The sequence below is a fragment of the Psychrobacillus sp. FSL W7-1457 genome (assembly GCF_038593405.1).
Lineage (GTDB): Bacteria > Bacillota > Bacilli > Bacillales_A > Planococcaceae > Psychrobacillus.
In genome coordinates, this window is the sequence record NZ_CP151993.1 from 1,670,571 (window position 1) to 1,785,913 (window position 115,343).

Below are 115,343 nucleotides of genomic sequence, written 5' to 3' on the forward strand. Positions count from 1 at the left end.
AACACCGAAAAAGGTTGACTATACAATTGCTGGGAAATGCTGTGAGTCTGGGGATAAGCTTATTGAGCATATTTCATTACCGAAAGCTGAACCAGGTGATATTTTAGCCGTGTTCTGTACCGGAGCATATGGTTATTCAATGGCAAGTAATTACAATCGTATGGCAAAACCAGCTGTAGTATTCGTTGAGAATGGTCAGCACCAATTGGCTGTAAAACGAGAAACATTGGAAGACCTTATTCGCCTCGACCTTCCTTATCATATAGAGAAAGGAAGAGACTAATTTGAAAAAGATAAATGTTATATTGTTTCTAATTTTATTTTTAACCGGAATAATTTGGGGAGTAGCGTATTGGCTATTTATTGCCCCAAATGGTAATGTATAATTGGACAATTATCATAAAAAGTAGTAAAGTTCTTTAAAGAAATTAAAAGAGGGTCTTAAACATGTTATTTCGTTATAAAAAAGCTTATGAAAAAATTTCTATGGGTCTCTTATCTTTTATGCCCAATGAAAAAGATGTCAAAAAACTATTGGAAACGATTCATGAATACGAATCTAATCCTGATTGGCACTTATTCGTTTGGAAAAAGATGGAGGATGTCGTCGGTATTATTGGAGTTCGAATGGTGGAAACAGATGCAATCATCCAACATATTTCTGTTAATCCTTCTCACCGAGGAGAGGGAATCGGCAAAAATATGATTCTAGCCCTATCTAATGTTTTACAAACGACTAATATTAGGTCAACAGAAGAAATCAAAGCTTTCTTTGTAAAATGTCATAAAGAAAAAGAAGAGAACTGACCTTATAGGTCATCTCTTCTTTTTTTCTTTTTTTCTCGTTCTTCAAGTATTTCAGAGCGGTCTCTAAGCATATGTTTATGAATAAGAAAATGTTGATCTATATCTTTTGATAAGGTTACCTCCTTGGTGAGGGTAAGCAGTGAATCATTTTGGATGCCAATTTGAAATGCTGTAAAAGGCTTATGAAGCTGAATAGATTGATAGGCTTGGGTGGCATCTTTTAGTAACTGTTCTGTATTTAAAGTTTCGAAGAAGGGAGATTGTATTGTTTCTTTCATACGTTTAATACTGCTTTTCATGGTCTTAGAAGCGCCTTGAAAGTTACCACGTCGCCAGTGGTACATAGAAGTGGAAAGTAGAATGAGTGCGGCTAAAGGATGTACCTTTTGTCGTGGGGAAACTTCCTTCCAATAGTCTTCTAATAGTTCGTGGCATTCAAAATAATCTTTAGTCTCGTTAAATTCTGTTATAAAATGAACAAATTTAGAATCGAATGTAGGGTGCATTCCAATCACCTTTCCTCTATAATTATGTTTAAAATCAATATTAGGTGGAGTTTTATGTCTTACGAAGTAAAAACAGAAGCATTCGAAGGTCCACTCGATTTATTATTACATTTAATAAATCGTTTGGAAATAGATATATACGATATCAAAATGGCTGAGATCACTACACAGTACATGGAACATATCCATGCAATGCGAGTTCTCGAGTTAAATGAAGCAAGTGAATACTTAGTAATGGCTGCTACGTTGCTGTCTATTAAAAGTAAAATGCTTCTTCCAATTCATCAGGACGATGATATGGAGGATGATTTTGATATTAATTTAGACGACCCGAGAGATGAGCTAGTATTAAAATTAATAGAGTATAAGAAATATAAGGAAGCCGCGAGTAATCTGCAGGAGTTAGAAGAAACTCGTAATCTATTTTATACGAGACCGCCGGCAGACTTAAGTGGTTACCAAAGTAATCAGCAGTTAGCTTTGTTTGAGCTTGATGTAAATGTTTACGATATGCTTGGAGCCTTTCAAAAAATGTTGAGAAGAAAGCAGCTTAATGCTCCTCTACATACTAAAGTGAGCAAGCAAGAGATCTCCATTAGGGAGTCTATGACTAACGTGATTACTACTTTAAAAAAGCATAATGGAAGACTATCATTTTATGAGCTCTTTCCAACAAGAGACAAAACCACTATTGTTACGACCTTTTTAGCTTTATTGGAGCTAATGAAGCGTCAGGCGGTTTTGGTTGAGCAAAAGAGTAATTTTGAAGATTTGTTTGTTCAATTAGGAAAGGAAATTGAAATATATGAAGAAATTAAAGAGTAAAATAGAAAGTCTACTATTTGTAAGTGGGGAGGACGGTTTAACTAAAAAGCAACTGTCATTCTTAACAGATACAGAAGAAAACCAAATAGCCGAGGCTTTAGATTTGTTGATGATGGAGTATGAGGATACAGAGGACAGAGGCATCCAGCTAAAGCAGCTCGCTGGAACATACCAACTCGTTACAAAGGAAGAAAATATAGATTGTATTCAAAAGCTAGTGGAAAATCCAACTGCCCAGTCTCTTTCTCAGGCATCGCTTGAGGTTTTGGCTATTATTGCATATAAGCAGCCAATTACTCGAGTAGAAATAGAGGATATCCGTGGTGTGAAATCAGAAAGGCCAATACATACATTAGCTGCAAAAGGACTAGTTCAAGAAGTTGGACGTGCGGAAGGGACAGGTAGGGCTATCTTGTATGGAACTACACAGGAATTCCTTCAATACTTTGGATTAAAGGATATCAGTGCACTACCTCCATTACCTGAAGAAGTAGAGGTAGAAGACATGGAAGACACAGATTTATTTATGACCAAGTTCCAAGAAGCATTTGAAGGATAGAAATAAATGAAAAAGGAGTATTTTCCATTTATAAAAAAGCGCTTATACTAATTTTATTTTTCCTGTTTGTTAATATTGGAAGTGCACAAGCCGTATCTTCATCTTATGCTGTGATTGATGCTAAGACAGGGAGATTGTTGCTAGGAAATAATGCAGAGGTAGAGCTTCCTATTGCTAGTCTTACAAAGGTATGGACAGCATTGACGGTGTTGGACAATGCAACTCTTGATGAAGAAATTACGATTTCTTCGGTAGCTGCGGCTCAAGAAGGATCCTCTCTCTATTTGCAGCCAGGAGAGGTTTGGACTGTTAATTCCTTGCTGCATGGACTAATGCTTCAATCAGGCAATGATGCAGCTTATGCATTAGCAGAGCATACTGGAGGTTCGTTAGAAGGTTTTGTGAAACTGATGAACGAAAAGTTTCAATTAGCTGGTTTAGAAAACTCTCATTTTACGAATCCTTCGGGTCTTCATAATGATGAACACTATGCTTCGGCTCACGACATGGCTAATATGTTCCGACTTGCTTTGCAAAATGAAGATTTTATGAAAATCGCATCTGCTAAGAATTTTGTTCCAAAGGAACGTTCTATCAAATGGAGAAATAAGCATAAACTTATGCATTTCAACGAGTATACAGTTGCCGGTAAAACAGGTTATACGAAAAGAGCTGGAAGAACGCTTGTAACATATTTGAAAGACAAGGATAAAGAAGTAATTGTGGTAACATTGAATCATTCAAATGATTGGAACACTCATGTTTCTCTTGCAGAGCAAATATTCCAAAACTATTCGATGGTTCAAGTAGTTGAAAAAGGGAAATACGAGCTTTTTCAAAAAGATGTAATAGAGGTTAAAAAGGACTACTATTTACTGTTGAACAAGGAAGAAGAAGAGAAGCTAAATAATGTACTCATTATCCCGAGAAACAACAAGGAAAAAAAGCCTTTTCTCTGGAAGGTAATGATTGATAAAGATGTTGCGCTAGAATTTAACGTCAAGAAAGTCAAATAATTTGGAGAAGACAGTTTTTCTAAAAGACTGTCTTCTTTTATTTTCTGCAAAAGTGTGACATAATTCACTCATGTATGAAGAATGGACGAGGTGGATTACTTGGAAAGATTACAAAAAGTTTTAGCACACGCAGGTGTTGCTTCACGTAGAAAAGCAGAAGAGTTAATTTTAGAAGGAAAAGTAAAGGTCAATGGGAAAGTAATTAAGGAATTAGGTACTAAGGTCTCTGATTCAGATACAGTTGAAGTAGAAGGTGTCAAATTAGAGAAAGAACAAAAGAAATATTTCTTACTTTACAAGCCAAGAGGTGTTATCTCAGCCGTTAGCGATGACAAAGGTAGAAAGACTGTTACCGATTTACTCCCTCATGTAACGGAAAGATTATACCCAGTAGGTAGATTAGATTATGAAACTTCAGGTTTATTGCTCTTAACAAATGATGGAGATTTTTCTTATGCACTTACACATCCAAAGTTCAAGGTGGACAAGACTTATGTCGCGCGACTTAAAGGTATACCTTTACGCGAGCAACTAAGACCGCTTGAGAGAGGTGTCGTTTTAGAGGATGGTAAGACAGCTCCTGCAAAAGTTAAGCTTCTATCTTCTGAAAAGAAAGCAAATAAATCAATTGTTGAAATTACGATCCATGAGGGCAAAAACCGTCAAGTACGTCGTATGTTTGATGCAATTGGCTTCCCTGTGCAAAAATTAAAAAGAGAACGATTTGGTTTCTTAACTCTACACGGTTTGAACGCAGGAGAGTGGAGAGAATTAACAACTCATGAGATTAAACAGCTTAGAGTACTGGCAGAAACAGGTAAAATAGGTAAATAGCAATGAAAAGTTCACAAAGCCTTCATATGTCCTTCTCAAATTGGACATTATATTTGGTATAATATTGTCGGCAATGCATGGAATGGAGGAAATAAAAGGTGGCTCAATCCAAACAAAAACGTTTTTACATAAGAGCAGTTATTTTGGTAGTACTTACACTAGCAATTGTTTTTACAATTTTCTCTAACGTGACGAAAGAAAAAAATGCAGTTCTCAAAGTCGGCGATAAAGCACCGAATTTCCAAGTAGTGGATATGAATGGAGAACAGCATAAACTGTCTGACTATGAAGGGCAGGGAATCTTCTTAAATTTCTGGGGAACTTGGTGTAAACCATGTGCTAAAGAAATGCCAGCTATGGACAACCAATTTAACATTTACAAAGAACAAGGTGTTCAAACCTTAGCCATTAATGTGGGAGAATCAGATTTGAAGGTAAACCGTTTTGCTAACCAATATGGTTTAACATTCCCAATTGCGATCGATCGTAATAAAAGCTTGTTGGATTCCTATAATATTGATCCACTACCAACGACCTTTTTGATTAGCCCGGAAGGTAAGATCGAAAAGATTATTAAAGGTGAGATGACCGAGCAAGATATTGCTGATTACATGGAACAAATCAAACCTTCCTAAAGGAGTCTTTTAGATGGACAAGATAGTTTGTAAATGTGGGCACGTCAACCCTGCAGGTACAGAGCTTTGTGAAAGCTGTGGACGACCGTTAAGTCAACATTCGAAAGATCAAAAGCTTGTTGATATGAGGTATGAAGGGTCTGCAAGACGTTCTCAAACCTATAACAAAACAATCATTGATAAAATTTGGAACTTCTTTTCTAGTGTGAAAGTAGGGATGTGGATAATAGTTGCTATCTTAGTCGCAGCAGCGATAGGAACAATTTTGCCACAGGTTTTCTATGTTCCTGCCACAAGAGAAGAAGATATTGCTGCGTACTATGAACGAGTTTATGGGTGGTTCGGCACACTCTACTATGAATTAGGTCTTTCTGATCTTTATAGCTCATGGTGGTTCCAAACATTAGTTGGAATGCTAGGGATATCTCTAGTCATTGCAAGTTTAGACCGAGTAATTCCACTGTATAAATCTCTCAAAAGGCAAAAAACAAAAAGACATGTGAGCTTCTTAAAACGTCAACGTGTTTATGGTGAGGGAGAAGTTGAATCTCCTGTAGAATCGCTTGAGAAAGCGGAAGAGAAGCTAAAAGCATTAAAGTATAATGTGAAAAGAGAAGGAAATGCAATTCTGGCAGAAAAAGGCCGATTTTCTAGGTGGGGCCCGTATGTTAACCATTTAGGTCTAATCCTTTTCTTATTGGGTGTTATGATGCGTGCTATTCCAGGCTTCTATGTCGATGAAACAATGTGGATCAGAGAAGGAGAGACGCTCTATATCCCACAAACAGATGGATATTTCTTAGAAAGTAAGCAGTTCATATATGAGACTTATACAAAAGAAGAATCTGAGGAAGTTTTTGGAGAAGCCTTGGATAGGGTTGGTTCAATCGCGAAAAACTATCAAACAGATATTGCTTTGTATAAAGGTCCTGACGATGCAATTGCTGGACATCCGGAAGATTTAAAGCTAGTAAAGGAAGAATCCATTCAAGTTAATGAACCTTTGAAGTTTGATAATTTTTCTGTGTTCCAAATGGATTTCCGTCTTAATGAATTAAAGTCTATGACCTTCCATTTAGAGGATAAGGAAACTGGTACTAACCATGGTCAGTTTACGGTTGAATTATCAAATCCTCAAAGTATGTACGAGTTAAATGACGGGTACAAAGTAGAAATTGTGGATTATTACGCTAATTTCTCTGGATTTGTAGACGGAGAACCACAATCAGAGACGCCTGAACCAAAAAATCCAGCATTTTTAATGAAAATGTATAGCCCGGAATTTCCTAAGGGAGAATCTAGCTTTGTCATGATTCAAAATACATTAGAGCCTTTAGGTGAGACAGCTCATAAAGTTAAATTTGAAAGTGTAGAAACTAGAGATATGTCAGGTCTTACAATCCGAAAAGATTTAACACTTCCTATTCTTATGCTTGGTGGATTGATTTTCATGATTGGTGTTGCACAAGGGTCATACTGGAATCATCGCCGAATTTGGCTTCAGTATCTAGAGGATGGAAAAATGGTTGTTGCGGCTCATACAAACAAAAACTGGATGAGTGTGAAAAAGGATATCGATGAAGTATCAAAGGTAACCAACATTCCACCATATGAGGACCAACAAGATCTAGATACAAAACTAGAAAAAGAGGAAATACAGGAAGGGGAAAAATAAGATGACAATGGTTTCTGTAAGTGAGACTTTATTGTTTGTTGCGTTTGTTGCTTATTTGGTTGCTACGTTCCTATTTGGTGGAGCAGTCAAATCTTCTGCCGCTTCAGCTAGAAAATCATATAAACGATGGGGTACTTTAGCAATCAGCGTGACAGTTATTGGTTTTGTAGCAAACTTAGGGTATTTTATTACTCGTTGGATTGCAGCAGGACATGCACCAGTAAGTAACTTATTTGAGTTTACAACTGCGTTTGGAATGCTCGTAGTAGGAGCATTTATATTAATTTACTTTATATACAAAACCCCTGCTCTTGGGTTGTTTGCACTTCCAATAGCAGTACTAATTATTGCTTATGCAAGTATGTTCCCAAAAGATATCACTCCTTTAATACCAGCGTTAAAAAGTCACTGGTTAACGATCCATGTTATTACGGCTGCTCTTGGAGAAGCTATTTTAGCAATTAGTGCAGTAGCAGGTTTGATCTTTTTATTGAAGAATATTGACCTAACAAAGCCATCTAAACAACGTTTTTGGATGGAAGCTACTATGTACGTTTTAGTACTAGTTTTAGGATTTGTTGTATCAACAGTTACCTTCTCTGTTGCAGATTATTCAGCAGAATATTCCTATATCGATAAGGAAGGTAATCCGCACGATATCGAGTATAACAAGCCTGCTTTATTTGGGATGAATGAATCCGAAGCAATTACTGATGGAGCGATGGAGCCATTGGTGGAAGTTCCTCCATTAGTTAACGGTAAAAAGTTGACTACAGTTGTATGGTCTCTTCTATTTGGTACAGTGCTATACGGACTGTTACGTTTAATATTACGCAAACGTATTTCTTTAGTTCTTCAGCCATTAACTAAAAAAGCGAATTCGCAGCTTATGGACGAAATTGGTTACCGTGCAGTATTAATCGGTTTCCCGGTATTTACATTAGGAGCACTAATCTTTGCAATGATCTGGGCACATGAAGCTTGGTCTCGTTTCTGGGGTTGGGATCCAAAAGAGGTTTGGGCACTTATTACTTGGTTATTCTATGCTGTTTTCTTACATTTAAGATTAACAAAAGGTTGGCAAGGCGAAAAATCTGCTTGGTTAGCTTTAATAGGATTTATTATCATTATGTTCAACCTAATTGCAGTAAACTTAATTATTGCTGGGCTTCACTCTTACGCGTAAGTCAAAAGTAGTGCTAAAAAGCTCTTCATTCAACAGAATGGAGAGCTTTTCTTTTCTTTTATGATAAGTAATTGTACAATATAAGATAGATGTTGATAGAAGGGTATGATATGTAATGTCAGAAATGATAAAACTTTTAGTAGTAGATGACGAAGAACGTATCCGTCGATTATTAAAAATGTATTTAGAAAGAGAAGGTTATGTAGTAGAAGAAGCAGAAAATGGACAAATTGCTCTTCAGCTCGCTTTAGAAAATGAATATAATTGTATACTATTAGATATTATGATGCCTGAAAAAGACGGAATCGAAGTGATTACAGAGCTTCGTGAACATAAAGATACGCCAGTTATTCTTCTTACGGCTAAAGGGGAAGAGGCAAACCGAGTAGAGGGATTTGAACTTGGAGCAGATGATTATATCGTAAAACCATTTAGTCCTAGAGAAGTGGTACTTCGTGTAAAAGCACTTTTAAAAAGATCTACTGCTTTTTCTCCTTCCCAATCTGTGTCGATATCCAAGGATGTAGTTGTTTTTCCACATCTAACAATTGACCACGATGCACATCGAGTGACTGCTGACGGGGAAGAGGTTAGTCTTACACCTAAAGAATATGAATTGCTATATTTCCTTGCTAAGGCTCCAGATAAGGTATTTGACCGAGAACAGCTTTTGAAGGAAGTTTGGCATTATGACTTCTTTGGAGATTTACGTACAGTTGATACGCATGTGAAGAGATTACGTGAAAAGCTAAATAGAGTATCCGAAAAAGCTGCAAAAATGATTGTTACTGTATGGGGAGTTGGCTACAAGTTCGAGGTAGGAAATGAATAGGATTTGGAATAGTGTTGTCGGGAAGCTATGGGGAACCATATTGCTTCTCGTCTTATTTGTGTTGTTTATAATTACTGTCCTTATGTTAGAGTTTTTAGAAGATTTCCATACAGAGCAAGCAGAAGAAACCTTGAGGCAGGAAGCCGCAACCATCGGAAAAATCGTAGAACAGCATGATAATGTAGAAGAATCCATTTCTATCATTAGTGATATATTAGGAACAGAAACAAATGCATTAATTGTAGACGATGCGCAATCTGTGTTCCTTTCCATTCATGATGGCTTAAACAAAGAGGTAATTAAAGATAAGATTTTAGACGATGACCAGCTTTCCCAAATTTATACTACTGATAAGACGATTATAAGAAAGATGCTAATGCCTTCCATGAGTGAAGATAACTTAATGGAAAATTATCTTATTCTAGCCTTTCCATTAGAGTCTGAAATACAAACACACGGCGCTGTTTTTATTTATCAAAGCTTAGAGGTAGTAAGTAAAACTTCAAACAACACGACAAGAATTGTGTTCTTATCTGGTTTTATTGCGTTACTGCTTACTACTCTTTTTACGTTTTTCCTTTCTTCAAGAATTACTTCTCCTTTACGTTCTATGCGTGAGGCTGCATTAGAGCTAGCTAAAGGGAACTTTGAAACGAAGGTACCCTATACACAGCGAGATGAGATAGGAGAGCTAGGATCTGCATTTAATCGGATGGGGAAACAGTTAAAGCACCATGTAGAGGTAATCAATCAAGAAAAAGAACAACTGGCTAGCATTTTAACGTCTATGACAGATGCTGTTATTACTATCAATAAGGATTTCCATGTACAAGTCAGCAATCCACAAGCAGAACAACTTCTTACAAAATGGCAAGCTGAAAACAACCAATTGGATGATTCTGAGCTACCAAATGAGCTGCGTCATCTTTTAGAACATGTATTAGAGATAGAAGAAGAGTTGGATGAGGAACTAGAAATTCGAGGAGAGTATTTCTCTGTCTCCATTAGTCTTCTATACAGCAACGAATATGTTCGTGGAGCTGTGGTGGTGCTGCGTAATATGACTGAGCAACATCGTTTAGACAAAATGCGTTCTGACTTTATAGCAAATGTGTCCCATGAGCTGAGAACACCGATTTCAATGCTTCAAGGCTACAGTGAAGCCATTATTGATGAAATTGTAACTACTGAAGAAGATAAAAATGAAATGATACGAGTCATTTATGATGAATCGAAACGAATGGGAAGATTAGTAACAGAATTACTAGATTTAGCAAGATTAGAATCAGGGTATTTGAGTATATATAAGGAAAACGTAGAGATAGTTCCAACTATTGAAAGAATAACACAGAAATTTGATCAAGCTGCTAAAGAGAGTAACGTTCGTTTGAACTTTGAACAGCACATTCCATCAGGTCAACCGTTAGAGATAGAAATAGACGAGGATCGAATGGAGCAAGTGTTAACGAATCTTATCGACAATGCTTTAAGACACACACCAGAAGCAGGTTCTGTGACTGTTCATTTAAGTACTTTAGAAAACCAAATAATTATTAAGGTATCAGACACCGGAGTAGGAATTCCAGAAGAGGATCTTCCTTATATTTTTGAACGTTTTTATAAAGCCGATAAAGCTAGAACTAGAGGGAAGGCTGGAACAGGTCTTGGTCTTGCTATTGCCAAAAATATTGTAGAGAGACATGATGGTTACCTCTCTGCAGAGAGTACGGTTGGGGTAGGTACAACATTTATTGTTCGATTACCCTTTTAGTTAATGTAACAAAACGGGAGATGAAACGACTAATTGAAAGAACGGGGGGAGCCATATGAATGACTCCGTTTTCCACCGCTTGTATGATAGCTATCATCAAGACGTTTTTCAGTTTCTGATCTATTTAGTGAAAAATAGACAGACTGCGGAAGACTTGGTCCAAGAAGTGTACGTTCGTGTTCTAAGAGCCTATAGTAAATTTGAAGGTAAAAGCTCTGAAAAAACATGGTTATTTTCGATTGCTAAAAATGTGGCTATCGATCATTTTCGAAAGCATACAGTTAGAAAGAAAAAGATGTTTGATGCATTTGACTGGGAATCGACGCAGCTTGCATCAAAGGATATGTTACCAGAGGATTTCGCTGTTTTAAATGATGAGATGAAGGCCCTCCTCTTAGCATTAGACACTTGCACAGGTGATCAAAAAATGGTGGTTATTATGCGATACTTCCAAGAGCTTTCTATCTCAGAAACAGCACAAATACTATCTTGGACCGAGGGAAAAGTGAAAACAACCCAGCATCGAGCGATTAAAGCGCTTCGAGAAAAATTATCTAGTCAAAAGAAGGAGGGTAATGTTCAACATGAGTAATAACGAAAAACAGAATGATGATTTAGAAAAGCTCTTAAGCAACATGCCCATCTTTACAGATAATCGCTCGAAGGATGAAGTGTATAATCGCGTTCAATCAGAAATGAAGTCTGCCAACATAGAAATTATCAAGCGTAACAACAAACCGTTTTCAAGATGGATGCCACTTGTAGTTTCTATTGCTGCTGTTTTATTGTTGACGCTCCTGGTCTCTTCTTACTTGGAGACGAGTAATGAAGAATCTGCTTCACAGCATAAAGCTGATGAACAAGCTGATACAATGAGAACGATGGATGTTAATCCAGCCTCTGAGTCGAAAATGGAGAAAGACATGAAAACGACGGAAGAAGCGGAAATAGAGAATAAGGATGAATCATTCAATTCTCTAGCTGTTGAAAGTGAATCATTACCTATTCAACCATTTAATAGTGCAAGGACGGTATATGAGGATGATCTAAACGATGGCGTTGCATTTCATTTTTTATTAACAAAAGAGGCTTATGCATACCCAATTACAATCATTATTTCTAAAGGGAAAATCAATGAAGATTTTCCTGACGGATGGCCAAATAGTCTTCAGTTATATGAGCAGTATGCAAGTGCTATCGATGAAGTTGCTTTAGGCTTTAACGATTATCTACCTTTTCAAGGTCATTTTGTTTCTGTAGGAGATACACTACAACATTATTTACCTAAAGGTCATGGATATGACGAAGCTTCTGCTACTACAGCTGTTTATGATGATACAATCAGTTATATATTCAACGATTATACCTATTTGGAGCGATTAAATGAAGATGGAACACCTATTAATTGGGATCAGGTAGGCGTTATGGGTAAAGAGAACTTGGTAAACGGAAATAAAAAACAAGTATATTACAAGCAAACCATGAGCAACGGACTGACATTCCTTGTTCCTAAGGGTGTATCCACTGAAGCCCCTTTTACAGAAATGCAAAAATCAGTAAATGATTATTTTACAACTGTAGTGCCTAAAGGTGTTAATTACGAAGTAACAGAAGAAGACAACACTGTGGTCATAACCTTTGAAGAAACTTTAGATTTGGCAACACTGGAATTCGATGATTCTATTCTAATGATTGAAGCATTTACGTTAACTGCTGCAAGCTTCGATAAAACCGTTCGATTAGAAAATGTCGAGCAAAAAATATGGGATCGGTTTGATTTGACAAACACTTTACCAATTCCTATGGGGCCTAATGGTTACATGAGGAGCGATATTAAATAATATAGTCTGAGTCGACCTACTGGTAGGTCGATTTTTTTGTTGTGTAAGAGTAAGGGTATTTTGCGTACTTGGGTGTCAGGGGGAAGGGTTACCTTTATTTAGCGTTTTACAAGCGGTTAGGGGGGTTATGGAGGGTATTAGGTGATACTTTTTAATCTTAGGTGCGTAGATGCTATTAAGGTGCCACTTCGTTTATTTTATGTAGCACAATTGGATGGTTTAGGTGCCACTTTTTGAAATTTAGGTGCGTAGATGCTATTTTGAAGACACTTCATTAATTTTATGTAGCACGACTGCATGGTTTAGGAGCGCTTTGGAGTAGTTAAGGTGCCGCTTTTTGATATTAAGGTGCGTAAATGCTATTAAGGTGCCACTTTCTTAATTTTATGTAGCACGACTGCATGGTTTAGGAGCGCTTTGGAGTAGTTAAGGTAACGCTTTTTGATATTAAGGTGCGTAGACGCTATTAAGGTGCCACTTCGTTTATTTTATGTAGCACAATTGGATGGTTTAGGAGCGCTTTGGAGTGGTTAAGGTGCCGCTTTTTGATATTAGGTGCGTAGATGCTATTTAGGTGCCACTTTCTTTATTTTATGTAGCACAATTGGATGGTTTAGGAGCGCTTTGGAGTGGTTAAGGTGCCGCTTTTCGATATTAAGGTGCGTAGACGCTATTTAGGTGCCACTTCGTTTATTTTATGTAGCACAATTGGATGGTTAAGGTGCCGCTTTTTGATATTAAGGTGCGAAGATGCTATTTTGAAGACACTTCATTAATTTTATGTAGCACAATTTTAAAAGAGTCAAAGAAAAATGCCTTTTATCACCGTTCGTGAGGCATTTATAACCGTTCGTGAAGATTTATCACCGCTCGTGAGGCATTTATCACCGTTCCCGGAAAAATATCACCGGTAGCATGAATTCCAACGCACAAATACCTCTATTATATCCAGGTGACCCTTCCCAAACTCAATAATTGGTTCCCACTTTCCATGGCATCAATAATTTGCTTAAAGTAAAACAGTTGTATTGCATATATTAATATAGTTTGATAAAATGATTGTAATTCAAGATATTCTTGAAGGACAACAAAATATTGATTCATCTTCGGGGCAGGGTGAAATTCCCGATCGGCGGTAGTAGAAGATTTTTTTCTTGAGCCCGCGAGCCGTTAATGGCAGGATTTGGTTAAATTCCAAAGCCGACAGTATAGTCTGGATGGGAGAAGGTGAAGGTGCAGCTGTTTTTCGTATGCTCTTATACGGATACGCTTATTTAAGTGTACCTTTTTCTCCTTTAAGCTAACTTAATGCTTAAGGGATTTTTTGAGTATGGATAACAAGCTGAACCTTTCTTCTTGTGGAGTGAATCGCAAAAGGAGAGAGGATTTATGGCAAAAAGTAAGACGCGAATGCTTATTGCAATCGCTATGCTGAGTAGTATTTCTTTCGTATTAATGCTGCTTGCATTTCCGTTACCAGTTTTACCAGCTTATTTGAAAATTGACTTTAGTGATATTCCAGCTTTAATTGCTGCAATTACTATGGGACCAGTTGCAGGGGTACTTGTAGCCCTTATGAAAAACGTTTTGGATTGGTTATTCTCAGGAAGTCCTACAGGCGTTCCAGTTGGTCATATGGCTAACTTTGCAACAAGTATCTTGTTTATAACACCTGTTTATATTATTTATCGTAAAGTAACATCTTCTAAAGGGATTGCTTACGGTTTAGGTGTTGGGACTCTTTGTATGGCACTTGGTATGAGCTTGTTAAACTATTATGTTTTCTTACCAATGTATTCGTACTTTTTAAATTTCCCTGCAGAAACAGGAACAGCTTTATTTAATTCAATTATTTTAGGTATTTTACCGTTCAACCTTATAAAAGGTATTCTAGTGACTATCGTCATGATCGTTTTATTTAAACGAATGAAGCCATTGCTAGATAAGGTTAGTAAATCGTTTAAAGTACCAAAGCCTATTTAATAAATTTTAGATTACTTAAGCTTGCTTGTAATCTTGTCTATAAAAAACAAAAAGGCCAAGAACATGAGTTGCTCATATTCTTGGCTTTATTATACTATTCGAATTTAAGTGGGTCGCCTTCAAATGATTCTTCTGAAACTTTAATGGAATCTGTAGGACAGCCTTCAAATGCGTCTTCCATATCCTCCATCAATTCCTCTGGAACTTCTGTTGTCCCCATGTTATCATCTAAAATAACAAACGCAATACCTTCATCGTCATAGTCATATATATCTGGAGCAGCTGCTCCACAAGCTCCACATGCGATACATGTATCTTTATCTACTATAGTGTATTTTGCCATTAGTATATTCTCTCCTTTAATTCTACTTATACGAATTAGCTATCTTATTCATTCTAAAGCTGTTTTCATTACTTTTCAACAAAAATACTTTTAAACTGCGAGGTATTTAACTTGTATTTTAGCCAACTATTACTAAATATCATACAAAGTTTTAATGGAGAGCGGTCAGCAATGGCTTCTTTTTACTTATTAAAAGGAAAAAAATCAGGTCAAACGATACAAGATGTGACTTATTTTAGTTTGCATCAATATTTCTCTATTTATCCAAAACTCACAAAGGAAGAGTATGAAGAGGAGCTATCTAAGCTCTATGAATACAGCTGGATTGAGCAGCAGGATACTCTGCTAAGAGTCAGTGACAAAGGGGAAGCTCAGCTAAAGGGTTATAAAAATCCGTTATTTAATGGATGGCTATTAAGAGGAAATGAAAAAGTTTTTTGGGGAAGACTAGAATTAGTCGTGCAAACTCTATCCCACTTTAAGAACCATGAATCAAGATTTATACCAAACCAGAAGGATTATTTTGTTCACCAATTCGTCAAAAGCTATTTAAGAGAAAGAGATTATAAATCCGACAAGTTTCAGCAAAGCTTTAAAAGTCAACTTGAACACCTGTTATTGCATCCAAGTCTAGGGGACATTCATCGGACGTTGCTTATCTATAGACTGAGTGGATATCAAATAAGTGGATTGACGTGGGATCAGCTGGCTACGGTATACGAGTCATCAGTTACAGACATGAAGCTTCAATTTGTAGAAGCACTACACATTATTTTAACTAACGTAAATGAAGTAGACCATCCTGATTTAACCCAATTAGCACAAGATATTTTTGTACATAATCCTTTGACCCAATCTGCCTTAAAGACAGAACAGCTCTTAACACAAGGCTATTCTTTACAAGAAATCGCCTCTATTAGATCTCTTAAAGTAAATACGATAGAAGATCATTTAATAGAAATCGCCTCTGCTAATAAAGGTATGTCTCTTTCAACTTTTATTTCAGAAGAGGATATACAGCGAGTTTTGATGATCTCAACTAAAAATAAAACGAAAAAATTGAAAATAATCCGAGATAGTTTACCAGAACTAAGTTATTTTCAAATTAGATTAGCTCTAGCTCTTGAAAGGAGTGTATGAAAATGGATCAGCTTCAGCACATACTTCAGACTCGATTCGGTTATGCAGAATTTCGAGAAGGGCAACGAGAAATTATAGAACGAGTACTGTCGGGAAACGACGTTGTAGCTATTTTGCCGACGGGAATGGGGAAATCATTATTATTCCAATTGCCCGCCTATTTAATGGATGGAGCAGTTCTAGTTATTTCCCCATTACTCTCCTTAATGCAGGACCAAGTGGAGCAGCTTAAAATGCTAGGTGAAAAACGAGTGGTGGCGATCAATTCCTTTTTATCCTTTGAACAAAGAGAAGAAGCATTATCTCGCTTACAAACATACAAATTTATATTTACTTCACCAGAAATGTTGCAAAACGAGTATTTTCAACAAAGGCTTTCTAGTATTTCAATTGCGTTTATAGTAGCAGACGAAGCGCATTGTATTTCTCAATGGGGGTTTGATTTTAGACCAGACTATTTAAGAATTTCTAAATCGCTTCAGGCATTCCGACATGTGAACGTGCTGGCTTTAACTGCTACTGCTACCAACGAAGTGATAAAGGACATTGAACATACATTATTAATGAAAGAGCCATTTGAATATATCCATTCATTAGATCGACCTTATATTGCCTATGAATCCTATCAGGTAGAAAACCAAAAAGAAAAGCTGGCCTGGATCATAAATAGAGTTACTAACACAACTGGTCCTGGGATTATCTATAGCCAGTCTAGAAAGAAAACACAATTTTATGCTCAGGAGCTTCAAAAAAAGGGAGTAAAGGTTGCTTATTATCACTCGAAAATGGATCAAGAGGATCGTATTCTTATCCAGCAGCAATTCCAGCAAGGACATCTAGATTGGATTTGCGCCACGAACGCATTTGGTATGGGAATACATAAGGATAACATTAGGCAAATTATTCATGATCATATACCAACCTCTATCGCTAACTATATGCAAGAGGTAGGGAGGGCTGCGAGGGACGGGAAACAGTCGATTGCGACGATTCTTTATATGCAGTCTGATGTAGAACAAGCCTATTTTGTAGCCATGCAAGAATTTCCAGAGGAACAGGATATTGAAATTGCTTATCGGAAAAGTAATCAGGTAGTTTTATCAGAAACGACACAAAGAATACTAGATTACTGGAAAAAGGAGCTATCCCAACAAGAAACCATTAATCTTTTTCAACGTATACGACAAAAAAAGTGGAGAGAAATACAAGATTTGTACACCCTTTTACAGAATGAGGTTTGTATAAGGGAACAATTATTAGCACATTTTGGTCAAAGGTTAACAAGGAAGCCCAAAAATTGTTGTTCAAAATGTACTCTAAATCTTCAGGAAATATTTCAGCTACACGAAAAAACCACTGTTAATACTACTAAACTTTACTGGAAAAGTAGATTAAATAGTCTCTTATAGCTCTTAACAACATTTACATTTTCAACAAAATTCGTCATAATAGTAGTAGATAAGTGGAAGAATGGAGTTTGAAAAAATGAGTAAAGATGATTATCAAAAAAAAATAGAAGAGCATAGACAATCCATTGGGGTAGAAAATGAATCATCAGAATTGAGAAGAAGCAGAAGAAATGCTACTGGTAAGAAGAAAAAGAAAAAGAACCTTCTTTTACCAACCTTATTTGCTATTTTTATATTATTGCCAGCAAGTTTTTTACTCTACGTCCAGTTTATCTATGTGCCTGATAAAGAAGAGACGACGACCGAAGAGGCTAGAATTGAAGTGGAAACAAAACCAATCTCTAATTCAAATGAGACAGATGAGAAAGATGAAGAGGTTACCGAACAACCAGTTCAAACAGAAAAAATAGAAGAAACAAAGCCAGAAGAGTCCACTGAGGTTGCTCAATCAACTCCTGCAGTAGCACCTGCACCTGTAGAAAAGGAAGAACCGAAAGCACCAGTGCAGGCAGAACCTAAGAAGGAAGAAAAAGTTGAAAAGCCAAAAACCGAGGCTAAAACGCATATTGTTAAAGGAAACGAGACTTTATACCGAATAGCAATGAACTACTATAAAAATCCAGAAGCAGTTGAAAAAATTAAAGCTGCAAATGGTCTAGCTTCGAATGAAATTTATGAAGGACAAAAATTAATCCTGCCATAATGTACAGATGGCAGGATAAATAACCTTTTTATAGAATATATAAGTATAGACCTATAGAGAAAGAGGTGTTTGCATGTTTGTAAAAAGTGTTATGATCCCGAAGGAAAAATGCTTAACGATTAGTGGAGAATCTTCCGTATTGGATGCTTTAAATGAACTGGAAGCTAAGGATATTGATGCCCTACCAATTATTGAGTCTGGAAAATACTTGGGGATGTTCAATAAGTATCTGTTATATAAGGCGTATTTTTACAGTGATACAGATAAAGAAACGTTTTTAAAACAGACAAAAGTGTCAGATGTAGTGACTAGGGAAGATACCTTTGTCAAAACAAGTGATGTATTCGAGCAAGCGTTTATGAAATTATATGATTTTCCAATCCTTGCAGTAGTAGAGGATGAGAAATTTTTAGGTCTTGTCACTCGATACGATACGATACATCAATTTAAGAGTGCCTTTGGAATGAATACGAAGGGAACACGAATTGCCTTTACTTCGGTGGAATCAGAAGGAAGAATTTTGAAAGTGTCTGATATTCTTCACAAGTATCATACTTCAGTAATATCCTTAGTTACTTTTGATGAAACTGACAAGCTTGTGCGTCGAATCGTTCTTAAGATTGATAACGAACAGAAATTAGATCGTATTATCCATGACCTAGAAAAGTCAGGCTTCCGGGTGTTACATATAGACAAGGATGAGTAATATAAATCGGTTCAAAGGCAGGGGTCATTCCCTGTCTTTTTGCTTGGAAGAGGATTAGGGAATAGTTTGGCTTTGCCTTGAACCTCGTGGTCAAATAGGAATATAGTAGCTTAAGGGCTACTCTACACTTTTGATATGATTTACGGGTAAGGTATAGGAGCTTTCGCTTTTCTTATTTGGTTTAGGGGGAATATAATAAGTGTTATCGATAGGAATCACCATTGTTATTGCAGGTATCATTCTCTTCCTTTACATGCTTTTTCTAGCATTTCAAACGAATGTAAAAGAACATCATCTACTTGTGAAAGAAATGCCAAAAGCGACACAATTGAATATATTATTTATTTCTGATATACATCGCAGGAAAATAGATGATACATTAATCCATTCCATCATTGGAAAGGTAGATTTAGTAATAATAGGAGGGGACCTGACAGAAAAGGGTGTACCTTTGATGAGGACAAAGTTCAATTTAAAACAGTTAAAAAAGCTTGGTCCTGTTTATTATGTATTTGGAAATAATGATCGTGAAGTAGGCGAATCTAACTTAGTTTCTATATTTCAAGAGCTAGACATTCAAATATTAAATAACACTTCTGTCACGATCTCCGAAGGAAAGATACCTATTCGCTTAGTAGGGATAAATGATGGATTTGTAGGGAAAGTAAGTATTGCAGATGCATTTAATCTGGTGGAAGAAAAGGATATTATCATATTCGTTAGTCATGCACCGGCATTTTTCCATTCTGCTCTTAAGGTAAGTAAGCCTCGGCTAATGCTAGCTGGGCATTTCCATGGCGGACAAATTCGTATAGGACCTATTGGTATATACGAAAAAGGCTCCTACCGATTAAAAGAAAATCGCGCAGAATTAATAAGTAATGGATTTGGTACTACCGGAGTGCCACTGCGCTTAGGGGCTAAATCTGAGTGTCATATCATAACCCTTCATAACATGGAGAGATAGACATATAGTAAGAAAGGAAGTTTTATACGTGGAACAAGTTTTAGATGTAGTGGTAATTGGAGGGGGTCCTTGTGGACTATCAGCAGCAATTTCTACTCAAGAAATGGGATTAGAAACGCTCGTTATTGAGAAAGGAAATGTGGTGAATGCTATCTTCAACTATCCTACTCATCAAACTTTTTTTAGTACGAGTGAAAAGCTCTCCATTGGAGATGTACCTTTTATCGTAGAAGAAAGAAAACCAAAAAGAAACCAGGCTTTGGTTTATTATCGTGAGGTAGTGAAACGTAAAGATATTCAAGTTAACAAATATGAGCAAGTGGAACGTGTTGAAAGGTCTACCGATTATTTTCAAGTAACTACCTCTAAGGGTTCTTACAAAGCTAAGAGCGTCATTGTAGCTACAGGTTATTACGACCATCCTAATTACATGGGAATACCCGGAGAGGATCTCCCGAAGGTATTTCACTACTTTAAAGAAGGACATCCATACTTCTCCCAAGATGTTTTAGTAATTGGAGGTAAAAACTCAGCAATCGATGCTGCTCTTGCGCTAAATAAAGCAGGAGCAAATGTTACAGTGGTATATCGCAGGGGACAATACTCTTCAAGCATTAAGCCATGGGTTTTACCAGAGTTCGAGGGATGTGTAAGAAATAACGAAATCCAAATGCACTTTAATACTGAGGTCTTATCTATTGAAGAAAACAAAGTAACATTAAAAGGAACAGAGGGCGAGTTTGACATTGAAAATGATTTTGTTTTTGCTATGACGGGCTATCATCCTGACCATTCTTTTTTAGAAAAAATGGGAGTAGCCATTGATAACGAAAGTGGAAGACCATCGCATAATCCAGAAACCATGGAAACAAATGTGGAGGGTATTTTTATTGCGGGAGTAATAGCAGCAGGAAATAATGCTAACGAAATTTTTATAGAAAACGGTCGCTTCCATGGTGAGCTGATAGCTAAAGAAATTAAAAGAAAAGAAGAAAGCGTATAGACTTTTCTTCTTTTCAAATGAAAGTGAATTAATTTCTTTACTATAGCTTACCAATTTACAGGACTATTTTTTTTAATACCTCAAGAGAAAAATCTCTCGAGGTATTTGTTTTTTTGAGAGCTTTTATTAGCTCTGTTCACGGGGGTACATAGCTCCAGCGCTTATTAAGCTTGTACCTATTGAATTATCACAGACTTTTTATCTTACCTAGTAAATATACTAAGGAGGGCTTGTTTTGGATCTGGATGATTTAAGGCGATTAGTAAAGCTAGTCTAGCTTTTTGACCGTTTAAACCTTGAGCAAAAATGACTCCTATCTCCTTTAAACCTTTCCCGCCACCCATATAACCGTAAACGTCTTGGGCAATTCCATTAAAGCACCTCGATACAAGAACAATAGGGATGTCCTTACTCAATAAATCCTGAATTGCTGGTACTAGGCTAGGTGGTACATTGCCTTGGCCCAATCCTTCTAAAACTATCCCATCATATCCAACATTTACTGCTGCTTCTAGGAGATCTGCTTCCATCCCTGCATAGACTTTAAACAAAGCAACCTTCTTGTTAATCTGTTGAATTGGAAAAACAGGCTGATGATTAGGTGTGTGATGAAAATATACAATAGACTTAGAGATAAATCCGATAGGACCATATTGCGGACTTTGAAATGTGCTAACGTTGCTGGCATGTGTTTTCGTAACATTTACCGCAGTATGTATTTCATCATTTAATACAACTAAAACACCTTTTCCAACTGCATCATCAGATGAAGCGACTTGGATAGCTGACACTAAATTATATAAGCCATCTGATCCTATTTCATTAGCAGATCTCATTGCCCCAGTAAGCACGATAGGAATGGCTGGTCCAATCGTTAAATCTAAAAAATATGCAGTTTCCTCTAAAGTATCTGTACCGTGAGTGATTACCACTCCATCAATTTCACCTTTAACGATATATTGATCAATTAATTCTTTTATACGGAACATCTCAAAGGGAGTTATATGTGGGGAAGGAAGATTGAATATTTCCAGCTCAATAATATGTGCTAGGCTATTTAATTTCTCTGCTTCTACCAGTAATGGATTGCTATCTGAAGGTACTACTGCACCAGTTTCTGCATTTACCTGCATTGAAATAGTTCCGCCGGTATGGATAAGTAAGATATTTTTCATTGATATAACCTCCAGAAATTTAACAAAATGAGAAGAAATTAATGTATAATATAAATAGTAAAATGGAAGGAGTAAGATCATGTTCGTACTACTTTCCTGTGCGATTGCACCGGCTCTTGCGCTTTTAAGTTATTTCTATCTTCGTAGAGAAATTGCCGAAGAACCTTCAAGGCTTTTGTTACATACATTTATTTATGGTGCTATATTAACATTCCCAATTATGTTTATCCAGCACGTATTAAACGAGGAGCATTTGTTTACTTCTCTTTTTTTTCGGAATGTCCTCGTGACAAGTACATTAGAGGAATTTTTTAAATGGCTAATAATAATAGTGGCCTTATATAAGCATGTTGAGTTTGATGACCCATATGATGGAATTCTCTATGGTGCGAGTGTTTCTTTAGGATTTGCAACCGTAGAAAATATCTTATATCTTTTGAACTACGGAATGGGAGAGGCTTTTTTAAGAGCTTTGTTACCTGTTTCGAGTCATGCATTATTTGGTGTAGTTATGGGATATTATATAGGTAGAGCTAAGTTTACCTCTATAAAAAAAATAAGGCTTGAACTTTTCTTTGCTTTAATCGCCCCACTCTTTCTACACATTATCTATAATAGCATACTGACTTTCACAGGGTTAGAGATATTGCTGATGGTCCCGTTTATGTTATTCTTATGGGTTTTTGGCTTGTCGAAAGTAAAGCAAGCTCATATTTTATCTCGGAGAACTAGATTTGAAAAACACGAATATTTTATTAGGGAAGATCCTACCTAACTTTAAGAAGATAGAAGTCATGACTAAATAAATAGGTCATGACTTTTTTGTATGGTAATTTACTTTGGATATGTTAAAGGGTTGGGTTGATTTATAATGCAAAGAAATTTTTAAATCAGAGAGTAGAATTGATTTCCGCCCCAGCCGGACGCTTTCCGCGGGGTGAACGATAAGCCATCACCCATCGCTTACGCGCGTGGTTGTGATGTCTTATCTGTCTCCCTCATCCCTGCTTATGTCGCCGTCTGGAGCTACAATCAATAAATGGGAACAGCTTTAGCATCTATAAATCGAAACAATATACTCGCATAAACAAAATGTTCCTTTTTTAATGTTTACATTCACTATTAAAAAGAATTGTTAGTCAAAATCAACCAATAACTTTAACAAAGTTTTTACTTTTTAATTTCTGTTTTCATGAAAGTTATCATGTATAAATCACTCCTGTTTAACCAAGCTAGTTAAAAAGGAGAGATGACTTATGAAACAGCTAAAATATGTTCTTATTGGCGTAATCTTTTTTACAGCTAGCTATATGTTCTTAACTCAAGAGCAAACTACTCAAGCGTTCTCCGAGCAAACTGTTCAGCGTGGAGCATTTGGAGACGATGTAATTGAATTACAAGCCAGATTACAATACATAGGCTATTACACCGGGGAAATTGACGGTAAATTTGGTTATGGCACGTATTGGGCTCTTCGAAACTTCCAAGAAGCATTTGGTTTGCCAGTGGATGGTCTTTTAGGACAAGGAACTAAGGACAAGCTAGTGAAGGCTACAAAGTTTGACAAAGAATATGTACATGATCAAATCAATAAGGGTAATCGTTTCTCAGTACATGGAAATACAAACCAGAACCAACAAGCGAATAATAAAAAACCTGAAAGTACAAATATGCAGCTACCACCGAAGTATAGTGAAAAAGATTTAAAGCTGATTGCTAACGCAGTTTATGGAGAATCACGAGGGGAGCCGTATGAAGGGCAAGTAGCCGTTGCAGCGGTAATCCTTAATCGAGTAGAACACCCGGACTTTCCAAATACTATTAGTGAAGTGATCTTCCAACCTTTAGCATTCACTGCAGTAGCTGATGGACAAATTTGGCTAGAGCCGAACGAGCGAGCTAAAGAAGCAGTACTAGACGCATTAAATGGATGGGATCCTTCAGAAAACGCAATTTACTATTTCAATCCTGAAACTGCTACTAGTAAGTGGATCTGGTCAAGACCACATATCAAAAAAATTGGACAGCATATTTTTTGCTCATAAGGAGACTATATGAAAAAATTTGGATGGGTAATCGCTATAGCTGCTCTTGCCGTATTTGTTGTTTATCATTTTTCAGTACAAGAACAAAACACCAACCTTAAGAATGCTTTAGCAAGTCAATATTCGAATGAATTAAATTCTGCCTCCGAAAAACTGACTGAATTAAGTGATTCCATTGATGAAACATTGATATTTAAAGATAAAGAGTCATTAGATCGTCCGCTGGAGGATGTATGGAGACTGTCTTCAGATATTCGAGCATCTATTTCAGGGCTACCTATAGATCAGGAAACTTCCTCAAGCTGGTTGAACTATTTAACGAGAATAGGTAATGGAGCTACTCAAGTTAGAACAGGAAAAGTACCAATCGAAGAGTGGCAAGGAAATATGGTAAGTGCACGTGAAAATTTAAGGAGCTTAGCCGACCAATGGGCATTCACAAATAGAAACGATGGAAACAAAGATTACATTGTTAGTTCCTTTGTACAAAATAAAGTTAATAAAGAAAACGAAAAGAATTGGAAATCCCTTGGAGCATCTGTAAAAGCGTATACGGAAAGCGATTTTCCAATGACAGCAAGTGAAACCGATCAACAGAAGAAAAAAGACTTACAACATATTTCGGATAAACCAGTAAGCGTAGAGGATGTAAAAGCAAAGTTTGCAAAGATTTTTCCAGAACTAGCGGATGCCAAAATTTATGTTACAGAAAGTGGAAAGGATGCTCCATATCCCTTCTACCATATTGAATTTCATAAAGACATTCGTATTGGTTACGCTGATTTTACAAAAAAGGGAGGCCATTTATTATCCTTTCTAATGGAAAGACCTTTTGATAAAAATACTATTGATACGGAAAGCATGAAGAAAAATGCTTTGGATTATATGAAAAAGTTAGGGTATACAGATACGGAGCTTATAGAATTCCGTGAAAACCACATTGGGTGGCATTTAGCGTTTGCTCGGAAGGACGCAGAAAATGATGCAATCGTTTATGCAGATGGATTACAATTAAAAATTGCAAAAGACAATGGAGAATTACTAGGCTTAAATGCAATGGAGTACATTCAAGAGGAAAAAATAGCTAAACAAAAAGTAATTCCTTTAGATTATAAAACCATATTCGCTGATAATTTAAAAATAGAAGAAGCAAAAATGGCTTACGTTGAGAATGATCAATTACAGCAGCGTCTAGCATATGAGTTACTAACTCGAAGCGAAGACATTGGAACATATAGAGTGTATATTGATACAGAATCACATGAGATTCTGCATTCAGAAAAATTACCTTAAAATAATATATAGAATTCTCCCTCTTTAAATGTCATAATAAAATTAATATGACATTTAAGAGGGTAAAAATTATGCAAATTAAACTAGGAACAAATTTAATAGTTGAGCCAACTTTCACAGAGAAGGCTGAGAAATATCGTTGTAAAGTAGTAGATATGGATGATCATTTTATATATGTAGATTATCCTATAGATACTATTACCAACAAAACCGTTGTCATGATGGAAGGTACTCAGTTACGTGCCACGTTTATAGAAGAAACGAAATCTGTCTTTGCTTTTCCAACAGAAGTGTTAGGAAGAAAGTTAGGACAAATTCCAATGATAAGACTGTCTTATCCTGACACGGAAGACTTTATGAAAATACAGCGTCGTAATTTTGTAAGAGTTGTATCACCAATTGATATTGCTATTCAATTTGGAGATGAAAAATATCAATCGGTAACTGATGACATAAGTGCGGGTGGGGTAGCCATCATTCTAAATGAGGAAGTGAAATTTAGTGGTGGAGATGAGGTATCTTTAATTATTCCATTATCTTTTAATAATGGAGAAATGAGATATGTATTTACTACTGCTTTAGTCATACGCATCTGGGAGAGAGAATCGTTAAAAATTGCGTCTTTACAATTTACGAATACAGATGATTTGGACAGGCAACAAATCGTTCGTTTTTGCTTTGAAAGACAGTTGCTTATGCGAAAAAAAGGACTAAGTTAAAAGTCTGTATTTACAGGCTTTTTTTTTTCGTATTATTCTGTGATAAAATATAGGCAAATAGAGTGGAGGATAAAATGATGAAACAAATTCAAATAGCGATTGACGGTCCAGCAGCGGCGGGTAAAAGTACGATAGCGAAGCAGACGGCTGAATTATTAGGTTATACATATGTGGATACAGGAGCAATGTACCGAGCAATTACGTATAAAGCACTTCAACTTAACATAAATTTGCAAGATGGAAGCAAACTAACTGAGCTTCTAAAAGATACCTCTATTGAGCTTAAGCCATCTTCTAAAGGACAACTTGTGTTTTTAGATAACGTGGAAGTAACGGACCAAATACGTTCAAAAGAAGTCACTTCGAACGTATCAGTTGTAGCAGCACATGCTGATTTAAGAGAAGAAATGGTGAAAAGACAGATTGAGATGGGTAAATCTGGCGGAGTGGTAATGGATGGACGAGATATTGGAACACACGTCCTTACAAATGCTGAACTTAAAATATTTATGTCTGCAAGTGTTGAAGAAAGAGCAAACAGAAGATTTCTAGAAAACGAAAAAAGAGGAATTCATACAAGCTTAGAAGAATTAATTCATGATATAGCATTAAGAGATAAATTGGATAGCGAGAGAGAAGCATCTCCTCTCATCAAAGCAAAAGACGCTATTTTCATTGATACCACATCTCTTACGATTCATGAAGTTTCTAATAAGATTATGCAGTTGGCAAAAGAAAGGATGGTTTAATTGGAACTGTATTCCTTTGCGAAAACAATTGTTTTTGCAGCGTTAAAACCAATATATAGATTTGAAGTAATAGGGGCTGAAAATTTCCCAAAAGAGGGAGGGATTTTACTATGCTCAAACCATATAGAAAATTTAGATCCTCCTGTCGTTGGGATTAACGCACCACGACCTGTTAACTTCATGGCAAAGGAAGAGCTTTTTAGAATACCTGTATTAAAAAGTTTACTACCGGGCGTAAGAGCATTCCCAGTAAAAAGAGGAATGAGCGACCGTGATGCGCTTCGAAAAGCGTTAAAGCTTTTAAAAGAAGGAGAGGTTGTAGGTCTTTTTCCAGAAGGAACAAGAAGTAAGGATGGAAAGCTAGGAAAAGGTTTTAGTGGTGCTGGTTTTTTTGCCCTTAGAGGAAATGCAAACGTAGTGCCATGTGCAATTATTGGGCCATATAAACCTTTTAGACGTTTAAAAATAGTTTTTGGAGAAGTTATAGATATGGAGCCGTACAGAGAAAGAAGAGCTTCTGCAGATGAAGTTACAGAAGTTATTATGGAACACATCGGTAAAATACTAGACCAATATAAAACTAAATGATTTTAAATACTTTAATCTGTTCTTAACACATCTTTAATGGCTACAGTGTGGCGGACTCTCAATCATCCTACGGAGAGAGAAAATCAACTATTTTTATAAACTAGCATATATGTCACTAGCTTTTAATATTCTCTTGTTTTTATCCAGTTTTTTAGTTTGATAGCGAAGCAAAATGATTAAGTGGATGGGAATTTCTATTTCAAAAGTGCTTCTTTTTGTATTTCTGAGAAAGTTCGCATAAAATAGAGAAGAGACGTTGTGAAGGAGGAATATCATATGTCAGAAGAAATGAACTTAAACACGCAAGAGTTTAAAGAAGGAGATCTGGTTAAAGCGACGGTTGCACAAGTAGATGAGAAATCAATAATTGTATCAATTGAAGGTGCACCTTTCGATGGTATAGTTCCAATTAGCGAGCTTTCTAGCCTGCATATTGAAAAAGCATCCGACTCCGTTTCCATCGGCGATGAACTTGAACTCATGATTACTAAGGTAGAAGAATCTAACTACGTTCTTTCCAAACGAAAAGTCGATGCTGAAAAAGCATGGGAAACGTTAGAAAAACAGTTTCAATCTGGGGAAGTTATTGAAACAGAAGTTAAAGAGGTTGTTAAAGGCGGACTAGTTGTAGATTTGGGTGTCCGTGGATTCATACCTGCTTCTTTAATAGAAGATTATTTTGTAGAATCATTTGAAGATTATAAAGGGCGAGTTTTGACTTTTAAAATCGTTGAATTAGAAAAAGACAAAAACCGATTAATTCTTTCTCATAAAGCAGTAGTTGAGGATGAAAAATCAGTAAATAAAAACAAAACGTTAGATAACATTAAACCTGGGGACATTGTTCCAGGTACAGTCCAAAGACTAGCTTCTTTTGGTGCTTTTGTAGATATTGGAGGCGTGGATGGACTTGTTCATATTTCTCAAGTATCCCACGAGCACTTAGATAACATATCTGATGTGTTAAAAGAGGGACAAGAAGTTAAGGTAAAAGTATTGTCTATAGATCGAGATGCAGAAAGAATTTCTTTATCTATTAAAGATACGTTACCTGGACCATGGTCTGATCTGGAAGACAAGGCTACAAAAGGATCTGTTCTAACTGGGAAAGTTAGACGACTAGTATCTTACGGTGCCTTTGTTGAAGTTTTCCCTGGGGTTGAAGGCTTAGTTCACATATCTCAAATTGCTCATCAGCATATCGGGACTCCTCAGGAAGTACTGAAAGAAGGTCAAGAGGTAGAGGTAAAAGTTTTAGATGTAAACAGTAAAGAAAAACGTTTATCTCTAAGTATTAAAGAGCTAGTGAAGAACGAAGATGAGTTCAATTTAGCTGATTATCAAATGCCTGAAGAATCCAAAGGTTTTTCTATTAGCGATGTTCTAGGCGATCGTTTAAAAGACTTTACTAACAAATAATAATAGCTAATTTCGTCATAATCTTAACTTATTCAAGCAGGTGACTTCAATAAAGTCGCCTGCTTTTATTGTTTTGTTGTATAATACAGTTTAGACGAAGTTTGGAAGGATGTAATATTAATGACAAAACCAGTAGTAGCAATTGTTGGTAGACCTAATGTAGGTAAATCGACTATATTTAATCGAATTGTAGGAGAACGTGTATCCATTGTGGAAGATATCCCAGGTGTAACGCGTGATCGTATATATAGCTCAGCAGATTGGCTTACACATGAATTCAACATCATTGATACAGGTGGAATTGAATTGAGCGACGAGCCATTTCTAGAGCAAATCAAACAACAGGCTGAAATCGCTATGGATGAGGCAGATGTAATCATCTTCCTAACAAATGGTCGTGAGGGTGTGACAGCAGCAGATGAATACGTTGCTAAAATACTTTATAAAACAAAGAAGCCGGTTGTATTGGCGGTCAATAAAATTGATAATCCAGATATGCGCGAAATGATTTTCGACTTTTATGCCCTAGGATTAGGCGAACCATACCCTATTTCAGGTTCACATGGTCTAGGTCTAGGAGATTTGCTCGATGAAGTCGCTAAAAACTTCCCAGATATGGATGAACAGGAATACGGTGAAGAGGTTATTAAGTTTTCTCTTATCGGACGTCCAAATGTAGGGAAATCATCTTTAATCAATGCATTCTTAGGGCACGAGCGAGTCATCGTAAGTGAAATTGCGGGAACTACAAGAGATGCTATCGATACAGAGTACTCATTCGATGATCAAGATTATGTAATGATTGATACTGCTGGTATGCGTAAAAAGGGTAAAGTGTATGAGACAACTGAAAAGTATTCTGTACTTCGTGCATTAAAGGCAATTGAACGCTCAGACGTTGTTTTAGTTGTTCTAAATGCAGAAGAAGGCATTCAAGAGCAGGATAAGAAAATCGCTGGTTACGCTCATGAAGGCGGTAAAGCAGTTATTATTGTGATGAATAAATGGGATGCCATTGAAAAAAATGATAAGACGATGAGTGAAATGACTAAAAAGATTCGTGAGCATTTCCAATTTTTAGATTATGCACCAATCGTATTTGTATCAGCAAAAACAAAACAACGTGTAAATTCTTTATTCCCAGTTATCAATCAAGTAAGTGAAAACCATGCAATGCGCGTTACATCTTCCGTTCTAAACGAGGTAGTAGAAGATGCAGTAGCAAGAAACCCTGCTCCAACAGATAAAGGGAAAAGATTGCGTATTTACTATGCTACTCAAGTGGCCATTAAACCGCCTACTTTTGTTGTATTTGTTAATGAACCGGAATTAATGCACTTCTCTTATGAGAGATTTTTAGAAAATCGCATTCGTGAATCATTCGATTTTGAAGGCACGCCTATAAGAATTATTACTCGTGCTAGAACATAATTAGCAAAGGGGGCTTAAAGATGACAAATGTAACCGTTCTTGGAGCAGGTAGTTGGGGAACAGCTTTAGCGATGGTTCTTGCGCATAATTCTCATGATTGCCTTCTCTGGTCACACAGAGAAACTCAAACCGAGGAAATAAACCAGAATCATACCAATAAAAAATACTTGCCGGATACGATACTGCCTGAAAATCTTAAAGCTACAAGCGATTTAACTCAAGCAATAGAGCATGCATCTATTATTGTTTTAGCAGTACCTACAAAGGCAATTAGAGAAGTTTGTCAGGATATTGTAAAGCTGATGGAAAACAAAAAGCTTTTAGTGCATGTTTCGAAAGGAATCGAACCTGATTCCTTAAAGCGAATATCAGAGATGATTGCTGAGGAAGTTCCTGAATCTATGGTAGAGGGTATTGTAGTATTATCTGGCCCTAGCCACGCCGAGGAAGTAGTTTTACAGCATCCAACTACGATTACGGTGGCTAGTGATAATATGATGGCTGCAGAAAAAGTACAAGATCTATTTATGAATAATTACTTCCGTGTCTATACTAATGATGATGTCATTGGAGTAGAAATAGGGGCTGCCTTAAAAAATGTCATCGCATTGGCCGCTGGTATTGTAGATGGGCTTGGTTATGGTGATAATGCTAAAGCTGCACTTATAACTAGAGGTTTAGCTGAAATCTCAAGACTTGGTATAAGTCTAGGTGCCAAGCCGTACACTTTCTCTGGTCTGACAGGAATGGGTGATTTAATAGCAACGTGTACAAGTGTACATTCCCGTAACTGGAGAGCCGGTAACCTACTCGGTAAAGGCTCTAGCTTAGATGAGGTGCTAGAAGAAGTAGGTATGATAGTGGAAGGCGTTAGGACGACAAAAGCAGCGTTTCAGCTTGCACAGAAGCAATCTATTGATATGCCTATTACCGCTGCATTACATTCTGTTCTGTTTGAGCAGGTACATCCAAAACAAGCAGTTGATTCCCTAATGCATCGTACAAAGAAGAATGAACTGGAAGATTATAAGACGTTTTAAAAATTGTCATAAAAAAGAGTTGTATAAAAAAGCAACTCTTTTTTCATGTGATATACTATTTTCATGAAAGGTGGGGGAACAGTTGCTATTAGTCTCTTCAATGGACAAAATGTGGATATCCTTTGGTTCTATGGGATGCATGTTTATGGCCATGTTACTTATGTTTTTTGTAAAAACAAAAATCCAAAACAGATTCATAAAGTTTATATTTGGTCTGGTTGCATACATATTGCTTTTCATTGGTTTTATCACAATGGTTTATATCATTTTCAATCCAACAAAAGCCTAGTAAGGAGATTCGAATGAAAAAACTATTACTAACTGCTATTTCTATAACAACACTCGTCTTAGGTGGTTGTGGTTTTAAAGGCGGCTATGAGCCAGAAAACCTATTACCTTATGAAGATCAGCTTAATTCCGTACAGACTGCAGTTGAAAGCTTCCAAGAAGCCTCAGGTGGCTTGCTGCCTATCAAAACACGTGAGCAAGAAACAGATCAATATATAAAATATCCGATAGATTTTAAGAAAATTGTTCCGAACTATCTTGGGAAAGCTCCTGCTAACTCGTATGAAACAGGTGGGATTTATCAATATGTCTTAATGGACGTAGAGGAAAACCCAACTGTAAAGTTGGTAGACTTACGAATTGCAGATACTTTGCGAGATATTAACTATCGCAAAGGGATAAACGGCTATGGTCCTATCGCTGAGACGATTGTAGAAGGTGTTTATAAGCTAGATTTTAAAAAGATGGGTTATAAAGACGAAATTACCGTTCAAAGCCCTTATTCAGACACTCTGCTTCCTCTAGTAGCGACGGGCGATGGAAAAGTATATGTGGACTATTCTATTGAGCTTTATCGTTTGCTTCAAGAGACAGAGGTTGACGTCAAGCCAGGTGATGATATTCGTTTTTTAATAACGGATAACTTTGCGATCGTCCCTGCGTATTCATTGCCTTATACGGTTGATGAAAATAACGAACCTATTTTTATGATAAACAAATAACTTATAAGAAACGTTTCATGCTCTATGCATGAAACGTTTTTTTCGTGCATATATTAAATTGCGAAGAAAGGAGAATACCGATGTCTAGCAAACTGTATGAACAAATAGCAGAAAGAACAAATGGTGATGTGTACCTTGGTGTAGTAGGTCCAGTTAGGGTAGGTAAATCTACGTTTGTAAAAAGAGTAATGGAGCTAGTTGTATTACCGAATATTGTTGACGAATCAGAAAGATTAAGAGCACAAGACGAACTTCCACAAAGCTCTCCTGGAAACGTCATTATGACAGCAGAACCTAAATTTGTTCCTGCTCATGGTACGAATGTATACTTGGGTGACGAGCAGCTTCGATTACAAATTAGATTAGTAGATTGCGTAGGGTACATGATTGATGGCATTAAAACCCATTCTGGAGAAGAAGGGCAGAAGCTGGTCCATACTCCTTGGCATACGGAAGCAATTCCGTTTGAGGAAGCTGCAAGAATTGGAACTGATAAGGTTATTCGGGATCATTCTACTATTGGCATTGTGATTACAACGGATGGTTCTGTCAATAATATTCCTAGGGTAGCAGCAGAAAAAGCAGAAGATGAAATTATAGGTCAGTTAAAGGAAATTGGAAAGCCATTTGTTATTGTCGTTAACAGCAAAACGCCAGGTCATTTAGAAACTCTTCATTTGTGCGAAGAACTTCAAAAAACTCATGAAGTACCTGTAATTCCGGTTGCTGTGGATAGAATGACAGCAGAGGAAATTCAGTACATACTACAACAGGCGCTATATGAATTTCCGATAACGGACATTGAATTGATGAAGCCTGATTGGACAGATGTACTTGAGCCAGATCATTTTGTTAACAATCAAATTACTACTTCCTTACAAGAATGGCTGCAAATTGTCTCCAAAATGAGAGACGTGAAGGAGCTTGCAGAAAAATTTAAGGAAGTCCCATTTATCAAGTCTGCAGAGGTTATAGAGGCAGATCCTGGTAGAGGGTCTGCTTGTATTCAAATAGATTTAAAACCTGAAGTATTTCAAGAGGTTTGTGATGAATGGCTTGATGAGCCAATTACTTCTAAAAAAGACTGGTTATTGTTTGTTAAGGAAGCGTCTACAGCTAAAAAGACATATCATCGGTTTGCGGATGCGCTAGAAGCAGCAAATACGACAGGATATGGTGTGTCACTTCCATCCATTCAGGATTTCCAACCTACTGCACCAGAAATTATTAAACAAAATAATTTCTTTGGAGTCAGCTTAAAAGCTAAGGCTTCTTCGCTTCATATCATTCGAGTGGATATGGAAGCAGAATTTGCTCCGCTTTTAGGGTCAGAATTCCACAGTCAGCAGCTTTTAAAAGACTTAAAGCATGGATTCTTACATGATAGAGATGCACTTTGGTCAACGCAGGTTTTTGGAACGTCTCTGTTAGAGGTTATGAAGGAAAGTATACGGTATAAAACGGAAAGTGTAAGTCAGGTTGCTAAGAAAAGAATGCGCCAAACAATTGAAAGAATGGTAAATGAGGGAGACCGTGGAATGGTTACCTTTATTCTATAAAATACGGATTTGGACTTTTTGTGCCTATGCAAAAAGTCCTTTTCTTTGTTTTTTTTACGTTCTTTTTAAGGAAAGTTGCCTAAACACGGATAAATAGTGTTGCGAAGGCATTTCTGTTGTGATACTCTTTTTACAGGATTGATGCTTATCTTCCTTTGAGAGGAGGTGAATAGTATGAATAAAACAGAATTAGTGAACTCTGTTGCAGAGGCTGCAGAATTATCGAAAAAAGACGCAACTAAAGCAGTTGAGGCTGTATTTGAATCAATTCAAACTGCTCTTGCAGATGGTGAAAAAGTTCAATTGATCGGTTTTGGTAACTTTGAGGTTCGTGAACGTGCTGCACGTAAAGGACGTAATCCACAAACAGGTAAAGAAATCGATATCGCTGCTAGCAAGGTGCCTGCTTTCAAACCAGGTAAAGCACTTAAAGATGCTGTAAAATAATGGTGTCGTAGTACATAGAACGGTTACTGTGAAGCTTGCTTCATAGTAGCCGTTCTTTTCAATTTATTATATAATAAAAATTTGTTGCCTGAAGTGAAATTAATTTCCTATATTCATTTCATATGCTAAGATACATACGACATATTATGCAGTTTTTTCTGGGGGGTCAGCAGATGACGAAGGTCGATCTGAAAAAAATAGAAAATGCAGTAACAATGATTTTAGAAGCGGTAGGAGAAGATCCTAATCGAGAAGGGTTATTGGATACTCCAAAAAGAGTTTCTAAAATGTATGCTGAGATGTTTGAAGGACTACACCAAGATCCAAAAGAACATTTCAAGACAGTTTTTCATGAAGAGCATGAGGAATTAGTTTTAGTAAAAGATATACCTTTTTTCTCCATGTGCGAACATCACCTTGTTCCTTTTTACGGTAAGGCACATGTTGCATACATACCTAGAGATGGCGTTGTAACCGGCCTAAGTAAACTCGCTAGAGCCGTGGAAGTTACAGCAAGAAAGCCACAGCTTCAAGAAAGAATCACTTCCACGATTGCTAATGATATTATGGAAATGATTAACCCTCATGGAGTCTATGTCGTGATAGAGGCAGAGCATATGTGCATGACCATGCGCGGGATTAAAAAGCCTGGTGCCAAGACCGTTACTTCTGTAGCAAGAGGTATCTATGAAACAGACGATATAAAGCGCTCAGAGGTTTTATCATTTATCCAAATGAAATAACTCCTTTTGAGGTTCGATGAGAATATGGTATGATGAATTTAGATTATGAACAAAGGAGACTATTGTAATGTCTAGTTCAGATTTTATCGTTATAAAGGCAGAGGAAGACGGAGTACAAGTGATCGGTTTAACCCGAGGTACGGATACAAAATTCCATCATTCTGAAAAGCTTGATACAGGTGAAGTGATGATTGCTCAATTTACAGAGCATACATCTGCTATGAAGATAAGAGGCAAAGCTTCCATTCATACAGACAACGGTATTATTAAAAGTGAATCTAAGAAATAAATAATTTAAAAGGCCAATAATCGCGAGTTAAATTATATATGTCGTGACAGACTAATGCTAACTGCGATTGGGAAATGGAGTAAAGTGTATGAATGAATCTTTGATAAAACATCATTTAGAAAAATACAAAAGAGATATTCTCATGCAAATACAACATAATACTCTGTTAAAATATGCAGGAATGCCTGTTATCGACGAAGAACGTTTGTTCTTTACGCTTTTACCCATGCTAAATGGAGAACAGTGGGATGACTCAAATAATCAAGCGACCATTGCTGTCTCATTGATTTTTGCAGCTCTTGCAGCTCACGATTTAGTCAAGGAGCAAAATGCGACCACCAAAGAGCAACAATTACAAGTATTGGCGGGAGATTATTACAGTGGAAAATATTATCAGCTGCTGGCGAAGGGAAAGCAGCTAGAGCTGATTCAAATTTTTTCTGCTGGAGTCTCATCTATCACAGAGCACAAAACAAAATTTTATGACCACCTAGCTTATCCTTTCGAAGACCTTATTCAGTCTATACAGCTGATAGAAAGTAAGCCAATCGAGCAATTCATGGAATACTTTTCGTATCATGAATATATCTTTATCATGAAGGAAGCATTACTCCTTATAGCCTTAAGAAGAGAGTTACATGCCTTTGAAAACAGGGAAGAAACATTCTATATCCGAAATTCCTTCCTGTTGCAGACAAAGATCGATTTGCTTCGTGAGGAAATAGAAACGGTAGAAAATAATTTGGTGCGGGAAGTGCGATACTCCACTATATTAAAAGAAAACGTAAAGCATGCTATTTTAGAGCGAGTAACCGAACAAGCTATAAAGAGCAGTTGAGAGAAGGTTTAACAGATGGGAAAAACAAAAGAACAACATGTCCACGAGGTTTTTGAGAAGATTTCCACGAACTATGATTCTATGAATTCTGTCATAAGCTTTCAGCAACATAAAAGCTGGCGGGGCGACACGATGAAAGCTATGCAGGTCAAAGAAGGAAGCAGTGCATTAGACGTTTGTTGTGGCACGGCTGACTGGACGATCGCTTTAGCAAAGGCTGCTGGTCCTACTGGTACAGTTAAAGGATTAGACTTCAGTCAAAATATGTTAAATGTAGGAAAAGAAAAAGTGAAAGATATACCACAAATTGAATTGATTCATGGTAATGCAATGGAGCTGCCTTTTGAGGATAATACATTCGACTATGTAACAATTGGATTTGGCTTGCGAAATGTTCCCGACTATAAACAAGTGCTACAGGAGATGAACCGAGTAGCTAAACCGGGTGGCATGATTGTTTGTTTAGAAACCTCTCAGCCAGATTCCAAGCTCTTTAATGCAGGATTCCGCTTTTACTTTAGATACATTATGCCAGTTTTCGGAAAGCTTTTTGCTAAGAGTTATAAAGAATATTCTTGGTTACAAGAGTCCGCAAAAGAATTTCCAAATAGAGCTGAGCTAACTCAGTTATTTGAAACAGTAGGAATGGTTAACGTGAGTAGTAAACCATACAGTGGTGGTGCAGCTGCCCGACATATTGGCTATAAGAAAGATTTTTAAGTAGGGGAAGGTTTGTTTCTGTGGATAAGATGAGATTAAAAATGCTTTATTCCGATCTAAAATCGGATTTAGAAGTCATTGAAAATGAATTAGCAGCAGCTGTGAATTCTTCCTCCCACTTATTGAATGAGGCCTCGCTTCATTTGTTGCTCGCAGGGGGAAAAAGAATCCGCCCTGTATTTGTACTGCTTTCAGCTAAATTTGGCGACTATTCTATAGAGTCTATTAAGCAGGTTGCTGTTTCTGTCGAGTTGATACACATGGCTTCCTTGGTCCATGATGACGTGATTGACGATGCTGAAACTAGAAGAGGCCGAGAAACTGTTAAGTCTCAATGGAACAATCGAGTAGCTATGTATACAGGTGACTTTCTTTTCGCTAAGGCTATTGAATACATAACAGCAGTAAAAAATACATATGCTCATGAGGTTCTCTCTAATACGATGGTCGAGCTTTGTATTGGGGAGATAATACAAATTGAGGACAAGGGATTTGTTGATCAGACGGTCCGGGACTATTTAAGAAGAATTAAAAGAAAGACAGCAATCCTCATCTCAGCCAGCTGTGAACTGGGTGCAATTTCTTCAGGTGCCGATGAAAAGACTATTAAGCATCTTAAGAGATTTGGTTACTATGTAGGAATGTCTTTCCAGATTATCGATGATATCCTCGATTTCACTTCCACTGAGGAGGAGTTAGGTAAACCAGCTGGAGGAGACTTACTTCAAGGTAATATTACTTTACCAGTGATATACTCAAAAAATGATCCAGCTATCTATCCGTTATTGAAAAGGGTTTTCGATGGTGATATCGAAGAGAAAGATATGGAATTGCTGCTTAAAGAGATTCGACAATCGGAAGGTATTAAACGAGCAAAACAAGTAAGTAATATGTATTTGCAAAAGGCTTTACATGAGGTGAAACAGCTTCCGTCAAATTCTGCAAAGAAATCCTTGCAAAATGTCGCATTATTTATGAGTAAACGTAACTTTTAATTGAAATTAACTGGCTGTAATGATAGTATTTTTAACGGTGGAGAAATAAAATCCATTTTATATTTGAAGGAGTGTTCATAATGGAAAAAACATTTTTAATGGTAAAACCTGACGGCGTACAACGTAACCTAATCGGTGAAATCGTTAGTCGTTTCGAGAAAAAAGGATTCCAATTAGTTGGAGCAAAATTAATGCAAATTCCTACTGAATTAGCAGAACAACATTATGGTGAGCACAAAGAGCGTCCGTTCTTCGGAGAACTTGTAGAATTCATCACTTCTGGACCAGTTTTTGCAATGGTTTGGGAAGGGGAAAATGTTATCTCTACAGCTCGTTTAATGATGGGTGCTACTAACCCTAAAGAGTCTGCTCCAGGAACAATTCGTGGAGATTTCGCAGTAACTGTTGGTAAAAACATTATCCACGGTTCGGATTCATCTGAAAGCGCTGAACGTGAAATTGGCTTATTCTTCAAACAAGAAGAATTAGTTTCTTACGCTAAAGATGCTAACAACTGGATTAACTAATTAAAAAAACAAAGCTATTCTCTGCTAAGGAGATGGCTTAGACTGTAGATAAACTTAATTTAAGTTTATCTACAGTCTTTTTTTTAGGCTAAATTAACTCATTGGAGAATGATAGGGGTAGATTTAACAATTTACAAAAAAGGAGCTAGAAAATGCAACTTCTAGCTCCTTGTAGTTTTATTTAAAATCCCCTCTCTTTTAAATAACGGACAGCTTTAATTCAAATAATTAAATACTTCATTAAAGTAAAGACCTCTTATTTGTTAAGGAAGCTTAGTACAGGAGGGAAGAGTAACAGAATAATGGCAGTTAAAATCAGTATGATATAAATCAATTTCGGTAGTTTTTCTCCATCTTTTCCTCTATTCCTGCTATTAAATAGTAACTTACCTCTAGTAAACACCAGAAGTAGAATAAGAATAGAGACATAAGGTGTCCAACCATACTTTTCAATATCAATGTTCATCTCTTCATAGATACCACCCCAAAAAATTACCCAATTCAAACTAATGAAAAGGAGTATTACAAAAATTAGGGTTGAATTTAAAAGGCTTTTCATTGAATTCTCCTAACTAATATCTATTTTTTCATTTTTATCCTTTATTTCAAAAAGCTGATTCATTATTTTAAGTTTAGCATTTCACAACAAAAAACACTCCAAGAAAATTCACTCCTCTTATGAAAGAACTCGATTTTCCAGAGAGGTTTTTATGTTTTATAGCGTATGGATAGACATTTTTTAATATTTGTTCTCTGATAAAGCGTTTACTTCCTGCAGCAGGTTGTCTGTGCCTATAGTCCTCATGCGGTTATTCCTTAGGTGACTCACGCTTTGCTTTGGATTATTTGTAATACATATATAAAGTATATGCGTAAATGTTCACATTTCTCTGTTTTTTTGCTGTATTCGAAATGACTATATTGCGATATACTTTATAGATAGGCTGGTGGAAGGGAACGATATTATTTGCAAGATTACATAAAGTTTGTAGAGTCTATTAAAAAGAAAACTGGCATCGATTTAGCTCTGTATAAAGAAGCTCAAATGAAACGACGCCTGACATCTTTATATGAAAAGAAGGGATATAAAAATTTTGTTTCTTTCTTTGAGGCGATTGACACGGACCGAGATCTTCTAAATGAATTCCTCGACCGAATGACAATCAATGTGTCTGAGTTTTATCGAAATAGCAAGAGGTGGGAAGTATTACAACAAAAAATTTTTCCAAAGCTACTAGCTGATAACAAGAGGCTTAAAATATGGAGTGCAGCATGTTCTACAGGTGAAGAACCATATACTACAGCAATGGTATTGTCTAATCATCTACCGATTAGCCAAATTTCTATTCTAGCAACGGATATTGACGAAAATGCTATTCAAAGAGCAAAGGTAGGAATCTATCCGGAACGATCGTTAGCAGAGGTTCCCTTAGATATGAAAAATAAATATTTTGAGAAGCAAGCGCCTTTTTATAAAATTGACGACACCATTAAAAGAACTGTTTCTTTTAAAAAGCATAATCTTTTATTGGATACATACGAGAGAAATCTCGATTTAATCATTTGCCGTAACGTAATGATTTATTTTACAGAAGAAGCTAAGGATCAGATTTATCAAAACTTTAGCAAGTCGCTACGTCCTGGCGGAATCCTTTTTGTTGGAAGCACAGAACAAATTTTTAATCCTACCAAGTACGATTTTGTAACAGAGGATACGTTTTTCTACCGGAAAATGTAGAACGAATTTGATTGGTAAGTGATTTTAATTTGTCGATTTTTAATGAGGAACTGTCCGCTAAAAAACGGACAGTTTTTCTTCTATACTCTAAGTAAATATGATATAGTTGAAAACAAATACTTTAGCGAGTTGAAGGGGGAAAGCGTTATGCGTTATTTAACAGCAGGTGAATCACATGGTCCACAGCTTACTGCAATCATTGAAGGGTTACCAGCACAATTAGATATCACAAGTGAAAAGATAAATAAAGAACTAAAAAGACGTCAAGGTGGACATGGTCGAGGAAGACGCATGCAAATAGAAAAAGACACAGTAGCAATTACAGCGGGAGTGCGACATGGTAAATCATTAGGATCTCCAGTTTGTCTAGTAGTAAATAATGATGATTGGAAACATTGGACTCATATTATGGGAATAGAGCCACTAGATGAGGACATGAATCCAGATGAAATAAAAAGAAAGATAACACGACCTCGTCCAGGACATGCCGATCTCGTTGGAGGTATGAAATATGGACATCGTGACCTACGAAACGTATTGGAGCGATCCTCTGCGAGGGAAACTACGGTCCGAGTGGCTGTGGGAGCTGTTGCAAAGCAACTATTAAACGAACTAGGCATTTCTATCGTTGCTCATGTAACGAAAATAGGTGGCATTGAAGCTAACCTGAATTTAGCTGAAGGTATGACAATAGATGATATACGTGAAAAAGTGGAGAACGACCCTGTCTACTGTTTAGATTCTGAAGCGTCATTGAAAATGGTAGAAGCTATTGACCAAGCTAAAAAAGCTGGTGACACGATAGGCGGAGTGGTAGAGGTCATCATTACGGGAATGCCTGCCGGTGTGGGAAGCTACGTTCACTATGACCGTAAGCTAGACGGAAAGCTTGCAATGGCAATGCTTAGCATCAATGCATTTAAGGGTGTTGAGGTTGGCTTAGGGTTTGAAATGGCTAACTTATTTGGCAGCCAAGTGCATGACCAAATTTCTTGGAATGAAGAAGATGGTTACATTCGAGATACGAATAGGCTCGGTGGTATCGAAGGTGGTATGTCTACTGGTATGCCGATTGTAATTAGAGGGGTTATGAAGCCTATCCCAACCTTATATAAACCTTTACAAAGTGTAGATATTGATACCAAAGAACCTTTTAAAGCTAGTATTGAACGTTCCGATAGCTGTGCAGTACCCGCAGCATCTGTTGTGGCAGAAAATGTTATTGCATGGGAGATAGCTTCTGCAATATTAGATACGTTTAAAGCAGATCAAATGGAAGTACTGAAATCAGATATTCAGAAACATAGAGCGTATACAAAGGGGTTTTAAGCCATGATTATCCCAGTAAAAACGAATGCATCTAATTATGAGGTTCATTTAGGTGAGAACATTTTGGAGGATTTCTCTAAAAGAAACAAAAAGACACTCGAAAATTATGATCAGTTAATCATGATTAGTGATGAAAATGTATGGAATCTGCATGAAAGTTATGTAAGAAAAAACTTTACTGCGCCATTTAACCTGTTCCTTGTTCCATCTGGTGAGTCATGTAAAACATTTGAATCCTATTTTAATGTACAATCCTTTCTATTACAGAACGGTGCATCCCGAAATTCAGCTATATTTGCCTTAGGGGGAGGGGCTGTAGGCGATTTGACCGGATTTGTTGCGGCTACGTTTATGAGGGGAATAGACTTTTATCAAATACCAACTACTATTTTAGCTCATGATAGCTCGGTTGGTGGTAAAACCGCTATTAATCACCCTCTAGGAAAGAACATGATAGGGGCTTTCTATCAGCCACAGGAAGTTATTTATGATGTTCATTTTTTGAAATCTCTACCTCTTTCAGAAGTTAAATCGGGAATGGCTGAAGTGATTAAGCATTCCCTCATTAGCGACAGTGAGTGGGTTGAAGAATTTTTCCAAATCACTTCATTAAGCAATTTGGAAAAAGACCAATTATTACAGTGGATAAATAAAGGCATCCGTGTGAAAGCAAAAATTGTGGAAATGGATGAAAAAGAAAGCAACTTTCGCAAATATTTAAATTTTGGACATACATATGGTCACGCAGTTGAAGCTGCAATTGGGTATGGAAAGATCTCTCATGGAGAAGCTGTCATGATTGGCATGATTCCTGCTCTATTGCTTAGTGAGAAGTATGGGCAACTCCCTAAAGGCTTTGCTAAAAGGTTTTATTCATTAGCTAATAGGTTGGAATATAATTTTGAGCAGATTTTAGATTGTCCGTTTGAGCAATTGGCAGCCTACATGCAAAAAGATAAAAAAACTATAAATAAGCAATTGCATTTTGCATTGCTTGAAACTATAGGCAAGCCATTTATACAGGTAGTACCGGTAGATGCAGTAAGACTGTGTGATGAAGAATTACGACAATGGATTAGGGAGGGGAAATAAGTGATAAGAGGCATTAGAGGAGCAACAACAGTCAATGCAGATTCTAATGAAGAGGTTCTTCAGGAAACGTCCCGTCTTGCTTTAGAAATGGCGAAGGCAAACGATATTGAACCAGAGTCGATTGCTTCTGTCATTATAAGTACTACATCGGATATTACATCTGCATTTCCAGCAAGAGCAGTTCGAGAAATAAGTGGGTGGGCATACGTCCCTGTTATGTGTACGCACGAAATGAATGTTCCAGGTGCGCTTGAGAAATGTATACGGCTAATGATACACGTTAACACCGTTAAATCACAAAAGGAAATACAGCACATATATTTAAACAAGGCAGTTCAATTGAGACCAGATTTATTAAAAAGATCATAATAGAATTGGGGTAAATAGGATGAAATTTAAAAAACAAATTGCTGGATTGCAAGCATACCAACCTGGAAAAACAATGGATGAAGTGAAGAAGGCATTTAATCTAGAAACAGTTACAAAGCTAGCCTCTAATGAAAATCCATATGGTGCTTCACCAAAAGTAAAGGAATTTCTCACAAATGCTTCTATAGATTTTGCTTTATACCCAGATGGATATGCTTCTAGACTTCGTACAGCAGTTGCTAATCATTTGAATGTTTCGGAGAAGCAGTTGTTATTTGGTAATGGCTCAGATGAGAATATTTTAATTGTTTCTAGAGCTATGCTTGAGCCTGGCTTAAATACTATTATGGCAGATTTAACTTTTGGTCAATACAAACACAATGCTATAGTTGAAGGCGCTGAAACTAGAACTGTTCCATTGACTGTGGATGGAGAACATGATTTAGAGCAGATGCTAGCAGCTATCGATGAAAATACAGCTATTGTATGGATTTGTAATCCGAATAATCCTACAGGGACATTAACTCCAAGTGATAAAATTAAGGCATTTGTGGAGCAAGCCCCAAGAGACGTGTTAATCGTCTTAGATGAGGCATACACCGAATATATTACGGACCCCAACTATGAAGATTCTATTTCGTTAATAGAAAATCATCCGAATGTCTTAGTAATGCGTACTTTCTCTAAAGCGTATGGGCTAGCTAGCTTCCGCGTTGGTTATGCTGTTGGATCCGAGGAAGTAATTAGCCAGTTAGAGCCGACAAGAGAGCCATTCAACAATACAGTTATATCACAGGAAGCAGCCATTCTTGGATTGAGCGATCAGCAATTTATTGCAGAATGTAAGAAGAAAAACAACGATGGAAAGTCTCAGTTTGAAGCATATTGTAATGAGCGTAATCTTCATTTTTATCCATCTCAAACAAACTTCATCATGATGGAAGTCAAAGCAGACAGCGACGAAGTTTTTCAAGGGCTCATGCAACGTGGATATATCGTTCGCAGTGGTAATGCTTTAGGTAAACCAGGATACCTGCGTATTACAATTGGGACGAAGGAACAAAACGAGGGGCTACTTCAAAAACTTGATGAAGTGTTGACTGAGTTAGGAGTAGTTTAAATGAATAAGAACATCCTGATAATAGGGCTTGGTCTTATTGGGGGCTCTCTTGCACTTGGGTTAAAGAGGAGAGACGATTTAACAATTGTAGGCTATGATTCTAATGCCAAATCTCTTGAAACCGCGAAAAAGCTAGGGGTTATAGATGAGATTGCTTCTAATATGGAGGAAGCTGCGAAGCATGCGGATATCATTATATTCGCTACTCCAGTAAGCATCACGATAGAGCTTATGAAACTCCTTCCAGACTGGGAACTAAAAAACAATGTGATTATAACCGACACAGGCAGCACCAAAAATGAAATAATGAATGCCGCTCTAAACTTGAAGCACCATGGAATCACTTTTATCGGAGGACACCCGATGGCTGGCTCCCACAAGAGTGGAGTAGGAGCGGCACGGGCCTACTTGTTTGAGAACGCTTATTATTTGTTAACTCCCTTTGTTGATGAACCAATAGAGAACGTTAATAGATTAAAAGAGTTATTACTAGTAACGAAGGCGAAGATAATCGAGATAAGTGCACATGAGCACGATCATATGACTGCTACTGTAAGTCACTTTCCTCATTTAATTGCAGCCTCTTTAGTTCATCAATTATCGGCAGAGAATAAGAGCTATCCTTTTACGAGACAGCTCGCAGCTGGAGGATTTCGCGATATCACAAGAATTGCCTCTTCCAATCCCGTCATGTGGCGAGATATAACGATGCAAAATCGTGAAGAAATCAGTAAGCAGCTTCAGCAATGGACCGAGGAAATGCTTCGTTTAAAGCATCTAATAGATGGGGCCGATGAAACAGAAATTGAAGCTTATTTTGCTCAGGCTAAACAAGTCCGAGACGAACTCCCAGTAGCGCAAGGTGCTTTATATACAGTGTATGACCTGTATGTGGATATCCCTGACTATGCGGGGGTTATCGCCGAAGTTATTGGTTATTTAGCGAAAGAGCATATAAGCATTACAAACTTGCGCATTGTCGAAACTAGAGAAGATGTGTTTGGTATTTTGGTTATTAGTTTTCAAACAATGGAGGACCGAGCACAGGCAGTTCGATGTATTGCTGCACATACATCATTTGAGACTTATATTGCGTAGGGAGGAATTAACTATGACAGTTAAACTTTTAAACTTTGGTAAGCCTTCCTTACAAGGAAGCATTAAAATACCAGGAGATAAATCAGTCTCCCACCGTTCGATTATGTTTGGGGCTATTGCGGAAGGAACAACAACGGTAGAGGGGTTTCTACAAAGTGACGATTGCCTAAGTACGATTGATTGTTTCGGCAAGCTTGGTGTAGATATTAAGGTAGACGGTGAGCATGTGCAAATCGATAGCCAGGGGATTTCTACTTGGAAGGAACCTGATGAAATTTTATATACAGGGAATTCAGGTACAACGACTCGTCTAATGCTTGGGATTCTAGCAGGCTCTAGTATTTCTTCTGTGTTAATAGGCGACGAGTCTATTCAAAAACGACCAATGAAGCGAGTCACAGAGCCGCTCAAGCAAATGGGGGCCAAGCTAATAGGTCGAGCGAATGGACAATACACCCCTATTGCCGTAGAGGGGACAACCCTAAAAGCGATTCATTATAAAATGCCTGTAGCCAGTGCTCAAGTGAAATCTGCTATATTGCTAGCTGCTCTAAATTCAGAAGGAGAGACTGTTGTAGAAGAGCTAGAAACCACTCGAGATCATACAGAAAAGATGCTCAAGCATTTCGGAGCAGAAATTTCAGTAAAAGACAATGTAATTAGCCTTCAGGGTGGACAAAAGCTAACAGGAGCACACGTTGTAGTCCCTGGTGATATTTCTTCTGCAGCATTTTTCTTAGTTGCTGGGGCTATCGCTTTAGATAGTAAGCTTGTGCTAACTAATGTTGGGTTGAACGAAACCCGTACAGGAATTATAGATGTGCTAAAAGCAATGGGTGCCACATTAACTATTGAGACACAAAATAATGCAAGTCACGAGCCAATCGGTACGTTGACGATAGAAACTTCTAATTTAGTAGGAACTGAAATTGGCGGAGATCTCATTCCAAGGTTAATAGATGAGATACCAGTAATAGCACTTCTTGCCACACAAGCTAAAGGTAAAACAATTATTAAAAACGCGGAGGAGTTAAAGGTAAAAGAAACTAATCGTATTGATGCCGTGGTCAATGAACTGAGAAAGCTTGGAGCGAATATTAATCCAACAGAAGATGGAATGGTCATTGAGGGGCCAACTCCATTGCATGGTGGCGAACTTTCTACATACGGAGATCATCGTATTGGAATGATGGCAGCTATTGCTGCGTTAGTAACCGATGGTATAGTTTCAATTGATAATCAGGAATGTATAGCCGTTTCCTATCCAAATTTCTTTGAACACTTAGAAAATGTCATAAAATAAATAAATTTCCCATACTCTCCTGATCAAGGAGAGTCTTTTTCTTGTTCAACCTTCAAAGTTCTTGTACGATTAAATAGTAGAGAAGGAATGGTGATGTTATGGAAAAAATGATTCCCTTTATCCGAGTTATGGAGGATGGAGATATAGAAAAGCTTGATGGCATGGTAGATGCTTTCTTACTAGAGGAAAATCCTGACGAGCAGTATGGATTAGCAGACTTATTAACAGAATATGGTTTTATACAAGAGGCAATAAAAACGTTAGAGCATTTAAACTTTTTATTTCCAGAGGAAGACCAACTGAAAATAGACCTCGCACAATTATTTTTAGAATTGAATAAAGAGGACGATGCTTTGGAAATGCTAAGTAATATAGAGAAGAACAGCGAGTCCTATCCACAGGCCTTACTTACATTAGCTGATTATTATCAAATGATTGGTTTATATGAGGTTGCCGAACATAAAATAGAAGAAGCAATCGCTCTATTACCGGGAGAGCCACTTTTGCAATATGCAAAAGGAGAACTTTTATTTGAAACTGGACGGTATTTAGAGGCTGCGAGACTTATGGAAGATCTTTTAGCTTCTAAAAGTGAGCTGCAAGGAGTGGATCTTTCATTAAAAATAGCTGAAATCTATAGTGCTGGAGCAGCGTATGAAGAGGCTATCCCTTATTATACAGAGGCCCTTCAAAAGGAAGCTGCACCAGAGGTTCTTTTTCAGGCAGGATATGCATTTTTCCAAGTTAGACAGTATGAAACGGCTGCAAAACATTTAAATCATCTTTTAGAAATAGACCCAGATTTCTTCTCTGGCTATATGCTTTTAGCGGAAACATACGCTATGCTTGAAAAGAATGAGGAAGCACTGAGTGCTATTACAGATGGAATCGCTAGAGATGAATTTGAAAAAGAATATTATTTATTTGCAGGTAAAATTTCTCTAAAATTGGGTAGAGTGAAAGAAGCAGAAGGTTTTCTTCAGGAAGCAATCGCATTAGACCCTGAGTACATGGATGCTATTTACATACTTTCTTCCTTGTTCTCCCAGGAGGAAATGGATGAGGAGTTAATTGACCTCTATGAAACCTTAAAGCAAGAGCAATTTGAGATGTCTTCTATGTATCCCCTTTTAGCCTCAGCATATGAGCGGTTAGAAATGTATGAAAAAGCATACGAATTTTATAAGCTTGCATATACTGAACATAAAGAGGATGCAGCATTTTTGGAAAAGTACTTATACTTCCTTTTAGAAGATGGTAAACGTGAAGAAGCAAGAGAAATTATTTTGATATTACAAGAGCTTCAGCCAGAAAACAGTGAATGGTTTGACATGATGGAATAATGATAGGAAGGAGAGGTTATGTGACTGCTTCTGTTTCAGTTGGTGAGAAAAAAGAATTTGTCCGTTGGTTTCTGAAAAAGTATCAAATGAAGAGAAGAGAATGTGTGTGGATTTTAAATTACTTAATAAGCCACGAAACAATGTTGAACAATGTACACTTTGTGGAGGAAGCCCATTATTGTCCAAGAGCTATGATTATGTCTGTTACTACATCCTCCGGAATACCTTTTAGATTTTATAAAGGTAGTATCATGACAGCAGATGCTGAAAAATCTTTTCACGATCTTCGCTTAAACCCAGATGAAGAGATGTATATACAATTGAACTTTCAAACACTGCCCCCAAGTCCCGAGTATTTAGCAGTATTAGAAGAAAACCCGTATATGCCCAAATATCTGCATATTAGTGAAAAAGATAAGCTAATTGCAGAGGATATTTTAACCGAAAGCTTGCAATCTTTTCAGGCCGAACAACTAAAAAAACAGATTGATCAAGCAATTGATGATAATAATAAAGAAAAGTTTCTCGAACTTTCCGCACTATGGAAAAATCTACCGTATAGAGAAAAATAGGAGAGATAACATGCATTGGAACGGAAAAGATAGCACAGTTTTTCAAGCACAAAAAGAATATATTGACACAGCGATAGTCCCACTTATATTAATAGATGGTTCAGAGCATGGATTTCCATTTGCTGCCTCAGCTGCAGATTTTACTTTGTCGCTAGCAAATACAATTGAAAATCAGTTCAAAGGAAGGATCGTTTTATTTCCTTCCTTCTCTTATACAGGATCTCAGGACAAGCTATCATTATTGGAGGCTTGGAATGAAGAATTTAAAAAAGCTGGATTTAAACATATCTTTTACGTTACTTCTGACAGAGAGTGGAGTACAATGGGAGAGGAACAAAATGTCCTGTGGTTCCCATCAATACCACTTGATTCCATGGATCAAAAAATGAAATTATCCGTATTGGAGGATCAATTAAGACAATTAATCCCTCGTTTTGCGAATAAGTGGGCGAATTAGTGACAATATGTTTCATTATTTGTTCACAAAGTTCATAATTCGTAGCAGGAATTATTGACCTTCCTTTTTTATTGATATATCATTGAAATGTCCTAGTATTATTAATTCAAGCAAGTATGTCCATTGGACTGACCTTTAAGTTAGAGGGGGGAAAAGGATGAGTAACAATAAAGTATCAAGACGCCAATTTTTAAGTTATACATTAACAGGTGTTGGCGGATTCATGGCAGCAGGTATGCTTATGCCAATGGTACGTTTTGCAGTTGATCCTGTATTGCAAAAATCAGAAGGTGGAGATTATGTACTGACTGAGAAGAAGATTGCAGACCTTACTGAGGTTCCTGAACGAGTAGACTTTACTTTCGAGCAGGTAGATGCCTGGTACAAGTCTGATGTAACTAGCGCTGCATGGGTTTACAAAGAAGGAGATAGCATTATTGCATTGTCTCCAGTATGTAAACACTTAGGATGCACAGTTAACTGGGAAGGTGACCCAGCACACAAAAATCAATTTTTCTGTCCATGTCACGCAGGCCGTTACGAGAAAAACGGACAGAATGTTGCAAAAACACCACCTCTAGGTCCGTTGGATCAATTTGAAGTACGTGAAAATAACGGTTTCTTAGAAATTGGAAAAGCTATAACTAACACATTAGTTTAATGTAAGGGGGTACGACATCAGTGCTTAATAAAATCTATGATTGGGTGGATGAACGTCTTGATATTACACCTATATGGCGTGATATTGCAGACCATGAAGTACCAGAACACGTAAACCCTGCACATCATTTCTCAGCATTTGTTTATTGTTTCGGGGGATTAACGTTCTTCATTACAGTTATTCAAATTCTATCTGGTATGTTCTTAACAATGTATTATGTACCGGATATCGAGAATGCATGGGAATCAGTTTACTACCTTCAAAATGAAGTAGCATTCGGTGAAATCGTGCGTGGAATGCATCACTGGGGAGCATCTCTTGTAATTGTTATGATGTTCTTACATACTTTACGTGTATTCTTTACTGGTTCTTACAAAAAACCTCGTGAACTAAACTGGATGGTCGGAGTATTAATCTTCGCTGTTATGTTAGGTTTAGGATTTACAGGTTACCTACTTCCTTGGGACATGAAAGCATTGTTCGCTACAAAAGTAGGTATTGAAATTGCCGCATCTGTACCGGTTATCGGTGGCATGATCAAAACATTATTAGCTGGTGATGAGACAATCATCGGTGCACAAACATTAACAAGATTCTTCGCGATTCATGTATTCTTCTTGCCGGCTGCTCTTTTTGCTTTACTTGCAGCTCACTTTATCATGATTCGTCGTCAAGGTATTTCTGGACCACTATAATGGGTAAGTGGAACAGATAATTCTTAAAAGGAGGGGACAATATGCATCGCGGAAAAGGTTTGAAATTTGTTGGAGATTCTCGTGTAACGGATCCTTCTAGCCGTAAAAAGAAAACTCCTAAAGACTATTCTGAGTATCCAGGTAAAACAGAAGCTTTCTGGCCTGACTTCTTGCTAAAAGAATGGTTAGTCGGAGCAGTATTTTTAGTCGGTTATTTAGTATTGACAGTTGCACATCCATCGCCGTTAGAGCGACCAGCTGATCCAACGGACACAGCTTATATTCCTTTACCTGACTGGTATTTCCTATTTTTATATCAATTATTAAAATACGAATTTGCTTCTGGACCATACAACATCATTGGAGCAATCGTTATGCCAGGTCTTGCTTTCGGAGCACTTTTACTAGTACCATTCTTAGATACAAGCAAGGAAAGAAGCCCATGGAAACGTCCATTACCAACTGGTTTCATGCTTTTAGCTATCGCTTCAATTATTTTCTTAACTTGGGAATCTGTAGCTAACCACGACTGGGAAGCTGCTAAAGCACAAGGTGAAATTAGAGAAGAAGTGGCTGTAGAAATTGATGAAACTGCTCCTGGATTTGAAATATATCAGGGCTCATCATGTATAGGTTGTCACGGTAATGCTTTTGAAGGCGGTATAGGTAAACCACTTATTGGTTTAGAATATACAGCTGAAGAAATCGTTGAAATTGCTCATGAAGGGATTGGAACTATGCCAGGTGGCACATTCCAAGGAACGGAAGAGGAATTACAACAGCTTGCTGAGTTTATCACAACTTTACAACCAGCAGAATAATCCAAAAAAAGAGAGTCAGGTAACTGACTCTCTTTTTTTAGCAATTATTCCTTTAATGAAATTTTACAAATTCTTCACAAAAAATTATAGTTATTCTAGTTATAATAAAATAGGGGAGTATGGGAAATATATATGATGACGCATATAAAATTGTTGCTCTACAATAAATCATTCATGTGGTTGTTATTTTACGTAAACCTAATCGGAACAATTTATGGATATTATTGGTATAATGGCCAATTATCTGTTACTGAAACAAAATTTCTAATATTTGTACCGGATAGTCCAACGGCGAGTCTATTTTTTACACTTGCTCTTTTAGGTTGGCTAATGAATAAAAACTGGAAACTAATAGAAGCTTTAGCGCTTATTACACTTGTGAAATACGGACTATGGGCTGTTGTTATGAATTTATGGACGTTAGTAGAAACTGGAGATATAGGCTGGATGGGCTGGATGCTAGTAGGCTCACATTTTGCTATGGCACTTCAAGCTATTCTATATATTCCTTTTTACCGATTTAAATTTGTCCATATTGTGATCGCAGCCATTTGGACGCTCCACAATGATGTGATAGACTATGTATTTGGTCAAATGCCTACGTATAGAAGCCTAAGTGAGTACGCTAGTAATATAGGCTATTTTACCTTCTGGTTATCGATTGCGTGTATTCTCTTATCGTATGTCGTATATCAGAAAAGGACAAATCGTATCAGTTGATTGCAAGGTAAATAGCATATAAAATATTAATTAGATATCGAGAGGGGGAATTTCTGTTGGGAATGTATATCGTTTATTTTGCGATAATTTTATTGTTGCCACTATACGCACAAATGAAAGTAAAAAGTACCTATAAGAAATATTCCAAAGTCCGCTCCACTTCAGGAATGACTGGTGCAGAAGTAGCTAGACGAATATTAGATGAGAATGGTTTATATGAAGTTAAGGTAGTGGAAAGTAGCGGGTTTTTGAGTGATCATTATAACCCAATGACGAAAATAGTAGCTTTATCTAGCCATAACTACCATGAGGCTTCTGTAGCTGGAGCTGCAATAGCTGCCCATGAAGTTGGTCATGCGATTCAACATAAAGAGGCATACTCTTTCTTAACATTACGACACAAGTTAGTACCAGTAGCTAATATTTCTTCCAATGCCTCATGGGTATTTATCATGATTGGTATCTTTGCTACTTCTACTAATATGCTGTTATTAGGTATCATTCTTCTTGCTATGGGGGTTGTATTCCAAATCGTTACACTTCCTGTAGAGTTTAATGCTTCTAGTCGTGCTATGAACCAAATGGTTTCATTAGGAGTAATTAGAAACGAAGAAGAGCGTCACGCTAAAAAAGTATTAAGTGCAGCAGCATTAACATACGTTGCAGCAGCAGCAGTTGCCGTATTAGAATTATTACGTTTAGTATTAATCTATACAGGAATGTCAAGAAGCGAATAAACAAGAAAAGCGCAAGCGCCTGTCTCTGCCCCGACAGGCAAATGGAGAATAGCGAGGAGGCAGTTCCTCAGCCACCGGAGCTATTATCCATTTGACCCCGAGGGGTAAGGCGCTGAAGCTAGACATCAAGAAAAGCGCAAGCGCCTATGTCTGCCCCGACAGGCAAATGGAGAAAAGCGAGGAGGCAGTTCCTCAGCCACCGGAGCTTTTTACCATTTGACCCCGAGGGGCAAGGCGATAAACTCAATTTATCCATAGCTTCAGAATTTTATAAAACAAAGGAGACTATCTTAGCTTGTTGAGATAGTCTCTTTTAATGAATAGCTTTGTTAAAGTTATTGGTTGATTTTGACTAACAATTCCTTTTTATAGTGACTGTAAACATAAACAATTGAACTTTCAAATGGCTATTAAGAACATAAATAGATGATGAAAATGGGGTTGGTGACAGTTTTTTAGCTTTGTTTATGCGAGTAAATTTATTAGTTCTTTATCAATGCTAAAGCTGTTCCCATTTATTGATTGGAGCGAAGACGGCGACTCCAGTGGGATGAGTGAGACAGATAAGTCATCACAACCGCGCGCGTTAGCGACGGGTGATGGCTTATCGCTCACCCCACGGAAAGCGTCCGGCTGGGGCGGAAATCAATTCTACTCTCTGATCTAAGATTTCTTTGGATTATAAATCAACCCTACCCTTTAACATAGCCTAATGAATAACAACAATTCTTAACAAAAGAGCATGCTTACACTGTAGAAGTGTGAGCATGCTCTTTCATAATTTAAAGCAACGGTTTTTTTTGTTCATCTAACGTAAAGCCTTCGCCCATGACATCGTTCATTTCTGTTACCGAAACAAAGGCATGCGGATCAACAGAAGCTATAATCGTTTTTAAACGGATAATTTCATTTTTAGAAATGACACAATACAATACTTCACGATCTTTTTTCGTATAATGTCCGTATCCTTTTAAGACGGTAACCCCACGATCCATTTCATTTGTAATCCTATTTGCAATAGCGTCCTGATGGTCAGAAATTATAAATGCTCCACGAGCAGCATATGCACCTTCTTGAACAAAGTCAATTACACGTGCGCCTACAAATACTGCTACAAGCGTATACATCATAGAACGAATATCTAAGAAGGTTAACCAAGAAACCATGATAACCACGGCATCAAACATAAACATGGTTTTACCCATACTCCAACCAAGATACTTTTGAGCTAGTCTAGCAATAATGTCAACGCCACCAGTCGTTCCGCCAGCTCGGAAGATAATACCTAAACCAACACCGATAAACACACCAGCAAAAAGAGAGGCTAAAAATAAATCATCATTAATTCCTAGCTGAATTTCGTAGATTTGGGAAATTTTCAGGAATACGGAAGCAGAAAAGGTTCCGATTAATGTATAATAGAACACTCTCCTACCTAAAAGCTTCCAACCCAAAATAAACATAGGTATATTTAATACTAAATTCATTACAGATACATCTAAATGAAAGACAAAGTACAAAATTAATGTTATTCCTGAAAAGCCGCCTTCCCCTAGTTCGTTTTGCATATTAAAGTGTACAAAGCCGAAACTAAATATTGCAGAACCTAAAATAATCATTAATATATTCTTTAATTTTAAACCAATCCCCATTGTACCACCTCATTTTATAGTCCATACTAAATCTATATTATTTTTTTGCTTTTGACAACACCCTTATATTTTTATTACGATGAATGAAGGAGAGTGAGATTAATGAAAGAAACAAAATCATTAAATATGCTTCAACAAGAAGTTGATACATACATAAACCAATTTAAAGAAGGTTATTTTCCTCCTATGGAGCTTCTAGCAAGATTAACAGAGGAGCTAGGTGAGCTTTCGAGAGAGGTACAACATAAGTATGGTACTAAGAAAAAGAAGCATACGGAAGTACAAAAAGAATTAGCTGATGAAATGGGAGACTTCTTCTTTGTGTTAATCTGTCTGGCTAACTCTGAGGGCATAGATTTAGAAGATGCCTTACAAAAAGTTTTACATAAATATAACACTCGAGATAAAGATCGCTGGACTAAAAAGGAGGACTAACTATGGTGATTAAAGTAGCTATAGCAGGACCAAGAGGGAAAATGGGAAGAGAAGCAGTTAGTACTGTTATTAAAAATGCAGAATTTTTATTGGTTGGACTACTAGATTCTAAAAAACATGAAGAAACTCTAGGAGATAATATACCTATCTTTACATCCCTAACTGAATTAATTGAAGAAACTGCTCCAGATGTTTTAGTGGATTTGACAGTTCCGTCTGCTGTATATGACCATACAATAACAGCATTAGAATATGGTGTAAGACCTGTAGTTGGAACGACTGGATTTTCTGATGCACAACTAGATAGTATTAGGAATTTAGTGGAAGAAAAACAAATTGGCTGTATCATTGCACCTAACTTTTCTATTGGTGCAGTATTAATGATGAAATTTGCTCAAACTGCTGCAAAGTATTTACCGGACGTAGAAATTATTGAAATGCATCATGACGAAAAAATAGATGCACCTTCGGGCACTGCTATTAAAACTGCTCAAATGATACAAAACACTAGAACAGAGGCAACGCAAGGACATCCACAGGAGGAAGAAATCCTTCCTGGAGCAAGAGGGGCGAATTTTGAAGGTATGAGAATTCATAGTGTTCGACTGCCAGGCTTAATCGCTCACCAACAGGTGTTATTAGGTGGAGACGGTCAACTATTAACATTGAGACATGACTCATTCAATAGAGGCTCTTTTATGTCTGGTGTGGTATTGTCTATTAAAGAAGTAATGTGTCAAAATAAATTAATATATGGATTAGAAGAGATTATTTTATAGGAGGAAAACGTGATGAGAATCGCATTGGTGGCTCACGATAAGAAAAAAGAGGATTTAATACAATTTGTAACAGCATATAAGCCTATTCTTGAAGAGCATGAGTTATTTGCTACTGGTACAACAGGTACACGGATTATAAATGAGGTCGGTCTCTCTGTTTTTAGGTATAAATCAGGTCCACTAGGCGGAGACCAACAAATTGGTTCTGCTATCGCTAATAATGAAATGGATATGGTTATTTTCTTTCGTGATCCCCTTACAGCGCAGCCTCACGAGCCGGATGTTACTGCTTTAATCCGCCTTTGTGACGTTTATCAAATCCCATTGGCAACTAATATGGGTACTGCTGAAATTCTCCTTAAAGGAATCGAAGAGGGGTTTCTAGACTGGCGTCTTTTAGAAGAACGTCGGGGTAGATAAAGAAAAGAGGACATATACATGCGTAAACTAAAAATAGGTATCACTTGCTATCCTACTGTTGGTGGTTCCGGAGTTATAGCTACTGAGCTAGGAAAAATGCTTGCTGAAAAAGGGCATGAGATCCATTTCATCACATCTAGTGTTCCCTTTCGTTTAAACAAAATTTATCCAACTATTACGTTCCACCAGGTGGAGGTAAATAGTTACTCTGTATTCCAGTATGCCCCTTATGATATTGCTTTGGCTAATAAAATGGCTGAAGTAATTCAAGATGAGGGCTTAGATGTTCTCCATGTCCACTATGCAATACCACATGCGGTTTGCGCAATCCTTGCTAAGGATATGGCTAATTCTGATATTGGAATTGTTACAACTTTGCATGGGACAGACATTACAGTTCTAGGTTATGATTCATCGTTGACGGGAGCCATTCAGTATGGAATTGAAAAGTCGGATGTCGTTACAGCCGTCTCTACATCGTTAGTGAAACAAACTAGAGAGCTAATTACGACCAAAAAAGATATTGAGACGATATATAATTTTGTGGATGAAAGAGAGTATCACAAAAAGGATGCAAACAACCTAAAAGAATTATTAGGCATTAAAGAGAATGAAAAGGTTGTCATCCATGTATCCAATTTTAGGAAAGTCAAGCACGTTCCGGATGTTGTAAAAAGCTTCGAATTAATGCATAAAGAAGTCCCAGCAAAACTCCTATTAGTAGGGGATGGTCCAGAAAAGCATCCAGTGATGGAATATGTGAAGGGTAAGCCAATTGAGAAAGACGTTCTTTTTCTTGGAAAACAAGAAAATGTTTCAGAGCTATATTCTATTTCTGATCTGATGCTACTGTTATCTGAAAAAGAGTCATTTGGTTTAGTATTACTGGAGGCAATGGCTTGTGAGGTTCCATGTATTGGAACTGCCGTCGGTGGTATACCTGAAGTAATAATACCTGGTGAAAATGGATATTTGGTACCTCTTGGAGATATAGACAGTGTTGCCGAATATGGTCTGAAAATATTGAAGGATCCTCATTTACATAACCAGTTAAAGGAAAGGGCAGTCCAAATCGTAAAGGAACGTTTTAGCTCCTCGCAAATAGTAGAGCAATATGAAAAGATGTATGAAAGAGTGGCGAAAAAATAAATGAAAAATCGATGGCCAGATGCTTATAAAGTAATCTCCGTACTTGAAAATGCTGGCTTCGAAGCATACGTGGTTGGTGGAGCAGTAAGAGACTTCGTGAGAGGTGTGCAAGCTAACGATGTAGACATAACAACTAATGCTTTACCACAACAAGTAAAAGAATTATTTGAACATACCATTGATGTGGGAATTGAACATGGAACTGTTCTTGTTGTTTTATCAGAACCAATTGAAGTTACAACCTTTCGATCGGAGACTACGTATAGTGACCATAGAAGACCGGATGAAGTTAAATTTGTTCATACGCTTAAGGAAGACTTAAAGAGACGTGATTTCACGATTAACTCGATGGCTTTAACTAAAGAAGATAAGTTAATCGACTTCTTCGGAGGAAGTTCCGATTTAGAAAAAGGTACGATCAAGGCAGTAGGGAATCCAAAGGAACGGTTTTCCGAGGATGCCCTTAGGATGCTACGAGCTATACGTTTTTCAGCACAATTAAATTTCACCTTAGATAGCTCGACACAAGCTGCCATCAAAGAGCTTCATCCTTTAATCAGTCATATCTCTATAGAGAGAGTAAAAGTAGAGCTAGAGAAAATTTGGGTTAGTAATTACCCCTCCAAAGGAATGGATTTGTTTGTTTCGACTGGAATATCTCAACATTTCGTAGGGAATTGGGTAGATTCAATCTCTAAATGGGGAGATTTTAATAGCTTTGGGATGAAAGCAAATGGATGGGCATTTTTCATATTAATGAATAAAGATTCTAACCATACTGAGCTACTTTCTGCCTTTAAATGCTCCAATTTAGAAAAAAAACACGTCAAGGAAGTGCTCCGTGCTGTGGAATCTTTGAATAATGGGAGCTGGGATTCTGTGGAGCTGTTTCAGTTTTCGGATGAAGTATTGATTGCAGCAGCGAGCTATGGAAGGGTCCTATTTAATATCGAGCATTCATATACCCCAGAGATCTTGAGAGAAGAAAAAAAGAAGTTAGCTATTTCGTCTAAGCGAGATGTAGTAGTTAGTGGCAATGATTTAATGGAATGGAAGCAGGAAAAAAGAGGCCCTTGGATTAAAGAAGCTTTAGATAAGTTAACAATAATGATTTTGAACGAAGAACTAAAAAACGACAGAGCACAGATAAAGGAATGGTTTTTTCGTGAGTATATCAATTAAAGAAAGAATTATTTCGAGACTCCAGGCTGCAAAGGGAGACCCAATTTCTGGTCAAGCACTCGCAGAAGAACTAGAGATTTCTAGAACGATGGTATGGAAGTATCTTAAAGGACTTGGAGAAGAAGGCTACGAAATTGAAGCTATAAAGAAAAAAGGCTATATTCTTAAACAGATGCCGGATACTTTAGCTAGTGAACGTATTTCACTTCATCTCGAAACAAAAGAACTAGGTAAAAATATTATATATTATCCGGTTTGTGATTCTACTCAGACGATTGCTACAAACAAAGCGAGAGAGGGTGTCGCTCATGGAACGTTAGTAGTATCAGAGGAGCAGACTGCTGGTCGTGGTAGACTAGACCGTTCTTGGGAATCTTCAGCTGGAAAGGGGATCTGGATGAGTCTCATACTCCGACCTAATATTAGTCCTCAATTTGCTGCACAGTTTACGCTAGTAGCTGCTGTAGCAATCGCCAGAGCAATAGAAGATACTACAACCTGTGTGCCAAGCATTAAATGGCCTAATGATCTGCTCATTAATGGGAAGAAAGTGACTGGCATCCTTACCGAGCTTCAGTCAGATATGGACCGTGTACAAGCTATTATTATTGGAATGGGTATCAATGTAAATCAGACATCAGAATCCTTTGAAGGACCTTTGGAATCTATTGCCACTTCTTTAAAGTTGGAAACTGGAGAACATGTAGACAGAGCTCTCCTAGCTGCCAAAGTTCTATTTTATCTAGAAAAATATAGTGATATGTACATCACTCTAGGTTTTGAACCTATTAAACTCATTTGGGAGAGCTATAACTGTACTATTGGCAATAGGATTAGAGCTACTACTCTTAGGGATACAATTGAGGGACAGGCTATTGGCATTACTAATGATGGAGCTTTGCAGCTTCAATTAGATAATGGAGAAATAAAAGGTATTTATTCGGCTGATATTGATTTACTCAAAATTTAATTTGGACGTTTTCGTCTAATTCTGTTATTCTGTATGCGAAGGGTAGTATCTTTTTAGAACTACACCGGTAAGTTACTTTTTTAAATTAAATAGTCTGCCTTGATCTATGAATGACAGGGACGGAGAAAACCGATGAATTTAAATTTTCTGCCCTTCTGTCCAAGTTAGGATTGAAGGGCTTTATATTTGGTTTTCTCTTCTATTTTACCAAAGGTAAGCTTATGTGCTAGACCGAGGTAATAATTTTATAAGGAGGGAAATGGATGAAAACAACGAGTGATTTTTTGAAAATGAAAAGTAATGAAGAAAAGATTTCTATGATCACAGCTTATGACTTCCCAACAGCCAAATTTGCTGAAGAAGCTAATGTCGATATGATTTTGGTAGGGGATTCAGTTGGGATGGTAGTGCTAGGGTACGATTCTACCGTAACAGTTACGATGAATGATATGATTCATCATGGTAAAGCTGCTAGAAGAGGAGCACCGAATACATTTTTAGTTGTGGATATGCCATTTGGAACATATCACGGAAATATCGATCAGTCGCTCTCTAACGCAGTTCGTTTAATGCAGGAGACGGGTGCACAGGCTGTAAAGCTAGAGGGAGCAGGAGCAATTATACCTGTAATTGAAAAGCTGACATTTGCTGGTATACCGGTAGTCGCTCATTTAGGATTGTTACCTCAATCTGCAGGAGTTCTGGGTGGATATAAAGTGCAAGGGAAAACTGCGGAAGCTGCGCAAAAACTAATTGAAGATGCCAAAAAATGTGAGCAGGCGGGAGCTTGTGCTGTCGTGTTGGAGTGTATCCCTTATCAGCTAACAGAGCAAATATCGAGTGCTCTCATGGTACCAACGATAGGAATAGGAGCTGGTTCGACTGCGGACGGCCAAGTATTAGTATTCCATGACTTGGTTAAGTATGGATCTCATCATATACCGAAGTTCGTAAAAGAATATGCGAATGTGGGGGAACCTATTTTAAGCGGTATTAAGAAGTATGTAGAAGAAGTTAAAAATGGTGCATTCCCTGCTACAGAGCATTCTTTCACCATGAAGGATGATCAACTAAACCAACTATACGGAGGTAATCCTAGCCATGCAAACAGTACAAAAGATTGATGAACTTAAAGCAATTATTGCAAAACATAAACAACACTCTATTGGTTTTGTACCAACGATGGGGTATCTACACGAAGGCCACCAAGCACTACTTACTAGAGCTCGAGCAGAAAACGAGTTCGTAGTTGCTAGTATCTTTGTAAATCCAGCACAGTTTGGACCAAATGAAGATTTAGATAGATATCCAAGAGATATTGAACGAGATACAAAGATTGCTGTAGAATCTGGAGTAGATTTACTATTTGTTCCAACGCCTGATGAAATGTATCCTTTTGAAAGTGGGATTACGATACATGCCGGTGATATTTCTACCAAGCTATGTGGTTCCACACGTCCAGGTCACTTCGATGGTGTACTAAAAGTAGTATCTAAGCTATTTCATTTAGTTCAACCTACAAAGGCATATTTTGGACAAAAGGACGCTCAGCAGCTTGCGATTATTAAGCTGTTTGTTGAAGCATACAATTTCCCGCTAGAAATAGTTGCTGTTCCAACTATACGTGAAGAAGATGGATTGGCTAAAAGTTCGCGAAATGTATTTCTTAGCGCGCAAGAACGTGAAGTTGCCCCTCATATTTACAAGGCGCTTACGCTGGCAAAAGAGAACGTGCATCGCACGGGGGATGTACAAAAGGCTATTGCTGAAGCTAAACAATATATAATTGAAAACACATCTGGTAAAATAGATTACCTGGAGGCTTTGGCTTATCCAACACTACAACCTGTAAACGAGTACACAGAAGAAGTCTTATTTGCAGCTGCCGTATTTTTTGAAAAAGCAAGATTAATTGATAATATAATAGTTAATATGAAGGAAGTGCAGTAATAATGTTAAGAATGATGTTAAACAGTAAAATTCACCGAGCAGTAGTCACTGAGGCGGATTTAAACTATGTAGGCAGTATTACAATTGACCAAAATATCCTGGATGCAGTAGGAATGCTGCCAAATGAAAAGGTTCATATTGTCAATAACAATAATGGGGCACGCTTTGAAACATATATTATCGCAGGAGAACGTGGAAGCGGTGTAATTTGTGTAAATGGAGCTGCAGCACGCCTTGTTCAACGTGGAGATATAGTAATTATCTTGTCTTATGCATACGTAATGAATGAAGAAGCAAAAAACCATCGTCCAACAGTAGGAATTATGAACTCAGATAATACGATTAACCAAATTATCAACTACGAGCCAGAAGCAACAGTCATGTAATAATTGCACATGGAGGTGGCTGGAGAAAAAAGCCCCTGGATTTCAAAAGTCCCCGGAAATTTTACCAATCGTAAAATTTCCGGGGCTTTGTTTTTTATTGCTATTGCAACTTTCTCTCTAACAAGCTAGATCTGCACATTTTTTCGTCTAAATAGGATTTGAATTGTTTATTTGAGAATGAAAGAAGTAGGGATAATAATTTTAATTTTTTTTAAGTCCTACATATATTTCGTTTCTAATAAAGTAATGTGGTACAATTTTTAAAAAGCAGTGCTCGAGCGCTTGTTAGAATGCTTTTAATTTTAATGATGGTGAGATGAAGTGTGTTGGAAAATCATAAATATGCAGTTGTCGATATTGAAACAACAGGCCATTCATCTGCCAATGGTGACCGAATTATTCAGCTTGCAATTGTTTTTATAGAAAATAATAAAATAACGGGCTCCTTTAATACGTTTGTAAATCCGCAAAAACAAATTCCTCTATTTATTCAGGATCTAACTAACATCAAGGAAGAAGATGTCAAGGATGCTCCTAGATTTGAAGAGATTGCCCCAAAAGTGTTGGAAATGTTGCAAGATCATATTTTTGTTGCTCATAATACGAACTTTGACTTAACGTTTCTTCAGCAGGAGCTAAAACGTGTAGGATTACCTAAATTAGTTTGTAAATCGATTGATACAGTGGAATTTGCAAAGCTGATGTTTCCTAATATTTATAGTTATAAACTTCAGGATATAGCAAATGAGCTACATATAGAGCTTGAATCTGCCCACCGAGCAGATGACGATGCGAAGGCTACAGCTTATTTACTGCTGAAATGTTTTGATCAGCTACAAACGCTGCCAATGAAAACAATAGAACTTTTACATAAGAGATCCTTTCAATTAAAATCCAATCTAGCTCTTATATTTTTTGAAGTGCTGACGATGAAAAGAAAAATGTATGACTCAAAGGATTATTTAGAATATCGAGGGATCCCTTTACAATATGAAAGAGATGAGCCTCTTCCAACGCAAAGTGAGCTAGTTTACCCAAGCTCTTTCGACGAAAAGAAGCAGTTATTCCAACAAGGAAGTTTAAAGCTGGAGGAAAGAACTGGCCAATTTGAGCTTATGGATAGAATTCACCTAGCGCTGTCCGAATCTAGAGAAATAGTATGTGAGGCCGAGACTGGGATAGGTAAAACATTAGGGTATTTAATCCCTGCTGCTATTTATGGAATAGAGCAAGGAAAGCCAATTATTATTAGTACCTACACTACTCATCTTATTGATCAACTAATAAATGAGGAAATACCGAAGCTTCATGACATTTTGAATATAAATCTTCGAGTAGCTAAACTAAAAGGGATTAACCACTATATTGACCTTTATCGTTTTTGGGAGCATCTTCAGCAAGATGACGAGTCATATGATGAAACCTTCACTATCATGCAGATTTTAGTTTGGCTTACTATGACAGAGGAGGGTGATCTTTCTGAGCTTAATGTCTCTGGAGGTGGTTTACTCTTTGTTGATAAAATAAGAAGAACCTCTGAGAAGATGATAAACGACGTAAAAGGAATTGACTTTTATGAGAGAGCACTTCTTCGGAGTAAGGATTGCGATATACTTGTGACGAATCATTCTATGATCATAGCAGACAAGGATAGAGAAGTTAAACTTTTAGAGAATGGCTGTGCAACTATCATTGATGAAGCACATCAAATGATCCATGCTAGTATTTCTCGAAAAGAACGTATTTTTTCCTATACTAATTGGAAGTATATTTTAGGCCAATTTGGAACGTTAGATACCGATCATCTACTTTACAAACTGTCGCTTATAAACGTCTCTTTATCCGTACGACTCCGCATAGAGAAGCTTTTTGTAAATGTTGTAGAGTCGTTTGATCTCGCTATGTCTCACATCATTTCTTCTATACAAAGCTTCCCTCATAAATCTAAAAGTACGAAACGTACGAATACGATGGAAGAGTTAGAACTAGATAAATCATATTTTATCAAAGTAGCTAAAAATCTGCAGACGTTTATATATTCCACAAAGCCATATGTTGGCTCGTCCAAGAAAAACCTATTGGACCCTCAATTAATAGTTATCGTAAATGAGTGGGAATATTGGCTACGGGAGCTAGAGATTAAAGTAAGTGAGTGGGATGAAATATTTCTTCAGGATGGTGAAGAAGAAGCAAAATGGCTCGAACTAGATAATAGGAGTGTGCCAGGGAGCCTTACTATCATCAAAAGACCATTAGATTATCAAGAGGATATAAAAGAAGCAATGGCTCCGTTAAGAGATAGTGGAGGTATTATTTGGACGTCGGGGACTTTGACCGTACCATCTAACAAATACTTTATCACTTCACAGCTAGGGCTTAGTTCGAGTGTGCCGATTCATCAATTTAAAGTAGAATCTAATTTTTATAATGGGGCAGAGCTCCTAATTATTGAAGATATGCCGGATATTCAGCAAGTTTCACAATCTGACTATATTGAGTCAGTGGCAGAAGCAATTGTTCAGACAGTGCTAGTAACTGGCGGAAGATGCTTTGTATTATTCACCTCACAAGATATGCTTCGAAAAACGGTTGAGTTAATACAAGAGACTAACCTGCTCGAAGATTATATGCTGTTTGCCCAAGGGATTACAACTGGCAGTAGAATGCGTCTATTAAAATCCTTTCAACGCTTCTCGAAATCTGTACTTTTCGGCACCAATAGCTTTTGGGAGGGCGTAGATGTGCCAGGGGAGGCACTGTCTGTCGTGATCATGGTGCGTTTACCTTTTTCATCACCAGATGACCCATTATTTAAAAAACGTGCAGAATTAATGAGCAGAAACGGGCTTAACCCATTTTCATCCTACTCTTTACCAGAAGCAGTTCTAAGATTTAGACAAGGATTTGGTCGTTTAATTCGTTCCTCCGCTGATAAGGGAGTATTTATCGTATTAGATAGAAGAATTGAGACTAAGTCGTATGGGGCTGATTTTTTACAGGCGATTCCTAACATACCTGTAAAGAAAGTATCACTAGAAAATATAGTCTTAGAGCTAGAAAATTGGTATACTAATTAAGGATGAGTATTAGAAAGCGGGTAGAAATATGGAAAACAAAATCGAAGTCATCTCCACCGTCACCGTACAATACCAATCAGATCTATACAAAATAGTAGATGCATTGAACCGTTCTTTGAAGGAAAAGGATTTAATGTTTGGATTGGCATTAGATAAAGAAGACCAAGAAAAAGCAGTCTTTACCATTTACAGGACCTAAATATGGCACTTAAAAGATGGCTATTATTTATCGTTATTTTTACAATTAGCCTAACCGCAATCCTTAGCATTCTTATATATACTCAGGCTCGGGAGCCATTTAAGGAAGCCTTAACGTCTGCAGAATCTTATACACTAAAGAATAACTTATTGGAGACAATTGATGAATCCTATGTGTATAATAGTACCGACTCTTATCAGACGATTATAGGTAACACAAAAGATGGCGCCAAAAAAGCATTTTTTATCCCTCTGAAGGCAAATGAAGAGCCTATCATGGAGGTAAGCTTTGAAGAGGGTATATCAAAAGAAGAAGCCATCTCCATCGTTTTGGATGGAGAGCAAGAAAGTAAGGTGCTCCACGCTAAGTTAGGTGTGGAAGAGGTTGGCCCTGTATGGGAGATTACCTTTGTCAATTCAAAGGATAATCTAAACTACGTTTATCTATTATTTGATAACGGCGACTGGTGGAAGAGAATATCCAATTTGTAAAATTTATTTATGACTAATGGAGGACAACATGAAAAAAATTATGATTAAAGATATGGCCAACCATGTCGGAGAAACAATAAAACTTGGGGCTTGGCTTGCGAACAAGCGCTCAAGCGGAAAAATTGCCTTTTTACAGCTACGTGATGGCTCCGGCTTTGTACAAGGAGTAGTAGTAAAGGAAGTTGTTGGAGAAGAAATTTTCCAAACAGCAAAAGGGTTAACTCAAGAAACTTCTATGTATATCACTGGAGAAGTAACTAAAGATGAACGCTCATCTTTTGGATATGAGCTACAAGTAAAAGAAATCGAAGTAATTCACGCTGCGGTTGATTATCCTATTACACCAAAAGAGCATGGAACTGAATTTCTTATGGACAACCGTCATTTATGGCTGCGTTCTAGAAAACAACACGCAATTATGAAAATTCGTAATGAAATAATTCGTGCTACATATGAATTCTTTAATGAAAATGGATTTGTAAAAATGGATCCACCAATTTTAACTGGATCTTCTCCTGAAGGAACTTCAGAGCTTTTCCATACAAAGTATTTTGATGAGGATGCATATTTATCTCAATCTGGACAACTATACATGGAAGCTGCAGCAATGGCATTAGGAAAAGTATTCTCCTTTGGACCAACATTCCGTGCAGAAAAATCTAAAACACGACGTCACTTAATTGAATTTTGGATGATCGAGCCAGAGATGGCGTTTGTAGAATTCGATGAGAATCTAGAAGTACAAGAGCAATACGTGGCATATATTGTCCAATCTGTTCTTAAAAACTGTCAATTAGAATTAGAACGTTTAGGACGCGACACTTCTAAATTAGAAAAAATTCAAGCACCATTCCCACGTATCACGTATGATGATGCAATTAAGTTTTTACACGAGAAAGGCTTTGATGATATTGAATGGGGAGATGATTTCGGATCACCGCATGAAACAGCTATCGCAGAAAGCTATGATATGCCAGTATTCATCACGCATTATCCTATAGGCATTAAACCATTCTACATGCAGCCTCATCCAGACAGAGACGATGTTGTATTATGTGCGGACTTAATCGCTCCTGAAGGATATGGTGAGATTATCGGTGGATCAGAACGTATTCATGATTATGATTTACTAAAACAACGTCTTGCAGAGCATAAATTAGATGAATCGGCTTATGCATGGTATTTAGAGCTACGTAAACAAGGGTCTGTTCCTCACTCAGGGTTTGGGCTTGGATTAGAACGTACAGTAGCTTGGTTAAGTGGAGCAGAACACGTACGTGAATCTATCCCATTCCCAAGACTATTAAACCGTTTATATCCATAATAAGAATCAGAAAGAAAGAACATTTACGTTAATAAACTTTTACAGCGTATTATATAAGAAAGGGAGTGCGAGTATGCAAAAGCGAAATCGGCTCCGAATCTGGACAGAGCAGGGAAATGTAACCATTTCCCAGCTTTTTTTTAGCCATTACAAGGCCATTAATGTCAAGGACGAGGAAGCTATTCTGCTATTACATCTTATCGCTTTTGGAGAAGCGGGTAACCACTTTCCAACCCCTCAAAACTTAGTGGAACGTACACATTTTAACGAACATAAAGTAGTGACGATTTTACAACGTCTTGTCCAAAAGGGATTAATCCAAATTGAACAGCATATGGACGAAAATGGAGTTCATTATGAATACTATGATTTTAATCATTTATGGGAGCTTTTGGTCGATTGCGTAGAGCAACAAAACCTTAATAAAGAAGACGAAGAAGTGAAGGGCGAAGAAGGCGAAATTTACAAATTATTTGAAGCTGAATTCGGTAGATTGTTATCTCCAATGGAATATGAAACAATTGGAATGTGGTTTGACCAGGACAAGCATTCTGCCTCTTTAATAAGGCTAGCTTTGAAAGAGGCTGTCTTATCTCAAAAGCTAAGCCTGCGCTATATAGACCGCATATTATTCGAGTGGAAAAAGAAAAATATAAAAACAGTAGAAGCTGCAGAAAATCAGTCGGCTCAGTTTAGACAGCATATACCAATGCAAAGACCAAAGGAGCAATCCTTAGATGCGGCGAAAGTTCCTTTTTACAATTGGTTAGAAGAAAGAGAGTAGGTGGAGAACGTTGCTTACAAAGGCCCAATGGCATTTTTGTTTAGAGGAAATGGAAAGGATGTTTCCGGATGCTCATTGTGAGTTAGTCCACGATAATCCTTTTGAATTATTAGTAGCTACACTTTTATCAGCGCAATGCACGGATGTGCTTGTAAATAAAGTAACTAAAAATTTGTTCCAAAAATATAAAAAGCCCGAAGACTATTTAGCAGTTTCAATCGAAGAGCTACAAAACGACATACGTTCAATCGGCCTATATCGTAATAAGGCAAAAAATATTCAAGCGCTTAGTAAGCAACTAATAGAGCTTTATAATGGAGAAGTACCGGAAGACAGAGATCTACTTACTACTTTTCCAGGAGTAGGGCGCAAAACTGCTAACGTAGTTGTTTCAGTTGCTTTTGACATTCCTGCCATTGCCGTCGATACTCATGTCGAAAGAGTATCGAAGCGATTAGGACTATGTCGATGGAAGGACTCTGTCCTACAGGTCGAGGAAACGTTAATGAAAAAGACTCCGATTGAATCCTGGTCCAAGGCACATCACCAGCTTATATTTTTTGGCCGCTACCATTGCAAGGCACAAAATCCCAATTGCCCACAATGTCCGTTACTGCCTGTGTGCAGAGAGGGTAAAAAAAGGATGAGTAAAGTTGTCCAAGCTTAAAAAAGAAGACTTTGTCGGACTTTTTGCAAAGTGGTCAAAGATGCGAGATGAGATACAAGCTCATTATAAAAAAAGAAATAACGGGTCTATTGATTTAATGGAAAAAGGAATTGATCTGTTAAACGAGTTAATTGACCTTGCAGATGGCACTTGTCCATTAAACTATCAGGAACGTTTTACTTTTATAAAACAGAACTATAAAACTTTTGCGGCGTTTCGACAGCTGGATGAATTATTTAAAGAAACGGAAAAGAAGCTTGCTCTTCGCTTTATTATGGAATCAAGAAAACCTTAATTATTCAACAATGCCCCATATGTACTGCCTACTAAAAGTTAGATACTAAACTAACTTAGAGAGGGAGTCCATATGGGGCATTTTTAGATTAGGGCAGTTTAAATATAAAAAAATATGGCTATGTTAAAGGCGAGTGCACTGAAAAAGTACTTTTAAACTCTTAGAGGTAGAGTATGAATAAAGGCTCCTATTTCCTGAGACCGTGTCTTTCCGTTCCGAGCGGATGCTTTCCTGGGGGCGGCCCGGCAAGCCTTCTCCCTCGCTGCGCTCAGTCCGGGTGCTCGCCGTGGCCGCTAATCCCCTAGGAGTCACCGCTCTGCACTCCAATCCACTATAGAATTTATTAAAAATGTACTCAGGCAAAAAAATTCTTTTATTGCTATACTAAAGAAAAGTAAATGCAGGGGTGCGCACAATGATAAATATAATTTTGAGGTGGAAAAATGTAAAATATGCCCTTTCAGAGTTGGGTGTTACAAAGAAGGATAAAGAGTGGATACGGCTACGATACAGCGATTAGCACGAGTCTTTTTGGCATGGAAATACAAGGAGCCACAACCATATTTGCGGTCAACCTGAAGCGAATCCTAAAGTTACTTAACGAAGGAGAGCAAGAATAAGGCAATGAAAAAGGATGTTTTCTGTTCAATTTGAACAAAAAGTACCCTTTTTTAATTTTCAAAACAAATTTATTATAAAAACGTAAGTATTTCAGTGCCCTCTTTAAAGGGTAGGGTTGGTATTTCGTGAAACGAGTTCGTTTGTGAAATGTTACACTTAAACTAAAGTAAGCAATAAAAAATCACTTTATAAATTCAAGAAACAATTAAAAAACGAGGAAAGGGTTATAATCCCATTTCCTCGTTCTTTTTTTAATCATTTTAAGTAATAATCGGATAGTTTAAGGTGTAGATCCGGTTTCTGTGCCGTCTTCAGGGGTTTCCTCAGGATTTTCTCCATCGGTGCCTCCATCTTCTTGACCACCATCATTATTACCACCATTACCGTTGTTGTTACCATTGCCATTATTACCACTATTACCGTCATTACCGTTTCCATTATTACCATTGTTACCGTTATTACCATTACCATTACCGTTGTTACCATTGTTACCATTGTTACCAGGTTGGTTTTCATTCTCGCCCTCGGTATCTTCTGGTTTTTCTTCCTCCGAGTCAGGAGACTCGAGATCTTCTTCTTCGATACCTTCGAGTACTAGCTCTACACTAGCTGATTCACTTCGAACATCCTCAGCTATTGCTGTAACGGTAAATAAATATTTACTACCAGGGATTAGAGCTTGAACAATTAACCCTGTTTTATCTGTTGTTTGTAAAATTTCGCTTGGACCGTTGTCAATAGAGACCGCTACCTCAAACTGAACGTTAACATCTTCTTCGCCTTCAGGTCCTTCGAAGTCCCAATCTAATGTTGCTGATGATGTTATTTCATCATATTGCACAGATAGGTTAGAAGGGGCATTTAGTTCTAGCTGGTCATATTCCTCAGATACTTGTTTAGGCTCTGTCCCTTTAACAAATAACTCTGTTAGCTTCATATTTTCAGGTGTATACTCACTAGCTAATTTTAATGGATTAGAACCTCTTTCAACTGTTACTTCTACGACTGAATTAGGCTTTTTAAATCTTTCTGTTTTCTGTCCTTCTGAAATACTTCCCATAATTTCTTTAAAGATTCGTTGTGGAAGACTTCGTTCTTCGGCAGTTGTAATAGCAGAGTTGTCATCATAACCTGACCAAACAGTTACTGAATAGTTAGTTGTGTACCCTGCAAACCATACATCTGGAACACCTTTTTTATCTCCGCTGAAATTGGACGTACCAGATTTTCCTGCTACATCTAATCCGCTGATTGCTGCAGCCTTACCAGTTCCTTTTGTTAAAACATCACGTAAAACGTCTGTAATAATGTAAGCTGTTGAATCCTTCATAACTGTCTTGGATTCAGGCTTGTAATTTTTCTCTGTTTTGCCATCTCTGTATACAATTTTGTTAATAGCATATGGTTCTGTATGATTCCCGTTATTACCAAACGCAGCGTATGCTCCTGCTAGTTGAATAGGGGACATAAATTTTGAAATACCACCAATTGCATAGGCTTCATTTACTGTGCCGATATCTACTCCAAATCGACTAATAAATTCTCTTGCGTTCTTAGTACCTACTTCTTTTAATGTTTTGACTGCTGTAGTATTGCGAGATTTATATAATGCTTCACGCATAGTCATAGCACCTAGATATTTATTATCGGCATTACGTATTACTTGATCAGTACCTGTATACTTAATATCTTCATCTACGATGGTTTGAGCAGGTGACCAGTCTAAAAATTCTACAGCTGGACCATAGTCTATTAAAGGCTTAATAGTCGAACCAGGTGAGCGTTCTTTCATATCATGCGCATGATTATATCCTCGATCTACTCCGTAATTTCTTCCTCCACCAGCAGCGACAACTGCTCCAGTCTTAGTATCAATTACTGCAACACCAGCTTGTATATCTTCAGTAGGGAAGATGTCTGAGTTTAAGGTTTCTTCTACTTTCTCTTGAGCTTTCGGTTGAAGTGTAGTATGGATAGTTATACCTTCGGAAATAGCATCTGCATCTCCATTTTCTTCAAGTTCTTCTAATACTATATCGATAAATGCATCGTATTTAGAATCTTGGTTCGCTACTCTTTGATCTTCGGGTAGAAGGGAGTCAGCAACTGGAATAGCTTGGGCTGCTTTCATTTCCTCATCTGTTATTTTGCCATGAAGATTCATTAAGTAAAGAACTGTATTTCTTCTCTTTTCAGCAAGTTCTGGATTTTTAAAAGGGTTATAGTTATTAGGACTTTGAGGCATTCCCGCTAATACAGCCATTTCATGTAATTCAAGATCCTTTAGTTCTTTCCCATAAAAATATTTAGAAGCAGTACCAAAGCCATAAATACGTCCTGACATTAAAATTTTGTTGAAATACATTTCAAAAATTTCTTCTTTTTTATATTCACGCTCTAATTGTAGAGCTAAATGGGCTTCTTGAGCTTTACGTTTTATTGTTTTTTCATTTGTAAAGAAAGAGTTTTTGACAACCTGTTGAGTAATTGTACTTGCACCCTGTGCACCAAATCCATCCTTCAGGTTGGCTAAAACGGCTTTACCTAAACGTAAGACATCTACTCCCATGTGATCGTAGAAACGAACATCCTCTGTTGCCAAAATGGCATCTTCCATTTGTTGAGGAATTTCCTCATAGGATATATATTCTCGGCTTTCACTTCCGACGGTTGCAAACTCTTCACCGTTTGCGTCTAATAGTTTAGGACTGATCGGGTCTTTTAGTAATTCCTCATCTAAATCTGGTGCTGTGCTTGCATAATATGCATAAACGGACCCACCAGTTATTAATCCTACTAATCCAATTGCTAAAATTGCTATCATGATACGTTTTAGCCATGTTTTTGCAGGTTTTGTTTGTTTTTTCTTTTGTTCAAGTTGTTGTTTTCTTCTTTGTCCACGAGTAGATTTTTGCTCACTCATAAACGTCTCCTCACTTTCCCTTTATACATACAAGTCATTAACTATCTTTAAATAATTGACCCTTGGTGCATATTTTGGAGTTATTTCAATCCCATATTCCTCAAATTCCCCGAGAGTGATTGATTTTCTTCCTCCAGATCGCATTCTATCCCAAAAAAATTTTAAATGCTCGTAAGACAAATAAAAATATCGATCCGTTGTTGAAAAACGAACCAATAGAAAGCTAATACCGAGTTGCTGAACAACTCTTCCCATATGTTCTACTTGATGAAGATGAACGTTTTTTAAAGGAAATGAAGTCTTATTTTCCGTTTCTTTTGCTTCAAAGTCAATATATTTCCCTTTGTATACCCCGTTAAAGTCAGTAGTGGATGGTGTCCTGTAATAAGCTTCTTTTATAACCGCCGAGCTTCTACTTGGGTAATCTACCTTAACGACCTGAATAGGTATTGGTTTTTTATAGATGACAGCAATGTCATGAGCTAGATAGTACTCATTGGCATCATTTATCTCATCTTCTAACGTCTTACCCCTATTACTGAAAGAATAATCCTTTTGCTTTGGGGTTTTTGTTTTCTTGGTAGGTGTATATACCTTCCCATTAGGGTATTGGATAGCCAAGACAATCACCTCTTTTATGATATTAGTTTATCACAAGTTAGTTAGACGAACGAGTAATCAATTTAGTTTCATTTGGCTATGTTAAGGGTTGGGTTGATTTATGATGCAAAGAAATCTTAAATCAGAGAGTAGAATTGATTTTTCGCCCCAGCCGGACGCTTTCCTCGGGGTGAGCGATAAGCCATCACCCATCGCTTACGCGCGTGGTTGTGATGGCTTATCTGTCTCACTCATCCCGTAGGAGTCGCCGTCTGGTGCTCCAATCAATGAATGGAAACAGCTTTAATGTATCGATAGTGCTAAAAATTTACTCGCATAAGCAGCAAAGTTGAAAAACTGTCACCAACACCAATTTCGTCATCTATTTATGATTTTTATTTGAATGTCCTTTTTATAATGTTTACACTCATTAAGTCACTATAACAAAGAATTGTTAGTCAAAATCAACCAATAAATTTAACAAAGCTTTTCATCTTAACCACTGTCGATGTGCCGCTAGTTTTGTCTTATGTATAGAACCTTTGTCGAGTAGGAAGGGATTTATCAAGAAGGAAGGAACTAAACAGTAAAAGGAGAGTGTTAACATGAATAAAATTGAACGTCTTATTGATCAACTAGAGCTTTTGGAATATCTATTGGAGAACCGTTTAAACGAAGAACAGGATCAATTTGAAGAAGATTTTAGTAAATCATCTTTTCGCTTGCTAGGAAAGATGGAAAAATTAGAAAGTAATCTGTAAGGAATGTATGTTCGTTCGAAGCTGGTAATATGCTATGCTTTTTGATAAACTATTACTAGAATGAGAGGGATTACTTTGTCATTAACAAACGTAAATAAACAGCTGCTAATTGAATGTGATAGTTGTATAGAAAGGTTTCACCGTTTTCGTGAAGAAGACCGTGAACCGGATTTTTTTGAAGAAGTAAAGCCATATGCGTATGATATAGATGAATTACTGAATGAATGGGAGCAACTAGTACGTCCTTGGATCCAATTAAAGCGACCAAAATATGTACATCCGAGTCAAATTGATTCGTTACTTGAATCAATGAGACAATTTGTCGTACAGTCCTTTTATAAAGCCACTAGTAAAAAACGTTTTTTAAAGTCTGTACATTCTTCTAAATATACTTTAGAAACCATTCTTCAAGCGTTACAGGAGGTCGGGGAGTAACATGCTAAAAAACAAAAGTATAGCTGAGCTATTAGATGATTGGAGAATTGATAATAATCGATTTCCACAAATAGAGCATATCCATACTGTGGAGGAGAAAGAAGCCGTATATGCTCCTTTTCCACATCAAATGCATCCATCCATCACAAATGCTTTAAAAAAGCGAGGGGTGGAACAACTCTATATTCATCAAAGACAAGCCTTCGATGCTGCTTCCTTAGGGAAATCGTTTACTGCAATTACCCCCACCGCCTCTGGAAAATCTCTTTGTTATCATCTTCCCGTATTGCAATCTATTATGGAAGATCCCACCTCTCGAGCAATTTACTTATTTCCGACTAAAGCGTTAGCACAGGATCAGAAAAGTGATTTAAATGAATTGATTCGGGAAAGCGGGGAGGAGATTTTAAGTTATACCTATGATGGTGATACCGAGCCGGGAATACGCCAAAAGATTAGGAAATCAGGACATATAGTGCTGACCAATCCAGATATGCTGCACTCAGGTATTTTGCCGCACCATACAAAATGGGTTTCACTATTTGAAAACCTTAAATATATTATTATAGATGAAATTCATACATATAAAGGTGTATTTGGAAGCCATGTTGCACATGTCATTCGTAGATTAAAAAGAATCTGTGAATTTTATGGTAGTAGCCCTCAGTTTATTTGTACATCTGCCACGATTAAAAATCCTAAGGAGCTTGCTGAGAACTTAACAAACGAATCACATTTACTTATAAATGAGAACGGTGCACCTGCTGGAAAAAAACATTTTGTTTTTTATAATCCTCCGATTGTACATCCCGTTTTTAATGTGAGACGAAGTGCAGTATTAGAAGTGAGAGACCTTGCACAAGAGTTATATGTCAATGGAATTCAAACGATTGTTTTTGCTAAAAGCAGAGTAAGAGTAGAAATGCTAGTGACTTATTTGCAGGCTCTAGTAAGTAAAAAAATAAATGACCAATCTATTCGTGGTTATCGAGGCGGTTATTTACCTTCTGAACGACGAGATATTGAAAAAGGACTCCGGGATGGAGTAATTCGTACTGTAGTAAGCACAAATGCATTAGAACTAGGTGTAGATATTGGCCAGCTCCAAGCATGCATTATGACTGGATACCCTGGCAATATAGCTAGTGCATGGCAGCAGGCAGGACGAGCTGGGCGTAGGCAGGATGAAGCGCTCATAATTTATGTGGCGCAATCTACTGCCCTAGATCAATACGTAGTAAAGCATCCAGACTATTTTCTTGGACAATCACCGGAAGAGGTTCGAATTCATCCTGATAACATGATTATTTTGATGGATCATCTTAAATGTGCCGCTTTTGAGCTTCCTTTTACGACTAGCGACAATTATGGTGAATTTTCAATTCAGGAATTGCTAGAGTTCTTAGAAAGTGAAGGGGTTCTATTAAAAACAGCAGATAAATGGCATTGGATGTCCGAAAGCTTTCCTGCTAGTAATGTTAGTCTTCGTTCTGCCTCCCAAGACAATGTCATTATAATTGATCAGTCAGTACCTACTAAAACTCGAGTCATAGGAGAGATGGATCTTTATAGTGCGATGACCCTGCTTCACGAGGAAGCTATATACCTTCATCAAGGAACACAGTTTCAAGTAGAGAAATTAGATTGGGAAGAGAAAAAGGCATTTGTTAAAGAAGTGGACGTGGATTATTTTACAGATGCTAATATTGCAATCGAGCTAAAGGTGCTAAGTGAGGATAAGGAAAAAGAAGCTGATATTGGAACACTACGTTTTGGAGACATTATTGTTCTTGCTCAGCCGACCATCTTCAAAAAGATTAAGTTTGATACGCACGATAATATTGGATCAGGTAAAATACATTTACCGCCTTTAGAGCTTCACACTACATCCACTTGGTTTAGCTTTGATAAGCCAAATGACTGGTCGGAAACCTTGCTTTCAGATGCGATGACGGGTGTAGCATATGCTTTGCATTCATTTATACCATTATTTATTCATTGTGATTCTAAGGACATTCATGTAGTCCCACAAGTAAAATCAGTAAACGTGGAGAAGCCTACTTTCTTTATGTACGATAGCTATCCTGGCGGTATTGGTTTATCCGAGAGAATGTTTGACCTATGGAATGACTTAGTTCCAAAAGTTACAGAGCAAGTTGCGAGCTGCCCTTGTACTGGTGGGTGTCCAGCATGTATTGGAGCACAAGATGCTGAAAATAACTTAAAGAAAGAAGTTATAAAATTACTGCATATGCTACAGGTGGATCGTTATGTCATATGAGAAAAAACTATTAGAGATGAAGGGACTTCTGAAGAAGAATGTTCCCGAGAAACAGCCCAAAAAGGAAGTGCCAGAAATTGCACTTCCTTTTTATACAGAACAATGGAAACAAGCTGGTTTAAAGCTTATAAAAAACGAGAAGGGTTTTTTCTTTTTAAAAGAAACATTTTATCGTAAGAAGCATATACATGGAACTATTGGTTTGGATAAGCTGGAGGAGGCAATTTCCTTTATGCAAGAGAGATACCCAAATCATCCACTTACGGTTTCACCAGGTAATCCTTTTTGCTTCTATGATACAGAAACAACTGGGTTAAAAGGGACAGGTGTGCTCATTTTTTTAAATGGTATATTAAAAAAAGCGCCCGGGGGATACTTGCTTTCTCAATATGTGTTAGTAGAGCCTGGGCAGGAAGCAGCGTTTCTGTTAGCTACTGAATTTTGGAAAGATACACAAACTATTATTACTTATAATGGTAAGAGTTTCGATATTCCACAGTTAAATACTCGCTGGACGATGAATCGCAATAATCTTCCGCCATTAAAAGATCATGAGCAAATTGATTTAATGCATTCCTCCAAAAGAATATGGAAAGGTGATTTAGAGAGATTTAAACTAAAGCAAATAGAAGAGAGCAAACTGGGCTTTACAAGAAAAAATGATCTTCCAGGACACTTGGCACCCATTATTTATTTTGATGCAGTAAAACAAGGTGATCCTACTAATCTTATGAGAATTTTAAAGCATAACGAATGGGATATCTTATCACTTGCAACTCTCTATACTTTATCGATAGATCTTTTAAAAAAAGAAGAATCACTAGAAACTGCTAACACTTACACGAATATCGGTAAATGGTTTAAAGACCTAAAATCAAAAGATGCGAGCAATAAATGGTTTGAATTCGTCGTAGACCAATTTTCAGAAAGTGAAACAAGCGTCGCATACTTTTATATTGGGTTACATTTAAAAAGACAAAATCTAATAGAAGAAAGTGTAGAAGCATTCGAAATAGCTTTAAAGGAAATCGACGGGAAATATCGTCTAAAGGTTTTGGTGGAACTTGCAAAGCTTTATGAACATCAGAAGAAAGACTATCAAAAAGCATTAGAAAAAACGCAGGAATGCTTAGATTATTGGAGTAAGACTAGGATGGATTCTCCTAAAGGTTTTGAAGGTGAGCTTCTTAAGCGGGAAATAAGAATAAAAAGAAAAATAGATATTTCCCGGGAAAGCGCACAACCTAACAAAAAACGCACATAATCACGCGAAATTACTCCATTATTCGACACCATTATGCTATAATACGAGTAGCTAATTGTAGACGGAAGGAAGATGCTACATGGAATTTAAACTTAAAGCTTCTGATATATTAGAAAAAGAATTTAAAACGGGTCTTAGAGGCTATAACCAAGAAGAAGTAGATATGTTTTTAGACGATATTATTCAAGACTACGAAGCGTTTGAAAAGAAAATCATTCAACTGCAGCAAGAAAACAAGCAACTTAGAGAAGAGCTAGAGGAAGCACCACGTAAATCTGCTCCCGTACAACCAGCAGCAGGTGCAACTAATTTTGATATTCTAAAAAGATTATCTCATTTAGAAAAACATGTATTTGGAGCTAAATTGTACGAATAATATTATATCAAAAAAGAAAATTTGTGTTTTCATGTCAAATCATATACAATGTAATTACCACTTATTTATTCGGGCAATCGCTGCAATGCTTAGACATTGTAGAGGAAAGTCCATGCTCACACAATTCTGCGATGAATGTAGTGTTCGTGCTTAGTGAAAAAATAAACTAAGGCAGCCTTTTGGCTGACGGCGGGATGAAGGCCTAAGTCTTCGGATATGGCTAACAATCTCTGAAAGTGCCACAGTGACGAAGCTGGATAGGAAACTATACAGGTGGAACGAGGTAAACCCCACGAGTGAGAAACCCAAATTATGGTAGGGGCATTTTCTTGAAGGAATTGAACGGATAGAAAAACAGATATTAATCTGTAGATAGATGATTGCCGTCCACATACGTACGAGGTAGTTCACCGTTTGAGTACCGTGGAAACAAAACATGGCTTATTGAGTTTATGAGTGGCTATAATTAATAATACGAAAAGCTCTCCAATCACGGAGAGCTTTTCTTTTCTTGACTACATATTTTATCATGAGAGAGTAAAACCTCACCCTATACTATTATTTATCTCAGGTTGCTTGATTGATGTCTTAAAGGCAGGTTATTAATGCTTTAATAGAATTGTATTTTATCATCGAGTTAGTACTGAGGGGAAGCAGGTCCTAGAAAGTGAAAAAAGAGCAACATCCCGAAAGCTTTTCTTTGTACCCAAAAGAGCTAGTAGAGAAAGTATTTAATTCCACTACTGAGGGTATTATGATTACGGATGAACATTTAAAAATTACTTTAGTGAATGCTGCCTTTCAAGCGGTTACTGGATATAGCTTGGAGGAGGTTAGAGATAAAACTCCTAGCATATTAAAATCCGGAAAGCAGGACAAATCATTTTACGACTCCATGTGGAAAGAGTTAGACAAAAAAGGAATTTGGCAAGGTGAAATTTGGAACAGAAGGAAGAATAGTGAAGTATACCCTGAGCACTTAAAAATTACTAGAATTCAAAACGAACTAGGCGAAACTACACATTATTTTGGAGTGTTTTCTGATATTTCCATAAAAAAAAGTGCAGAAAAAGAAATAAAGACATTGACTTCAACGGATTATCTCACAGGTTTACCTAACAGGTTCTCTTTTAATGAATTGTTTTTACAGTTAATTGAAAACTCGACTCCAAATAGCTTCAGTGCACTTTTGTTTATCGATTTAGATCGTTTCAAGCAAGTGAATGCATCACTTGGAAATGAAATAGGAGATAGAATTCTAGTTGAATTTACGAAACGTGTCAGGCATATAACACCAAAGGATAGTATCTTGGCAAGGTATGGTGGAGACGAGTTCTTACTTGCACTTTCACATATTAAATCACATATAGATGCTGGCCAAATTGCTATTGAAATTATTAAAATGCTAAGCAAGCCATTTATAATAGATGATTTGGAAATTTATTTAACCGCTAGTATAGGAATCAGCTTTTTTCCTCAAGACGGACAAGAAATAGATGAACTTATTCACAAGGCAGATAAGGCAATGTACTTTGCTAAGCATAATGGCCGTAATCAATATGCATTTTACTTTGAAGAGTTGAAGAGAGATTCGAAAAGGCTGCTGTTATTGGAGGCTGAACTGAGAAAGGCGATACAAGCAAATGATTTCTCCGTCCATTACCAGCCTAAAGTTTCCTTGGAAACAAAAACCATTATTGGAGTAGAGGCTTTAGTAAGGTGGGAAAATGATCAGGTAGGTACTGTATCTCCAGCAGAGTTTATCCCACTTGCTGAAGAAACTGGCCTAATCATCCCATTAAGTGAGTTAATTATTAAAAAAGTATGTTTAGATATCCTTGAATGGAGAACACTTGATATTAGTAATATTTCAGTATCCATTAATATTGCATCTATACATTTTCAACAAGATAATTTTATTGAAAGAATAAACAACTTGGTAATGCAATATAATTGTAGTCCACAGCAGCTTGAATTAGAATTAACTGAGCGCACTATTATGAAGGATTCTAATAATATTATATCTAAGCTTATAAAGCTTAAAAGTAATGGATTTAAAATTTCTATTGATGATTTTGGGACAGGATACTCGTCCTTGAGTTATTTAAACCAATTTCCTATAAACTATTTAAAAATTGATAGAAGCTTTATTCAGCACATAACCACCTTAAAGGATAAACAAGCAATAGTGGAATCTATTATTTTAATGTCACATCGTTTGAATATTAAGGTTGTAGCTGAAGGTGTAGAAACGAAGGAACAAGTAGAAATTCTAAGGGAAATGAATTGCGATATTATCCAAGGATACTATTATAGCAAGCCAGTTCCAAGTAAAGGGCTAATGGATTTCTTAGAGTTATGGGAGATCCATAAGCAAGAAGGGAAGGTATAATGACAACATTTAAATTAGTAGCTACTGCTGCAATGGGGCTAGAGGCAATCGTTGCAGAAGAAGTAAAAGCACTAGGATATGAAACAACAACTGAAAACGGAAAGGTATATTTTGAAGGAGATGAAAGAGCAATTGCAAGAGCTAATACATGGCTACGAGTTGCAGACCGTGTAAAGATTGTAGCTGCTCAGTTTCCTGCCAGAACCTTTGATCAACTGTTTGAGAATACTAAAGCGATTCAATGGGAGAAGTTCCTCCCTGTAGATGCTGCTTTTCCTGTACAAGGCAAATCAGTCAAATCAACATTATTTAGTGTTCCTGATTGTCAGGCTATTGTTAAAAAAGCGATTGTAGAAAGATTAAAGCTAGCCTATAAACGAATTGGGTTTTTAGATGAGTCCGGGGCTACATACAAGATAGAAATTAGTATATTGAAGGATGTAGCGACTATTACCATTGATACTAGCGGAGCTGGACTGCATAAGCGCGGTTACCGACATGGTCAAGGGGAAGCACCTTTAAAAGAAACCTTAGCAGCAGCTTTAGTAAAAATCTCTAAATGGAGTCCCAATAGACCTTTTGTTGATCCTTTTTGTGGTTCCGGTACAATTCCAATTGAGGCAGCCATGATTGGGCAAAATATTGCTCCAGGATTTAACCGTGATTTTCATAGTGAGGCTTGGGCTTGGATGCCTCAAAAAATTTGGGATGATGTAAGAAATGAAGCTGAAGATTTAGCCGACTATGACCAACCTTTAGAAATAATTGGTTCAGATATTGATCATAAAATGATTCAAATTGCAGAGCAGAACTCTTTTGAATCAGGCTTTGCTGATTTAATCAGCTTTAAACAAATGCAGGCAAGCGACTTCTCTACGGACCTAATGGATGGCGTGATGATTGGTAATCCACCTTACGGAGAGCGTATAGGCGAAATTGAAGAAATTGAGAAAGCTATTAGTGACCTAGGACATATGATGGAAAAATATCCTTCTTGGTCAGTTTATATGTTATCTTCCATGGAGAATTTTGAAAATCTGTATGGTCGTAGAGCAACGAAGAAACGTAAATTGTTCAATGGGTTTATAAGAACAGATTACTATCAGTTTTGGGGTAAACGTTCATAACAGTAGGGGAGACTAAGCTCTCCCTTGCTGTTATATTATATTTAAGGGAGTTAGAAAATGAAGCAAGCTTTACCATTTAAATTATCTAAGGACCGTTCTTTCTTTGAATCATTAGGAGACTGGATGGGAGACGTTTTATACGATGAATTACCCGAAAAAGGATTTGAATGTCGTGATGAGCAAATTTTCATGGCTTATCAAATTGAAAAAGCTTTAAAAGAGAAAAATGTCTTGTTTGCAGAGGCTGGAGTAGGTACAGGAAAGACGATAGCTTATCTACTACCTGCTATTTCTTATGCGAGATATACTGGAAAACCAGCACTTATCGCCTGCGCTGATGAAACACTAATAGAGCAGCTAGTAAAAGAGGCTGGCGATATTTTTAAGTTACAAAATTATTTAGATATAAAAATAGATGTGAGATTAGCTAAATCACGCAATCAGTATTTGTGTCTTAAAAGACTAGAAGAGGCTCAAAAAAATGGAGAGAATGACTTCTTCATAGAAGAAATTGAAGATGGTGTTCCTGATTTTGTTTATGGTTCTGCTTCTCTACAAAGCATATTTCCTTTTGGTGAAAGAAGCCAGTTTCCTGGAGTTTCGGATGTAGATTGGCAAAAAGTTAACTTCCATCCTACTCAACAATGTACAGTTTGTGATTTACGCAATCGATGTGGGCAAACTATTCACCGTCAACATTACCGGGAATCATCTGATTTAATCATCTGCTCGCATGACTTTTTAATGGAGCATCTTTGGACAAAAGACTCTCGCATTCGTGAAGGGCAGCTACCTTTTTTACCTGAAGTCTCTATGATTGTACTGGATGAAGGACATCTGTTAGAATTTGCAGCTCAAAAAGCACTTACATATGAAGTGCAGAGTGAAACACTGATCCGTTTACTAGAACGGGTGATGGTTGACGGGGTCCGAGAAAAAACGTTAAATCTTATGGAAATACTTCAAAATACACATGAGAAAATTTTTAGTGTATTAAGAGTGGGAAGTGTTACTGAGGAAACCGAACGTATGAAAATTGATAAGTCACCTCAACTAATGCAGCTATGTAAGCAGGCGATTAAAATTACAGACGACTTGCTTGAGGAATTTGTATTTGAATCGGAACTGTTTACGATTCCAGAATATGAGCTAAGAATGGTAGAAGAATTTTTAGAGCAGTATTCATTCTCGCTAAGGCTGTTTACAGAAAAAGGTGATGGCGTTGAATGGCTAGAAATAATCGATGGCTATGAAACACTTATTATTATGCCAAGGCTAGTAACGGATATTTTAAATGAAAAGCTATTTAGTACTAAACTGCCTGTCATTTTTTCTTCTGCAACTTTATCCATAGAAAAAGATTTTACTTATTTGGCAGATTCTTTAGGAATTGAGAAGTATCAATCATTTTCTGTACCATCACCATTCGACTATGATGAGGTTATGAAAGTTACAGCTCATCATGTTAGTCAAGTAGAAAAAGTTCAAGAAACAGATAAGATATTGGATTCTACTAGTCAAACCCTCATTTTGTTTAAGTCTAAAGCTGCGATGGATCATTTTAGAGCATCGACTCAAGCCAAGGACATTGCTTTTGAAGGGGACCGTGAGCTTTCGACTATTGTAAAGGAATTTCAAAATGGAGAATTCTCTACGCTTTGTTCTTATCATTTATGGGAAGGCTTAGACTTACCTAAAGAAGCTTTAACTCGAGTAATTATCTATGATCTGCCATTCCCACCTGTAGATCCTTTATTCGATGCAAAACGTTCGTTTTCTAACGATCCCTTTGAAGAAGTAGAATTACCGTTTATGCTGCTTCGACTTCAACAGGGAATAGGACGTCTTATCCGTACGTCTGATGATCACGGTGAAATACACCTTCTTCTAAATGAGTCTGAAGCGTTAATAGAAGATCGCTTTGCACGTATCTTACCTACAACCATTTCAAATGAATAGTACTAAATTTTAACCTTTTACTTTAGAGTATCGCCATGAAATTACTCGAATTCCTTCTTATTATAAGGAATTTGTGAAATCATATGACGATCTTTGAAGTAAAAGGTTTTTTTTTGAACGAATTCCTTCTAACTGAATAATATAAATAATACAGGGCAAACGTCTCAAGTAATAAGAGAAAGGTGGGGTTAATCATACCAAATATAGAGGATGAAGTTGTCTTTACGAAAGAAGAGGCTGTTACATTTAATATTGCTAGTGACTTTCACTACAATAATTCAGCGGGAAAATTGACTGTTCCATGGTTTGATTATGGTGCGTTCGTTGAAATAAATAACAATCAGAAGAAATGTATATGCTTTTCAGTTTTACAACCAGTAGAATCGGCTGAAGTGGAAAGTGATGACCAAGTATCAGCAGATGATAGCATAACTGACATAGAAGAAATATATGCGTCTGATATTAAAAAAGTAAAACGACGTACTTTTAAAAGAAAACGGCGCAGACGATTTATAGACACAGTACCATCTGAAGATAATATTATGATAAATGGCCCTCAAGAAAATACAAAGGAAAATAGTTTATTCAATTTTTTAAGGGAAGAAAAAAATTCACTTAAGCCATACTATCTGCTATCAAATCATAAAAATAAAAGTAAACAGCCAAATCAACTAAAATATATTAGGGCTTATTTGCCAACACCGAGCCGTAAAATAAATCATGTATTAGAGTATGAAAATGCAGATTATAATCATGAATTAGAAGTGATGGCTTACATTGAGTCAGAAGAAGAACCAACAGAATGGAATACCACAGAACAAACACCGCTCCAGGATTCTTCCTTCTTTATTGAGCCGCAAGCAATTGAGATCCCTTCCCTACAAGAAGATTCAAAAGAAGAGGAATCTATAGAAGAAACAAACATTCCTACAATACCTTCCTACGACAGTAAAGAGGAAATATTAGTTTTAGGAAATGATGTAGATTATTCTTCCATAGAAATTGCTCATGAAATAGATCCATTAGATTCCATAACTAAAGAATTAGAATTTACTAATGAAGATAGTATAAGATTTATGGATGAAAGTCTTCGAGACACGTATTTGTCTGTAATGATTAGTAGTCTGAAAAAAATTCTTGCTAGTAAAGAAGCGGTTGAAAGTGAAGACCTCAACACGTTACCAGATAACACTCTCCAAGATTATCAAGAGGAAGACATATCTACTATAGAAAAAGAATCTCTTTTAGAGGAAGAGGAGATATTACTCACTAACTTAGTTGCAGAAGAAGATTCTCAAGAATCAGAGGAAGTAATTTATAAGGTAAAGGGACCCACCTCTAATATAAAAACAAAAACGATATATATTCCGTTTTCTACCTACGTAGATATTGAAGATTTTATGAACCCTGCACTTTATGGTAGTGCAAAGCAAGAAGGGTATAATTTTTTACCTACAAACAACGATCATTTCCCTCTTTTAGATACAGTATTTTTTGATAGTATGTACTTTTTTCAAGAAGATCTCTATTGCCATCTGTTAGGTTATAAAGTGCATGAAATTCTCTTTTCTGCTCATAACAATGACTCACAAAAACTATCTGTAGCAGAAAATAACCTATATAAGTCCCAAGTTAAAGTTAGACATAATTCAGGACAAAAGGAAAATAAGCTCCCGTTAGCGGTGCATATTAAAGTACCTGTAATTATAGGGGAGTATGATGTTGAAATAAGCTTAAAAAGAGCCTTGGATTTGGAAGAAAGAGTAGTTAATATTAAAGAATTATCAAAGGATATTCAATTGGCTTCTTGTAAATTCATACCTTCCTCTTTCGAGCAATCCAACGAAGAAGGTGTTCAACAGGCAACGAGAGGAAAGCTGTTAATAGAAGGGACTATTATACAAAGAATTGAATATACGGTGTTGTCGGAAAGCGAGGAAAAGCTAAGGAAAAAAGATTTACCGTCTGAATCGCCTAAAGTGCAACAAAATGCTGTAATTGAATTAGTTTTGCAGCTTTTACAAGTTCAGAAAGTGTATTATCCATTCACAAAAAAATAAACTCCACTTGTACTGTAATTTTGTTAGTGCAAGTACCTTTTTTAATGTAGCCATCTCTAACGAATGAGTTCGTTGGTGATGGCTTATTTAATTGCTGATTATTAATTCCTTTAAGCTGTAGGCGACGAGTCCAGTGGGATTACTGCTATATACGGTTCCTAGCCCCATCAAGAGAATGGCGATTATGAATTTGATAGAGCTAGTAAAATTTAAATTATTGGTTGTGAATAGTATGAGGAAATCTCTAAGCTATATTACACAGAAGAGTTATTTAAACAGTTAAATAGATAAATAATATCGACATAATTTACGTTTCTGTGTCTATTGCTTATACATCCATCGGTGATTTTACATAACTTAAAACAGAAATGAATTAATTTCGCAAAAAATGAATGGAGGAAATTTTAAATGAATGAAGAGAACGGTTTAAACAATGGCGATTTGTCCAATGTTTACCCATGTCCGGTAGATAATGCAAGGTCTCTACCACAATTACAGGATGAACCTGTTGATCCTTGCGTAGTACCCGATAATTTTTACCCGATTATTAAGGTGCCAGCTGTATTGGCGGAAACTACAATTCAAATAGTAGTAGAAGCAGATATATTATTAGATCCACCTGCAAGCGAAATCAAAAGAGTACACAAGGATGTATTCTTGACACAATGTAAGCTTGTACCGGTAAGGTTTGATCCGATGGATTCTTGCGATGGCTCTCGCAGAGTTACTAGAGCTAAATTATTTGTTGAAGGATTTATTAGAAAGGACATCGAATACGCAACTGATGATTGTAACGGTGTAATTTACGATCGTATTGCTTCCGTACCTTTCACAGGCTTTGCTGACCTAAATGGGTCTGATTTTATTCTATACCCTATCATTACTAAATCTTCTGAAAGTCAATCCCGTTTCATTAATCCGAAAAACAGTGAAATGCCTCGTTTAGATAAGTATTTCTTTGAAAACAGTACTTTCTATAATGAGCAGCCTTATTGTGAATTGGTGAGAGCTGAGTTTTTCGAGCTTGACTACTCTCCGTGTTTAGTGGATATGCGCGATACTTTTGATACGCTTACAGAGAAAATGGTAGTAGACCTAACTTTAAAAGTACTACAAATTAGACAAGTAAGAGTACGGTCAGAGGGGTAAAAATTTAAATAATAGACAAAGCCCTATTTGGGTGGGCGTGTGCTTAAATATGTATAATGATATATACATTTTTAAAAGGGAGTGCTCTAAAAGTCAGAAATTTGGCTTTTACGGGTAGTCCCTCTAACGCCTTGTCCATACATAGAAACTGCTAAAGTTTGTAAACGACGAGACGATCAACAAGTGCAAGATTATAAAAACAAAAAGAGAGACTGTTTATATGAACAGTCTCTCTTCCTTCGTATATACTTAAAAGAATTATAGTTACCAGAATTTATAACCTTTTGAACCTGGAGGAGCATTTTGAATCATATCAAACACCGGAACCGTATAAGCAAATAAAATTAAGAAAATACAAATCGTTAACCATATTTTCCAGTTTTCGAGTGCCATCGGTGTTTTTTCTGCATTTTCGGATACTTCTCCAATTGGAAATTCTGTATCACCTTTAGGAGCAAACCATACTAATTGAGCTACTATATATAAGACTAAGATGATACCGATGAATAAAATTGTACCGCCAACTGCTTGTGCGATTTGGTAGGGAACCCACTCGGCTGCCTGGGCAGATTCACCATAGGTTGAGAAATCTGATCGGCGGGGGGCTCCCAATAATCCAGCAATATGCATTGCTCCAGACATAATGGACATACCTACTGCCCAAACAATACCTTGTATAATAGCTAGCTTATTCATTTGTTTAGTCAACACTCTACCAGTAAGGTGGGGGATTAACCAATAGGCTGCTCCAAAGAATGTTAAAACGACAGTTGTTGCTAAAGTAAGATGGAAATGACCTGTAACCCAGATAGTATTATGTACTACTTGGTTCATTTGGTTAGATGCATTGATAATACCACCAGCCCCAGCAGGGATGAAGGCAGCCATTCCGATAAATGGTACTAGGAATCGCGCATCCTTCCAAGGTAGCTTTTTAAACCAGCCAAATACGCCTTTTCCTCCAAGCTGTCTTCCACGAATCTCAAATGAAGCAAACATAGAGAAAGCAGTCAGAAGGGAAGGTATAACTACCATCATTGTTAAAACAACTTGCAAGTACTTCCAAAATGAATCAATACCTGGCTCTGTCAATTGATGATGGAATCCAACTGGGATAGAGAAGATTAAGAAAAGCATAAAGGATAATCTTGCTAGTGCGTCCGAATAAATTTTACCTCCAATAATTTTCGGGATGATCACATACCAAACCATATACGCTGGTAATAACCAGAAGTATACTAATGGGTGACCGAAATACCAGAAAAGTGTACGAGAGAGTAAAACATCGATTTTATCTACCCAGCCTAAAGACCAGGGGATTAATTGGAATACTACCTCAACTGCTACACCAAGTGAACAAATAATCCACATAGTTAAATTTACAATAACCATAAAAGTTAATAATGGGCTAGGTTGCTTTGGATTTGCTTTACGCCATTCCATATATTTCATGATCAAGCCAGCTCCGCCAATCCATGAGCCTACTACAACTAATGCCATCCCAACATAGAAAATCCAATGCGCTTGAAGTGGTGCATAAAAAGTATACAACACAGATGCTTCGTTTAATAAAACCATTACTGCAGCAGCAGTAGTGCCGGTTGTCATTGTCCAAAAACCAATCCAACCTAGTGTTCTCTGTTTATCTGTTAATGTGCCGGAAGTACGGCTAACAGCAGCAATTTGAAAACCAAATATAAAGTAAGTAGTTAAAATAAGTCCTAATAAAACACCATGAACAGTTAATAATTGATAGTAACCTATACCCCAAGGAAGGGTGAATTGCCCAGAACGTACAAGGGTTTGTAAGAGTCCGCAAAGTCCTCCTATTAATAGTGCAATAAAAGCTACATGAATATGAGCCATTGCAAGCTTGCCATCACGACGGTCAACTTTCACAAAGCTTTGGGCTTTTTCTGTTATTGTTGCCATGTTACTCAACCACCTTTAACTTCGATGTCATAGACGTGTGTCCTACACCGCAATATTCGTTACATAAAACTAAATACTCTCCAGCTTTATCTACAGTTGTTACATATTCTGAAACGTAACCTGGTTCAAGCATCATATTAATATTTGTATCTACTATCTGAAAGCCATGTATAACGTCTTTCGTTGTTGCTATAAATTTAACCGTAGAACCTAGTGGAACTTCAAATTCTTGTGGGTTATAAAAGAATGCGGATGCAACTACTACTATCTCATAATCCCATTCTTTACCTTCTACTTTGTGAACTCCTGGGTTATTGAATGGAGCAATCTCGTCTACTCGCTCAGGATCAATATATACTTTTGCACTTGGTGGATGTGAACCATAGTGGAAGGCGCTAAAACCAACTATTATTAAAAATAAAACTAGTGAACTAACTCCAAATGTTATCCACCATTTTTCATACTTGTGAATATGCATAACCTTTAACCTCCATTAGTTTAAAATCTGTCAATAAATAAATAGAATGCAAAAAACCAAGTGACTAATATAAATAAACCGACAACGCTAACTGAAATGAGCGTCCCTTTTAGTTCTGGTTCTTTATTTTGTTTTTTGGACATTTGTCTTACACCTCCAAAACTTTCCTTCTTTTTCTATAGGTACATCATAAATTTAAAAAAACAAAGTTGATGTGATATTTATCACACATACAAAGGTTATATGTGAAGATACTGTGAAATAATTTGAAAGTAACAGAAAAACAAATAGGGAATGTGATAAAAGTTATGATTTACGTTATTTTTTATCGGGGTAATTGAAGTGTATAGAAGGATCAACGTACTTTTATGTTGGCTTTGTTAAAGAGTAGGGTTGATTTTATGATGCAAAGTAAATTCCATTTATTGATTGGAGCGCCAGACGGCGACTCCCTCTTAAAATGTAGTCGTACCAATGGTTTCATTACGTATTTTAAAGTGAAAAAAATTTTTTTAACTCGTCTAACTGATCTTTTGCACCCTTATTAAACCACTTATTAAAAATATTGGAAACGAAGGCTGTGCTCCGCTAAAAATCTTGGTTAAAAATTCCATAAATATACTATTCTTGGATGCACTCTGTTTCTCTGCAGAACTTATGATGACGTACCCTCCCATATCTCTTTGCGTCGCACGCATACATTCCTTCGTTCGGTCTAGTCATAAGGCAGAGGCCGGCTATGCTCCAGCAGGGACTTGAAGTCGAATGTCGCGGTTGTGCCAGCTCTCTATGTCATCCAACTAAGTTAAACAACTAATGAAATGGTTCACGCTGCCGTTTGAAGAACAGTCAGGTCTTGTATCATGCGTTCTGACTGAAACATCTGTTTCTTCGTACAGAGGCCATGTGCGATTTTTAATAGTTTGCCACATAAGACCACCATGGCTTCTTTCTTTCTTAAAGGGTTTACTGGGCGTTCAATATAATAATGATACAGTGCCTTAAAGGCAGGATTGTAACGAATCATAGGCAAGATGGCTCGGAAGAGGGCTGCACGCAATTTTCTGCGTCCTCGTTTAGAAATCTTCTTTTGTCCCTTTTGTTCACCCGAGGAGTTCTCCCGTAATGTCAGTCCCGCTAGTTTGATAATTTGGCGTGGACTATGAAAGTTAGTGAACGGCCCTACCTCTGATAACAGCTCGACGGCTGTATTGGGGCCGCCCCCCTCGATAGATACCAAAAAGAGATAATCGGGCATATTCTGAGCGATTTCTTGTAACCGTTCTGCCAGTAATTCATACTGTTGTTGAACGAGTCTATATTGCATAACCAAGGTATGAATCTCAAATCGAGCCATCTCCAGGCCTTCGGTCAACCCGATCGAGATTTCAGCGGCTTCCTTGAGTTTAACTATTTTGGGAGAAGAGACACACTTTAACCCAGCAACCTCTTTGTAGAAAGGGAGTAGCTCCGCCACTTCTTTTTCTCGAAGGTCCTCTGGTAATGGTGTTTTCTCCAGCACTGCCAGGGCGGTTTTCCCGATGTCTTTAAAGACATGTTGGAATTCTGGGAAGAACCGATCTGTCCATCGAATGATTCGATTGGTAATGATGCCAAGCTCTTTCTGAAGCGAGGCGCGATGGGATGCACCATTGCGCAGTTCCGCTTCGATGCCTTCTAAAATGCGTGGGAAGCTGAACCGCCCATCGCGGATTAGCTTGGCGATGACCATCGCATCCTTCACATCGTTCTTTGTCTGTAGATTGTCATCCAATTCTTTGGATTTCTTCACGTGACTAGGATTCACAAGCACATAGCGGATGCCATGCGCTGTTAAATGGGCCGCTAGGTTCATCCAGTAGTGTCCCGTTGGTTCGAACCCAACAAGGATTTCTGATTTCTCGTGTTTGTTTTTTAATGCGAGTAGCTGTTCATAGAAGGTCGTAAATCCTTCTGCCGACTGTCTGATAGGGAATGACTTATGCAATACTCGTCCACGGTCGTCTACAGCACATGCGTAATGTTTGCGCTTGGCGATATCGATCCCAATGACCAACGTCTTTTCACTCACTTGATTAATTTTATGATTCGTACTATTATTCATAAGAGGCCCTCCTATATATGTTTTGAGTATTCAATTGGTTGTTGTTACTCTAGCATCATATAAGAGGGTTCTTTTTTTTTCAAGAGCCTGTAAAGTAATCATACAGGAATGCTCCAGCGGGATGAGTGAGACAGATAAGACATCACAACCACGCGCGCAAGCGATGGGTGATGGCTTATCGCTCACCCCGCGGAAAGCGTCCGGCTGGTGCGAAAAATCAATTCTACTCTCTGAATTAAAACAGCTTTAGCATCGATAAAGCATTAAAAAAATTTACTCGCATAAACAAAGCTAAAAACTGTCAACAACCCCAATTTCATTATCTATTTATGTTTTTAATAGCCATTTGAAAGTTCCTTTGTTTATGTTTACAGGCACTATAAAAAAGAATTGCTAGTCAAAATCAACCAATAACTTTAACAAAGCTTTTATGTTTTAGAAAATTTGATAATGAGGGAAACACATATATCATGGGCCTATGGGCCATGACAGCGATTTCTAGGGAATAATTATTGGAAAGACTACAGTCTCTACTCGCTTTAGCGAGAACAACTGCTATGATGCAATGAAAAAAGCCCTAAAAATTTTACGATTTGTAAAATTTTAGGACTTTTAACTTATAAGGAGGATTTTGCCCCAGCCTCTTTGTTTATAAAAATATAAAAATTATGTATAGCACTATTAATCCTCATCAATCGTTAAGATGATAGCCATGGGACCTATGTCAGTCACTTCTACGGGTAGAAAGAAAGCCTGTTGGAAACCATATAACTTACTTTGTCCTACAATTACAGTAGGAGGGGTTATATCTATTTCTAATCCTTGTTGTGCAACAACCGTACATAAATTACCTGCAATCATGTTTCCTAGTTCGCCTGTAAAAGATTCAAGCATTTCTCCCTCTAAAGGCATACCAAACATAGAGGCACCAACAGAAGAAAAATAATGAGAGGATGCATCTATTATAATTCTTGCTTTCATATCGCCTACAATACCGATCAGTACAGCCATTTCCACTACCTCATATGGTTGAGACAAGAGAGTAGGTGGTTTGTAACTAAGGTTTAAAGGGATGACTGCTTTTATAGATTGAATCGTCCCATTCAATATAGTTTGTATGTTTCTAGAAAGAGTCATCTTTTTCCTCCAAGTAGTAAAGTTGAATCAATTTTAGCATAATATCTAGTCAAAAAGAATATATTTTATAGTCATTTGTGAATTGTTATGTTATTATTTAAATGAGAATGAATATCAAGTTCAGTTGAGAGGGAGATAGTCATGTTATATATTTTAATTGGCTCAACAGTTGTTATTTATAGCGTAGTCACAAAACATATATTAAGTTCAATAACACCTCAATCAAAATAATAATAATTTCTGTGATGACTTTATGACAATAAAGTCATCTTTTTTTATATTTTCTGATATGATATACATATTGTTTATTAGATAAAAAGGGGAAAAATTTCAAATGGATCAATTAGAGGAACTACAGAATATTAAACAAAAAAATGCTTTACTTGCAGCTATCTTTAAGCAAAACAAGGATAATGAAAGATATGCCAAGTCAAAGCTATTTGCAGATAAATTAGAAAAACAAACATTTACCATTGCTTTTGCTGGTCACTTCTCAGCAGGTAAATCTAGTATGATTAATGCGCTCGTAAATGAACAACTGCTACCGACTAGTCCCATTCCTACGTCGGCTAATATTGTAACTGTAAATAAAGCAGATGAAAATTATGCGATTGTCCACTTTGTTGATCAGTCTCCTGTTAAATTCTCAGGAGAATATGATATACAGCATGTAAAAAAATATTCAAAGGATGGTAGTAAGGTTTCTCAAATAGAAATTGGTCATAAAACATCTGGGCTTCCGAAAGGTATTACCGTTATGGATACGCCCGGTGTTGATTCTACAGATGACGCTCACCGAGTGTCTACGGAGTCGGCTCTCCATCTTGCAGACATCGTTTTTTATGTGATGGACTATAACCATGTACAATCTGAATTGAACTTTCAATTTACGAAACAATTGCTGCATTACAACGAAAACATATACTTAATCGTTAACCAGATTGATAAGCACCGAGAAGAAGAGTTGTCTTTTACTGCTTATAAAGATTCTGTGTCATCAGCTTTTACCGCTTGGAATGTTGTACCAAAAGATATTTACTATACCTCTTTAAAAAACAAAGAGATGCTACATAATGACTTTGAGCAAGTAAAACAAATTGTAAATGATTCCATCCTTCATAAAGAAGAACTTTTTTTGCTATCAGCTACAGCTACATTAGATAAACTAAAAGATGAGCATCTGGCATTTTTAGAAGAGGAAAAAAAAGGTCTACAGCATGAGCTAAGTTATTTATTAACTGAGGAAGATTGGATTAATGTCGAAGAAATCTTAGATCAGTTTGAAGTCTCAGAAAAACAAAAAAAGCTTCAAGAAAGCGACGCTTGGAAAAAGGTATTTGAATCTAATAGAAAAGAAATCTTAAGCAATGCCTCGATAATGACGTATGAAATTCGGGAGAAGCTAAAGAGTTATGCGGAAAGCAGGCAGGATAACTTCAAAGTTGGCTTCTTCTCGAGTAAGAAAAAGACGGAACAAGAAAGAAATAATAGGTTAAAAGAGACAATTGAGCTACTAGAGACAATTGTTTCCACTCATATTACGGCACATATTAAAAACTTAATGAAGCGGATGCTAAAAGATGTTGGTTTATTAAATGACAGTAAGACAAGTGAAATAAATAATATGTCATTTTCTTTGCCAGCCGAAATCATCGTAGATACGATGCATAATGGGGCTAGTACAACAGGTGATGCGATATTAAATTACGCAAATCGTGTAAACGATGCAGTTAGCCGATACTTTGTAAAAGAAACGGAAGCTTGGAAAGAAGAGAATATTCAATACATTGAAGAGCATTCTTCTACTGAAGACGAGCAGTTTAATAAGAAAACTGATACTTTAAGAGAAAAACAAGAAGCTATTTTAAAAGTGTCGGAAATAGAGAAAAGGGTAGAGGATCTTAACAAGTTATTAATAGCTCCTACTCTTCAAATTCGAAAAGATAGTATCAATCTTTTAAGTGAGTGGAACGAGGAACGTCAATTGTTCGAACGATCTATTGTGGAATATGTAGAGACAACTGAAGAGGAAGTAGAGGCAGTTAATGCTGTCGCTGCTGAAGAGGAGAAATCTGAGGAAGCTCCTATATTAGCATTTGATGAAATGATTCACCGTGCTAATAAAATTGGAGAGATCTTAAAAGAGCTACCTGACTTTCAGGAAGCTGCTTCCGTTATTAAGAAGAAAGCAATGCGGGTAGAAAACCAGCAATTCACCATTGCGCTTTTTGGAGCTTTTAGTGCCGGAAAATCAAGTTTTTCCAATGCGCTGATGGGAGCTAATGTGTTGCCTGTATCACCAAACCCTACTACGGCAACCATAAATAAAATACATCCCGTAACTGAAAATCATTTGCATAATACGGCTGATGTTAGCTTGAAAACGAAAGAGCAGCTTTTGGAGGATGTTAAGTTTGCCTTTGAACAATTAGGTATAACTATTATTTCTTTAGAAGAAGCCTTCGAAAAAGCTCCAGCTGCAGTAAAAGAGACCTCTACTGAGGAAGTTCATAAATCCTTTATTAACGCATTTTATATCGGATACCCGGCTGTAAAGGACAAGCTGGGAGAAGTTTTAAATGTAGATGAAAAGGAATTTTCTCTTTTTGTCGCGCAGGAATCTAAAAGCTGCTTCGTAGATTTTATTGATTTCTATTTTGATTGTGAGTTAACAAGATTAGGAGTAACTTTAGTTGATACTCCGGGAGCAGACTCCATAAATGCTAGACACACAGGTGTCGCTTTCGACTATATCAGAAATGCAGATGCAGTATTATTTGTGACGTACTTTAACCATGCTTTTGCTAAAGCAGATAGAGAATTCTTAATCCAGCTTGGCCGTGTGAAGGACTCTTTTGAGCTAGACAAGATGTTCTTTGTAGTGAATGCAATTGACCTTGCAAGCAATGAGGAAGAGGCAGATTTAGTAAAGCAATATGTCAAGGACGAGCTACAGCGTTTTGGTATTCGTTTCCCTCGAGTGTTTGGTGTCTCTAGTCTTCAAGCTTTGCAAGAAAAAGAAAATAAGATGCAGCTGCATAAAGGTATGGAGCAGTTTGAAAAATCATTCCATCAATTCTTAGAGCAGGATCTTAAGCAAATTGCTGTCATTGCTTTAGAAGAGGAATCGAATCGCCAGAAAAATAAATTGTTATCTCTCATCCAACAAACCGAGGCTAATCTAGCTCGAAAAGAAGAAAGACTGACGGAGCTTACTAATCAAGAAGAAAAAATAAGAGAACGATACACACAGTACAACGCTATATCCTTAACAAAGGATACGACGCAAGAATTAGAGTCACTACTTTTTTATGTTTTACAACGTGTGTATTATCGCTTTAATGAATTTTTCAAGGAAGCTTATAATCCTTCCCTGTTTTCTAATCACAGCGCTTCCGTTGCTTTAGACATCGCTCTAAAAGATATTCTTCAAATGATTCGTTTTGATTTGGAGCAGGAGTTACGTGTAACCAACTTCCGAGTTCTTCAATTTATCCAGAGACAAATAACCCAGCTGGATAAGGAAGAAATGAGAATCTTAAAGGATTGGAATGGAAGCTTAACTTTTAGCCCTCATGAAAGTGAGGACTATGAATTATTAGAGTTTGTAGGTCCTTTCCAAGACAAAGATAAATATAGTCACGTAAAATCATACTTTAAAAATGCTAAGTCCTTCTTCGAGAAAAATGAAAAAGAAAAGTTAAGGGATACTCTATCTGAGGAAACAAAAGTAGAAGCAACAGCCTATATCGAACAAGAGAAACAAAGACTGGTTGAATGGCTCATCCATTATGCTGAGCAAGAAATAGAGCGAGCTCGTATAAAATGGCTGAACGAATCATTACAACAGCTTGCTGCTGAGCGAAAACTGTTGGAGCAAGAAGAGACGTTGAAGCGCTGGAAAGATATTTATCAAAAAATTCAGGGTGGAGGTAATGCTTAGTGACTAAGGTTTTTATCGATCTAACTGATATTGATGCTAATACTACAAGGTTTATCGATACACGCTTTAACCTAGCTGATTCTAAGGCTGGATTTGATTTGTTTCAAGATGGGCATGTAGAAGGTGCGGTTTACTGGGACTTAGAAAAAGATCTTTCTAATATGGAGGATGTTCATGGTAGACATCCAATGATTTCGAAAGAGAAAATGACAGAACTCATACAGAGCGCAGGACTATCATTGGATGACCAAATAGTTATATACGATCAAGGAGCAGTACCTTTTTCTTTAAGAGCATATTTTTTACTAGAGTGGGCAGGCTTTAAGAATGTTAAAGTTTTACGTCAGGGTTTTGAAGAAATAAAGCAAGCACTTCCCATTACTAAGAAAATAACCTATTACGACAATACGAAAGTAGTTCCTAGTTGGAATGATAATATATTGTTAAATATGGACGATGTCCGTGAGGTTGTAAAAGGGAACAAGGAAGGTCAGTTAATTGATGCACGTGCAGCTGCTCGATTCAGAGGCGAGATAGAGCCAATTGATCCGGTAGCTGGTCATATCCCCACAGCAATTAATTATGACTGGGAACAATTAAAGCAGGGTAGTACTTTTTTAGACAAAGACTCATTAACTGCAAAGTTAAGTGATCTAACGAACAAAAAGAAGCCAGTTATCGCGTACTGCGGAAGTGGGGTAACTGCAGCTCCATTATATGCAAGCTTAAAAGAGGCTGGATATGAAGATGTTAAATTATATGTTGGTAGCTATAGTGACTGGATTCGCGAGAACGAAATAGAAACATCTACATAACTAATATAAAAATAAACATGAGGCTAGGCTGCCAATTATAAACCTTAAAAATTTTACTACCTGGTAAGGTTTCGAGGATTCTATTCTAATCACCTGGAGTTGTTTTCCGATACAGCGGACGCTTTCTGGGGGGTCTGCAAACAACTAAAATGAAGAAATGTCTTAAAAAACCGTGAAATCAAGTTGCCGATTTCACGGTTTTTTTATTGCATTTTTAACTTTAACTACTCATATTTAACGTACAAAAAGATACTTCTTATTAATATAGGTGCTTTCTTCAGTAGCAATTACTTCAGCATATGGAATACCAAATAGAGTATAAGCAGTAAGCACGGAATATTCAGCTTGACCCGTATTTTCATCTATGATCGTATCATTGACCTCATACGAGACAACCATGAGATTATCAATCGAGTGTTGAAAAGTATTAATTGTAGTCCCTATAAAAGTATCATTCATCTGCGTATTGGTAATCCCTGTAGGTAGAAATGCTGCAAAAAAAGTAATGAATACAATTACTTTTAAAAATGCTTTGCCGGGATGAAAAAATGCTCTTTTTCTTTTCATGAACTTCATAATCGATATCTCCAATCTTTTATACACGTTCTATTAGCTTATTCATCATAATTCCTTTCAATGAATGTTATTTTCGTCAGTAAAAGGAAATAGGACTAATATCTTTAATTTCCAGTGTATTTAAGTTAGTATTGGAAAGACTAAATGATATCTTTTTAAATATTTTTCCTTTATAATTAATTGTCGTGCAAGAGAATTTGGTGTATAATAGGCGAATTGTATGTGTAAGAAAAGAGGGGCTAAATAATGAAAAAATCAATTTATGGTCTAACTAGAGACCAATTAATAGAATGGTTAATGGAACATGGTCAAAAAAAATTCCGTGCGGAACAAGTATGGGATTGGTTATATATTAAACGAGTACAAAGCTTTGCGGAAATGAAAAATGTAAACAAAGACTGTTTGGATCTTTTAGAAGAAAATTTCGTTATCCAAACGCTAAAAGAAAGTGTAAAACAGGAGTCGGCAGATGGAACGATTAAATTCCTTTTTGAAATGCAAGATGGGAATTTAATTGAAACAGTATTAATGCGTTTTAAATACGGTCTGTCCGTATGTGTAACAACTCAAGTTGGCTGTAATATCGGCTGTAGCTTTTGTGCAAGTGGTCTTTTAAAGAAGAGTCGTGACTTAGATGCTGGAGAGATAGTTGGACAAATTATGAAGGTTCAAGAGCATTTAGATCAGCTTCAAAAAGACGAGCGTGTAAGTCATATCGTAGTAATGGGTATTGGCGAGCCATTTGACAACTACAAAAACCTTATGAACTTCTTAAGAACAGTTAATGATCAAAAAGGACTTGCAATTGGTGCACGTCATATCACTGTTTCTACAAGTGGGCTAGCTAAGAAAATTATTGACTTTGCTAATGAAAATATTCAAGTAAATCTTGCTGTTTCTTTACATGCTCCAAATGACGAGCTTCGTTCTCAAATCATGGTTATCAATAAAGCCTTCCCAATTGAGAAAGTAATGGCTGCTGTTGACTATTATTTAGAAAAAACAAACCGTCGTATTACATTTGAGTATATCCTACTTAAAGACGTTAATGATCATGTGGAAGAAGCGCAGCAGTTGGCTAAGCTATTGGAAAATAAGCGACATCTTTCATATGTTAACTTAATTCCTTATAATCCGGTAGATGAGCATGGACAGTACCAACGTAGTACTGAAAAATCCATTAGTGCTTTCTTCCAAACATTGAAGAATAAAGGAATAAACTGTGGAGTACGTATGGAGCAGGGTACTGATATTGATGCAGCCTGTGGTCAATTACGTAGTAAACAAATTAAAAAAGAAAAAGCTGGAACAAAATAATTTATTAAAAAACGCATCTGCCTCATTCAGGCGGATGCGTTTTTTGTTTCTTATCCATTTTGTCAGGATGTTCATCAATCGTATGCTTATAAGCATAGCCCTTGTTAATAGTGAAAATCGTTAAAGCTAGAACTATGACGAATATAATAATACTTATTATTATGACAGTACCCATAAAAAGATATCCTCCTAATTCACGCATTATAGTTACATCATAGCACAAATGGCTTTAGTCAATCTGAGTCTACAAAGTGGCAACTTATATAGGAAAAGCGAGATATGGAAGCTCATAAAAAGGCTATCCCCTTCAAGAGGATAGCCTTACTAAATTTATACAGTTGCAGTTACGTTCATAACTTCTTCAATTCTTTCCCATGGAAGTTCCATTGCCGCAGCAACGCCTTGACCATAAGCAGGGTCTGCTTTGTAGCAGTGAATGATGTGACGGATTTTAATGAAATCTTCTACGCCATTCATATTACGAGCAGTATTTTCAAATAGGACTTGTTGTTGCTCAGGGTTCATAAGATTGAACAATTTACCTGGTTGCTCAAAGTAGTTGTCGTCATCTTCACGGAAATCCCATTGAGTTGCTGCCCCATCAAGAGATAAAGCAGGTTCTTTATATTGAGGTTGATCTTTCCATTGACCATAGCTGTTTGGCTCGTAAGTCATGGTGCTTCCTTTATTGCCATCTACACGCATAGCACCATCGCGGTGGTAAGAGTGGAATGGGCATTTAGGTTGGTTAACTGGAATTTGATGATGGTTAACACCTAAACGGTAACGTGCTGCATCTCCATAAGAGAATAGGCGACCTTGTAGCATTCTATCTGGAGAGAAGCTGATACCAGGTACTACGTTAGCTGGTGTAAATGCAGCTTGCTCTACTTCTGCAAAATAGTTATCTGGGTTGCGGTTTAATTCGAATTCTCCAACTGGAATTAGTGGGAAATCTTTTTTATACCAAACTTTTGTTAAATCAAATGGATTATAAGGCATATTGTTAGCTTGTTCTTCCGTCATCACTTGGATATACATTTTCCATTTAGGGAAGTTACCTGCGTCAATTGCTTCCATTAGATCACGTTGGTGACTTTCACGGTCTACTCCTACGATTTCAACTGCTTCTTGGTCAGTAAGGTTTTCAATTCCTTGTACTGATTTCATGTGGAATTTAACCCAAACACGTTGACCTTCCGCATTGATCATTGAGAATGTATGGCTTCCAAACCCGTCCATCGTACGGTAGGATTTTGGTAATCCACGCTCACTCATTACGATAGTAATTTGGTGAAGTGCTTCTGGAAGAGAAGTCCAGAAATCCCAGTTGCTATTAGCGCTACGCATATTTGTGCGTGGGTCACGCTTAATGGCATGGTTTAAATCTGGGAATTTTAATGGATCACGGAAGAAGAATACTGGTGTGTTGTTCCCAACTAAATCCCAGTTACCTTGTTCTGTATAGAAACGCATTGCAAATCCACGAATATCACGCTCAGCATCCGCTGCACCGCGTTCTCCAGCAACAGTTGAGAAACGTACGAACATTTCTGTTTCTTTTCCGATTTCAGAGAAAAGACTAGCGCATGTATATTGAGTAATGTCATGAGTTACAGTAAATTTACCGTAAGCACCTGAGCCTTTCGCATGCATACGACGCTCTGGAATGACTTCTCTATCAAAGTGTGCTAGTTTCTCTAATAACCAAACGTCTTGAAGTAGAAGAGGACCTCTTCTACCAGCAGATTGTGAGTTTTGGTTATCTACTACTGGTGCGCCAGCTGCAGTTGTCATCTTGTTATTTTGATTTTCAGACATTCTTTTTCCCCCTAGATTAGAATCTTTATAATACAAGAATTATTATATCAAAGGGAAAGTGATAATGCTAGAATTAGATTATAATTATTTTTATCTGCACATAGTTTGTGAACAATTTTTGGCGCCTTTAAACTAATATAAATGTAGATATAAAGCTATTCTTCTATATTAATAACTCAAAAAGCGTGCTATCTTTATTCACTTCCTTAAAAGAAAATCCATTTTCATTCATTCTCATTAAGAGTCCTGAATAATCATTACTAGTTTTCAATTCAATACCTACTAATGCCGGTCCGCTTTCTTTATTGTTTTTTTTCGTATATTCAAAGGTTGTAATGTCATCATTCGGACCGAGTACTTTATCTAGGAATTGTCGTAAAGCTCCAGCTCTTTGTGGGAAGCTCACGATAAAGTAGTAGAGTAGACCTTCATGAATCAATGACTTTTCTTTAATCTCTTGCATTCTTCCAATATCATTGTTACCACCACTAATAATACAAACTACAGATTTTCCTTTAATTTGTTCCTTATAAGAGTCAAGCGCTGCTACTGATAATGCTCCAGCAGGCTCTGCGATAATAGCGTGTTTATTGTACAGGTCTAAAATGGTGGTGCATACCTTTCCTTCTGGAACAAGTGTAATATCATCCACGTATTTGGCTACCACTTGATGCGTTAGCTTTCCGACGCACTTAACCGCTGCCCCATCTACAAATTTATCTATCGTTTCAAGTACGATTGGCCCGCTGTTTGCTATTGCTGCCTTCATACTTGCTGCTCCAGCAGGCTCTACACCAATAATTTGTGTGCTAGGAGATAGATTCTTTATATAGGAAGAAACACCAGACACTAAACCTCCTCCACCAATGCTACTAAAAACATAATCTAGCTTTTCATCAATATCATTCATAATCTCAACTGCGACTGTACCTTGACCTGCAATGATATCTAAATCGTCAAAAGGGTGGATAAACAGTCGATCATTCTCATTTGCGTAGGCAACGGCACTGCTAGCTGAATCATCAAAAGTATCACCAGCTAGAATAATTTCGACAAACTCACGTCCAAACATTCTTACCTGTTCAATTTTTTGACTCGGAGTAGTCAATGGCATAAAAATTTTTGCATATATTCCTAAATGGGCACAAGCATAAGCAACACCCTGAGCATGATTTCCTGCACTTGCACAAACAACTCCATTTTCACGAGCCTTTTCTTCAACCGATTTAATTTTATAGTAAGCTCCTCTCAGTTTAAATGAGCGAACATGTTGAAGATCTTCACGTTTAAAATAGATATTAGCCTCGTATTTCTCCGACAGATAGTCGTTTTTTTGTAAAGGTGTATGTAACACAACCTCTTTTAAAAATTGATGCGCTCTTAACACATCTTCAATTTGAAGTAATTTTGTCTCCGCAAGTTGCATTAGATGACCCTCCTAATTTTAATTATTCGTATATTTTAACACACTACAGCAATAAACCCCTAATATATTTTTGATAATTCAAAACAATGTAACATTTGTAGGTTATTGTTAATTATAAACACATTTTGTTGACAATTTTGTTAACTTAGAACATAATATGTTCATAGTTAACATAAAGTTGTGTTGAGGAGATTGAATTATGCTTCCAATTAACAGAAAAAAGAAAATAATTGATGAGCTTTCTATAAAGGGGAAGGTTGAAATATTAGAGCTTGTAGACCTTTTAGAGGTTTCTGCAATGACTATTAGAAGAGATTTAGATGAACTAGAAAAGCAAAAGAAATTAATTAGAACTCACGGAGGGGCGGCACTACCACAAGCGATCATTGGAGAGCAATCCTATGAACAAAAGCTCTCAGAAGCTCATCTACAGAAGAAGGAAATCGCACAAATAGCAGTAGGCTTAGTAAAGGATGGTATGAGAATTCTATTGGATTCTGGTACTACGACATTAGAGATTGCCAGATTATTAAAATCCCGTTCAAATATAACAGTAGTAACAAATGATATTAAAATTGCAGCAGAATTAACCGACTCGAAATTAGAAGTAATTTTACTGGGTGGTAAGGTACAGAATGGGGTTGGGGCAATATTAGGGTCATTTGCAGAACAAATGCTTAAAAACATTCACGTTGACATACTGTTCCTAGGTGCACATGCTGTGCATTCCAATCTCGGTATTACATCTGCGACATTTGAGAAAGCATCTATTAAAAAAGAAATGATAAACGTCAGTGAGGCTGTCTATCTAACTGTAGATGCACAGAAATTTGGGAAAAAAGCATTTGCTAAAATAGCGGATGTGGACTCGGTTACCGGCATCATAACAGATAGCACTATTTCCAAAGAAGTAGAAGATATCTATAAGGAAAAATCTTCTTTTATAAAGGGAGTGACAAAGTGAAAATAGGTATCATTGCAGATGATTTAACAGGAGCAAATGCCACTGGAGTCCGGTTAGCTAAAAACGGATTTATGAGTGCTACAGTCGTTTTCGGAGGAGAAGTGCCTAAAAATAGTGATTTTACTTCTATAAGTATAGATACAGATAGCAGGTACTGTTCTCCGTCTAATGCGGAAGAGCGAGTTCTGAAAGCATATGAACAGCTGACCAATTGGGGAGCAAGCGTTATTGGCAAACGAATTGATAGTACGGTTAGGGGTAACTTGGGAGTAGAGACAGATGCACTGTTAAATGCCATTGGCGGTAACTCTATAGCCATTGTAGTAGCTTCTTATCCAGATTCCGGAAGGGTAGTGTCTGGTGGTTATCTTTTAGTGGATGGGGTGCCAGTGGAGGCAACAGATGTCGCTAAAGACCCTATGAATCCAATTAGTATCTCACATGTTCCAACTATAATGGAAAATCAAAGTAAGTTAAAAGTTTCACATGTAGGGCTCGGTACAGTTTTAAAAGGTAAAGAGTCCATTCAATTACAGATCGTTAAACAAATTGAAGCGATGAATCGGATTATAGTGGTGGATGCAGTGACAAATGAAGAAATAGATAACATTGCAGAGGCGATGGCTTCCATAGATGGGATACATTTTATCCCTGTTGATCCAGGTCCACTTTCTGCCTCTTACGGGAGAATGAAAGCCCATCAACATGTTCAAACAAATAAATTTATCGTGACTGTTGGCAGTATTACACCCTTAACTGGGAGACAGCTAAATTATCTGATAGATAAAAAGAATGCGGAACCTGTATATGTGCATGCGAGTGCTTTAGCATCGATGACGAATTCCTGGGAGGAAGAAATTGCTCGAGCTACTGAAGAAGCTTTGTCTAAATTAGAAGATCAAGAAGTATTGATAATTACTACTTACACGCCTGGAACCGAAAAGCTCAACCTTTCAGAAATTGCTTTAAAAGAAGGGGTTACTGAAGAAAAACTGGCAAAGCGTTTAACAGAGGGACTGGCTAGAGTGACAAACAATGTGGTTCAGCAGACAAATCACCAAATAGACGGTACTTTTTCAAGTGGAGGGGATGTAACTGCGGCCATTTGTGCGGTAAGTAATGCAACTGCAATAGGCTTACAGGATGAAGTTATTCCTTTAGCTGCTTATGGTCATTTTATAGGTGGAACCTTTGATGGGATACCTGTCATTACTAAAGGTGGAATGGTAGGAGACAAATATTCAATTTATAAATGCGTAAGATTTTTAACGAATAAAAAAGAAGAAGGAAGTGTTCTAGTATGACAACAAGAGAAATTATTGCGATACCAATGGGTGATGCAGCGGGAATCGGCCCAGAAATTACAGTTAAGTCACTAGCTAAAGAAGAAATTTACTCTATGTGTAAACCACTTGTGATAGGGGACGCTAAAATTATTCGCAAAGCGATCGAAGTAACAGGTGTAGATTTAGAGATTAATATAGTTACTACTCCAACGGACGGTTCTTATGAGTATGGAGTAATAGATATCATAGATTTGAATAATATTAATATAGAGCAATTTAAACCGGGTGAAGTTTCTGCTCAAAATGGTCAAGCAGCATTTGAATTCATTAAAAAGTCAGTGGAGCTAGCAATGACTGGAGAAGTAAAGGCACTGGCAACCACTCCAATTAACAAGGAATCATTAAAAGCTGCAAATGTTCCTTACATTGGACACACGGAAATGCTTGAAGATCTTGGTGGTGCTCCAGATCCTTTAACTATGTTCCAAGTCAATGGGATGCGTATTTTCTTCTTGACTCGTCACTTGTCTGTTGCAGATGCTATTAAACAGATGACTAAAGAGCGTGTTCGAGATTATTTAAATAGATGTGACCAAGCTTTGAAGCGTTTAGGTGTCGAGAGTCGTAAGTTAGCTGTTGCAGGGCTAAATCCTCATGCAGGCGAGGGAGGCTTGTTCGGGATGGAGGAAGTGAATGAGATTAAACCAGGTGTTGAGCTTGCTAAAGCAGATGGAATCGATGCGTATGGCCCAGTGCCAGCTGACTCCGTATTCTTCCAAGCACTTAATGGTAAATATGATGCAGTTCTTTCTTTGTACCACGATCAAGGTCATATTGCAGCTAAGATGACTGATTTTCATCGTACTATTTCCATTACGAATGGGCTTCCATTTTTACGTACTTCCGTAGATCATGGCACAGCTTTTGATATAGCTTGGAATAACATCGCATCTGAGGTAAGTATGTACGAATGCATCAAGCTAGCTGCCGAGTATGCGCCTAAGTTTACACGCGAGTCTTTGTAGATTTTGTAGAAAGGAAAGGGGGAAACCCCTTTTCTATTTAATTATACATAATTGAAAGGGGTTTCAGAGATGGTTTTAGAAATGCAAATGTTATTGGGGTTAGTTATCGGTGTTACTGTTTTAATTTTACTTGTGTTAAAAACAAAGATTCATGCTTTTTTAGCTTTACTTATTGCTGCTTCTATTACAGGACTTATCGGCGGGATGGAGCCATTAAAAGTAGTTAACTCTATTACAAGTGGTTTTGGTAACACACTAGCTTCTATAGGGATTGTAGTAGGGCTAGGGGTTATGATGGGTAGAATTTTAGAAGTAACTGGAGCAGCTGAAAAGCTTGCTTATACGTTAATTAGAGTAGTTGGAAAGAAGAAGGAAGAATGGGCAATGGCGATTGCTGGTTATTTTGTATCAATTCCAATTTTCGTTGATTCGGCATTTGTCATTTTAAATCCTTTAGTAAAGTCATTATCACGTAAAACTGGTAAATCCGTAGTGACACTGGGTGTTGCTTTAGCGATTGGTTTAGCTGCAACTCACCATGCAGTTCCACCGACACCAGGTCCATTAGGAGTAGCAGGTATTTTTGGAGTAGATATAGGGGAAATGATCCTTTGGGGATTAATATTTGCAATTCCAATTATTATAATAGGTGTTTTTTATGCAAAATGGGTTGGTAAAAGAATCTACCAAGTTCCAGAAGAAGATGGAGAAGGATTTGTGCGTAAGGATTCTTCCGAGATGGTGTATAAAGATTTTTTAGCTGCTTCTGCTGACCGAGAAAAAGAACTACCATCTTTCTTTATTTCATTTTTACCAATATTATTGCCAATCATATTAATATTCTTGAATACTACGCTAACCGCTTTAGAAATAACAGGAGGGGTTTGGGAATATGTGTTGTTCCTTGGACAACCGATTATCGCATTAGCCCTTGGATTAGTTGTAGCGATTTATGGGTTAGCTAATCAGATGAAAAAAGACGAAGCGTTAGAAAGAATGGAAGAGGGTATGACAACTGCTGGTATTATCCTGCTAGTTACAGGTGCTGGGGGCGCTCTAGGTACAGTGTTGCGTGACAGTGGTACTGGAGATTATTTAGCTGAAATCATAGCTGGTTTACCATTGCCTGCAATACTTGTGCCATTCTTTATCGCTTCTATTGTACGATTAATACAAGGAAGCGGGACCGTTGCAATGATAACAGCCGCTTCTATTTCTGCTCCGATCCTAGCTAATCTTGACGTTAACTTAGTTTTGGCGGCTCAAGCTGCAGCACTAGGAGCGATGTTGTTTTCATATTTCAACGATTCTTTATTCTGGGTTGTTAATCGTATGTTAGGTATAACCAAACTAAAAGAACAAATTTTAGTTTGGTCTGTACCAACAACTATAGCGTGGGGAACTTCTTTGATTATGCTAATTATTGCAAATTCAATAGTAGGTTAATAGAGTAAAAGAGTACTCCCCCATTCACAAAAACCTTTATATTACAAGTATTACAGGTGCCTGGCACTTGTAATACTTGTAAATGATAGTGAAATAATAATGATATTATTCAACAATAGTTTAGGCTCGATTCTAATATAATTTAGCATGTACCCCATGAGTAATAAGCTTTAAGGTTATATAATTACTAAATACTATTTGCAAAGTTTTATCTTAAACATCAGACAAAAATAAAGCCCTGAAATTTTACAACAGTAAAATTTCAGGGCTTTTCATTTTCGGGAGTGATTATTTCCAACTATATTTAATAGGAAATAAAATGTCTTAATCCAACTAGCTGCCTAGATCAAAATTCACTAAAATAGAATCTTAAAAAGTGTCTATAAGGGAACTAGCCCTATGCTAACAAAATTAAAAATAAATGAACTACTAGTTTATTCTCACGCCGCCTATACTACTTAATAAAACCGAAGTTATTTAAAGGATAATACGTCATGTTCACGGTACCTAGTACTATATCCATAGATATGAACCCAACACTAGGCTCTCGGCTGTCATTACTAAAGCGCCTATTGTCTCCAAGTACAAATAACGAACCCTCTGGTACTACTACTTCACCCAAGTAGTCTTCAAGGGTAAAGTCCTGGGTTAGCGTGCCATGATCAATTAATTCTTTTTTCAATTCATCTAAATAAGGCTCATCGTATTTTTTTCCATTTATTAAAAGCTCATCATCTTTATAGGTAATATGGTCGCCAGGTAAACCTATAACTCGCTTGATGTAATTAGTGTCCTTATTAACCTTAAAAACAATAACATCAAATCGCTCATAGTCATTAAATTTAGGGCCGATTTTATTGACCATAACCTTATCTCCATTTTCAAAGGTAGGAAGCATAGAAGCACCTTCCACTTCTATAGGTATAAATAAAAAGAAGCGTATCCCAAAGGCAAGCAAAACAGCAATTCCAATTGCTCCGATCCATTCTCGCAATTCGTTTTTTCCATTCTTTTTTTTCAAATTTCCTACCTCACATTTCTACATTCTCTTCTATTTATTTTACCACAATATAGCAATAAGGAACTATTAAATGGTCTCACTGATATTGGTTCAATAGCTTGAAGAACTGTATGGTAAAGTCGTGGAATACCTTTTCTGATGGTGACAAATCCCTAGTCACTGGACTAATCATACCTACTGTCCTTTGGAGTGGTGGAGATATTAGTGGAACCTTAGTTGTAAATCTAGGGATAGAGTCATAGAAAGTACTGTCTGGTAGTATCGTGATTCCTACACCGGCAGCAACTAGACCTTTTATGGCAACCATATCTTCTCCAACAGATGAACTTTTAGGTGTAAACCCTACGGAATGACAAGCATCATAAACAAGTTTATGCAATATATATCCTTTTGGAAATAAAACAAAGTCTTCTTCTCTCATATCAATTAAGGGGATCTTTTCTCTTTTTGCAAAGCGATGATTCGTAGGTACTAGTACAGAAAAGTTTTCCGAAAACAAAATGGTGGTATTAATAGTATTATCCTTTGGAGGAAGTGGACCTAAAAAAGCGATATTAATATCTCGTTTTTTGACTGCCTCGATTAAATGATTATAAGAACCTTGTCTCAACTGGAATGCTACGTTAGGATGCTCCTTTTTAAAGGCAGAAATAACTGTGGGGAGTAAATGACCAGCCAAACTAGTTGGGAAACCGATTTTAATAGTTCCTTTTTCTGGATCTAGATACTCATCAATTTGTTTTTTGGCAAAATCGATTGCTTGTAGGGCAGACATGCAATGCTCTAAAAAAATCTTACCTATTGGCGTTAATTTTACATTTCGCCCAATACGTTCGAATAATTCCACACCCAGTTCACTTTCTAGATTAGCGATTTGTCTACTAACTGCAGACTGTGCTACGTGTAAATGAATAGCTGCATCCGAAATATGTTCTCTTTCTGCGACTTCTTTAAAGTATCTTAATTGCCTGATTTCCATAGTTTTCTCCTAACCTATCTCAAAAGTAGATTGTTTATATCCAAATTATATATTGTTTATATTATTTTGAAAACATACAATGTTCCTAACACACTTTTTTGGAAAATGGAGGTCGATTGCATGACATTTCACCAATTACCTGGAGCGCAGGGCATGTATAATCCTGAATTAGAGCATGACGCCTGTGGGATAGGTTTATATGCTAATATAAAAGGCTTACCGACACACGATATAGTAAAAAAAGGCTTAGAAATGTTATGTCGGTTAGACCATCGTGCAGGAAAAGGCAGTGATGGCCAAACTGGAGATGGAGCAGGGCTCATGGTGCAAATACCTGATGTTTTTTTTCGGGTTGTTTGCAGCCAATGGGACCTTCCAGAAAAAGGACAATATGGAGTAGGAATGTTGTTTTTTACTCAGGATGATGAGGAAAGACAGGCGATAGAACTAAAAATAAATGAAACGATTATTGCTGAAGGTCAAGAGCTCATTGGTTGGAGGACAGTTCCTACTGATAAGAGTAAGTTAAGTGAATCCGCTAGTGAAACTGCACCTGTAGTGCGACAAGTATTCATCAAGGCTAAAGACTTTCAAGACTCGCTAGCGTTCGAGCGCAAGCTGTATGTCATTAGAAAACTAGTAGAGCATTGGGCACAGCAGGAAGCGAAAAAATTCTACTGTCCAAGTCTTTCTAGTCAGACAATCGTTTTTAAAGGAATGTTAACTCCTAAAGAAGTAGACGAGTTTTATGTAGATTTACAAGATGAACTGTTCACTTCGGCATTTTCTTTAGTACACTCTCGTTACAGCACAAACACATTCCCAAGCTGGGAGCGTGCTCATCCAAATCGCTACATCGTTCATAACGGGGAAATAAATACGCTACGAGGTAATGTCAACTGGATGAAGGCCCGTGAGCAACAATTCGTTTCGGATGCCTTTGGTGATGATTTAGAAAAACTACTTCCTGTGATTGACCCTAGTGGAAGTGATTCATCTATGCTCGACAATGCATTTGAATTTTTTGTTTTAGCTGGCAGGTCTCCGGCGCATACGGCAATGATGCTTATCCCAGAGCCGTGGACAGAGAATCCTCACATTTCACAAGAGAAAAAAGCATTTTATGCTTACCACAGCTCTTTAATGGAGCCATGGGATGGTCCAACAGCTATTTCATTTACGAATGGAAAGCAAATTGGGGCTATTTTAGACCGCAATGGTTTAAGGCCGGCGCGTTATTATGTCACAAAAGATGACTATATTATTTTTTCTTCTGAGGTTGGAGTAGTTGATATTGAAGAAGAAAATATTCTTTATAAGGAACGTTTAAGCCCAGGAAGAATGCTGTTAATTGATTTGGAGCAACAAAGAATTATTTCAGACGAGGAAATAAAATCTGAAATGGCAAGAGCACAACCATATCAGCAGTGGTTAAATGATCATCAATACAAGGTAATAGCTGAGGAAGATATACAGGAAAATGTAGAGGACCTATTGTTCCGTCAAAAGGCATTTGGTTATACGTATGAGGATATACACAAATACATTCTGCCAATTGCGATAGAAGGAAAAGACCCTATTGGTTCAATGGGGAACGATACTCCGTTAGCTGTTCTATCCGATAGACCGCAATCTCTTTTCAATTATTTTAAACAGTTATTTGCACAAGTAACTAATCCACCAATCGATTCTATCCGGGAACATATTGTTACCTCTACGATGACGTTGCTTGGTGCAGAAGGTGACTTACTTAACCCTGGAGAGCTCAATGCTCGTCGAATCTATTTGGAAACACCTGTTTTAACGAATGGACAGCTTCAATCCATAAAGGATTTGAAGGATGAAAGTTTCCGAAGCGGCACTATATATATTAATATGTTTGAAGATTTGGAAAAAGATTTAGAGAGGATCTCTAAAGAAGCAGATGAGCTAATAGATAAGAACGTATCGCTTATCATTTTGTCAGATAGATCATTAAATGTGTCTCAACCGACTATACCTGTTCTGTTGGCAGCCAGTAACCTGCATCAGCACTTGCTCTGTACAGGAAACCGTACGAAGGTGAGTATAATCGTTGAATCCGGGGAAGCAAGAGAGGTCCATCAGTTTGCTGCTCTCATCGGATATGGGGTGGACGCGATTAATCCTTATCTTGCATATGCAACTATAGCGGAGGCAATCCATGATGGCCATTTAGAAAGCACCTATGACGCTGCAGTTGCTAAGTATAGCAAAGGTGTAGCAGAAGGCGTCGTTAAGGTAATGTCTAAAATGGGAATATCCACGGTACAAAGCTATCGAGGTGCGCAAATATTTGAAGCGATAGGTATTGGCCATGACGTCATTGAAAACTATTTCACAGGCACAATTTCTCAGCTTGGTGGTATCGGCCTGGAAACGATTCGCGAAGAAGCGATTCGAAGACATCTATTAGCAGTAGAATCTACTGTCGATGCTTTAGATTCAGGCAGTGATTTCCAATGGAGAAGTACAGGAGAGCACCATGCCTTTAATCCGAAAACAATTCATACCCTTCAGTGGGCAACGCGACGAGGAGACTATGGACTTTATCGTCAGTATGCAGAAATGGCAAATGAAGAGAGAATCGGCTTTTTAAGAAATCTTCTTACTTTTAAAAAGGGGTCGAAAAAGATTCCACTAGATGAAGTAGAATCAGTGGACTCCATTGTAAAGAGATTTAAGACAGGTGCGATGTCATTTGGTTCATTAAGCCAAGAAGCTCATGAAACGTTAGCGATCGCGATGAATCGTCTTGGAGGGAAAAGTAACAGTGGAGAGGGCGGAGAAAATCCGAATCGATATGTGTTAGATACCAATGGAGATAATCGTCGTAGCTCTATTAAACAAATTGCTTCCGGCCGTTTTGGAGTAAACAGCCACTACTTGGTTGAAGCCGATGAGCTTCAAATTAAAATGGCTCAAGGAGCAAAGCCGGGTGAAGGCGGTCAGCTTCCAGGAAATAAAGTATACCCATGGGTAGCAGATGTCAGAGGCTCGACGACAGGGGTAGGTTTAATATCTCCACCTCCACATCATGATATCTATTCAATCGAGGATATGGCCCAACTGATTCATGACTTAAAAAATGCAAATCGCTCAGCTAGGATTAGTGTGAAGCTAGTTGCAAAATCTGGCGTAGGAACGATTGCAGCTGGTGTGGCTAAAGGTGCAGCAGATGTAATTGTAGTTAGTGGGTACGATGGTGGAACGGGAGCGTCTCCGAAAACAAGTATTAAGCATACAGGGTTACCTTGGGAGTTAGGCCTTGCGGAAGCTCATCAAACATTAATGCTAAATGGGTTGCGAAACAAAGTAGTCCTTGAAACAGATGGCAAACTCATGACTGGTAAGGATGTCGTTATGGCTGCCTTGTTAGGAGCAGAAGAATTTGGTTTTGCAACAGCTCCCCTAATTGTACTTGGATGTGTGATGATGCGTGCTTGCCATATGGATACTTGTCCGGTTGGAATAGCAACACAAAATCCAGAGCTAAGAGATAAGTTTAGTGGGTCTGCGGACTATGTTGTAAACTTCATGAAGTTTGTAGCAGAGGAAGTAAGAGAGTATATGGCTTTACTTGGTATTCGAACTGTAGATGAATTGGTTGGTAGAACGGATCTATTAGAAGTTAGCGAGCGAGCGAAGGCTCATTGGAAAGCGCAGCAATTAGATCTATCTGTATTGCTTTATCAAGTGAGTGGGGACCGTACTTGCAAACAAGCTCAAGACCATCAGCTTGAAAAGTCATTTGATATCAGAGAGTTACTGCCACAAGTAGAAAAAGCTATCATTCATAAAACGAAGGTAGATTTAAACTACACCATTGCTAATACTGATCGGGTTGTAGGTACTATTATAGGGAGTGAAATCTCTAAGAAATACGGAGCAAGCGGCTTACCAGATGACTCGATTACTCTACGCTTTAAAGGTGCGGCAGGTCAAAGCTTTGGAGCATATATCCCACAAGGAATGACAATGTTTGTGAACGGGGATGTAAATGACTATTTTGGTAAAGGAATTTCAGGCGGGAAGCTTGTAGTTACTTCTCCGTTATCGGGAACAGCAGAACAAAATGTTATAGCTGGTAACGTTGCATTATACGGAGCAACTAATGGTTCCGTATTCATTAACGGTCGTGCTGGAGAACGTTTTGCAGTGAGAAATAGTGGAGCCGATGTTATCGTTGAAGGAATCGGAGATCATGGCTGTGAATACATGACAGGTGGTAGAGCAGTTATTCTAGGTGATGTAGGCAAAAATTTTGGAGCGGGTATGTCTGGTGGTATTGCCTACGTGCTAGTGGATGATATAGAAGGATTCAAGTTTAAATGTAATATGGAAATGATTGGTTTTGAGAAACTTCAGTCTAAAGAAGAGATTCATAGTGTAAGGCAGCTAATCATGGATCATTATTATTATACAAGAAGCACAAAGGCTATGAATATCTTGGACAAATGGGAAGATACAGTTCACAAATTCGTAAAGGTTGTACCTAACGACTATAAAAAGATGCTAGAAAGAATTGCAACATTTAAAAATGAAGGACTGACTACAGACGAGGCAGCGATGAAGGCATTCTTATCAACATCTACAAAAAAAGTAGAAAAGAAACCTACGCTTCTGAAGTAATAAGAGTCTATAAAACATTTGCTGCTGTGGAGAAAAATAAGAGCCATTTAAGGAAAGGAGGAGTTTCAATATGGGTAAACCAACTGGGTTTATAGAATATAAACGAGAAAAAGCCAAGGAAGTAGCTCCTCTTAAGCGTATAAAAAACTGGGAGGAATATGCATCCAAACTTTCGGATGAATCTCTTCGTAAACAAGGTGCAAGATGCATGGATTGTGGAACTCCATTTTGCCATATGGGTATTGAAATCAGAGGTGCGACAGCTGGGTGCCCAATTAATAACCTAATCCCAGAGTGGAACGATTTAGTTTATCGTGGGAAGTGGCAGGAAGCTTTAGAAAGATTATTAATGACCAATAACTTTCCAGAGTTCACTGGTCGAGTATGTCCAGCACCGTGCGAAGGCTCTTGTACGCTAGCTATTACGGATCCTGCAGTTTCCATTAAGAATATAGAAAGAACGATTATTGACAAAGGCTTTGAAAATGGATGGATCACACCAAGGATCCCGTCGGTTCGTACTGGAAAGAAAATTGCTATTATTGGATCTGGTCCTGCTGGGTTGGCGAGTGCAGACAATTTAAATCAGGCAGGTCACTCGGTTACTATTTACGAGCGTGCTGACCGTGCAGGTGGGCTTCTCATGTATGGCATTCCAAATATGAAGCTTGAAAAAGAAATAGTAGAGAGAAGAGTTCACCTGCTTCAGCAGGAGGGCATCGACTTCGTTTTAAACACTGAGGTAGGTAAGGATGTTACAGCGGAGGAGCTAAAACTTCAATACGATGCGATCATCTTATGTATTGGTGCACAAAAACAGCGTACACTTCATATGGAAGGCAGTGACGCAGAGGGCGTACATCTTGCTATGGACTATCTAACCTCTACAACTAAAAGTTTGTTAGATTCCAATTTTGCAGACGGACAGTTTATTAATACGAAGGGGAAGGACGTCATTGTAATTGGTGGTGGCGACACTGGAGCAGACTGTGTGGCAACAGCTATACGCCAAAATTGTAGAAGTGTCGTACAATTCGGTAAGCATCCACAGCTACCGGCAGTTCGAGCGGCAGATAACCAATGGCCTACAGACCCAAATATTTATAAATTGGAATATGCATACGAGGAAGCCAATGCAAAATACGGCAAGGATCCACGGGAGTATTTAATTCAAACAAAAAAGATGATCAAAGATAAAAATGGCAAGCTGAAAGAGCTTCATACCGTTCAAATGGAAAAAATATTAGGGGAAGATGGTTTCTACTTTTTTAAAGAAGTTCCAGGTTCCGAGAAAGTATGGTCAGCACAATTTGTTTTTGTAGCTATAGGCTTTGAAGGGCCAGAAACTCCTTTGGCTGATCAGTTTGGTGTAAAGGTGTTAAACAAACGTATTGTTGCCTCGGCTAAAGATTATACAACCAATGTGGAAGGGGTATTTGCAGCAGGGGACGCTAGGAAGGGTCAAAGCTTGATTGTCTGGGCTATTAAAGAAGGGCAAGAGGTTGCTAAAAGAGTAAATGAGTTCGTTATGAATAAATCGTTTGTAAACTAATTGTTAGGGCGAGAGACCGTGTGATAGGTCTCTCGTTTTTTTATTTGCTGTGGAAGGCTTGGGTTAATTTTTCCTGAGTTTTGTTTGTAAAAAATTTCATTTAAAATAACGGGGCAAGTTAGTTTGAGAAGGAGTTTAGAAGAAGATTAGAGAAATTAACTATTAAATATATGCAGGAGGTAGGAGAATGAAGAGTCTATTTTATTTAATATTGGGTGCTTTGATAGGATGGCTTATATGGGGATTTTTTACGAAGGACTTTTCTTCCAAAGGATTTAGCATACTGTTAACAGGGCTCATTGTAGGATTCTTAACTGGTCGACGTAATCCAAAAGAAGTAACAGTATAAATTCAAAACTTATTCAACTAACAGCCGTTTTAGCATGGTGGCCATCATTTTGATGGTCTAATTTCATGTCCAAAACATTAAGTTGATCTCAGACATGCTTTTGGAAATGTTACACCTAAAATAACTGGACAGTTTAGATGAAGAAGAGAATGGGAGTTTTTAAATTTGAACCTCCCAGTTATCCTCTTAAATACATATTAATATTAAATCCCTAGCCTCTCTTACTATTGGCGAGAGGTAAATAGAGTAGGGTTGTTATATATAAAGAAGGTTAAATGTCCTGCAGAAATTTTGTAGCAACAAGTTTTAACTGCTTTTCTTCTTATTACCCACCGTACAAAGATTATTTCATAAAAATATTTTATACAAAAAGTCACCAAAAGGTATCTTCAAGTGTGTTAAATATGAAAGGAGTTGTTGAGTGTTGCAAC

Annotated in this window: 108 protein-coding genes, 1 other RNA gene, 2 pseudogenes and 1 riboswitch (2 of these 112 cut by a window edge); of the genes and pseudogenes, 93 read left to right on the forward strand and 18 right to left on the reverse strand. The window is 37.2% G+C overall.

Annotated features, from left to right (window positions below; all coding sequences use genetic code 11):
• A protein-coding gene (gene lysA, locus NSQ95_RS07950; RefSeq protein WP_342560670.1) for a diaminopimelate decarboxylase crosses the window boundary here: on the forward strand, positions 1–283 show its 3' portion. 1,040 nt of this gene lie to the left of the window's left edge; 283 of the gene's 1,323 nt are visible here — the last part of the coding sequence; its start codon lies off the left edge, out of view; its stop codon occupies positions 281–283.
• Positions 284–447: 164 nt separating this feature from the next.
• A complete protein-coding gene (locus tag NSQ95_RS07955) occupies positions 448–807 on the forward strand; it encodes a GNAT family N-acetyltransferase (RefSeq protein WP_169361312.1) in 360 nt (119 codons plus the stop codon).
• Between the two features lie 2 nt (positions 808–809).
• Here the strand turns inward: NSQ95_RS07955 and NSQ95_RS07960 are convergent, their stop codons facing one another.
• Positions 810–1,313 carry a DUF309 domain-containing protein gene (locus NSQ95_RS07960; RefSeq protein ID WP_169361311.1) on the reverse strand — a complete coding sequence of 168 codons (504 nt, stop codon included), beginning with the start codon at positions 1,311–1,313 and terminating at the stop codon, positions 810–812.
• Between the two features lie 54 nt (positions 1,314–1,367).
• Between NSQ95_RS07960 and NSQ95_RS07965 the strand changes: the two genes are divergently transcribed.
• The 12 genes and pseudogenes from NSQ95_RS07965 to NSQ95_RS08020 all read left to right on the forward strand — a co-directional run bounded on the left by NSQ95_RS07965 (position 1,368) and on the right by NSQ95_RS08020 (position 14,470).
• The gene (locus tag NSQ95_RS07965) at positions 1,368–2,138 is read left to right on the forward strand and encodes a segregation/condensation protein A (RefSeq protein WP_342560671.1); all 771 of its coding nucleotides are present in this window, start codon (positions 1,368–1,370) and stop codon (positions 2,136–2,138) included.
• Positions 2,119–2,697, forward strand: a complete 579-nt coding sequence (gene scpB / locus NSQ95_RS07970) for an SMC-Scp complex subunit ScpB (protein WP_169361309.1) — start codon at positions 2,119–2,121, stop codon at positions 2,695–2,697. The genes NSQ95_RS07965 and scpB overlap by 20 nt, the downstream gene beginning before the upstream one ends.
• 74 nt (positions 2,698–2,771) lie before the next feature.
• Positions 2,772–3,713 (forward strand): D-alanyl-D-alanine carboxypeptidase family protein, encoded by a 942-nt coding sequence (locus NSQ95_RS07975; protein ID WP_342560798.1) that lies wholly within the window; start codon positions 2,772–2,774, stop codon positions 3,711–3,713.
• A gap of 99 nt (positions 3,714–3,812) precedes the next feature.
• The gene (locus NSQ95_RS07980) at positions 3,813–4,547 is read left to right on the forward strand and encodes a pseudouridine synthase (protein ID WP_169361307.1); all 735 of its coding nucleotides are present in this window, start codon (positions 3,813–3,815) and stop codon (positions 4,545–4,547) included.
• Between the two features lie 98 nt (positions 4,548–4,645).
• Positions 4,646–5,182: a thiol-disulfide oxidoreductase ResA gene (gene resA, locus NSQ95_RS07985; protein WP_169361306.1), complete on the forward strand. Its 537-nt coding sequence runs from the start codon at positions 4,646–4,648 to the stop codon at positions 5,180–5,182.
• A 13-nt stretch (positions 5,183–5,195) separates the two neighbouring features.
• A complete protein-coding gene (locus tag NSQ95_RS07990; RefSeq protein WP_342560672.1) occupies positions 5,196–6,857 on the forward strand; it encodes a cytochrome c biogenesis protein ResB in 1,662 nt (553 codons plus the stop codon).
• 1 nt (position 6,858) lies between these two features.
• Positions 6,859–8,043, forward strand: coding sequence for a c-type cytochrome biogenesis protein CcsB (gene ccsB, locus NSQ95_RS07995; protein ID WP_169361304.1), 1,185 nt, complete (start codon positions 6,859–6,861; stop codon positions 8,041–8,043).
• Positions 8,044–8,158: 115 nt separating this feature from the next.
• Positions 8,159–8,875: a response regulator transcription factor gene (locus NSQ95_RS08000; RefSeq protein WP_169361303.1), complete on the forward strand. Its 717-nt coding sequence runs from the start codon at positions 8,159–8,161 to the stop codon at positions 8,873–8,875.
• Positions 8,868–10,646, forward strand: coding sequence for an ATP-binding protein (locus NSQ95_RS08005; RefSeq protein ID WP_340883723.1), 1,779 nt, complete (start codon positions 8,868–8,870; stop codon positions 10,644–10,646). The genes NSQ95_RS08000 and NSQ95_RS08005 overlap by 8 nt, the downstream gene beginning before the upstream one ends.
• 49 nt (positions 10,647–10,695) lie before the next feature.
• Positions 10,696–11,238 (forward strand): annotated as a pseudogene (gene sigX, locus NSQ95_RS08010) (RNA polymerase sigma factor SigX); the annotation flags it as partial.
• A complete protein-coding gene (locus tag NSQ95_RS08015; protein WP_342560673.1) occupies positions 11,231–12,487 on the forward strand; it encodes a hypothetical protein in 1,257 nt (418 codons plus the stop codon). The pseudogene sigX and the gene NSQ95_RS08015, both read left to right, overlap by 8 nt.
• A gap of 1,098 nt (positions 12,488–13,585) precedes the next feature.
• A riboswitch (FMN riboswitch) is annotated at positions 13,586–13,720 on the forward strand.
• Positions 13,721–13,876: 156 nt separating this feature from the next.
• Positions 13,877–14,470 (forward strand): ECF transporter S component, encoded by a 594-nt coding sequence (locus NSQ95_RS08020; RefSeq protein WP_342560674.1) that lies wholly within the window; start codon positions 13,877–13,879, stop codon positions 14,468–14,470.
• Positions 14,471–14,564: 94 nt separating this feature from the next.
• On the opposite strand, the gene NSQ95_RS08025 is transcribed toward NSQ95_RS08020, so the two are convergent.
• Positions 14,565–14,813, reverse strand: a complete 249-nt coding sequence (locus tag NSQ95_RS08025; RefSeq protein WP_342560675.1) for a ferredoxin — start codon at positions 14,811–14,813, stop codon at positions 14,565–14,567.
• Positions 14,814–14,984: 171 nt separating this feature from the next.
• On the opposite strand from NSQ95_RS08025, the gene NSQ95_RS08030 reads away from it, so the two are divergent.
• The 6 genes from NSQ95_RS08030 (at position 14,985) to NSQ95_RS08055 (ending at position 20,741) form a co-directional block, all read left to right on the forward strand.
• Positions 14,985–15,953, forward strand: coding sequence for a helix-turn-helix domain-containing protein (locus NSQ95_RS08030; RefSeq protein ID WP_342560676.1), 969 nt, complete (start codon positions 14,985–14,987; stop codon positions 15,951–15,953).
• Positions 15,954–15,955: 2 nt separating this feature from the next.
• Positions 15,956–17,362 (forward strand): RecQ family ATP-dependent DNA helicase, encoded by a 1,407-nt coding sequence (locus tag NSQ95_RS08035; RefSeq protein WP_342560677.1) that lies wholly within the window; start codon positions 15,956–15,958, stop codon positions 17,360–17,362.
• 76 nt (positions 17,363–17,438) lie between these two features.
• The gene (locus NSQ95_RS08040) at positions 17,439–18,065 is read left to right on the forward strand and encodes a LysM peptidoglycan-binding domain-containing protein (protein WP_169359596.1); all 627 of its coding nucleotides are present in this window, start codon (positions 17,439–17,441) and stop codon (positions 18,063–18,065) included.
• A gap of 73 nt (positions 18,066–18,138) precedes the next feature.
• Positions 18,139–18,771, forward strand: a complete 633-nt coding sequence (locus NSQ95_RS08045; protein ID WP_169359595.1) for a CBS domain-containing protein — start codon at positions 18,139–18,141, stop codon at positions 18,769–18,771.
• 199 nt (positions 18,772–18,970) lie between these two features.
• Positions 18,971–19,738 carry a metallophosphoesterase gene (locus NSQ95_RS08050; RefSeq protein WP_342560678.1) on the forward strand — a complete coding sequence of 256 codons (768 nt, stop codon included), beginning with the start codon at positions 18,971–18,973 and terminating at the stop codon, positions 19,736–19,738.
• A gap of 28 nt (positions 19,739–19,766) precedes the next feature.
• The gene (locus tag NSQ95_RS08055; RefSeq protein WP_342560679.1) at positions 19,767–20,741 is read left to right on the forward strand and encodes a YpdA family putative bacillithiol disulfide reductase; all 975 of its coding nucleotides are present in this window, start codon (positions 19,767–19,769) and stop codon (positions 20,739–20,741) included.
• 203 nt (positions 20,742–20,944) lie between these two features.
• Here the strand turns inward: NSQ95_RS08055 and NSQ95_RS08060 are convergent, their stop codons facing one another.
• Positions 20,945–21,916, reverse strand: a complete 972-nt coding sequence (locus NSQ95_RS08060; protein WP_251555927.1) for an asparaginase — start codon at positions 21,914–21,916, stop codon at positions 20,945–20,947.
• Positions 21,917–21,995: 79 nt separating this feature from the next.
• Between NSQ95_RS08060 and prsW the strand changes: the two genes are divergently transcribed.
• The 19 genes from prsW (at position 21,996) to ndk (ending at position 38,328) form a co-directional block, all read left to right on the forward strand.
• Positions 21,996–22,691: a glutamic-type intramembrane protease PrsW gene (prsW, locus tag NSQ95_RS08065; protein WP_340883716.1), complete on the forward strand. Its 696-nt coding sequence runs from the start codon at positions 21,996–21,998 to the stop codon at positions 22,689–22,691.
• Between the two features lie 535 nt (positions 22,692–23,226).
• A complete protein-coding gene (sleB, locus tag NSQ95_RS08070; protein ID WP_240949706.1) occupies positions 23,227–23,961 on the forward strand; it encodes a spore cortex-lytic enzyme in 735 nt (244 codons plus the stop codon).
• 9 nt (positions 23,962–23,970) lie between these two features.
• Complete coding sequence (locus NSQ95_RS08075; RefSeq protein ID WP_169359589.1) at positions 23,971–25,254, forward strand: PepSY1/2 domain-containing protein; 1,284 nt, start codon at positions 23,971–23,973, stop codon at positions 25,252–25,254.
• Positions 25,255–25,325: 71 nt separating this feature from the next.
• Positions 25,326–25,973 (forward strand): flagellar brake domain-containing protein, encoded by a 648-nt coding sequence (locus NSQ95_RS08080; RefSeq protein ID WP_340883714.1) that lies wholly within the window; start codon positions 25,326–25,328, stop codon positions 25,971–25,973.
• 74 nt (positions 25,974–26,047) lie between these two features.
• A complete protein-coding gene (gene cmk, locus NSQ95_RS08085) occupies positions 26,048–26,722 on the forward strand; it encodes a (d)CMP kinase (RefSeq protein WP_205964054.1) in 675 nt (224 codons plus the stop codon).
• Positions 26,723–27,310, forward strand: coding sequence for a lysophospholipid acyltransferase family protein (locus NSQ95_RS08090; protein ID WP_169359587.1), 588 nt, complete (start codon positions 26,723–26,725; stop codon positions 27,308–27,310). It abuts the gene before it with no gap.
• A 276-nt stretch (positions 27,311–27,586) separates the two neighbouring features.
• Entirely contained in the window at positions 27,587–28,729 is a 1,143-nt protein-coding gene (gene rpsA / locus NSQ95_RS08095; RefSeq protein ID WP_169359586.1) for a 30S ribosomal protein S1, read from the forward strand.
• A gap of 120 nt (positions 28,730–28,849) precedes the next feature.
• Positions 28,850–30,160 (forward strand): ribosome biogenesis GTPase Der, encoded by a 1,311-nt coding sequence (der, locus tag NSQ95_RS08100; protein ID WP_169359585.1) that lies wholly within the window; start codon positions 28,850–28,852, stop codon positions 30,158–30,160.
• Between the two features lie 20 nt (positions 30,161–30,180).
• Positions 30,181–31,200 (forward strand): NAD(P)H-dependent glycerol-3-phosphate dehydrogenase, encoded by a 1,020-nt coding sequence (locus NSQ95_RS08105; protein WP_169359584.1) that lies wholly within the window; start codon positions 30,181–30,183, stop codon positions 31,198–31,200.
• Positions 31,201–31,309: 109 nt separating this feature from the next.
• Positions 31,310–31,489, forward strand: coding sequence for a DUF2768 domain-containing protein (locus tag NSQ95_RS08110; protein ID WP_277347097.1), 180 nt, complete (start codon positions 31,310–31,312; stop codon positions 31,487–31,489).
• 13 nt (positions 31,490–31,502) lie between these two features.
• Positions 31,503–32,210, forward strand: a complete 708-nt coding sequence (locus NSQ95_RS08115; RefSeq protein ID WP_169359583.1) for a hypothetical protein — start codon at positions 31,503–31,505, stop codon at positions 32,208–32,210.
• Between the two features lie 80 nt (positions 32,211–32,290).
• Positions 32,291–33,769 carry a stage IV sporulation protein A gene (spoIVA, locus tag NSQ95_RS08120; protein ID WP_169359582.1) on the forward strand — a complete coding sequence of 493 codons (1,479 nt, stop codon included), beginning with the start codon at positions 32,291–32,293 and terminating at the stop codon, positions 33,767–33,769.
• Between the two features lie 174 nt (positions 33,770–33,943).
• Complete coding sequence (locus NSQ95_RS08125) at positions 33,944–34,216, forward strand: HU family DNA-binding protein (protein ID WP_169359581.1); 273 nt, start codon at positions 33,944–33,946, stop codon at positions 34,214–34,216.
• 173 nt (positions 34,217–34,389) lie between these two features.
• Positions 34,390–34,959 carry a GTP cyclohydrolase I FolE gene (folE, locus tag NSQ95_RS08130; protein ID WP_169359580.1) on the forward strand — a complete coding sequence of 190 codons (570 nt, stop codon included), beginning with the start codon at positions 34,390–34,392 and terminating at the stop codon, positions 34,957–34,959.
• 67 nt (positions 34,960–35,026) lie between these two features.
• The gene (gene mtrB / locus NSQ95_RS08135) at positions 35,027–35,248 is read left to right on the forward strand and encodes a trp RNA-binding attenuation protein MtrB (RefSeq protein ID WP_169359579.1); all 222 of its coding nucleotides are present in this window, start codon (positions 35,027–35,029) and stop codon (positions 35,246–35,248) included.
• A gap of 88 nt (positions 35,249–35,336) precedes the next feature.
• Positions 35,337–36,086 (forward strand): heptaprenyl diphosphate synthase component 1, encoded by a 750-nt coding sequence (locus NSQ95_RS08140; protein ID WP_169359578.1) that lies wholly within the window; start codon positions 35,337–35,339, stop codon positions 36,084–36,086.
• Positions 36,087–36,101: 15 nt separating this feature from the next.
• Entirely contained in the window at positions 36,102–36,806 is a 705-nt protein-coding gene (locus tag NSQ95_RS08145) for a demethylmenaquinone methyltransferase (protein ID WP_169359577.1), read from the forward strand.
• Between the two features lie 20 nt (positions 36,807–36,826).
• Positions 36,827–37,801, forward strand: coding sequence for a heptaprenyl diphosphate synthase component II (gene hepT / locus NSQ95_RS08150; protein WP_251555926.1), 975 nt, complete (start codon positions 36,827–36,829; stop codon positions 37,799–37,801).
• Between the two features lie 80 nt (positions 37,802–37,881).
• Positions 37,882–38,328 carry a nucleoside-diphosphate kinase gene (ndk, locus tag NSQ95_RS08155; RefSeq protein ID WP_169359576.1) on the forward strand — a complete coding sequence of 149 codons (447 nt, stop codon included), beginning with the start codon at positions 37,882–37,884 and terminating at the stop codon, positions 38,326–38,328.
• Positions 38,329–38,584: 256 nt separating this feature from the next.
• On the opposite strand, the gene NSQ95_RS08160 is transcribed toward ndk, so the two are convergent.
• Positions 38,585–38,887 (reverse strand): hypothetical protein, encoded by a 303-nt coding sequence (locus tag NSQ95_RS08160; protein WP_340883712.1) that lies wholly within the window; start codon positions 38,885–38,887, stop codon positions 38,585–38,587.
• Between the two features lie 408 nt (positions 38,888–39,295).
• Here NSQ95_RS08160 and NSQ95_RS08165 point away from each other — a divergent pair, with 408 nt between their 5' ends.
• The 15 genes from NSQ95_RS08165 (at position 39,296) to NSQ95_RS08235 (ending at position 52,383) form a co-directional block, all read left to right on the forward strand.
• Positions 39,296–40,066, forward strand: coding sequence for a protein-glutamate O-methyltransferase CheR (locus tag NSQ95_RS08165; protein WP_251555924.1), 771 nt, complete (start codon positions 39,296–39,298; stop codon positions 40,064–40,066).
• 147 nt (positions 40,067–40,213) lie between these two features.
• On the forward strand, positions 40,214–41,395 hold the full coding sequence (gene aroC, locus NSQ95_RS08170; RefSeq protein WP_169359573.1) for a chorismate synthase: 1,182 nt from the start codon (positions 40,214–40,216) through the stop codon (positions 41,393–41,395).
• A gap of 3 nt (positions 41,396–41,398) precedes the next feature.
• Positions 41,399–42,487 (forward strand): 3-dehydroquinate synthase, encoded by a 1,089-nt coding sequence (gene aroB / locus NSQ95_RS08175; protein WP_251555922.1) that lies wholly within the window; start codon positions 41,399–41,401, stop codon positions 42,485–42,487.
• Complete coding sequence (gene aroH / locus NSQ95_RS08180) at positions 42,488–42,856, forward strand: chorismate mutase (protein WP_169359571.1); 369 nt, start codon at positions 42,488–42,490, stop codon at positions 42,854–42,856.
• Between the two features lie 19 nt (positions 42,857–42,875).
• Positions 42,876–43,976: a histidinol-phosphate transaminase gene (gene hisC, locus NSQ95_RS08185; protein WP_169359570.1), complete on the forward strand. Its 1,101-nt coding sequence runs from the start codon at positions 42,876–42,878 to the stop codon at positions 43,974–43,976.
• Positions 43,977–45,074, forward strand: a complete 1,098-nt coding sequence (locus NSQ95_RS08190) for a prephenate dehydrogenase (protein ID WP_169359569.1) — start codon at positions 43,977–43,979, stop codon at positions 45,072–45,074.
• 13 nt (positions 45,075–45,087) lie between these two features.
• On the forward strand, positions 45,088–46,377 hold the full coding sequence (aroA, locus tag NSQ95_RS08195) for a 3-phosphoshikimate 1-carboxyvinyltransferase (RefSeq protein WP_251555921.1): 1,290 nt from the start codon (positions 45,088–45,090) through the stop codon (positions 46,375–46,377).
• A 98-nt stretch (positions 46,378–46,475) separates the two neighbouring features.
• On the forward strand, positions 46,476–47,720 hold the full coding sequence (locus NSQ95_RS08200) for a tetratricopeptide repeat protein (protein ID WP_251555917.1): 1,245 nt from the start codon (positions 46,476–46,478) through the stop codon (positions 47,718–47,720).
• 20 nt (positions 47,721–47,740) lie between these two features.
• Entirely contained in the window at positions 47,741–48,292 is a 552-nt protein-coding gene (locus NSQ95_RS08205) for a ReoY family proteolytic degradation factor (RefSeq protein ID WP_169359567.1), read from the forward strand.
• Between the two features lie 10 nt (positions 48,293–48,302).
• Complete coding sequence (locus NSQ95_RS08210; protein ID WP_169359566.1) at positions 48,303–48,749, forward strand: DUF2487 family protein; 447 nt, start codon at positions 48,303–48,305, stop codon at positions 48,747–48,749.
• A gap of 157 nt (positions 48,750–48,906) precedes the next feature.
• Positions 48,907–49,410, forward strand: coding sequence for a ubiquinol-cytochrome c reductase iron-sulfur subunit (locus NSQ95_RS08215; protein ID WP_169359565.1), 504 nt, complete (start codon positions 48,907–48,909; stop codon positions 49,408–49,410).
• A 20-nt stretch (positions 49,411–49,430) separates the two neighbouring features.
• Positions 49,431–50,105 carry a cytochrome b6 gene (locus NSQ95_RS08220; protein WP_144536871.1) on the forward strand — a complete coding sequence of 225 codons (675 nt, stop codon included), beginning with the start codon at positions 49,431–49,433 and terminating at the stop codon, positions 50,103–50,105.
• A 41-nt stretch (positions 50,106–50,146) separates the two neighbouring features.
• A complete protein-coding gene (locus NSQ95_RS08225) occupies positions 50,147–50,926 on the forward strand; it encodes a menaquinol-cytochrome c reductase cytochrome b/c subunit (RefSeq protein ID WP_251555914.1) in 780 nt (259 codons plus the stop codon).
• Between the two features lie 132 nt (positions 50,927–51,058).
• On the forward strand, positions 51,059–51,646 hold the full coding sequence (locus tag NSQ95_RS08230) for a DUF1405 domain-containing protein (protein WP_251555911.1): 588 nt from the start codon (positions 51,059–51,061) through the stop codon (positions 51,644–51,646).
• 62 nt (positions 51,647–51,708) lie between these two features.
• Positions 51,709–52,383 (forward strand): zinc metallopeptidase, encoded by a 675-nt coding sequence (locus NSQ95_RS08235; protein ID WP_251556021.1) that lies wholly within the window; start codon positions 51,709–51,711, stop codon positions 52,381–52,383.
• Positions 52,384–53,165: 782 nt separating this feature from the next.
• On the opposite strand, the gene NSQ95_RS08240 is transcribed toward NSQ95_RS08235, so the two are convergent.
• A complete protein-coding gene (locus tag NSQ95_RS08240; protein ID WP_342560680.1) occupies positions 53,166–54,035 on the reverse strand; it encodes a YitT family protein in 870 nt (289 codons plus the stop codon).
• A gap of 102 nt (positions 54,036–54,137) precedes the next feature.
• On the opposite strand from NSQ95_RS08240, the gene NSQ95_RS08245 reads away from it, so the two are divergent.
• From NSQ95_RS08245 to NSQ95_RS08325, 17 genes and pseudogenes are all read left to right on the forward strand, one after another.
• The gene (locus NSQ95_RS08245; RefSeq protein WP_251555909.1) at positions 54,138–54,470 is read left to right on the forward strand and encodes a nucleotide pyrophosphohydrolase; all 333 of its coding nucleotides are present in this window, start codon (positions 54,138–54,140) and stop codon (positions 54,468–54,470) included.
• Positions 54,471–54,472: 2 nt separating this feature from the next.
• Positions 54,473–55,249: a 4-hydroxy-tetrahydrodipicolinate reductase gene (dapB, locus tag NSQ95_RS08250; RefSeq protein ID WP_298469467.1), complete on the forward strand. Its 777-nt coding sequence runs from the start codon at positions 54,473–54,475 to the stop codon at positions 55,247–55,249.
• Between the two features lie 12 nt (positions 55,250–55,261).
• On the forward strand, positions 55,262–55,669 hold the full coding sequence (mgsA, locus tag NSQ95_RS08255) for a methylglyoxal synthase (protein WP_169359559.1): 408 nt from the start codon (positions 55,262–55,264) through the stop codon (positions 55,667–55,669).
• Between the two features lie 18 nt (positions 55,670–55,687).
• On the forward strand, positions 55,688–56,818 hold the full coding sequence (bshA, locus tag NSQ95_RS08260) for an N-acetyl-alpha-D-glucosaminyl L-malate synthase BshA (protein WP_340883708.1): 1,131 nt from the start codon (positions 55,688–55,690) through the stop codon (positions 56,816–56,818).
• Entirely contained in the window at positions 56,819–58,000 is a 1,182-nt protein-coding gene (locus tag NSQ95_RS08265; RefSeq protein ID WP_340883707.1) for a CCA tRNA nucleotidyltransferase, read from the forward strand. It begins immediately after the preceding gene.
• The gene (locus tag NSQ95_RS08270; protein ID WP_340883706.1) at positions 57,984–58,970 is read left to right on the forward strand and encodes a biotin--[acetyl-CoA-carboxylase] ligase; all 987 of its coding nucleotides are present in this window, start codon (positions 57,984–57,986) and stop codon (positions 58,968–58,970) included. Before NSQ95_RS08265 ends, NSQ95_RS08270 begins: the two co-directional genes overlap by 17 nt.
• Positions 58,971–59,233: 263 nt before the next feature.
• Positions 59,234–60,094, forward strand: a complete 861-nt coding sequence (gene panB / locus NSQ95_RS08275; RefSeq protein ID WP_340883705.1) for a 3-methyl-2-oxobutanoate hydroxymethyltransferase — start codon at positions 59,234–59,236, stop codon at positions 60,092–60,094.
• Complete coding sequence (panC, locus tag NSQ95_RS08280) at positions 60,072–60,920, forward strand: pantoate--beta-alanine ligase (RefSeq protein ID WP_340883703.1); 849 nt, start codon at positions 60,072–60,074, stop codon at positions 60,918–60,920. Before panB ends, panC begins: the two co-directional genes overlap by 23 nt.
• 2 nt (positions 60,921–60,922) lie before the next feature.
• On the forward strand, positions 60,923–61,306 hold the full coding sequence (gene panD, locus NSQ95_RS08285) for an aspartate 1-decarboxylase (RefSeq protein WP_169359553.1): 384 nt from the start codon (positions 60,923–60,925) through the stop codon (positions 61,304–61,306).
• 323 nt (positions 61,307–61,629) lie between these two features.
• Complete coding sequence (dinG, locus tag NSQ95_RS08290) at positions 61,630–64,383, forward strand: ATP-dependent DNA helicase DinG (protein WP_298469476.1); 2,754 nt, start codon at positions 61,630–61,632, stop codon at positions 64,381–64,383.
• A gap of 28 nt (positions 64,384–64,411) precedes the next feature.
• Positions 64,412–64,582, forward strand: a complete 171-nt coding sequence (locus NSQ95_RS08295; protein WP_144536843.1) for a YpmA family protein — start codon at positions 64,412–64,414, stop codon at positions 64,580–64,582.
• A gap of 2 nt (positions 64,583–64,584) precedes the next feature.
• Positions 64,585–65,073 (forward strand): DUF5590 domain-containing protein, encoded by a 489-nt coding sequence (locus NSQ95_RS08300; RefSeq protein ID WP_251555882.1) that lies wholly within the window; start codon positions 64,585–64,587, stop codon positions 65,071–65,073.
• Between the two features lie 28 nt (positions 65,074–65,101).
• Positions 65,102–66,397 (forward strand): asparagine--tRNA ligase, encoded by a 1,296-nt coding sequence (gene asnS / locus NSQ95_RS08305; protein WP_169359550.1) that lies wholly within the window; start codon positions 65,102–65,104, stop codon positions 66,395–66,397.
• Positions 66,398–66,470: 73 nt separating this feature from the next.
• Positions 66,471–67,181 carry a DnaD domain-containing protein gene (locus NSQ95_RS08310; protein ID WP_251555881.1) on the forward strand — a complete coding sequence of 237 codons (711 nt, stop codon included), beginning with the start codon at positions 66,471–66,473 and terminating at the stop codon, positions 67,179–67,181.
• A gap of 10 nt (positions 67,182–67,191) precedes the next feature.
• Complete coding sequence (gene nth / locus NSQ95_RS08315; RefSeq protein WP_169359601.1) at positions 67,192–67,848, forward strand: endonuclease III; 657 nt, start codon at positions 67,192–67,194, stop codon at positions 67,846–67,848.
• Entirely contained in the window at positions 67,835–68,143 is a 309-nt protein-coding gene (locus NSQ95_RS08320) for a YpoC family protein (RefSeq protein ID WP_251555877.1), read from the forward strand. The genes nth and NSQ95_RS08320 overlap by 14 nt, the downstream gene beginning before the upstream one ends.
• Positions 68,144–68,563: 420 nt before the next feature.
• A pseudogene (locus NSQ95_RS08325) lies at positions 68,564–68,763 on the forward strand (IS5/IS1182 family transposase); the annotation flags it as partial.
• Positions 68,764–69,044: 281 nt separating this feature from the next.
• On the opposite strand, the gene NSQ95_RS08330 reads toward NSQ95_RS08325, so the two are convergent.
• A complete protein-coding gene (locus NSQ95_RS08330) occupies positions 69,045–71,687 on the reverse strand; it encodes a PBP1A family penicillin-binding protein (protein WP_298469485.1) in 2,643 nt (880 codons plus the stop codon).
• A 21-nt stretch (positions 71,688–71,708) separates the two neighbouring features.
• Positions 71,709–72,308 carry a Holliday junction resolvase RecU gene (recU, locus tag NSQ95_RS08335; RefSeq protein ID WP_251555874.1) on the reverse strand — a complete coding sequence of 200 codons (600 nt, stop codon included), beginning with the start codon at positions 72,306–72,308 and terminating at the stop codon, positions 71,709–71,711.
• Between the two features lie 584 nt (positions 72,309–72,892).
• Between recU and NSQ95_RS08340 the strand changes: the two genes are divergently transcribed.
• The 11 genes from NSQ95_RS08340 (at position 72,893) to NSQ95_RS08390 (ending at position 86,091) form a co-directional block, all read left to right on the forward strand.
• Positions 72,893–73,048 (forward strand): hypothetical protein, encoded by a 156-nt coding sequence (locus tag NSQ95_RS08340; RefSeq protein WP_169359545.1) that lies wholly within the window; start codon positions 72,893–72,895, stop codon positions 73,046–73,048.
• A gap of 75 nt (positions 73,049–73,123) precedes the next feature.
• Entirely contained in the window at positions 73,124–73,483 is a 360-nt protein-coding gene (locus NSQ95_RS08345) for a YppE family protein (RefSeq protein ID WP_298469388.1), read from the forward strand.
• 1 nt (position 73,484) lies between these two features.
• Complete coding sequence (locus tag NSQ95_RS08350) at positions 73,485–75,764, forward strand: DEAD/DEAH box helicase (RefSeq protein ID WP_298469391.1); 2,280 nt, start codon at positions 73,485–73,487, stop codon at positions 75,762–75,764.
• Positions 75,754–77,028, forward strand: a complete 1,275-nt coding sequence (locus tag NSQ95_RS08355; RefSeq protein WP_298469394.1) for a ribonuclease H-like domain-containing protein — start codon at positions 75,754–75,756, stop codon at positions 77,026–77,028. Before NSQ95_RS08350 ends, NSQ95_RS08355 begins: the two co-directional genes overlap by 11 nt.
• Positions 77,029–77,107: 79 nt before the next feature.
• The gene (gpsB, locus tag NSQ95_RS08360; RefSeq protein WP_340883691.1) at positions 77,108–77,404 is read left to right on the forward strand and encodes a cell division regulator GpsB; all 297 of its coding nucleotides are present in this window, start codon (positions 77,108–77,110) and stop codon (positions 77,402–77,404) included.
• 65 nt (positions 77,405–77,469) lie between these two features.
• Positions 77,470–77,853: RNase P RNA component class B (gene rnpB, locus NSQ95_RS08365), an RNA gene on the forward strand.
• 218 nt (positions 77,854–78,071) lie between these two features.
• Positions 78,072–79,796, forward strand: coding sequence for an EAL domain-containing protein (locus NSQ95_RS08370; protein ID WP_340883689.1), 1,725 nt, complete (start codon positions 78,072–78,074; stop codon positions 79,794–79,796).
• The gene (locus NSQ95_RS08375; protein WP_169359540.1) at positions 79,796–80,923 is read left to right on the forward strand and encodes a class I SAM-dependent RNA methyltransferase; all 1,128 of its coding nucleotides are present in this window, start codon (positions 79,796–79,798) and stop codon (positions 80,921–80,923) included. Before NSQ95_RS08370 ends, NSQ95_RS08375 begins: the two co-directional genes overlap by 1 nt.
• A gap of 57 nt (positions 80,924–80,980) precedes the next feature.
• Positions 80,981–82,882 (forward strand): ATP-dependent DNA helicase, encoded by a 1,902-nt coding sequence (locus tag NSQ95_RS08380; protein WP_298469402.1) that lies wholly within the window; start codon positions 80,981–80,983, stop codon positions 82,880–82,882.
• A 182-nt stretch (positions 82,883–83,064) separates the two neighbouring features.
• A complete protein-coding gene (locus NSQ95_RS08385) occupies positions 83,065–84,942 on the forward strand; it encodes a hypothetical protein (RefSeq protein ID WP_340883688.1) in 1,878 nt (625 codons plus the stop codon).
• A gap of 408 nt (positions 84,943–85,350) precedes the next feature.
• Positions 85,351–86,091, forward strand: coding sequence for a CsxC family protein (locus tag NSQ95_RS08390; RefSeq protein ID WP_340883687.1), 741 nt, complete (start codon positions 85,351–85,353; stop codon positions 86,089–86,091).
• 264 nt (positions 86,092–86,355) lie between these two features.
• Here the strand turns inward: NSQ95_RS08390 and NSQ95_RS08395 are convergent, their stop codons facing one another.
• The 5 genes from NSQ95_RS08395 to NSQ95_RS08415 all read right to left on the reverse strand — a co-directional run bounded on the left by NSQ95_RS08395 (position 86,356) and on the right by NSQ95_RS08415 (position 91,742).
• Positions 86,356–88,023: a b(o/a)3-type cytochrome-c oxidase subunit 1 gene (locus NSQ95_RS08395; RefSeq protein WP_169359536.1), complete on the reverse strand. Its 1,668-nt coding sequence runs from the start codon at positions 88,021–88,023 to the stop codon at positions 86,356–86,358.
• 1 nt (position 88,024) lies between these two features.
• Positions 88,025–88,501, reverse strand: coding sequence for a cytochrome B5 (locus NSQ95_RS08400; RefSeq protein WP_298469411.1), 477 nt, complete (start codon positions 88,499–88,501; stop codon positions 88,025–88,027).
• A gap of 20 nt (positions 88,502–88,521) precedes the next feature.
• A complete protein-coding gene (locus NSQ95_RS08405) occupies positions 88,522–88,644 on the reverse strand; it encodes a cytochrome c oxidase subunit 2A (protein WP_298469414.1) in 123 nt (40 codons plus the stop codon).
• 683 nt (positions 88,645–89,327) lie between these two features.
• Positions 89,328–90,605, reverse strand: a complete 1,278-nt coding sequence (locus tag NSQ95_RS08410) for an IS110 family transposase (RefSeq protein ID WP_342560681.1) — start codon at positions 90,603–90,605, stop codon at positions 89,328–89,330.
• Between the two features lie 681 nt (positions 90,606–91,286).
• Positions 91,287–91,742: a chemotaxis protein CheX gene (locus NSQ95_RS08415; protein ID WP_340883686.1), complete on the reverse strand. Its 456-nt coding sequence runs from the start codon at positions 91,740–91,742 to the stop codon at positions 91,287–91,289.
• Between the two features lie 334 nt (positions 91,743–92,076).
• Here NSQ95_RS08415 and NSQ95_RS08420 point away from each other — a divergent pair, with 334 nt between their 5' ends.
• Positions 92,077–95,685, forward strand: coding sequence for a dynamin family protein (locus tag NSQ95_RS08420; protein WP_340883685.1), 3,609 nt, complete (start codon positions 92,077–92,079; stop codon positions 95,683–95,685).
• A complete protein-coding gene (locus tag NSQ95_RS08425; protein WP_340883684.1) occupies positions 95,685–96,500 on the forward strand; it encodes a sulfurtransferase in 816 nt (271 codons plus the stop codon). The genes NSQ95_RS08420 and NSQ95_RS08425 overlap by 1 nt, the downstream gene beginning before the upstream one ends.
• A gap of 234 nt (positions 96,501–96,734) precedes the next feature.
• Here the strand turns inward: NSQ95_RS08425 and NSQ95_RS08430 are convergent, their stop codons facing one another.
• Positions 96,735–97,076: a hypothetical protein gene (locus NSQ95_RS08430; RefSeq protein WP_298471798.1), complete on the reverse strand. Its 342-nt coding sequence runs from the start codon at positions 97,074–97,076 to the stop codon at positions 96,735–96,737.
• 246 nt (positions 97,077–97,322) lie between these two features.
• Between NSQ95_RS08430 and rlmN the strand changes: the two genes are divergently transcribed.
• Positions 97,323–98,393 carry a 23S rRNA (adenine(2503)-C(2))-methyltransferase RlmN gene (gene rlmN / locus NSQ95_RS08435; RefSeq protein WP_169359529.1) on the forward strand — a complete coding sequence of 357 codons (1,071 nt, stop codon included), beginning with the start codon at positions 97,323–97,325 and terminating at the stop codon, positions 98,391–98,393.
• A gap of 22 nt (positions 98,394–98,415) precedes the next feature.
• Here rlmN and ytzI read toward each other — a convergent pair whose 3' ends face one another.
• The 3 genes from ytzI to ilvA all read right to left on the reverse strand — a co-directional run bounded on the left by ytzI (position 98,416) and on the right by ilvA (position 101,640).
• Positions 98,416–98,568, reverse strand: a complete 153-nt coding sequence (gene ytzI / locus NSQ95_RS08440) for a YtzI protein (protein ID WP_169359528.1) — start codon at positions 98,566–98,568, stop codon at positions 98,416–98,418.
• 155 nt (positions 98,569–98,723) lie between these two features.
• Entirely contained in the window at positions 98,724–100,214 is a 1,491-nt protein-coding gene (locus tag NSQ95_RS08445) for a catalase (RefSeq protein WP_298471794.1), read from the reverse strand.
• Between the two features lie 163 nt (positions 100,215–100,377).
• The gene (ilvA, locus tag NSQ95_RS08450) at positions 100,378–101,640 is read right to left on the reverse strand and encodes a threonine ammonia-lyase IlvA (RefSeq protein WP_340883683.1); all 1,263 of its coding nucleotides are present in this window, start codon (positions 101,638–101,640) and stop codon (positions 100,378–100,380) included.
• Between the two features lie 199 nt (positions 101,641–101,839).
• Here ilvA and NSQ95_RS08455 point away from each other — a divergent pair, with 199 nt between their 5' ends.
• The 4 genes from NSQ95_RS08455 (at position 101,840) to NSQ95_RS08470 (ending at position 106,361) form a co-directional block, all read left to right on the forward strand.
• A complete protein-coding gene (locus tag NSQ95_RS08455) occupies positions 101,840–102,604 on the forward strand; it encodes a DeoR/GlpR family DNA-binding transcription regulator (protein ID WP_340883681.1) in 765 nt (254 codons plus the stop codon).
• Positions 102,601–103,908, forward strand: coding sequence for a four-carbon acid sugar kinase family protein (locus NSQ95_RS08460; protein WP_340883680.1), 1,308 nt, complete (start codon positions 102,601–102,603; stop codon positions 103,906–103,908). The genes NSQ95_RS08455 and NSQ95_RS08460 overlap by 4 nt, the downstream gene beginning before the upstream one ends.
• Positions 103,905–104,915: a 4-hydroxythreonine-4-phosphate dehydrogenase PdxA gene (gene pdxA / locus NSQ95_RS08465; RefSeq protein ID WP_340883679.1), complete on the forward strand. Its 1,011-nt coding sequence runs from the start codon at positions 103,905–103,907 to the stop codon at positions 104,913–104,915. Before NSQ95_RS08460 ends, pdxA begins: the two co-directional genes overlap by 4 nt.
• Positions 104,916–104,984: 69 nt before the next feature.
• Positions 104,985–106,361: a gluconate:H+ symporter gene (locus NSQ95_RS08470; RefSeq protein ID WP_342560682.1), complete on the forward strand. Its 1,377-nt coding sequence runs from the start codon at positions 104,985–104,987 to the stop codon at positions 106,359–106,361.
• A 454-nt stretch (positions 106,362–106,815) separates the two neighbouring features.
• Here the strand turns inward: NSQ95_RS08470 and lepB are convergent, their stop codons facing one another.
• Both lepB and NSQ95_RS08480 read right to left on the reverse strand, forming a co-directional pair.
• Positions 106,816–107,382 (reverse strand): signal peptidase I, encoded by a 567-nt coding sequence (gene lepB / locus NSQ95_RS08475; protein ID WP_340883675.1) that lies wholly within the window; start codon positions 107,380–107,382, stop codon positions 106,816–106,818.
• A gap of 76 nt (positions 107,383–107,458) precedes the next feature.
• Positions 107,459–108,361, reverse strand: a complete 903-nt coding sequence (locus NSQ95_RS08480; protein WP_340883674.1) for a LysR family transcriptional regulator — start codon at positions 108,359–108,361, stop codon at positions 107,459–107,461.
• 120 nt (positions 108,362–108,481) lie between these two features.
• On the opposite strand from NSQ95_RS08480, the gene gltB reads away from it, so the two are divergent.
• The 4 genes from gltB to NSQ95_RS08500 all read left to right on the forward strand — a co-directional run.
• Positions 108,482–113,011 carry a glutamate synthase large subunit gene (gene gltB, locus NSQ95_RS08485; RefSeq protein WP_340883673.1) on the forward strand — a complete coding sequence of 1,510 codons (4,530 nt, stop codon included), beginning with the start codon at positions 108,482–108,484 and terminating at the stop codon, positions 113,009–113,011.
• Between the two features lie 70 nt (positions 113,012–113,081).
• Positions 113,082–114,563 (forward strand): glutamate synthase small subunit, encoded by a 1,482-nt coding sequence (gltD, locus tag NSQ95_RS08490; protein WP_342560683.1) that lies wholly within the window; start codon positions 113,082–113,084, stop codon positions 114,561–114,563.
• Positions 114,564–114,750: 187 nt separating this feature from the next.
• Positions 114,751–114,912 (forward strand): tRNA U-34 5-methylaminomethyl-2-thiouridine biosynthesis protein, encoded by a 162-nt coding sequence (locus NSQ95_RS08495; protein ID WP_342560684.1) that lies wholly within the window; start codon positions 114,751–114,753, stop codon positions 114,910–114,912.
• Positions 114,913–115,333: 421 nt separating this feature from the next.
• Positions 115,334–115,343: the 5' end (the start) of an RNA polymerase sigma factor gene (locus NSQ95_RS08500; RefSeq protein WP_342560685.1), read on the forward strand. Its footprint extends 482 nt past the window's final position; only the first 10 of its 492 coding nucleotides appear in the window; it begins with the start codon at positions 115,334–115,336; the stop codon falls past the right edge of the window.

Excerpts from the sequence above, each read along its gene's own strand:
- NSQ95_RS08000 (WP_169361303.1), top strand. The coding sequence starts at position 8,159 with ATGTCAGAAATGATAAAACTTTTAGTAGTAGATGACGAAGAACGTATC.
- ytzI (WP_169359528.1), bottom strand. The coding sequence starts at position 98,568 with ATGGGTACTGTCATAATAATAAGTATTATTATATTCGTCATAGTTCTA.
- scpB (WP_169361309.1), top strand. The coding sequence starts at position 2,119 with ATGAAGAAATTAAAGAGTAAAATAGAAAGTCTACTATTTGTAAGTGGG.
- folE (WP_169359580.1), top strand. The coding sequence starts at position 34,390 with ATGACGAAGGTCGATCTGAAAAAAATAGAAAATGCAGTAACAATGATT.
- panD (WP_169359553.1), top strand. The coding sequence starts at position 60,923 with ATGTTAAGAATGATGTTAAACAGTAAAATTCACCGAGCAGTAGTCACT.
- NSQ95_RS08200 (WP_251555917.1), top strand. The coding sequence starts at position 46,476 with ATGGAAAAAATGATTCCCTTTATCCGAGTTATGGAGGATGGAGATATA.
- NSQ95_RS08445 (WP_298471794.1), bottom strand. The coding sequence starts at position 100,214 with ATGTCTGAAAATCAAAATAACAAGATGACAACTGCAGCTGGCGCACCA.
- NSQ95_RS08245 (WP_251555909.1), top strand. The coding sequence starts at position 54,138 with ATGAAAGAAACAAAATCATTAAATATGCTTCAACAAGAAGTTGATACA.
- NSQ95_RS08395 (WP_169359536.1), bottom strand. The coding sequence starts at position 88,023 with ATGGCAACAATAACAGAAAAAGCCCAAAGCTTTGTGAAAGTTGACCGT.
- gltD (WP_342560683.1), top strand. The coding sequence starts at position 113,082 with ATGGGTAAACCAACTGGGTTTATAGAATATAAACGAGAAAAAGCCAAG.
- aroB (WP_251555922.1), top strand. The coding sequence starts at position 41,399 with ATGATTATCCCAGTAAAAACGAATGCATCTAATTATGAGGTTCATTTA.
- NSQ95_RS08310 (WP_251555881.1), top strand. The coding sequence starts at position 66,471 with ATGCAAAAGCGAAATCGGCTCCGAATCTGGACAGAGCAGGGAAATGTA.
- NSQ95_RS08140 (WP_169359578.1), top strand. The coding sequence starts at position 35,337 with ATGAATGAATCTTTGATAAAACATCATTTAGAAAAATACAAAAGAGAT.
- NSQ95_RS08020 (WP_342560674.1), top strand. The coding sequence starts at position 13,877 with ATGGCAAAAAGTAAGACGCGAATGCTTATTGCAATCGCTATGCTGAGT.
- NSQ95_RS08080 (WP_340883714.1), top strand. The coding sequence starts at position 25,326 with ATGCAAATTAAACTAGGAACAAATTTAATAGTTGAGCCAACTTTCACA.
- rpsA (WP_169359586.1), top strand. The coding sequence starts at position 27,587 with ATGTCAGAAGAAATGAACTTAAACACGCAAGAGTTTAAAGAAGGAGAT.
- NSQ95_RS08110 (WP_277347097.1), top strand. The coding sequence starts at position 31,310 with ATGTGGATATCCTTTGGTTCTATGGGATGCATGTTTATGGCCATGTTA.
- dapB (WP_298469467.1), top strand. The coding sequence starts at position 54,473 with ATGGTGATTAAAGTAGCTATAGCAGGACCAAGAGGGAAAATGGGAAGA.
- NSQ95_RS08380 (WP_298469402.1), top strand. The coding sequence starts at position 80,981 with ATGAAGCAAGCTTTACCATTTAAATTATCTAAGGACCGTTCTTTCTTT.
- NSQ95_RS07960 (WP_169361311.1), bottom strand. The coding sequence starts at position 1,313 with ATGCACCCTACATTCGATTCTAAATTTGTTCATTTTATAACAGAATTT.
- hisC (WP_169359570.1), top strand. The coding sequence starts at position 42,876 with ATGAAATTTAAAAAACAAATTGCTGGATTGCAAGCATACCAACCTGGA.
- NSQ95_RS08005 (WP_340883723.1), top strand. The coding sequence starts at position 8,868 with ATGAATAGGATTTGGAATAGTGTTGTCGGGAAGCTATGGGGAACCATA.
- panB (WP_340883705.1), top strand. The coding sequence starts at position 59,234 with ATGAAAACAACGAGTGATTTTTTGAAAATGAAAAGTAATGAAGAAAAG.
- aroC (WP_169359573.1), top strand. The coding sequence starts at position 40,214 with ATGCGTTATTTAACAGCAGGTGAATCACATGGTCCACAGCTTACTGCA.
- NSQ95_RS08430 (WP_298471798.1), bottom strand. The coding sequence starts at position 97,076 with ATGAAGTTCATGAAAAGAAAAAGAGCATTTTTTCATCCCGGCAAAGCA.
- NSQ95_RS08230 (WP_251555911.1), top strand. The coding sequence starts at position 51,059 with ATGATGACGCATATAAAATTGTTGCTCTACAATAAATCATTCATGTGG.
- NSQ95_RS08300 (WP_251555882.1), top strand. The coding sequence starts at position 64,585 with ATGGCACTTAAAAGATGGCTATTATTTATCGTTATTTTTACAATTAGC.
- asnS (WP_169359550.1), top strand. The coding sequence starts at position 65,102 with ATGAAAAAAATTATGATTAAAGATATGGCCAACCATGTCGGAGAAACA.
- NSQ95_RS08025 (WP_342560675.1), bottom strand. The coding sequence starts at position 14,813 with ATGGCAAAATACACTATAGTAGATAAAGATACATGTATCGCATGTGGA.
- NSQ95_RS07990 (WP_342560672.1), top strand. The coding sequence starts at position 5,196 with ATGGACAAGATAGTTTGTAAATGTGGGCACGTCAACCCTGCAGGTACA.
- NSQ95_RS08225 (WP_251555914.1), top strand. The coding sequence starts at position 50,147 with ATGCATCGCGGAAAAGGTTTGAAATTTGTTGGAGATTCTCGTGTAACG.
- NSQ95_RS08190 (WP_169359569.1), top strand. The coding sequence starts at position 43,977 with ATGAATAAGAACATCCTGATAATAGGGCTTGGTCTTATTGGGGGCTCT.
- NSQ95_RS08105 (WP_169359584.1), top strand. The coding sequence starts at position 30,181 with ATGACAAATGTAACCGTTCTTGGAGCAGGTAGTTGGGGAACAGCTTTA.
- aroA (WP_251555921.1), top strand. The coding sequence starts at position 45,088 with ATGACAGTTAAACTTTTAAACTTTGGTAAGCCTTCCTTACAAGGAAGC.
- der (WP_169359585.1), top strand. The coding sequence starts at position 28,850 with ATGACAAAACCAGTAGTAGCAATTGTTGGTAGACCTAATGTAGGTAAA.
- cmk (WP_205964054.1), top strand. The coding sequence starts at position 26,048 with ATGATGAAACAAATTCAAATAGCGATTGACGGTCCAGCAGCGGCGGGT.
- spoIVA (WP_169359582.1), top strand. The coding sequence starts at position 32,291 with ATGTCTAGCAAACTGTATGAACAAATAGCAGAAAGAACAAATGGTGAT.
- NSQ95_RS08115 (WP_169359583.1), top strand. The coding sequence starts at position 31,503 with ATGAAAAAACTATTACTAACTGCTATTTCTATAACAACACTCGTCTTA.
- NSQ95_RS08375 (WP_169359540.1), top strand. The coding sequence starts at position 79,796 with ATGACAACATTTAAATTAGTAGCTACTGCTGCAATGGGGCTAGAGGCA.
- NSQ95_RS08415 (WP_340883686.1), bottom strand. The coding sequence starts at position 91,742 with ATGACTCTTTCTAGAAACATACAAACTATATTGAATGGGACGATTCAA.
- NSQ95_RS08240 (WP_342560680.1), bottom strand. The coding sequence starts at position 54,035 with ATGGGGATTGGTTTAAAATTAAAGAATATATTAATGATTATTTTAGGT.
- NSQ95_RS08340 (WP_169359545.1), top strand. The coding sequence starts at position 72,893 with ATGAATAAAATTGAACGTCTTATTGATCAACTAGAGCTTTTGGAATAT.
- mtrB (WP_169359579.1), top strand. The coding sequence starts at position 35,027 with ATGTCTAGTTCAGATTTTATCGTTATAAAGGCAGAGGAAGACGGAGTA.
- bshA (WP_340883708.1), top strand. The coding sequence starts at position 55,688 with ATGCGTAAACTAAAAATAGGTATCACTTGCTATCCTACTGTTGGTGGT.
- ndk (WP_169359576.1), top strand. The coding sequence starts at position 37,882 with ATGGAAAAAACATTTTTAATGGTAAAACCTGACGGCGTACAACGTAAC.
- NSQ95_RS08470 (WP_342560682.1), top strand. The coding sequence starts at position 104,985 with ATGGTTTTAGAAATGCAAATGTTATTGGGGTTAGTTATCGGTGTTACT.
- NSQ95_RS08145 (WP_169359577.1), top strand. The coding sequence starts at position 36,102 with ATGGGAAAAACAAAAGAACAACATGTCCACGAGGTTTTTGAGAAGATT.
- NSQ95_RS08390 (WP_340883687.1), top strand. The coding sequence starts at position 85,351 with ATGAATGAAGAGAACGGTTTAAACAATGGCGATTTGTCCAATGTTTAC.
- NSQ95_RS08330 (WP_298469485.1), bottom strand. The coding sequence starts at position 71,687 with ATGAGTGAGCAAAAATCTACTCGTGGACAAAGAAGAAAACAACAACTT.
- NSQ95_RS08295 (WP_144536843.1), top strand. The coding sequence starts at position 64,412 with ATGGAAAACAAAATCGAAGTCATCTCCACCGTCACCGTACAATACCAA.
- ilvA (WP_340883683.1), bottom strand. The coding sequence starts at position 101,640 with ATGCAACTTGCGGAGACAAAATTACTTCAAATTGAAGATGTGTTAAGA.
- NSQ95_RS08125 (WP_169359581.1), top strand. The coding sequence starts at position 33,944 with ATGAATAAAACAGAATTAGTGAACTCTGTTGCAGAGGCTGCAGAATTA.
- NSQ95_RS08040 (WP_169359596.1), top strand. The coding sequence starts at position 17,439 with ATGAGTAAAGATGATTATCAAAAAAAAATAGAAGAGCATAGACAATCC.
- NSQ95_RS08480 (WP_340883674.1), bottom strand. The coding sequence starts at position 108,361 with ATGGAAATCAGGCAATTAAGATACTTTAAAGAAGTCGCAGAAAGAGAA.
- pdxA (WP_340883679.1), top strand. The coding sequence starts at position 103,905 with ATGACAACAAGAGAAATTATTGCGATACCAATGGGTGATGCAGCGGGA.
- ccsB (WP_169361304.1), top strand. The coding sequence starts at position 6,859 with ATGACAATGGTTTCTGTAAGTGAGACTTTATTGTTTGTTGCGTTTGTT.
- NSQ95_RS08210 (WP_169359566.1), top strand. The coding sequence starts at position 48,303 with ATGCATTGGAACGGAAAAGATAGCACAGTTTTTCAAGCACAAAAAGAA.
- NSQ95_RS08350 (WP_298469391.1), top strand. The coding sequence starts at position 73,485 with ATGCTAAAAAACAAAAGTATAGCTGAGCTATTAGATGATTGGAGAATT.
- NSQ95_RS08355 (WP_298469394.1), top strand. The coding sequence starts at position 75,754 with ATGTCATATGAGAAAAAACTATTAGAGATGAAGGGACTTCTGAAGAAG.
- mgsA (WP_169359559.1), top strand. The coding sequence starts at position 55,262 with ATGAGAATCGCATTGGTGGCTCACGATAAGAAAAAAGAGGATTTAATA.
- NSQ95_RS08160 (WP_340883712.1), bottom strand. The coding sequence starts at position 38,887 with ATGAAAAGCCTTTTAAATTCAACCCTAATTTTTGTAATACTCCTTTTC.
- NSQ95_RS08410 (WP_342560681.1), bottom strand. The coding sequence starts at position 90,605 with ATGAATAATAGTACGAATCATAAAATTAATCAAGTGAGTGAAAAGACG.
- NSQ95_RS08215 (WP_169359565.1), top strand. The coding sequence starts at position 48,907 with ATGAGTAACAATAAAGTATCAAGACGCCAATTTTTAAGTTATACATTA.
- NSQ95_RS08045 (WP_169359595.1), top strand. The coding sequence starts at position 18,139 with ATGTTTGTAAAAAGTGTTATGATCCCGAAGGAAAAATGCTTAACGATT.
- NSQ95_RS08060 (WP_251555927.1), bottom strand. The coding sequence starts at position 21,916 with ATGAAAAATATCTTACTTATCCATACCGGCGGAACTATTTCAATGCAG.
- rlmN (WP_169359529.1), top strand. The coding sequence starts at position 97,323 with ATGAAAAAATCAATTTATGGTCTAACTAGAGACCAATTAATAGAATGG.
- NSQ95_RS08075 (WP_169359589.1), top strand. The coding sequence starts at position 23,971 with ATGAAAAAATTTGGATGGGTAATCGCTATAGCTGCTCTTGCCGTATTT.
- prsW (WP_340883716.1), top strand. The coding sequence starts at position 21,996 with ATGTTCGTACTACTTTCCTGTGCGATTGCACCGGCTCTTGCGCTTTTA.
- NSQ95_RS08405 (WP_298469414.1), bottom strand. The coding sequence starts at position 88,644 with ATGTCCAAAAAACAAAATAAAGAACCAGAACTAAAAGGGACGCTCATT.
- NSQ95_RS08455 (WP_340883681.1), top strand. The coding sequence starts at position 101,840 with ATGCTTCCAATTAACAGAAAAAAGAAAATAATTGATGAGCTTTCTATA.
- NSQ95_RS08420 (WP_340883685.1), top strand. The coding sequence starts at position 92,077 with ATGGATCAATTAGAGGAACTACAGAATATTAAACAAAAAAATGCTTTA.
- NSQ95_RS07955 (WP_169361312.1), top strand. The coding sequence starts at position 448 with ATGTTATTTCGTTATAAAAAAGCTTATGAAAAAATTTCTATGGGTCTC.
- NSQ95_RS08015 (WP_342560673.1), top strand. The coding sequence starts at position 11,231 with ATGAGTAATAACGAAAAACAGAATGATGATTTAGAAAAGCTCTTAAGC.
- NSQ95_RS08030 (WP_342560676.1), top strand. The coding sequence starts at position 14,985 with ATGGCTTCTTTTTACTTATTAAAAGGAAAAAAATCAGGTCAAACGATA.
- NSQ95_RS08400 (WP_298469411.1), bottom strand. The coding sequence starts at position 88,501 with ATGCATATTCACAAGTATGAAAAATGGTGGATAACATTTGGAGTTAGT.
- NSQ95_RS07965 (WP_342560671.1), top strand. The coding sequence starts at position 1,368 with ATGTCTTACGAAGTAAAAACAGAAGCATTCGAAGGTCCACTCGATTTA.
- NSQ95_RS08235 (WP_251556021.1), top strand. The coding sequence starts at position 51,709 with ATGTATATCGTTTATTTTGCGATAATTTTATTGTTGCCACTATACGCA.
- panC (WP_340883703.1), top strand. The coding sequence starts at position 60,072 with ATGCAAACAGTACAAAAGATTGATGAACTTAAAGCAATTATTGCAAAA.
- NSQ95_RS08265 (WP_340883707.1), top strand. The coding sequence starts at position 56,819 with ATGAAAAATCGATGGCCAGATGCTTATAAAGTAATCTCCGTACTTGAA.
- NSQ95_RS08495 (WP_342560684.1), top strand. The coding sequence starts at position 114,751 with ATGAAGAGTCTATTTTATTTAATATTGGGTGCTTTGATAGGATGGCTT.
- NSQ95_RS08035 (WP_342560677.1), top strand. The coding sequence starts at position 15,956 with ATGGATCAGCTTCAGCACATACTTCAGACTCGATTCGGTTATGCAGAA.
- gltB (WP_340883673.1), top strand. The coding sequence starts at position 108,482 with ATGACATTTCACCAATTACCTGGAGCGCAGGGCATGTATAATCCTGAA.
- gpsB (WP_340883691.1), top strand. The coding sequence starts at position 77,108 with ATGGAATTTAAACTTAAAGCTTCTGATATATTAGAAAAAGAATTTAAA.
- sleB (WP_240949706.1), top strand. The coding sequence starts at position 23,227 with ATGTTCTTAACTCAAGAGCAAACTACTCAAGCGTTCTCCGAGCAAACT.